A 115,343-nucleotide genomic window follows, 5' to 3' on the forward strand; every position below is an offset into this window, starting at 1 on the left:
AGCTTGCATATTGTTGTTACACATAACCCAGTAGAAATTCAATTTACCGTCTTTTAGAGCACGGTCTTGGGCAACGGCGTGTAAACCCACTTTCTCAGGGATGGTCCCAGCAGGTAATCCCCAAACGCCTTCTACTTTCTCGCGGTGTTTTTCATTAGTCACCACCATGTCCGCAGGTAAACGGTGCGAGAACGTACCCACTTCACGAGCTGTACCACACGCTGATGGCTGGCCTGTTAATGAGAACGGCCCACAACCCGGTTGAGAAATTTTCCCTGTCAGTAAGTGCAGGTTATACGCTAAGTTATTCGCCCAAACACCACGAGTGTGCTGGTTAAAGCCCATGGTCCAATAAGAAACCACTTTGGTTTTAGGATCGGCGTAAAGTTTCGCTAACTCTTCTAACTGATCTTTTGGAACACCCGTCATTTCTGCGGTTTTATCTAAGGTATATTCTGCAACAAAGGCTTTATATTCATCCCACGTCATTGGCTCAGACGCATCAGAGCCCGCATTTTTCGCATTTTGTTCGAGTGGATGAGTTGGACGTAATCCATAACCGATATCTGTTGCACCACGACGTAAATTCACATGTTTATCGAGGAATTCCTGATTAACTGCATTATTTTGAATGATATAGTTTGCAATATAGTTCAGGATCACTAAGTCAGATTGTGGTGTAAAGACGATGCCGTTGTCCGCTAATTCAAAGCTACGGTGTTTGAAAGTCGATAACACCGCAACACGTACTTCAGGGTTAGACAGACGACGGTTGGTGATACGAGACCACAAGATTGGGTGCATTTCTGCCATGTTTGAGCCCCACAGAACGAAAGCATCTGCGTGCTCAATATCATCATAACAACCCATTGGTTCATCCATACCGAAAGTACGCATGAAACCGACTACCGCTGACGCCATACAGTGGCGCGCGTTCGGGTCTAAGTTGTTAGAACGAAAACCACCTTTAAACAGTTTTGATGCCGCATAGCCCTCCCAAACTGTCCACTGGCCCGAACCGAACATACCGATCCCTTCAGGGCCTTTTTCTTTTAATGTGGTTTTGACTTTTTCTTCCATAACATCAAAAGCTTGTTCCCACGTGATCGGTGTGAACTCCCCATTTTTGTCATATTCACCGTCTTTCATACGCAACATTGGCTGCGTTAAACGGTCTTTTCCGTACATGATTTTCGGTAAGAAATACCCTTTGATACAGTTTAGACCACGGTTTACAGGCGCTTCAGGGTCACCTTGGCTGGCCACGATGCGACCATTTTGAGTTCCCACCAATACCCCACAGCCTGTACCACAAAAACGGCAAGGGGCTTTGTCCCATTTAATACTTTCTTGTTGGCCAACCACTGCTTTCGCAATGCTAGGTGCGCCAATACCTGCCGCCGCAGCAGCGGCCGCTATCGCATTGGCTTTCATAAAGCTACGACGACTGAGTTTCATAATCTTCCTCACCTTGCTCTTCCTGCTGGTGGTAAACCAGCGAAACATCTAGTACGCCGTCAATATCGCGTACTAGATCAATAGTATCTAACAACGTTCTACTACCTTGCCCTTCAACAACCACAATCAGTTTTCCATTTTCCGGGGCGCTTATCGCCACTTCACAATGAGAAAGCTGATTTATTTCTTCGGCCACAGTAGACAGCCGCTCACTTTTTACTTGTACGATTAAACTGCACACTTGATAGTTACTGTGCATGTTCATGCTCCACGGTAATGGCTGAAACTGGGCAACCTGCGACGCAAGCACCACAGCCTGTACAACCTGGTGTTTCTACTTTTGGCTGGTATATACCCGCCATTGACGGACGAAAAGAGATAACTTCAGGCTCACAACTGTCTTGGCAACGACGACATTCAATCGAAAGATAAGCAAGACAATTTTGGCCAATCGAAATTGAGATATCCCAAGGTTGGGAATGTTTTGGTAGGAAAATAGGTTCTGAACAGGCTGTTGCACATGCATAGCAAAAGGTGCATTCACCACGCTTAAAATCAACAACAGGGTAGCCCCCGGCTCCTGGTTGGATAATTGCCGTTTCGCAACTCTCAACGCAGGCATTGCAACGGGTACACAATTCAATAAATTGCGTTTCACTACCACTCCATGGCGGCCGAACCACTGGAGCCGCGCTGCGCCACGCACCAGTTAATACTCCCCGACGGGTGAGATCAACCATGTTTTTTTCCTTTACATTGCCAACAAAAAAACTAAAACGTATTGATAAACCGCATTTTTTATATGTGTATTTATGAGAAATATTAACGATAGCAGCTATAAAAATACATACTACCAAGTAGGTAAAAGAGGTAATTCCCCGTATACGACTAGAAATAACCAGGTTTACGCTATTTGCTGTGCATAACCTTAAAACAGCCTTAAAATGATAAAGGAATAGGGGTTTTTAATTATTTATTAACATTTTTTTAATGTGGATTATTAATTTAAACTCAATTTTTAATTTTTTAAATTATAACACCAACCAAAAACTACCACTAAAGTGGTATGTGCAATGTCATTTATCAAAAAAATATATGCATTTTTTTTGATATTAAACAATTTTTATTTATTACTTTATTTTAAAAATAACCAAAAAATATTGAAAATGAAAAAATTACTTATAAATCAATTAAATAAAAAACCAAGAATAAATAACAAGAAAGGAGAATATGACCAATTAGTTATTAAAATTAACAGTTTGAAACTATTAAAAAACAACCATATCAATTTGCGATAATACCCATTTTTTATTATTTCATCACATTCTATTTCCTTATTCCAAATTAACTCTTGATCAAAAACAATATTTTTAGTGTGGTTTTTTGTTACACATATAAATTGGCAATGTCTTGATAGTATCTGTGCGCTTACTATCAAACCTAAATAACAAAAAGATACCCAAAATAGTTCGAGTCACAGGTCACAATATAACAATAACTCGAAAAATGAAGGGATGACTGGCTAAAATTACTCGAGGCCCTTTTTATGGCAAACTTAAGAAATAATGCACTATGCTTATTGAGTCTGGTTGCAGGAATATTTCTCTTTACCTCTGTTCATGCCCAAACTCCTACCAAAGATAGTACATCCACTATTAACGCTCGAAATGAAACTTTCGAAGCTGCTCACCCTGATCAATACCACTCTTGGAGAGCGACATCTGAGCAGTCAAACCGCGAAGATGCCTTAGCGGAAGACCCTCGCTTAGTCGTGCTGTGGGCTGGATACCCGTTCTCACGCGACTACAACAAACCACGTGGCCACGCTTATGCCATTATCGACGTCCGTGAAACCTTACGAACTGGAGCGCCTAAAGATGCTCAAGATGGTCCACTCCCGATGGCATGTTGGAGCTGTAAAAGTCCCGATGTGGCTAGGCTAATCCAAGAACATGGCGAAGATGGCTATTTCGAAGGTAAATGGGCAAAAGGTGGCCCTGAAGTGGTTAATGTTTTAGGCTGCGCGGATTGCCATAAAACAGATTCTGCAGATTTTGCAAAAGGCAAACCAGAGCTAACGCTCTCTCGCCCTTATGCAGAGCGTGCAATGGAAACGATTGGCAAACCGTTTGATAAAGCCAGCCGATTCGACCAACAGTCCATGGTATGTGGCCAATGCCACGTGGAATATTATTTCTCTGGCGATAAAAAGTCTGTGAAATTTCCATGGGATAACGGTACCAAAGTCGAAGAGATGGAAGTTTACTACGACAATATAGGTTTCTCTGACTGGACCAACTCATTGTCGAAAGCCCCGATGCTGAAAGCCCAACACCCTGAATATGAGACTTGGAGCGCAGGTATTCACGGCAAAAATAATGTGACCTGTATTGATTGCCATATGCCGAAACTGCAAAACGAAAAAGGCGAATTATATACCAGCCATAAAATTGGTAACCCATTCGACAATTTCGAACAAACTTGTAGCACTTGCCATACCCAAAGCAAACAACAGCTGCAAGATGTTGTTGCTGAACGTAAAGTCGCTATTCAAGAGATGAAAATCAAAGCGGAAGATCAATTAGTTCGAGCTCACTTTGAAGCGAAAGCCGCATGGGATGCAGGCGCAACAGAAGATGAAATGAAACCAATCTTAACGGATATTCGTCATGCCCAATGGCGCTGGGATTTAGCTATCGCTTCCCACGGTATTCATATGCATGCACCAGATGAAGGCTTGCGCATGTTAGGTGGTTCGATGGATAAAGCCGCAGATGCACGAACCAAACTCGCTCGTCTATTAGGTTCAAAAGGCATCACCCATGAAATTGCCATTCCAGATATTTCAACCAAGGAAAAAGCACAACAAGCTATCGGTTTAGATATGCAAAAAATCAATGCGGAGAAACAAGAGTTCTTAAAAACTGTGGTTCCGCAGTGGGATGACCAAGCTCGTAAAAATGACCTATTAGCCAAATAACCATGATTTGCCCCAAATGATGGGGCAATATAACCAATGGAGTGAATATGAGCGTACTACGTTCGTTATTAACTGCTGGGGTGCTGGCAACAGGCTTATTATGGGCAACAGCCGCATCCGCAACCCCACAAATGGCCCAAGAAAATGCAGAAGGCCGTTGGGTTGTTACACAGCAACGCAGTGCAGACAAAGCCTGCTTAGACTGCCATAAACCCGACAAAGAAGGCATGCATGGTACCCACTCAGAAGTGGTTAACCCTAACAATAATTTACCTGTGACTTGTACCAATTGCCACGGTAACCCAGGGCCAGATCACCGTGAAGGCGTCAAAGATGTCATGCGCTTTAACAACCCAATGTATACCGTCGAGCAACAAAACAGTGTCTGTCTATCATGCCACTTGCCGGAACAACTGCAAAAAGCGTTCTGGCCTCATGATGTCCACGTCACCAAAGTAGCCTGCGCAAGTTGTCATGACCTTCATCCGAAACAAGATACCATGAAGGTACTGACTGATAAGGGCAAAGTAAAAATCTGTGTCGACTGCCACTCAGATCAACGCAATAACCCTGATTTCAACCCAGCAGCGGTGAAATTGCGTAAGGAGCAGCCATGAGTTGTTCTCGTCGTCAATTCATTATCTACTCAGGAGCACTGGCGGCGGTAGGAGGAGTTGCTAGCCATGCGCTAGCTAATACCATGAAAATAGATGGCGTTCGCTACGGCATGGTGCACGACGAAAATCTGTGCATCGGCTGTACGGCGTGTATGGATGCATGCCGAGAGGTTAACCAAGTGCCGGAAGGTGTTTCGCGGCTAACCATCATCCGTAGTGAGCCTATTGGCCAGTTTCCTGATGTTAAATACCGTTTTTTTCGCCACTCCTGTCAACATTGTGAAAGCGCCCCTTGCGTTGATGTTTGCCCTACCGGTGCCTCTTTTATCGATAAAACGACAGGGATTGTTGATGTAAATCCTGACTTATGTGTCGGCTGCCAATATTGTATTGCAGCCTGCCCTTATCGCGTCAGGTTTATTCACCCCATCAATAAAACCGCGGATAAATGTGATTTCTGCCGTAAAACGAATCTAAAACAGGGCAAGCAGCCGGCTTGCGTCGAATCTTGCCCGACCAAAGCATTAACCTTTGGTAATTTAGATGATCCTAAGAGCGATATTTCGTTGATGCTAAAAGAAAAACCGACTTATCGATTCAAAATTGCACTCGGTACTCACCCCAAAATGTATCGGGTTCCGTTCAAATATGGGGAGGTTAGCCAATGACAACAGCTTCTGCTTTCCATTTTGAATCCTTAGTGTGGGACTGGCCCATTGCAGTTTACTTATTCTTAATTGGTATTTCCGCGGGGCTTGTAGTACTTGCGGTACTTATGCGTCAGTATTATCCCACTGCGGCTGGCAGTGATAGCACGCTCATGCGCACAACACTGATTTTGGCGCCGACCACGATCATCTTTGGGTTATTGATCTTAATTCTTCATTTGACGCGTCCATGGACGTTCTGGAAATTAATGTTTCATTATAGCCCAACTTCAGTGATGTCGATGGGGGTAATGTTATTCCAAGTGTATATGGCAGTACTTGTTGTTTGGCTGGCTAAAATCTATGAAAAAGAGCTCATTGGTTTACAGCAAAAATGGCTACCAAAATTGACAATTATTCCTAGAGTATTAAACCTGCTAAACCGTGCAGTGCGCTTTCTCGATATTGCAATGCTCGTATTGGCGGTTTTGCTTGGGGCCTATACCGGCTTTTTACTTTCAGCATTAAAGTCTTATCCATTCTTAAACAACCCATTATTACCGGCTTTATTCCTATTTTCAGGTATATCTTCAGGTATCGCGGTATCGTTAATGGCAATCGCATTGCGCTATCGTAAAAATATCCATAATACTGAAACCGCATTTTTACATCGTATCGAAGGCTTTGTGATTTGGTTGGAGATATTCCTATTAGCCGCTTTTTTTGTCGGGCTAGCATTAGGAGACGATGGAAAAATTCGATCATTAATTGCCGCATTAGGTGGTGGTTTCTGGACATGGTGGTTTTGGATTGGCGTTGTTGGGTTTGGTTTTATTATTCCTCTTTTATTCAAAAAATGGATGGATAAAGGACAAGGTGCGGTAAGAGTATTGATTATCAGTGGTGCAAGCTTACTGGGTGTCTTCTGCTTACGCTTCTTTGTGTTATACGCAGGGCAATTGACCGTTGCATAACTCACTCAATAATAAGGGTAATAATTGGAACTAATACTCCCAGAAATTGGCTTTCTCTGTCTTACATTGGCACTGTGTATCGCCTGTTTTCAAGCATCATTCGGAGTTATTGGTTTTTTACGCCATATTCCGAGGCAAATGCCTCGGAATGCCCTTTGGACCTACTTGCAATTTCTTTTCTTACTCATTGCCTATTTCTGTTTAACCCTCAGTTTTATTCAAAGTGACTTTTCTGTCGTGTATGTGGCGCAGCATAGTCACAGATTATCGCCACTGTATATTAAAATCGCGGCAGTATGGGGAGGCCATGAAGGGTCAATATTTCTTTGGTTGCTGTTTATCTCAGCTTGGAATTGTCTGTTTGCATGGTGTTATCGCAAGCAAACTCACCCGGTATTTCCTCTCACATTAACCCTACTTGCTATTATTATTGCAGCATTATTACTGTTTATCGTCTTTTATTCCGACCCTTTTTTACGCATTTTCCCACCCGCTATTGAAGGGCGAGATCTCAACCCCATGCTGCAACATTGGGGGTTAATATTACACCCTCCGTTACTTTATTTAGGCTATAGCGGGTTAATGGTCGTCACTGCTTTAGCGCTTGCATCCACTCTCTATGGGCAATTTAATCACACTATTGCAAGGCTCTGTTGGCGCTTTGTCGTTCCGAGTTGGTGTATACTCACTTTGGGTATCACTTTAGGGTCATGGTGGGCATACAGCGAACTTGGTTGGGGAGGATGGTGGTTTTGGGACCCCGTTGAAAACGCGTCGCTACTACCATGGTTAAGTGCAACCGCGTTACTCCACAGCCTCAGCGTTACATATAAAACAGGTCATTATCGCCATTGGTCAATATTACTGGCGATCCTCACGTTTATTCTATCACTATTGGGCACGCTGATTGTCCGTTCAGGTATTTTAATGTCTGTCCATGCGTTTGCTTTGGATAACGTTAGGGCTGTGCCCCTCTTTTTACTATTCAGTTTTCTAAGTTTCGGTGCTTTATGTCTATATGGCTGGAAAGCTAAAAACATTGATGATTCACCAACCAATATTAATCGCCGTCAGCTTTACTTATTACTCACATTAATCCTATTTTCAACTGTATTATTTATTGTTCTGACGGGCACACTTTACCCGATGATTTACACATTATTTGGTTGGGGAAAAATATCGGTTGGGGCACCTTATTTTAATCAAACATTATTACCATTTGGTATTTTGATGCTCATTATCATGGCTGTCAGTGCCATTTACCCACTGAACAAAACCCGCATTAAACCCCGGTGGCGTATTCTTTTAATCATACTTACCAGTATGTTATTAATCTTCTTCCTTTGGTCTGAAGGGCTTATTATCGCTCTTTCTTGCGGCTTTTTATTTGCAATTTTACTTATCTTTTGGCTACGTCCTATACATGCTATTCGACAACAATTCCCATCCCTTATTGCTCATACAGGGGTTGTGATTTTTTCAGCTGGTATTGCCTTGTCAGTGGGTAGCCACCACGAAACCAGTGTTAATCTTTCTATTGGGCAATCTATTTCACTCGCAGGTTATCAATTCCAATTCAACGAGTTGCAGCTTGATGCTAAATCTAACTACACAACCGAAAAAGCCATCATACAAATTAGCAAAGTGAATCAACCGTTACACTCATTAATCACTGAACGCCGGTTTTATACTGCTCGGCAGCAATTAATGATTGAACCTGGTATATATTGGGGATGGCTACGTAACTGGTATGCAGTATTAGGTGAGAAAACAGGAACCAATAGCTATGCAATACGCTTTTACGTCCAAGATGGCATTCAATGGATTTGGGGCGGTGCGTTTGTGATGTGTTTTGGCCTATTAGTAAGCTGGATAAAAGTGAGGATAAAAAATGCTTAGAACTCTATTCGCACTTTTTTTCTTATTTTACTCTTTTATATCCAACGCTCAAATTGTTGACGTGTGGCAATTTAATTCCATTGAAGAGCAAGAGTATTCTTTGCAGATTGCCTCACAATTGCGTTGCCCGCAGTGCCAAAACCAAAACTTACTTGAATCTAATGCCCCGACAGCGGTTAGTATGCGTCATCAAGTCTTCAAAATGGTCGCTGAGGGTAAAGATAAAGCGCAAATCATGCACTATATGACCGAGCGATATGGTGATTTTGTGCTCTATAATCCACCGTTGACGATTGGAACTGCCCTGCTTTGGCTTTTACCTGGAATTGCTCTAATTGGCATTTTTTATGTAACGTTTAAATTCAGTCGGTCACATAAACAGCAGATCATAAAGAGCACGGTTAATCACCAACAAATATCCGAACAATTATTATCCTCAGATACAACATCATCAACAGCCAGACTACCGCATGTTAATAAAGTACTTGCCATATTCATTGTGTCGGTCGTTATTGGTTACTTTTTCTCACCTCGATTTGAATTAGCCTATCAGGAATACCAACGCATTTCCGATCCCTTACTATCATTCACACCATTACAACATGTAGTGGTCAACTAAAATTGGCCACGGTTTTAGAGTTTTTCCGGTATTGGTTTTCTGATTCGTTTGGTGGTAATCCACCGTTATATTCATGCGGCCTGACCTCGCTGTAATACCCGACGATATAATCCGTTATTGCATGGGCTGCTTCACTGAAGCTGATGTAGCCGGTCACCGGCACCCACTCATTTTTCAGACTTCTGAAGAAGCGCTCCATCGGACTGTTATCCCAGCAGTTACCACGCCTACTCATACTTTGTTTTATCCGGTATCGCCACAGTAACTGTCGGAACTGCCTGCTTGTATAGTGGCTACCCTGATCACTGTGGAACATGAGCCCGGATGGCTTATTTCGTATTTCCCATGCCATTTTCAGCGCTTTGGTGGTCAGTTTGCTGTCCGGTGAAAATGACATTGCCCAGCCCACGGGTTTCCTTGCGAACAGGTCGAGTACAACGGCCAGGTATGCCCAGCATTTACCGGTCCAGATATACGTTACGTCGCCGCACCATACCTGATTGGGCTCTGTCACTGCGAACTGTCGCTCAAGGTGGTTCGGGATAGCAATGTGTTCATGACCGCCACGTTTATACCGGTGAACAGGCTGCTGACAGCTCACCAGCCCCATCTCCTTCATTAGCCGTCCGGCAAGCCATCGTCCCATCCGGAAGCCCCTGTGTGTTGCCATTACAGCGATACTTCTTGCTCCTGCTGAGCCATGACTGAGGCCGTGCAGCTCCTGAACCTGACTACGTAATACGGCTCTCCTGCCGTCCGGATTGTCAGGCCGGTTTTCCCGGTATCTATAGCTGCTGCGGTGAACTCCGAACACGCAGCAAAGAGTGGCCACAGGATAATGCGCTCTGAGTTTCCCGATCACCGAGACCTGTTCAGGGAGTCTGACATCAAGAGCGCGGTAGCCTTTTTTAATATTTCGTTTTCCATTTCAATACGTTGAATTTTTTTCTTCAGCTCACGTATCTCAATTTGTTCCGGCGTGATAGGGGATGCTTTCGGTGTTTTGCCTGCCCGTTCGTCCCGTAATTGCTTTACCCACCGCGTCAAGGTGGAAAGCCCGACATTCATGGCTTTCGCGGCATCTGCAACTGTATAGTTCTGATCCACAACCAGCTGAGCTGATTCACGTCTGAATTCTGCACTGAAATTTCGTTTTTTCATTAAGGCACCTGTGTTGTTCTGAGGTAAGCATATCACCTCTGTTCAGGTGGCCAAATTTATTAAACCACTACAACAAGAACAAAATGATTTATTACGTTTGCAAAATGATATTCGCCAATCACCTAAAAACAGTGAGCTTTGGGCGACACTGGGTGAATATTATCTCTATCAAAATAGTTATGATAATGCACTGATTGCTTATCAAAGAGCGCTAGAATATGGTGGGGAAAATGCTCAAATATATTCCGCTGTTGCCACCGTACTATATTATCAAGCAGGCCAACACCTAACAGGAGATGTTAGAGCGCTAATCAATAAAGCATTAGAGCTTGATAATCAAGAGGTTACTGCACTGATGTTAATCGCTTCAGATGCTTTTATGAATGCAAATTATGAGCAATCAATTGATATTTGGCAAAAATTATTAGATAGTAATAGCTCCCGTATTAATCGCTCTCAGCTCATTGAAGCTATTCATATGGCAAAAATAATGAAGAATAAAAAAGATTAATCTTATTTTTCTTACTAAATTTGTCACCTTGGGAATTAATACATATTAAATTATCACAATAGTAATAAAATATCCCTTTATAAAATGTCTATTTATTTAAATGTGTAATTTTTCGTTTCTTATTGATTACCATTGTTTCCCTTCTATATTACTTCAAATAATCTTATGTTAGATTGGCACCAACTCATTATTCCAACTGTAATCCAAGTATATTTCCTTAAGTAAAACTAGCAATTAGATTTAGCTTAAGTGGGAATAATTTCATTTCCTTTTTATATTTTGGCATTCTTTGGGAGCATCAAAAATAATAACATAAGAAATAAATACTATGAAAAATAAAATATTTTCATTTTTAGTCGTCGGATTAATTGCGGGCGCTTCCTTTATAGGAGGCGTTGTTAGTAACTACACACCTGATTTAGATATCGTAGAAAAATCTCAAAAAGCGGTTGAGGATTTTTTAGCATACCCCAAAACAGCTGAATATAAAAACGTTAAATATCATGAGATAAGAGAAACCTTAGATCATGGCATGCTAGGCTATGTCTGTGGTGAGGTACTTATTTTTACTAGCCAAAACTCCTATTCATTTAAACGCTTTGTAGTCAAAACCTATCTTCATAATGATGGGCGCAATGTTGTTTCTATCCCATTAATAGATAGAGATGATAAAGAGTTTCCTGATAATGACTTTAATGTTATTTGGAATAAGTATTGTAATAATTAAAAAGATAGAAAACCCAATTGTTTAAATAAGATATTTCCGAGAATCAACTTTAATAATTCATTAATATATTAAGAATCTTTTTAATTAAGTAATTATTTATACCCAGTATATAGGTAACCATAAACGATATTCACCATATTGTTATTTACAGATTATCTTACACTCCTGTATACGTTAAGATAAATTAACAAATATCTTTTGAAGAACAACAGCATTCCTGTCCTCCAGTTAACATTGCTTCTTGTATTGGAGGACATTTCACTGAGCCATATGAACAAAAAACACAGCAATCCCCCTTTAATGGTTTTAATAATGCTCCACAGTGTTTACATTCATAAAACCATTGGCAAGCATCTGTCGGCATTTCTTCGACTTGCTTAAAATGGCATTCTGGACATATTAGTTCTGATTGCAGTTCTATATGAAGTTTACTCATCGACTTTCCCATAATTTTTATCACACAGATAGCTAAAGTAGCCTCTATTGAACACTAAATTCATCGCGATTTCTTTGCGTTTATACCCTATTAAGGGCTAATTCATACTGTTTTCCTGTCGGCCCTTACCGTACATCAACCATCTTTTAATAGTAATTCATTGTTGCTTGATATAAAGTCTCAGCCTTTTTTCAAAATCGTTATTCTTGGAGGCGAAATGTTTATTGGTTTTGATTACGGCACGTCTAACTGTGCTGTCGCGGTCATGAAAAACGGGGTTCCCACACTATTACCATTAGAAGGCGATAGCGTTTATATCCCATCAACCTTATGCGCGCCTACAAGAGAATCAGTCTCTGAGCATTTATTTCGCCATTGTAAAATATCCCCTTCGAATGAAATCGGGCAGCAAATTTTAAAAAGATCTATCGCGTTTAACCGTGATGAAGGGGTCGATTTAATGCGTGAAGACATCGTCTTTGGGCAAGCCGCTTTAGATTTATATTTAAGCGATCCTAGAGATGTTTATTATGTAAAATCTCCAAAATCATTTTTGGGGGCGTCTGGCTTGCATGATACCCAAATTAGTTTTTTTGAAGATCTTGTCTGTGCCATGATGAAAAATATAAAGGACACTGCAGAACAAAAATTACAACAGATTATTGATGATACTGTCATTGGCCGACCTATTAACTTTCATGGTCGCGGGGGAGAACTCTCTAACCAACAAGCTGAATCAATACTCTATCGTGCTGCAAAGCGTGCAGGGTTTAACCATATTGCTTTTCAATTCGAACCTGTTGCTGCCGGGCTTGAATATGAATCAACATTGAATAAAGACCAGATTATCCTAGTCGTTGATATTGGTGGCGGAACAACAGATTGCTCATTAATCCAAATGGGGCCAACCTACCAAAATGCACAGGACAGAACGCAATCCTTACTTGCTCACAGTGGACAACGAGTGGGAGGAAACGACCTTGATATTTATCTTGCACTGAAACAATTGATGCCACTTTTTGGGATGGAGAGCCAATCTTTATCTGGTACTAAAATGCCATTTCTACAATTTTGGAACCCTATTGCCATCAATAATGTTGAAGCACAAAAAGAATTTTACTCACGACAAAATCTAACTGCGTTAACACGCTTAAAACAAGATGCTAAAGAGCCTAAGAAAATATCTCGATTGTTAGAGGTATATAATGAAACACTAGGTTATAGCTTAGTGCGTAAAGCTGAAGAAGCTAAAATTGCTTTGTCAGATACCCCAAGTTATTTAGCTCAAATTAATTTAATTTCTGAAAAACTAGAAGTGGATATTCCACATGAACACATGGTGGAATCAATTGAATCACCCAAAAGTAAAATGATTGAGTTAGTTAAAGAAGCGGTCAAGCAAGGAGGAGTCAAGCCGGATGCCATTTACGTTACAGGCGGGAGTGCTCGTTCCCCAATATTACACCAAGCAATTAGCCAAGAGTTACCTAATATTCCGATAGTGCGTGGGGACGATTTTGGTTCCGTTACCGCAGGATTAACACGCTGGGCTGAAACCTGTTTTAAATAAACGAACAAAGACTAACTAATAGCGCAGAATAAATGACTCAACAAATAAGCCCATATTTAGACTGCGCCATTAGTATAAACTATTATTTTTTAACTTTATGAACAATATCAAAGTACTTATCTTTATTATCTTGCTCTGGATAAATACGGTACGTATATTCTTCAGGAGTTACCGTGACATTTTCGACAACACGAGTAAATAAAACTTTACCCTCGTCATCTTTCGCTGTTAATGAGCGAGTTTTGCCATTTTCATCAAATGACCAGTCACCTTTCATTTTAGGTTTTCCATCAAACGTGGTCATATTAAATGTACCGTCTGGATAATACTCAGCTAAACCAAAAAAGTTAGCGACTTGCTTATCATCCGCATTAACTTCTTTTTTATCTTGATCTAAAGCTTCTGTTGTTGTCCAAACTTTGCCTACCATAATTTCTTCGTAAGCATTTAATTTATGTTCCGCGTTTTGCGATTGGCTTGCTGCCGGTGTTGTCGCTGCCTGAACAGCAAATGACATAGTAGATACAACAGCAAAGAGTGTAGGTACTAATAATTTTTTCATTTTTATCCTCTAATAAATTAACTCAAACAACAGTCTGATTAAGTTTAGATTAGCGATATAAAACCAATTTTTAAAATTATATTACGTTTATTTACAAGATAACATCTTATTACATTTAGCATAGATTATTTTACACTATAAAATATACTGAAAACTCACCGATTTTAGTATTAATAATCTTAATCTTGGCTATTAAGCAATTTATTAATCAACCAATAACCCGCTTTTCCCGGTGGATTATTCTTAGACCAAACTAAATCCACATCGATTTTACGTGGCCATAAATCATAATTAATGCTCACCAAACGATTATGGCCAAATTGCTTAACTAACCATGTTGGTAATATAGCCCAACCGGCACCTTGTTCTGCCATTTCTAATAATAATAAATAATTAGGTGCATACCAGTTTTTTTCACTATTAATAATAATTTGGCTACTACTGCTTAGCTGCAGTTGACGAGTTGTTGTTAAATGTTGATAGTCAACTTTTCTTTCTTTAGCTAATGGATGGTTATTTAATACATATAAACCTAATTCACCTTGAATAGGTAAACGAGAAAAAGAAATATCCGCAGGATATTCTGTTCGGGATTCCATCATACCAACGTGAGCTTGCTGGTTTTGGATCATTTCGATAACGGCATTATTTTCTGCGATTAAAAATTCGAATTCAAGATGTGGAAATTGCCTATCTAATGTCGTTAAAATATGCTCAGCATGCGGAGGCTGATAAATATCTGAAAAAGCACAACTTAATCTAGGTTCAATATCCGGTAGTAATTCAACTCTAAGCGCTTGAAGACGCTCGTCTGCCGATAAAATATCCTCAACTAAACTTAAGACTTTTCTACCCGCAAAAGTTAATGTTGATTCACGCCCCTGCCTATCAAACAGTGCAAACCCTAAATCATCTTCAAAACCACTGATCGTCGCACTGACGGTTGATTGGCTTTTATTTAATTTACGGGCTACAGCAGAAAATGATTTTAAGGATGCTGCCTCCACAAAGGTACGCAATGTTTCTATAGAATAATTCATAAGGTATCGCTTTTTTCGATGGCTGCCATTTTGTATATATATAAAAAATAGCAAATAATTGCACCCGATTTTTATCCAAAAAAATAATTTTCTATATCTTTGAGGTAGTTATGAGCAAGCATACAAAAACATTAACTGAGCGAATTTTTCATGCAGTTTCATTTGAAGTCATTGCTATCGCAATAACTGCACCGGTCAGTGCGTGGCTTTTAGGACGCTCAATTTTCCAAATGGGAACAGTGGCGATTGTCTTATCGACACTGGCAATGCTATTAAATGTGGTTTATAACATGATCTTTGACCGTTATTGGCCTTTATCCAAAGGGTCTCGCCCGGCCAAAGTACGTATTTTTCATGCCGTTGGCTTTGAATTAAGCTTTGTTATCATGGGTGTACCCATGTTGGCGTTTTTACTCAAAATGTCATTCTTAGATGCATTCTTACTTGAAATCGGTTTTTTTGCCTTTTTCTTATTTTATACCTATGCATTTAACCTCGGATATGACAAGTTACGTGACCGTTGGTTTGCGAATAAAGAGAACACAATACACGTACCAGAAACAGTGGTTAAACGCTCTTAATTTAAAATATTAATTAAGTATTCTAACGCCGTGTAGCTTATTATTTACACGGCGTTATTTATATTTCAAAACACCGATAAAAACGCCAAAATAATTCTCTTTTCTTTTGTGAATACAAAATGACGAATGCATTTTATGCACTCATCATTTGCATAGATATCAATTTTATCATTGAACACGATCACCTATATTTACGGCATCGCTATGATTATTTCTACGATAACTTTATAAAAATACAGCTTAGATAAGTTTATCTATTCAATAACATACCTAAGATAGAGTGTAAAAATAGGCGTTAAAAATGCTTTACCTTCATTTTTGAGAACTGTTTTATATAAAGTTATCCATTATTTTGTCCCAAATATAGGAAATGTTATTTAAAGGTATTCCGATGAACAAATTATTTATTTCCTCTGCATTTTTATTGGTATTTAGTCTAAGTGCTCAAGCAGACGTAACTGCCCATAAAAATGCCATTATTTCTCTCAATTTTATTGAAAATAATACCGCTTATGCAAACCAAGCGGCTATTGCTTACCATGCAAAAGCAGCTAATTTATCGCCTAATGGTATTCAAGGTGTGACGAAATCTTTTGCACAAATGAATTTGCATGAAAAAGCAGTTACTGCATTAAGTTTCAATGAAAATAATATGTCCGCAGTGAATCAAGCAGCTATTAATTCACATATAAAAGCGGGTAATTTATCAAAAGATAAAATTAATGGTATCAGCAAAAGCTTTTTAGCGATGGATGACCATGAAAAAGCCGCTGTCGCCTTGAGCTTTACCGAAAACAACCAATCCGCCTCAATCAAATACGCAGTACAACAACACTTAAGTAGGAGCCAGACAAAGTCGTAAAAAAGAGAATGACATTTCGCTGATTTATCACACAGTTAGCCTCATTAAGGCTTGGTTACTCACCAAGCCTTTTGATTTTGAATAATATTCTTTTAAAAATCAAAGCATTAATATGTAATGAAATACATCCATCAAAGTTGATAATAACTATCATTTGCAATTGATAATTATTAACATATAATTCGAGTCATTATTTTATCTTATAAGTTACAGTTCGAACATAACTACTTAATACCTGTATGGTTTGCCCTCTTTAGGTTCAATGAGAAAAAATATTGAGGTTTTATGATGAGTCGAAAATTAATGACTTTTATTCTATCAATAACATTACATGTTCTTGTTATTGGGTATTTAACCTATGTTACGGCTCAGTCATTGTCCTTAAAAAACCAGGCACAACAGGATGCGCCTATTATCTCGATCGCATTAACTCAAGCTGTCAACGTTGCAGAACCTGAAGAGATCCCCCAACCTACAGACCCCCTTCCTGAGATAAAAATAGATCCCAGCCCAATAGCGGAACACGCTGCTATTGTTGTCCCTAAAAAGCAAAAAAAGGTAATCAAAACTCCAAAAGAGCCTGTAAAACCTAGAGAACTGACAAAAAAAAGAACTGAAAACATGCATAAACAAGCTGATTCAGAGGTTAAAAACGATTTGCCGATCGCACAACAACAAAGAGCAGGTGACCTCGTTTCGTCTCAATCAGCAGGAATAAAAGGCCCTAAAAACCAATATGCAACCAGTGATACTAATAGCCAATTAATTAATGCTTACCGTGAAAAACTACGCCAAGAAGTTGAGAGAAATAAACAATACCCTCGCCGCGCAAAAAAAATGAAAAACCGTGGTATTGCAACAATTCAATTCCAACTAAGCCAAACCGGAGAAATTAGCTTAATTCGCTTAGCAAGTAGTTCAGGAAGTGATTTATTGGACCAAGCTGCTTTACTTGCGGTACAAAAAAGTCGTTCTGTCGGTAAACCACCAGCAGGTTTTGCTCAATCGATAACACTCAATATTGAATTTAATTAACCACCTTTGAAAATAAAAACTATTCTCACTAAAAAGTGACACCTTAATAGGATATTAGATGACCAACTTATAGATAATTATTCTACATTTACTTTTCAATTCTTTTAATAATATTGAAGTTCATTATTTTTTTAGAATAATAAATGATCCGAGAGAAATTTATTATTATTTTTCGACAATACTGCCAAAGATATTTCCCCTATTTCCCGAAAACTCCTTACCAAGAGAAATATTTTCTATATTAAACCCAATATTAACATTTCCAAATTTTTAGCCTCTAATAAAAAAACAGGAAAAATCTTTTTATTCATGATGTTAGAGTGATATCGATTATCATTAATATTTATTTATTATGAAAAAGTTACCAGTTTTGCAAATATAACTTCGTTGATATGGCGCAAAAAAACTAAATATGTCAGAGTGATTTACCTGCATGTTAAAATGAAGAACCCTTCAATTATTGGGCTATTAGTCGCCGTATTATTGGTAGTTTTTGGTGAATTGATTGGTAGAGGCATATTCTACGGGCTGCATATGACTGTTGGGATGGCTGTTGTTGGCTAATTACTAATCCATTGTTTTTGCGATGATAATAGAGATAATTATCTTCTTATCATCGACAACAATCTCATGTTTAGCTACGATCACACCAACGCATCATCATCAACATAGCAAGTGGACAAATATGGAACAAAAATTATTGGCAGATTTTTCGCTTTGCGCGCAAACTTTGGGAGCATTATTTTATTATGATCCTTCTGATGTACGCGTAAATACGTTAATTGATTTATTTACAACCAGCGAATGGTTAGCTGAGTGGCCATTTACTCAGGATTATGATTGCCAATCTATTGATAAACTCTTTCAAGATAGTCTTTCTGAAACAGAAACATTACAAGAAGCCTACCAGCGCTTATTTATTGGTCCTTATGCATTACCTGCACCACCTTGGGGTTCCGTTTATCTTGATAAAGAAAATGTTATTTTTGGTATTTCGACACTTGAATTAAGAGCATGGCTTCGTAATAACCAAATTAATATTGAATTAAATCAAAAAGAACCAGAAGATCATGTAGGGCTATTATTTCTTCTCACTGCTTGGGTGATTGAAAATAAACCAGAATTATTACGTGAATTTCTAGAAGTACATTTTTTACCTTGGATATATCGCTATTTAGAAAAAATGCAATTGCAAAGTGGGAATGCATTTTATGTAGCCAGCGCGCTACTCGCGACTGAAACTTTAAAACATATCCAACAAGCTGTTCAATTAAATCCGGTCAATAAAGAAATTTGTCTTTAATTTTATCTTACTCAAATAAGTATTTTGTGAAGTAAACGCCCTCTAAACAATCTGACTATTTAGAGGGCTTAAAATATTATGGGTGTTTTTAGGTGTATGCTAGGTATCACTCAGATGTAAAAACTCATGGCTAATCGCCTCATTACGGTACCTGCGGTAAAGCAAAATATAAGATAAATTTATTCTCCTCCTCTCATTTCAGACATTTAACCCATATCGATGATTATAGGGTTTCACGTTAATCTTGAATTAAAAACAGACAGAGTAAGGTAGGAATAGTATTATTAGCGCCATTAGGCCTTTTATTCAATTTGAGATTTTATTGTGACTTCATTTGCTGACCTTAATGTACTTTCCCTAGAACAACTCACTAACTTGCAAGAGTTAGGCTACCTCAGTATGACGCCGATCCAAGCTGCTGCGCTTCCTATCATCCTTGCAGGAAAAGATGTTCGCGCACAAGCGAAAACCGGCAGCGGTAAAACCGCCGCTTTTGGCCTTGGGTTATTACAACATATTGATGCTAAATTATTTAAAACTCAGTCTCTCGTTCTATGCCCAACTCGCGAGCTCGCTGAACAAGTCGCCAATGAATTACGCCGTTTAGCCCGCGCTATCCCTAACATTAAAATTTTAACTCTTTGCGGTGGTGTGCCATTTAGTGTGCAACGCGATTCACTTGCCCATGCCGCTCATATTATTGTCGCCACTCCGGGGCGCTTACTTGACCATCTAAATCGTGAAACCGTACAACTTGATGCCTTACAAACTTTGGTTTTAGACGAAGCTGATAGAATGTTAGACATGGGTTTTATGCCTGATATTGAAACAGTGATTGATTACGCCCCAATTAATCGCCAAACATTATTGTTTTCCGCGACTTGGCCAGATGAAATTGCACGAATCAGCCAACAAATCCAACATGAACCACAAACAATTGAAATTAATAGTGTTGATGAGCTTCCAGAGGTTGAACAGCAGTTCTATGAAGTCGCCCGCCACGATAAAATTGAGCTATTGCAGAAACTCTTAAGCCGTGAGCAACCCGCTTCTTGTGTGATTTTTTGTAATACAAAAAAGGATTGCCAAGCTGTTTATGACGCACTAACTGCCAGCAAGCAAAGTGTCTTAGTACTCCATGGCGACTTAGAACAACGCGACCGCGACCAAACTCTCGTGCGTTTCGCTAATGGGAGTAGCCGCGTATTAGTAGCAACAGATGTCGCCTCTCGCGGGTTGGATATTAAAGCCCTGGAAATGGTGATTAACTATGAATTGTCATGGGATCCTGAAGTTCATGTTCACCGTATTGGCCGAACTGCACGAGCTGGTGAAAGTGGCTTAGCAATTAGTTTATGTGCGCCAGAAGAAGCTCAACGCGCGAATGCCCTTGAAGAAATGTTAAACATGAAACTCAATTGGCAGCCTGAACCGACAGGGTTGCGCATTACCCCATTAGACGCCTCAATGATGACACTGTGCCTTGATGGCGGTAAAAAAGCAAAAATGCGCCCCGGTGATATTTTAGGTGCACTCACTGGAGAGGTTGGCCTTGATGGTGCGGATATTGGTAAAATTGTGATCCACCCTACCCATGCTTATGTTGCGGTTAAGCGTGAAGTAGCACAACAAGCGTGGAAACATTTACAGCAAGGTAAAATCAAAGGCAAGTCAGTGAAAGCAAGACTGCTAAAATAACCCGTATTTCCTGTGTTTCCTTCCTGTATTAAACGGAAGGAAACACATGTGTCATTTTATAATGCCGCTTTATTTTCTTGCGGCAATGCCGATTTCGGTAAGCCAAATATTTTGTCGAAAGCCCAATTAAAGAAGAAAGTATAAATTGGGATAAAAATGATTAAGGCAAAATCGAGTATCAATGCTTGTAAAAGGCTAATTGATAACCACCATGCAATTAAAGGAATTAAAAAAACCACCAACGTTAATTGAAATAATATGGCATGTACAAACCGACGCCTAAAGGTTCTAATACGTGATTTTTGTTTTGATTCCCAATATTCAAATGCGGTATTGAAAATAAAGTTCCAGCTCACTGCAATAGTCGTTATGACTAAAGCTAATGGACCTGTTGTTTCTGCTGAATTACCGGAAAGAAAGGCCAATGCCAACGCTGAAATTAACCACCCAATAACCTCATAAGCCGTGACAAAAACAATTTTACGTTTAATCCCCTGCATTTTCCCACCTCCAAAATATCATTATCAACAAGGTGGTAAAATAAATATAATTCAATGATAATAAAAGTCAGCTTCTATCAGTTTTATTGAAAGGTCAACAATGCCATTTAATAGTGATAACTTAACCGTTTTTCTTACTGTATTAGATAAAGGCTCATTTTCCGCAGCGGCTAGGGCCTTAAAACGTGTGCCATCAGCGGTTAGTATGGCAGTAGCGAATTTAGAGGCTGAACTTGGATTCGAACTATTTGATAGACATACGCGGGAACCAAAACCTACAGAAAAAGCACTTTCATTAGCGCCCTATGCACGGCATATTATTGCCAATTTATCTCAACTTAATACTTTTTCTCTGGAATTATCTCAAGGTGTTGAAAGCACACTGACCATTGGTATTGCGGCTGGTATTAATGCCAATTTACTCTTTGATGCTCTACATATTTTAAGCCAACGTTACCCTTTACTGCATATTGAACTGATTACCGCCCCTCAAGATGATCTTTTACCGTTATTACATGAACAACAAATTCATCTCGCCATTGTATTTGGCGGTTTATATGTTAATTCTCAAGAGCAATTTCACTACATTGGTGAAGAATCAATTATTGCGACAATTTCCGCTAAACACCCTTCACTGCAAAATAAAGCCTCACTGTATATTGAAGACCTCGTTGAAAGCCGGCAAATAATTATTGCGAGTCGTCAACGTGAGTTGAGTGATATACGCATTCTAGTTTCCAGTAATTATTGGAAAACGGATAGCTTCTCTTTAGCATTAGGTTTAGTCGAGAGTGGCATGGGATGGGGAAATTTTCCTTTGTCACTGATTAAAGATAAATTGAATGATGGCTCACTAAAGCCCCTTGAGTTTAAAAATACCCCAAATGGCTTTAAGCTGCCTATCCATGCGGTATGTTTGAAAGGGCACGTGCTTAAACGTGGTGCTCAAGAATGTATTGAATTACTGAAAAAAGTGACACTACCCTCACCCCATTCTTAAATCACCGCCATACTACTGATTCGGAGATAACCGTGCTTAATCAAACTATCAAACATATCCATAATATCCGCTTACCTGAGTGTGATGGCCTGTGACGTATTGATATCGATAATCAAAAAATTCAAGCTATTCATCCACAACCTGAAGGCGAAATATTGCCAAACAGCTTAGACGATGAAGCCGGTTTAGTAACCGCTCCCTTCGTTGAGCCACTATTCACTCGGGTACCACTCAAACCGCTGGGCAACCCAAATTCATTTAGAGCAAACGGAAACAATCCATTATGGATATACTCTAAAAATCTAACCATTAATTTTTTATTCCAAAACGGTTTTCTATAACCATCGGTGAGCCAATTCTCCTACGCCACATCATTTACGCCAATAGAATCAGTCAAAAAACAATCTTAATCAGATAAACAGCAATAAATCAGGTATTTTTCACACAAATTCCATTTCTATATACTAGAATTATTGCTGATAAAAAAGCTTTGGTGAACAAATAAACGTCTTATAGGCACACTCTTTTTGGTCATAAGTGCCATTTCTAAGTATTAAGTGCAATTTCCATTGAAATTCAATGTGAAAGTTTTATATTTTTTATAGAGTTATCTGAAACTGGATTTGAGCTTTATTTATAGCAACAATAACGCTAATACACTGACTGTCATGCAGTGGTGGTCAATATTCCTGTTTTGCTGTACCGCGAATACGTCACAAATAAAGCTCTCTGAATCCCACTTTGAAAAAAAATGGAGATCAGATGAGTACTGAGCACATAGTTAACCCAAAAAACACTGTCGACCCTTGGCAACGCATAGCTGCTGAGCTATTAAGTGAAGCTGACATTAAAATTAATGGCTCTCGTCCTTTCGATATTCAAGTTCACAATCCCCAATTCTTTAAACGCGTGCTACAACAAGGCTCAATAGGATTAGGTGAAAGCTATATGGATGGTTGGTGGGATTGCGAGCGCTTAGATATATTTTTCCAATATGTATTACGCCATAAGCTCGATAAAAAAATACCGCATAATTTCAGTGATACATTGAAAATTGCTGTCGCACGTGTTCGCAACCTACAAACTTTAAAACGCGCTCGTATTGTTGGAGAAGAACATTATGACCTCGGAAATGACTTATTTTCCCTAATGCTCGACCCTTATATGCAATATTCTTGTGGCTACTGGAAAGGTTTAGAAACGGTTCCTGAAAACCTTCATCTCGCACAAGAACAAAAATTAAATTTAATCTGCGAAAAACTGCAATTAAAACCAGGGATGCGATTACTTGATGTCGGATGTGGTTGGGGAGGGCTTGCCGCCTATGCGGCAAAAAACTTTGGTGTTTCTGTCACGGGTGTCACTATCTCCGCGGAGCAACAAAAATATGCTCAAGCGCGTTGTGTAGGCTTAGATGTCGATATTAAATTAGAAGATTATCGGAATCTCAACGACCAATTTGACCGTATTGTCTCTGTCGGCATGTTTGAACATGTCGGCCCGAAAAACTATGCGGCTTACTTTGATGTTATCCAACGCAATTTGAAAACTCATGGTTTATTTTTACTTCACACCATTGGTTCTAACCAAAGCAAAGTGAATGTCGACCCATGGATCAATAAGTATATTTTCCCAAACGGCTGCCTACCTTCTATACAAAACATTGGTGAAACCAGTGAAGGTAAACTGGTGATGGAAGACTGGCATAATTTTGGTGCTGATTATGACCATACACTGATGGCATGGTACTCCCGTTTTCAAGCTGCTTGGCCTGAACTCGAATTTAACTATACACCTCGCTTCAAACGCATGTTTTCCTATTATCTAAATGCTTGTGCAGGTGCATTTAGAGCTAGAGACATTCAGTTATGGCAAATACTTTGGAGCCCACACGGTGTTGACGGTGGCCTACGGGTTGCTCGCTAAGCTTTTGTCTTGAACATATATCTTCATTAACCTTACGGGCTAGTTAAAGAATCAATGTGTTTCATTCAACCATTGCTCAATAGCCTGTAAGCTTTGCTGTATATCATTTTTCAGTTGAATATCAGCCATTGGCTGCTGCTCTAATAAGGCGCAGGTTTGCATTGCCGTTTGCATTCCTAAACTGGCACAACTGCTTTTTAACTGGTGAGCAAGACGCTTGACTTGTTCTGTGTTATTTTCTGCTCGTGCAATGTCAATTTGGTCGACCAAAGGCAAGGAATGCTGTTTAAAAATACTCACCCATTCGCGAATTTTCGGAAGTCCCATTAGCTCGGCATCACTAATAAGCTGTTGTAAATCTATAAATTTCTCCTGAATGCTAGGATCAGGCAATGTATATTCGCCGCCTGAAATATATTTAACGATTAATTGGTTTAACATATCTCTTGGTACCGGTTTTTGAATAATACCGCGAAAAACTTGGCTGGTACGTTGGCGAAGTGTTTCATCAATGACGTGGGCACTAAAACCAATCAAAATCAATGTAGGGTAAGTTCTCGCTATTTGTTTAGCCAAGGTGATACCGTCAATATCTGGTAAACCAAAATCCACCAATGCCGCGGTAAATTGTTGCCCAGTTTGTAGGGCTGCTAGCGCCTCAGCTGCAGAGCCAACAATAGTGACCTGTGCCCCGCTGCGGGTTAACATTTCCCCACTAATTTTCTGAGTCAATGGGTTGTCTTCTATGAGTAATAAATGCACGCCCAACATGTCTAATGGCAGATCAATCGATTTACTTACGGGATGCGAGGCGATACATAACGGCAGTGTTAAACGAAAACAGCTCCCGCTTCCTAATTGGCTGCTCACCGTTAATTCACCGCCCATCGCTTGCGCTAAACTGGCACTAATTGTCAGCCCAAGCCCTGTTCCGCCCCGCTGGCTATCCACTTGTACAAATGGCTTAAAAATATCCGTAAATCGTGAGCTATCAATGCCGCACCCTGTGTCTTCCACTTCAATAAACCAATATTTGCCATAACGGCAACTGCGTAACGTAATTTGCCCCTGCTGAGTAAAGCGCAATGCATTACTCAGTAAATTCGTGATAATTTGTCGGATCCGTAGCGGGTCCCCTTGTAAAGCAATCGGTAAATCATCCGCAATATCTGCAACTAACTGAATAGCAGGGTTTTTATTACTTGCATTCATTAAATACAGAGTGCTTTCTAATAGCGGCTTGGGTTCAAAAGGCTCATCATTGATAGAAACATTCTGTCCTCCTGCTTCAATGGAAGAGTAATCCAAAATGTCATTCAAAATCGCTAACAAGGATTCCCCAGAGTCAGTAATTGCATATAAATCATCGTGATACTCACTCAGTGTTTTATTTTCTAACAATAACTGTGCGGTACCCAAAATCCCATAAAGTGGAGTACGGATTTCATGGCTCATTGCCGCCAAAAATGCCGATTTGGCCTGATTGGCTTGTTCTGCTTCAGAACGAGCTTTACGGTGCTCAACAACCATCACGCGCAGTTCTGCCGTCCTCGCTTTGACTTCGTCTGCTAGCTGTTCACGCTGATGATTTAAGGCATGAACACTTTCCCGAAATGCATCCATTAAACGGCCAATCGTATCAAGCTCTTTCACCCCTGCGGTTTCAGGAAATGCAGAGTCAATATCACCCTCTAATAAGCGTTGAAGGGCTTGGGTTTGCTGTGCCAACGGTTTTGTCACTAAACGATAAACCACTCTCCAAAGGATCAAAACCAATGAGAGTAGAGAGACAATACTCAACGCTAACAACCAATTCTGCCCCCGCTCACTGGCTTGCTTAAGTTGCCCCAATGCGGTTTTATTACGAAGTTCAATAGTGTCAACTAATTGCGCTACTTCACTACTGAAACGGGCAAATTGGTCAATATTATTTTGCGATAAAATCTGTAAGCGCGTTGTGATGTCGTTATCTTGCCGATACAACGCAATTAACTCGGTATAGCGCTTAACGTTATTCAATACGTTCTCGACTTGGCCCCGTACTGTGGGATCTTCAATATACTTTTGCCGACGTTGTAAGATTTTAACGGCAGAACTCAACTGTTTTTCTAATTCAGCCATATTACGATGGGGCTGGTTTGAACCTAAATTAAGTACCATTTGCTGTACACGCATAGCACTTAATCGAAGCTCATTCATTTGGCTGGCATATTCAAGGTCAATATCAATTAGTTGATCAAGGGCTTGTTGGGCTTGTTCCCCTTGCTTTCTTTCAATAAGGTCATAAATACTGACCTGAGTTGCTCCCGCTGAAGTGGCGGCATTGTTTGCCTGACCATGTGCCATTTGGGCGATATCACCTGCCGCTGCAATTATATGCTGCCTTAATTGTTGTTGCTCTGCGCGCAGCTTTAACCGCTGCCCGACTAACTCTCCCTGTTGCCTTAATGATTGAGCAATTTCTTTTTCTTGCTGTTCAATATCTTGTGTATTGAAACCTTGTTCTCGTAGTGTTTTCAGTATATTCGTGATTTTCAGGCTTTGTGCTGTTAACATCCGCCCTTGGGCTAACCAAATACTTTCACTATCCGCATTCGTGAGATTTTGCGCAGAAAATAATTCCCAAGCACTTGCTTCGCTCAGTTGCCTTGCCATATTCATGGTTGGGATCAGAGCCTCGGTATTGGCCTGTTCAACTTGGCTAACAAAACGTAAGTTGTACCACCCCACAAGGGTGCTGATAAAGGTCAATGCGGCCATCAGCGCAAAGCCCATCCACAATCGTCTAGTTAGTGATAAATTCACGGTTTGGTTAGCCTAAAAATTAAAATGGTTGAGTTAACAGCAAGAAAGCATTTAGGATAACGGTTTCTGGTTTGTGAGGCTATCATGCGTGTATTGATTTTACTTCTGTTCATATTTCACTCGTTGTTGAGCCTAGCAATGGCACAGAATAATTCACTTATTCAGTGGCGCGATAACCTACATTTTAATCACCAAGCACATGATCCCGTAACCGCCACAAAAACCTGGAAGTTGTGCGCGCTTTACCCTAGTTTAAAAGATTCTTATTGGCTATCAATTAATTATGGTATGCAAAAAGCGGCAAAACACTATGGCGTTGACCTAAACGTACTAGAAGCCGGTGGTTATAACCAACTAGCAACCCAACAAAAGCAAATTACGCAATGCCAACAATGGGGAGCCGATGCTATTTTACTGGGGAGTAGCACCACAACCTTCCCAAACCTTAGCCAATTAGTGGGAAATACGCCTGTCATTGAAGTCATCAATGCCACCCACGATAACACAATAAAAACTCGTGTTGGTGTACCTTGGTTCCAGATGGGCTATCAGCCGGGGCGCTATTTAGTGCAGTGGAGTCAGGGTAAGCCATTGAAAGTTTTACTCATGCCCGGGCCATTGAATGCCGGTGGCAGCCATGAAATGGAACAAGGATTCCGAGAAGCTATTGCAGGTAGCCAAGTACAAATTGTGGGCGTCGCACAAGGGGATAACGACCTTGAGGTTCAACGCAATTTGTTGCATGGAATGTTAGAGCGTAACCCTGATATTAATGTCGTCGTTGGCACAGCGATTGCCGCCGAAGCCGCAATGGGTGAAGGTCGTAACTTAACGAAGCCACTAAATATTGTTTCTTTTTACCTTTCTCATCAGGTCTACCGCGGCTTAAAAAGAGGCCGAATAATTATGGCCGCCAGCGACCAAATGGTTTGGCAAGGTGAGTTAGTGATTGAACAAGCCATCAAAGTACTACAAAAGCAGCCGGTGCCAAACAATATCAGCCCGCCGATTTTGGTGCTTACTCAACAAAATGCTGATAGTGAACACTTACGCAATTCATTATCTCCTGGAGGCTTTAGGCCCGTATATCAATATACATCCGCAGCTAAAAAATAACCTTCACCATGCTGAGTTACTAATAAATCCGCATTGATTTTATGGCGTAAACGGCGAATAAGTACATCCACGGTGCGTAAATCTGGGTGGTCAACGCGTCGGGCAGATAACATACGTAAAAGGCGCTCTCGGGTTAAGATCTCTTGCGGGTTCGTCACAAAAGCCACTAGCATTTCATATTCCGCCCGTGTGAGTTTGATAGCCTGATTTTCAAATTGGAGTGTATGCATTGAGACATTTAGGCAATAGCCAGCAAACTGATAACAGTTATCTTGAGAAGTAGCTTGGGTTTGCGATGGCTTAGCAAGGTCAATACGCCAAAGTAAATTTTTAACGCGAACGACTAACTCCCTCAATTCCAAGGGTTTAGTCACATAATCATCAGCCCCCATTTCTAGTCCCACAATACGGTCTATTTGATCACAGCGGCCAGTGACTAAAATAATCCCTACAGTGAAACGCTCACGTATTGCTCTTGTTAACATTAATCCGTTTTCATCCGGTAAATTAATATCTAACAGAATCAAATCAACGGCTTGCTGATCCATAATTTCGCGTAGACCCGCACCGTTCCCCGTCACAGAAACACGATATCCTTCTTGCTCAAAGTAAGCCTGTAAGCGAGCCTGAGTAACGGGTTCGTCTTCAACAACCACAATATGATGTGATGTCATTGATACACTCTCTTCTGTTCATATCTGTTCATATTTACGCATATCTTGCCGTAAGCTGTTCATCCTGGCTAGTACCGCTATTCATATTAACTCAATAAGATCGCCTGTATTAAACCATATAATTACAGGGGCTATTATGCGGAAACTCTGGAGAGCGTTACGAAAACCAAGTGCTCGTTGGTCAATGCTAACGTTAATCGTTGTCGGGATTGCAGTGGGTGTTGCGTTAATCGTTGTCCCCCATGTTGGGATGAAAGTGACTAGCACCACTGAGTTTTGTGTCAGTTGCCATAGCATGGAACCCGTTTACGAAGAATATAAACAATCGGTACATTTCCAAAATGCATCTGGCGTACGCGCAGAATGCCATGACTGCCACATTCCCTCCGACCTTCCAGGCATGATTAAACGGAAACTCGAAGCAAGCAATGATATTTATCAAACATTTATTGCGCATTCGATAGATACCCCAGAAAAATTTGAAGTCAAACGTGCCGAACTTGCGGAACGCGAGTGGGCTCGCATGAAAGAGAACAATTCGGCCACTTGCCGCTCTTGTCATGATTATGACTCGATGGATCACGCCAAGCAAAATCCAGAAGCGGCTCGCCAGATGCAAATCGCTGCGAAAGAGAATCAATCCTGCATTGACTGCCACAAAGGAATTGCCCACCAATTACCGGATATGAGTAGTGGCTTTCGCAAACAATTTGATGAGTTAAGAGCGAAAGCAAATAGTGATGCTGACATTCTGTATTCACTTGATATTAAACCTATTTATGCAAATAAAGGGGATAAAGACCCTGCTGGCTCGTTACTTCCTGCCTCAGAGGTGAAAGTCCTAAAACGTGATGGCGATTGGCTACAAGTTGAAATCACTGGGTGGACAGAAACTGATGGCCGCCAACGCGTTCTATCTGAATTTCCCGGTAAGCGAATTTTCGTAGCTTCGATACGCGGTGATGTTCAAGAAAATGTGAAAAATTTAGAAAGCACCGTTGTCGCTGCAACAGATACGTCATGGAGCAAACTGCAAGCAACCGCATGGATGCAACAAGGCGATATGGTCAATGATATCAAGCCAATATGGGCTTATGCAGATTCTTTATATAACGGTTCATGTAATCAATGCCATGGTGCGCCAGATATCGCCCACTTTGATGCTAACGGTTGGATAGGCACATTGAACGGTATGATTGGCTTTACCAGTTTAGATAAGCGAGAAGAGCGTACCTTACTGAAATACTTACAAATGAATGCATCTGATACCGCAGGATCTTCACACGGTGATAACGGAGTACAGAATGAAAAATAATCCAACTTTTCAAGCTTCTCGTCGACGCTTTTTGTTCCAGCTTGGCGGACTCACTGTGGCAGGTATGTTAGGCCCTTCCCTATTAACACCGCGTAAGGCTGGCGCTGCGACAGTTGGCGAACAAACTGCGGTAGTACAAGAAGGCATTCTGACTGGGTCACACTGGGGTGCAATTCGCGCCACTGTAGTTGATGGCCGTTTTATCGAAGCAAAACCTTTTGAACAAGATAAATTCCCATCAAAAATGATTGCAGGATTGCCTGACCATGTACATGGCACCGCGCGTATCCGTTATCCAATGGTTCGTGTTGATTGGCTACGTAAACGCCATTTAAGTGATACTTCTCAACGGGGTGATAACCGTTTCGTACGTGTTTCTTGGGATGAAGCCCTTGATTTGTTCTATCAAGAACTAGAACGCATTCAAACAACTTATGGGCCAAGTGGGCTGCTCACTGCAAATGGTTGGCAATCAACCGGAATGCTCCACAATGCTTCAGGAATGTTAGCCCGCGCCATTGCCCTGCATGGCAATAGTGTTAGTACTGGCGGAGACTACTCAACGGGGGCTGCACAAGTCATTTTACCTCGAGTCGTTGGGTCGATGGAGGTTTATGAACAACAAACCTCTTGGCCGCTAGTCCTCAAAAATAGTAAAACCATCGTATTATGGGGCTCTGACCTGATTAAAAACCAACAAGCTAACTGGTGGTGTCCTGATCATGACGTTTATGAATATTATGAACAACTCAAAGAGAAAGCGGCTAATGGCGAGATAAACGTCATCAGTATTGACCCTATAATCACCTCAACGCATGATTACCTTGGACGTGCAAATGTTCAACATATCGCTATTAACCCCCAAGCGGATGTCCCACTGCAATTAGCCATCGCCCACACGCTTTACAGTGAAGGCTTGCATGATAAAACCTTCTTAAAAGAATACTGTGTCGGTTTCGACCAATTTGTTCCCTACTTAATGGGAAAAACGGATGGACAACCCAAAGATGCACAATGGGCAGCTGAAATTTGCGGCATTGATGCCGACACAATCCGAGCTTTAGCCCGCCAAATGGCAGCAGATAGAACCCAAATTATTGCAGGTTGGTGCGTTCAACGTATGCAACATGGTGAACAATGGTCATGGATGATTGTCGTTTTAGCTGCCATGTTAGGCCAAATTGGCTTACCAGGTGGGGGATTTGGCTTCGGCTGGCATTATAATGGCGCGGGTACACCAAGCCGTCAGGGGATTATTTTAAGTGGTTTTTCCGGCTCAACCAAAGTGCCACCTATTCATGATAGCAATGATTACAAAGGCTACAGCAGCACAATTCCTATTGCTCGTTTTATTGATGCGATTTTAGAGCCCGGAAAAACAATCAACTGGAATGGTAAAGCGGTTAAATTGCCACCACTAAAAATGTGTGTATTTGCCGGAACCAACCCATTCCACCGCCACCAACAAATTAACCGTATTATTGAAGGTTGGCGCAAGCTCGAAACAGTTGTTTCTATTGATAATCAATGGACATCCACCTGCCGCTTTGCTGATATCGTGTTACCCGCAACCACACAATTTGAACGTAATGACCTTGACCAATACGGTAACCACTCAAATCGTGGCATTATTGCGATGAAACAACTTGTTGAACCGCAGTTTGAGTCACGTAATGACTTCGACATTTTACGCGATCTATGTCGTCGTTTTGGCCGTGAAGAGGCCTTTACTGAAGGTTTAGACGAAATGGGCTGGCTAAAACGCATTTGGCAAGAAGGCAGCCAGCAAGGAAAAGGCCGTGGTATTCATTTACCCTCCTTCGATACGTTCTGGGAAAAAGAAGGCTATGTGGAATTTGAACATCCACAAATGTTTGTTCGTCATCAAGCGTTTAGGGAAGATCCCGACTTAGAACCTTTAGGAACACCGAGTGGTTTAATTGAGATTTATTCAAAAACCATTGCCGACATGCAATATGATGATTGCCAAGGTCACCCAATGTGGTTCGAAAAAGCGGAACGCTCCCACGGTGGCCCTGGTTCAAAAAAATGGCCATTACATTTGCAATCTGCTCACCCCGATTTTCGCTTGCACTCACAATTGTGTGAATCGCCTGTGTTACGCCAATATTATTCCGTTAGCGGCAAAGAGCCTATCTTTATTAGCCCTAAAGATGCAAAAGCCAGAGGTATACAAAATGGTGATATCGTTCGTGTTTTCAACGACCGAGGGCAAGTCCTAGCAGGCGCTGTTGTCTCTGATTTATACACAGAAGGCGTTGCTCGTATTCATGAAGGAGCTTGGTATGACCCGACTAAGGGTGGAGAAATCAATGCTCTGTGTAAATACGGCAATCCAAACGTATTGACACTGGATATAGGAACCTCTCAACTCGCTCAAGCCACTAGCGCACATACGACGATCGTGGAGATAGAAAAATACACAGGGCAAGTGGATAACGTTAGTGCATTCGATGGGCCTATTGAAATGGTGGCTCAATGTGAATATGTTCCTGCATCACAGGTGAATAAATGACAAAACAAATCACTTTGTCGTCAGAACAAATAGCCTGTGTTTATGCATGGTTAGCACAATTATTCTCACGTGAATTAGATAGTGCAACGATAGCGCAACTTCAATCTAGCGAAATGATGGATTGGTTTACGACTATCGAACAAGAACCAACTTTAGCTTCGTCTATTCAAGAGGTTAAAACTAAAATCCAATCGCTGGTAATGCGAACGGATGCAACGCTCGAGTTGGCAGCCGACTTTTGCAGCTTATTCTTAATGTCAGATAAGCAATCTGCTTTGCCTTACGCCTCTGTTTATCCAAATAGTGAGCATGGCAATGAACAGATTAAGTACCTATTAGTTGAGTCAGGAATGGAAACCAGTGAGGCATTTAACGAACCTTCTGACCATATTTCAATTTTTTTGGAGCTATTAAGTCACTTACATTTTTCATTAAATGAAGCCCATTTGGACCAAGAAAAAGTGAGGCAATTGCGCCTAAAAACCTTGTCACTTTTACTGCAATGGCTACCAGTATTTAGCCAAAATTGTCAACGATATGATGAGTTTGGTTTTTATGCTGCTTTGAGTCAGTTGTCGTTAGCGCTAGTTCAATGGGATAAGCAAACCGAATAGATGCCGTTTAAATAATTTTTATATTATTCAACTATTATTAAATAAAGGGATATTGATAAATAATATCCCTTTTAACTTTCAGCCATAACACCTGAGTTACTGTAAAGAAATAAGTTTTTCACGGCTCAGCCCAGTGCTTTTCATAATTATCTCAATACTAACTCCTTGCTCCAAAAGATTCCGTACCATTGTTATATTTGCCTCTTCTTGGCCTTTTTGAAATCCTTCTTGTCGCCCTTTATCTTGCAATCGTTGCGCAATATTCATGATTGTCTCCTTATGCTTTTCTGTCTGTTCCCCTAAAACTTGAATAACTTGTTCAAAATTATGCGAGTCTAAAGCAATAAACAGATAATTGAGGATAGTTATGATGTCATTATCACTATGCTAAAAAAATCTTTGGTTTTATTAAGCGGGTGTCAGGCCGGGTTGTACCACGCTATAAATTTGTTTTTTCAATTCTTCTTGCTTAGCCAATTGGTAAACATGTGAAGCAACATCAGCACGCATCACTAAACCATGGACTTCAACCTCTTGTTGAAGAACTGCTTTTCCCGTTGGCTCACCATGTAATAACCCACCAGGGCGAACAATCACATAATCTAACGAACTAGTTTGTAGCCATGACTCTGCAAGGGATTTTTCTCTCACAGCCTGACCAAATGCAGCTCGAGACCGAGCAGACAAATAAGGCCATGAATCTCCACAACCTAGTGACGTGACTAGCACCATACGAGATATACCTGCTTGCTCGGCACAATCAATCACCGTGCGGTGAGCTAAATAATCTTGCGTACCTCCCATGGTTGAAATAACCGTAGCAGTTGTTCCTGCGGTATGACAAGCTGCCTTAACCACCTCACTATCACAAGCATCGCCAATTAACACTTGTCCCCCTAAAGCCTCTAAACCTAATGCGGATTGCCTATTACGTACAACTGCGATGACTGGGCGTTTCTCTGCTATTGCTAACTGAGCAATCTGATGACCAACTCCTTTTCCACCCGCGCCAAAAATTAACCATGGTGCCATTTTTTTCTCCCTTTTTTTTGAGTGATACATCAATCTATTTGTAATGTAAAAATCTAAAATTACCACAATATAAATGATAATGCGCATTATTTGCATTTATTATTTAAATCTATTCAAGCCGCTAATAGCTATCATCAACGATGGAAAAGCAAACAACACTAACGTTAATGTTTTTTATGTAATTCATTTAATCAAACTCATTAAAATGTGACTAGTTTAACTTTTTCGTAAAAAAACACTTATCATAAAAATTGATAAACTAACAAATTAATTACAAAAATAAATCGTAATATCAACAAGTAACAAAAAACAAAACACCACTATCTTATTGATACCCATAATACTTTTAATGTTAATGCGAAGAATTATCATTTGCATTTATATTATTATTTGATTTAATACCTACCGCCATATATATGCGAAATAATAATTTCCTAATCAATAGTATCGTTAATATCTTTAATAAAAATGGAGTATTTCGATGAAAAAGTTAACTATTATCGCCCTAGCATTCGCCACCAGTGGGGTCACTTTTGCCGCTTCTGCTGAAGTCGGTTTTGACCAAAGCCAATCTTTCAATCCAAATGAACCTTCCATACGCGTTGGTAAAACAGAAGGCACTGGTGGTGGCCATGCCGGCGCTATCGGTGATCCCGGTATTGGAGTGCAAACTGTATATGGTGGAAAAATCATTTCATTCTCAGGACTAACAAAAATGGCGCCAAAAAAACAGGGAAATGAAGCGCATGTGATTTCCATGCCTAATGGCCCTGGTTCACATAACAAAATGGGCGTATTTAACTTTGCCAAAGTCGCGGATGCTGAGGTGTACTTCGGTGAATGGTCATCGACAGGGCAAGTTAATGACGCCACACACACGGCTTACTACTCAGGTAAAGACATCACCACCAATATGCCAACAGCGGGCACTGCGGAATACTCTGTTAAAGGAATAAGCCAATATAACGGAGGTGCAATGGCCGCAGGTACCCTGACAGCTAACTTTGGTACTAAATCTTTAGCAGGGAATATTGGTGCAACGAATATTGATGCCACCATTAAAAATAATGCGACCTTCGCAGGAGATGCGACACTTAATGGCGCATTAGGTGAAACCCGCGGGCACTTTTTTGGCGACCAAGCTAAACATATTGCTGGGGTAACTGAATTTAGCGACCACAGTAAAGATATGGCCTTTGGGGGAAGCCGTGGGAATATTTCCCAGTAACCCGTAGATCAATCTCGGTGGCCGCAACAAAGCATCACGCGTTGCTGGTCACCGCCCTTTATTACCGAAGCTAACCCTATGCAATATCTTTTATTAGCCCTTGCTATCATGGTTCCAATGGTCGTGCCCTCTGCATTTTCAACCAGTTTGGATACAGACCGTGAACAGTTGTTATGGCAAAAAGACAAACAAAATTATCGTGAAAAAAGTGCTGTCGTTCCTAATAAAGATCAATGGCTACTTCCTGATGGTCTATCCATTAATTTGAATGGGGAAAACTATTCCCTTGAAAATAATGCGCAAGACCTAGGCCAAGCTATTTACCTAGCAATCAACCATCGACAATTTCAAGATGTACAACGCTTATTACCTCGCTACCAACAGCTAGCTGATGCAGATCCATTACTCATTTTATTTGCAAAGGCTGAGCTCGCTAAAGCGCAAGGCCATTACCCTGAAGCAATTACTTATTATCACCAAATACTGGCTCTTTCCCCAAAGTTTCTTCGCATTAAATTAGAACTCGCTCGAGCCTATTTTGAAGATAATCAAAATAAAGAGTCATTGGCTTTATTTCAGAATTTAATTCACGATGAAACACTTGCATTACCCGCCAGTGTAAAGCAGACCATCCAACAATTTATTCGCGCTATTGAAAACCGCACAGCTTGGAGCGGTAGTCTCTCTTTCGGTTATAAAAACAACAGCAATATTAACCAAGTCCCTGATAAAAATAAAATTTGGGAAGTACCAGGTGGCACATTAAAAATGGACAACCCCATCGCGTCGTCAGGGCTCACCTATGACGCGAGCCTGAGTAAAATAATTCCTATCTCTGGCCATCATTCATTGCAAATCAAGGGGACATCCTATGGCGACCGCTATCCTCACCATGCCGAGTTTAGTGAGAATACCACCTCTTTAGCTACTTTATACCGTTTTAATGATGCGAATACCACTGTCGCCGCTGGCCCATTAATTGAATTAAAAACAGTCAATGAAAAGCGTCGTTATTTAGGGATGGGTGGCAAAATTGAAGCTGATTATCAATTCAGCCCAAACATGATCCTCAGTATGTCCGCGGATCACCAACAGCTTCATTACCAAAAACCGTATGACAGTGCCGATGGCAATCGAAGTAGCCTACACCTAACGGGTATCTACGGTATTACCACCGATACTTCCATCTTTTTGGGAGCAGATGCAACCCGTCTCACGACCGAAGTTCGTAGCGATGATTATGACCAGTTGGGTGTCCGAGGCGGCTTCTATACCGTGCTTACACCTGATGTGCATTTATTAGCGCTAGCCACCTATCGAGAAAGCCAATTTCAAGCCTTCAATTACCTCCTGAATGTGAAACGCCATGATCGTGAAGCTATGTATTTTGCGCGGCTCAATTTTCCCACTTATTCATTATTCACATTTACGCCTTATACCAGTTATCGCTTTCGTAACAATCGCAGTTCCGCAGATGGAATTTACACCTATCACCAGCACGAAATTTCTATTGGGTTAGAAACCCGTTTTTAAGCGTTATGGCACAGAGAAAAACACTATGCATAAATACAAATTAACACCTATTACGACAGCAATTATTACCGCCCTCTTTATTCCATCGATTGCTTTAGGGGAAAAAGAAGAACACATTGGCACCATTACTGTTCAAGATTCAGCAAAAACCATCAAAGAGCGTGATCAACAAGGCTACGATGACCAATATGATGCAAAAGGCTCTAAAATTTACTTAGGGAAAGACCTTGTTGAACGTTATAAAGGCACCAGTACCGCTGATGTTCTTAACAGCGCAATTGGTGTATATAGCGGAGATGCGCGAAATAGTGGTGCATTAGACCCCAATATTCGAGGCATTCAAGGGCAAGAACGCGTCCCTGTGACGGTCGATGGTACCGAGCAATCACTCACAGTTTACCGGGGTTACAATGGGGCAAATAACCGCAACTATATAGACCCAAACCTTATAAGCAGTATCGAAGTTGAAAAAAGTGGTTCCCTTGCAGGCGATATAAAAACCTCTGTTGGTGGTGGAATAGCCATCAGAACCCTAGGGATAGATGATGTTGTCGCCCCCGATGAAAAATTTGGTGTTAGCTTGAAATTAGAGACTAGCAGTAATTCTACACGGGAACGTATCCCACGTTTTGGTTATGGCGAGGATTATCGTGATCACCCAGAGATTTATAAAAATAATAACTCTGTATTCTCCGATCCTGTCGTCAACATCACACCAAAATCCCGAGGAAGTGCGCAATTTTTCAATTTTAAAGATAATGGCGGAAGGATCGCAGTTGGAACTCGACAAGAAAAATTCGATTTAATGGCCGCCTATGCTTATCGCCGGCAAGGCAACTATTTTGCAGGGAAAAATGGCGCTCACCGTTATAAGGAATCCGTTCAACTAAATGAACAACAAACAGTGCAGCAACAACTTGGCCCAGACCCTTACTTACCTTTTGCCGCGAATGTATTTCGTCCCGGAAAGGAAGTCACTAACACTTCCAATGAGCTGGAATCCTATTTAGTAAAAACCAATTTCTATCTCACTGAGAGCCAAACATTGCATCTGGGGTTTCGCCGGAGTGAAAGTACCTATGGCGAAATTATGCCCTCTCGTTTAGGATTTGCGGAGCTCGAAGGTAAACAAGTGCTGCCACAATGGCCGTTGGCTCACTTTACCGTCAATGCCTATAATGCCGAATACAAATGGAAACCCGAAGATAACCAATGGATTGACCTAAATGCAAATATCTGGATGACACACTCTGTAGGAGATACCAATACCTCCGGCGGCTACCCTCGAGAGCCTAAAGAGCGTGACTGGGCCTTTGAGTATGGCTATGGCGATGGCAAAGATCCTAACATTGATGGCACTTTAATTAATACCGCAGCAACTAATTCTGAAAATGATCGCATTGGATTTAATTTACGCAATACCATGGCGCTCACCCCCGATCTTGATTTAACCATTCGCGGTTCAATGCTCAAAGAAAAATTAGACTCAAATGACGTTCCACCATCGCAAACTGCTAGCCCGTTTATTGCCCTTCCACGTAAAGGTCGTCGGCAAGAAACCAGTATTGCCTTTAACTTTAACTATCGCCCAACGAGTTGGTTGGAATTGGATGCGGGTGCAAAATATATTGATGGTTGGACGGAGGATGACTACTTAAAGGAGCAAATGCGCAATCGAACCAAAGGTTTTCAAAACCCTGATGAACGACTTGCTAAACAGATCAATTACAACCGAATTTTAACCCAAGATGAATATAATAAGGCTATTGAAAATGGCTACCAACCCTTCAATGGTGGCTATAGGAACAAACAAATCTTACTCAAAACGATAGGGCTTGATGACACGAATTATACTGTTTTCATCACCAAGAGAAAGAGCTCTCAACATCCAGAAGAAAATGGCGTTTTAGATGTCAATTTCCGCACGGAATGGAAATCAGATAAAGACGGACGCTATACGACAAAAACGAACCCTTTCCATAACGGCACTTTTGACTCCCAAGCACGCGCAGTCGACCCAGTAACGGGTAAAGAAGTTTATGTCTATGGCGCAAGTTATTCGCACCCTTCAGATGATATCGAGCGAAAACTCACAGAAGAAGAAAAATGGAAATTCTCAGGCAAACAAAAAAGCCATGGCTGGGCGCCTGCTTTTGGTGCCAATATTTGGTTGTCTGATAACGACCGCGTTTATGCGCGTTACATCGAAACGGTACGCTTGCCAAGTATTTTCGAAAATAGCATTGGGTTTGCCGGGGAAAGTGAAGCTCGAAAAGAGAAAATGTTATTCAAACCCGAACGTGCAAAAACCTTTGAATTTGGTTATTCACGTAATTTACAAGGGTTACTCGGTGCTGAGCGCCACGCTGATGTGAAAATAGGCTATTACCATACGGTCATCGAAAATGCATTTGACCGCGATGGGCGTCTTAATTTTGTTCAAGTAAAAGAACATAAAACCGCAGGGATTGAAGCCTTGGCTCGCTACGATAATGGTGGTGTATTTATGGATATTGGTGTTGATTACCGCCTCAAAAATGAGGTTTGTGATGACTCCGCACCCGCTAATTTGGACCCAACTAACCGTTATAATATATCTCAATGCACTACCGCAGGTTTCCCCGGTGGCTTTTTACGCACACAATTACAGCCTAAATATGCGATTAACTCCAATCTCGGCATGCGTTTTATGGATGAAACTCTCGAGGTGGGAACACGCTTACGTTATACCAGCAGTGTGCAAAATAAAGATGAACGGAAACTAATGCAGCAATTTCCAGGAAGTTATTCAATGGCGAATAATAGCCCAATGCACTGGACCCCGACCTTTACAGCGGATGCCTATGCCAGTTACCAAATTGATAAAAATATCAATGTCGAATTCTTAGTAACCAACTTAACTGACCGTTATTATATTGACCCACTGACACGCAGTATGATGCCAGCGCCGGGCCGCACCTTACGCTTAGGATTAAATGCACAATTTTAGGTAAATACGGTTAATTTATCGCCCTATAAATATCCGCTGCTAACTTTAAGTAGGAGCGGATATTCATCACTTCAGTATCAGAAAAATAACCGCATAATGGTTTCATCGAATTCATCTTGGTCTACAACTGCAAAACCAAACTGCTCAAAGAATGGTTTCATCATGTCATTGCCTTCAACATAACAAATTGATACGGACTTATATTTGCCCAAATTTTTAATTTCTTCCAGAACTAGCGGAATAGCCTGAGAACCAAAGCCTTTTCGTTGATGCTTTATATCGATCATCAATTGATCAATAAACACTTCTTCTGGCCAACCATTTTCATGGTTTGAATAATATTGAACGAAGCCAACTGGCTCGTCATCAACATAAATCCCTCGATTAATATAATGATCAAAAAATTTTGAGGCTGCGATTGATTCGGAGTTAAGAGCCACAAAGTCTTCCTGCTCTTTGGTTATTTCAAGACAGATGATATCCACCCAATTGTCTTTGGTGACATCTTTTAAGGTAATGGTCATAAACACCTTGCTTTAAAGTTACCGTTCACAATACCGCCATGATAAAAATACGGCTCAACGTAAATTAACAATAAACTTTTTTGTGTTCGCGCAATTTGTGCTTTTATATTTTTTGAAATTCAACAAACAAATAATAAGTAGATATGTTACGGATAACATTAATATCCCCACATAGACTAAAATAAAATTTCGACTCATTTATTGCTTTCGAATTAAGAAATATTCAGAATTGAGATCCATGTCAAATATCACCATTAAATACAATATTATTGTAATTTATCAAATTTTTTTGAGGGAAAATAAAAATAATCATTTGGATTATTAATCTAAAAACAAATAAAAATACAGACTAATATAGAACAGGAATCACAAATAACCATAATGACCGCCAATTAAAATTCAATTTTTATCATTATATAAATTTAACAATAATAACGCATTGTCATAAGAAAACACATAAAATCTGAACAACCTCACATTTATTAGGTATTTGATAACTCCTCGCATTTATGCAACAAGAAATCAAATTCACTTATGAAACAACATGTTAAAAAATTACTATTATTTTGTATCAAGCTGAAAAATAAAAACATTTTTATCGCAAAAGTATTGAGGATAATTTCACTCCCCCGACTTTATTAATAAATATTAATTTATTGATTTTAACCATGCCTTTTAGGCATGGCTAAGAGACTTTCGGAATATTGTCAGGAAAATAGATTCATGGATAGTATGAATACGAAAATGATGCATTTTTATTATAAATATATACGAATAACTCTTAAAAACATTTCCAATGAAAGGTAACACTATGGGTATATTAAAAGATAGTAAGTTGCTTTTGGTTAGCTTACTTATCATTCTTCTTTCGGAAGCTATAGGGCAAATTAAAATCAGTCTAGTTATGGTTTTTCCAATGCTTTATTCCATGTTGATGGGTGGTATTATCAGTTTTCCAAAATTCAAGATCCTCAGCGAAAAAAATATGGCACACGCAAGCTCAATTATGAGTGTCGCGTTAGTTATCTTAATTGCAAAATTAAGCACCTCAGTCGGTGCATCTTGGGAAAAAATAATTCAAGCAGGTGGTGCATTAATCCTGCAAGAAATCGGTCACTTTATCGGTACCATTTTACTCGGTTTACCCCTTGCCATTATGTTAGGTATGGGCCGTGAAGCCGTTGGTGCAACCTACTCTATTGGTCGTGAACCCAATATCGCCATTATCGAAGCCAAATATGGTTTAAGTTCACCAGAAGGCCGTGGCGTTATGGCAATGTATATTTGCGGAACATTATACGGAGCCGTTTGGATGGGTATTATTGCCAGTGTTATCGCAGGACTCGATATTATGAGCCCACTTGCTTTAGCAATGGGAGCCGGAGTCGGAAGTGGTTCAATGCTAGCGGCATCAGTCGCACCATTACTGGAACTGTACCCTGAACAAGCCGCGGATATTCAAGCATTTTCATCCTCCGCAAACTTGATGTCTTCAGTATTAGGTCTGTACATCTATATTTTCTTCTCCTTACCGTTTGCCTCTTTCTTATACAACAAACTCAAAAGAAAACGTGCAACAGCATCAGTAGATACAGAATAAGGATATAAGATCATGAAAAAGATGGCAGAAATTGCAATAATCATCGTGTTAGTCATCATCTTCACTTCACTGGGTGATGCTCTCGGAGGCTCAATTTATGGCCGCGGCAGCTTTGGCGCAGTCTTTAGCGACTCACTTATCGCCATGGCATTATTAGGGGGTATGTCATTTGTGGCATACTTAATTGCACAAATCCCACCATTAGGTAAGTTACCTGTGATTTTCTGGGTATCTTTAATTGCTGCAGGTTTGTGTTCACCATTATTCCCTTACGATAAAGAAATGATCGCAATGACAGGTAAAATCTCACTCGCTGTCATCAGTACGACAGTACTGGCATTTGCAGGTCTTTCACTCGGTAAAGATATTGATAAATTTAAAGCCATTTCATGGCGGATCATCCCAGTTTCACTGGCGGTCTTTACGGGAACTTTCTTATTCGCTGCACTTATTGGTCAAGTGACACTTTCATGGAGCGGCGTTATCTAACCAGAGGAAATATTTACCATGACAATGACCAAAGACCAATTGAAAGCCATCGTCTGCGAAACAATTGCATCCCATAAAGGGGATATCAAAAAATTAGCAGAAGATATTTGGGCAGAGCCAGAACTAGGCTATAAAGAAACGAAAACAGCAAAAAAAGTGGAAGCGGCATTCTCTGCATTAGGCGTTAATTACCGAAACCAACTCGCATTAACCGGGGTTAAGGCTCGTCTAAAAGGTGGAAAAGGTAGCAAATACAGTATTGCTGTGATTGGTGAGCTCGATGCGATTATTTGTGCTGAACACCCAGAGGCCGATGATTTAACGGGGGCTGCCCACTGCTGTGGGCACAATGCACAAATAGCCAATATGATGGCTGTCACTATTGGTCTGGTTAAGTCAGGTGCTATGCAATACCTCGCGGGAGACGTCGTTCCTTTCGCCGTTCCCGCTGAGGAATATGTTGAACTGGCTTATCGTAATAAACTGATTGAACAAGGAAAAATCAGTTATATCGGCGGTAAGCCAGAGCTAATATCCCTTGGCGAATTTGATGACGTCGATATGGCGATGCAAATTCATTTAACCAGTGTCAAACCCGATCGTGATACTGGTTTTATCGAAATGTCGACCACGACCAATGGGTTTATTGGCAAGCTGATTAACTACAAAGGGACTGCGTCCCATGCGGCTGCAGCTCCTCATTTGGGTGTCAATGCGCTCAATGCCGCAATGATGGGGATCATGGGAGTGAATGCAATTCGCGAGACCTTCCAAGAAAAAGATTATATTCGTTTTCATCCGATCATCACGCAAGGCGGTGATTTGGTCAATGTCACCCCAAGTGATGTGCGTATGGAAAGTTATGTTCGAGCGTCAAATGTCCCAGCGATGATCGATGCAAATGAACGAATTACTCGTGCTCTTGTTGCTGGCGCAATGTCTGTTGGTGCAGAGGTAGAAGTCAAAGATTTACCGGGTTACCTCCCACTGTATAACAACGATACATTGAACTGTTTATTGCAACAAAATGCCCACAACTTGATTGGCGAAGAAAATGTTTGGGTTGCGGGTCACATGACTGGAAGCACGGATACGGGTGACTTATCACATATCATGCCAGTGAGCCATCCATGGATTGGCGCTATCCGTGGAGGTTTGCATGGTAAAGATTACGTTGTTTTCGATGATGATATGGCCTACATCCGCCCAGCTCAAATGATGGCAATGGCAATTATTGACCTGTTATTTGATGATGCATCCCAAGCAAATGAGATGCTAGCGGATTACACGCCATTAATGAGTAAAGAAGAGTATCTCTCATTTATTGGCTCTTTTAATAACTAATTATTAAAATATTCCCCTTATTGCTATGTTTATTATAATAAGGGGAATATGATATTTTTAGCTTTTATCCCACTTTTTAAATTTTTTCTTCGCATTAATTTAATTTCTTTTTACATTCACCATCTCATTTAAAAAAATTCCTGAAATCATGCCTCTCCCTCTACTTTAAATAAAAAATTTAACTTATCCCCCACTCATGCAGACTTTAAAACAGCAATATTCCTAACATCAAAAACACAACCATAACATATTGATATTAATAGATTTAGTTAATCAAGCACTCTTTCTGTTATTATTTTAATAAATTACCATCCTTATTATTCATGAGCCATGCAATACTGATATGATATAAATACGATCTCCGTCACGCTCACTTTTTTAATATCCACGTTAAAATTAATCTTATAAATTGATAGATAAAAAATAACGAGTAGAAGTAGACATCATCCTATTTCTGAATCTAATTTTTAAAATACACATAAATTAAATGAGCGCGCTGTTCATTATTCTATGCTCACACCAGGGGCCCTTTAACAGCATTAAAAACGCTTTTTGTATACGGGATAAAACGTAATGACCAACAAATACAATATCAGTGAAAAACTCTTTGCTTTAGAAACATTTAGCAAAAAAACACGTCAGGATTTACATAAAATCCCCGAATTGTCTGGGCTAGAATTCAAAACCTCACAATATTGCCGTGAATTGATGGAAAGCTTTGGCTATAACATTCGTTTATTCGAAGGCTACACAGGTTTTACCGCTGAATTGATTGTCGACCCAACCAAGCGCTTAATTGCCTATCGTACTGATATCGATGGCCTTGAAATGCCTGATTTAACCTGCAATGAACACAGTTCTGTCCATGAAGGTTGCGCCCATAACTGTGGCCATGATACCCACATGACCATCGCCTTAACCGCAGCGAAATACCTCAGTGAAAACCGTTCTGAACTCACCCATAACGTCCGTTTTATCTTCCAAATGGCGGAAGAGGACATGCGAGTACCGGGCGCTAACAAAATGGTCGAAATGGGGTGTATGGAAGGCGTCGACGAAGTTTACGGGTTACACAATGATGCGGCCTTTGAAACGGGTTATATTAAATTCAATTCAGGAGTTATGTCCTCATACGGTTCAGCATGGACACTAGATGTCCATGGTGTGTCGGCTCACGGCTCAACCCCTCATAAAGGGTTAGATGCTATCCGTGAAGCAACACGTATCATTGATTATATGGACTACATTGTTGCCAAAAAAACCGATCCTTTCAGTCCCGCTGTATTTGGTTGTGGCATGATTAATGGCGGAACGATCCCAAATGCGCTAGCTGACCATGTTCAAGCACGCGGAACTATCCGTTCAATGGATGAAGAAACAGACAAAATATTAAAGGCAAGTTTCAATGAAATTGTAGCTCGCAGTGAAGCTGGTGGGTTTAAAACCACATTGGAAGCCAGCGGTTATCCCGCTGTCGTCAATCACCCGCAAGCGGCTAAAGTCATTTATGATGCTGCAGCCGCCTTTTTACCACTTGAGCATATTGATTCAAACGGTAAGCCGATGACAGGAAGTGAAGATTTCAGTTATATGATCAATGCCACTAAAGATAAACTCGGTGCCATGTACTTTTTAGGAAGTGGTAATCAAGCAAAAGGGATTAATAATTACTTACACGCAAACCCGTATTTTGTTGATGACGATTGCTTGCTGATTGGCGCTCAAATCTTTATTAATATCGCCACTCGTTAGAATAAATATAATACACACAGTAATATTAAAGCCGAGTAAACTCCATTACTCGGCTTTTTTCTTAATCATCCGCAGATAAGTCATAGCTCAGGCAATTCTCTATATAACCTATCTTTCTCACTTTGTTCTGTAGGTACCCATTGATTTGGCTGATGTATATAATTCAAATCAAGATGGGGAGCGTAATGAGAGATAAAATCATACATATAATCTTTTAAATGCATGTGCCGATTAATGCAGACATGTGTATAACTTGGCTTGACTAAGTGGCTAATATCAATACAACATAATGCTTCACTATCTTCCTCTGGGTCAAAAGCAACCGTTGAAATAATACCTACCCCAGCACCACGTTTCACATAGTATTTAATGATTTCAGTATCTACCGCAGTTAAAACAACATTTGGCGTTAATTTATGTTGATAAAAGACTTGATCGAGCTTTGAATGCCCTGTAAAACCAAATACATAGGTAATTAGCGGGTAGCCTGCAAGGTCTTCAATCCTAAGCTGTTCACATTGAGCCAATGGGTGGTCATGAGGAACAATAATACTGCGAGACCATTGATAACAAGGCATTACCAATAAATCATCATAAAGGTGCATAGACTCAGTCGCAATGGCAAAATCCACATCGCCATTATTCACCATCTCTGCTATCTGAGCGGGCGCGCCTTGGTGAAAATGCAAAGAAATATTGGGGTAACGTGCGTTAAAACGCTCAATCACTTGCGGTAATTTATAACGGATCTGAGTGTGGGTTGTTGCAATATGCAGGTTCTGTTTTATCGTCGTATCTTCATGAGAAACAATACTTTTTATTTTATCGAATTGTGCAAGAATATCACACGCGACATGATGAACTTTTTCACCAATCGGGCTCAGCGACAATAGGTTATTATTTTTCCGATTGAATAATGAAACGTTCAGCTCATCTTCCAATATTTTAAGTTGCTTACTTACCGTTGGCTGAGAGGTATACAGTTTTTCAGCCGCATTCGTGATATTAAAATCACTTTTTACCACTTCAACAAAGCTTTTAAGCTGACTAATGTTCATTGCTGGATTATCCAATGTATAATGGACTAAAAATAGAGATACAAGCACAGTCCAAGATTTAACATCTTGGTTATTCTGTGCAGGAATTATACCATAACGAACTGATTAGCAATAAGTACACTGTGGTTTATTCCCTAGTAAAAACAGTCCAAAACATAAATCATAAAATAAATATTCTACAAGAACCTATAATATTCAGCGCGATAAAACCACTGGTCTCAACACCCCATTGCGGATCATGGCAAGGGGACTGCGTGAAGTTTCACTGTCAGAATTGCGATAAATAGTGATTTCATTCATTTGGCTTACCCTAAATGAAATAATGATAGTCGAAGCACTAAAGCAACGAGTGTGACAATGAGTACAGGGAGTGTCATGATAATCCCTGTTTTGAAATAATATCCCCATGTAATGGTCATGTTCTTTTGTGATAAAACATGTAGCCACAGCAATGTCGCCAAACTGCCAATTGGCGTAATTTTTGGCCCCAAATCAGCCCCAATCACATTCGCATAAACCATCGCTTGTTGAATAACTCCTGTTGCTTGACTGCCTTCAATAGAGAGAGCACCAATTAATACCGTTGGCATGTTATTCATTATTGATGATAACAATGCAGTGATAAATCCAGTGCCTAGAGTTGCTACCCATAACCCTTTATCGGCAAGGTAATTCAGCGTTTCAGAAAGATAATCGGTTAACCCTGCATTTCTTAAACCATAAACAACCAAATACATTCCTAAAGAGAAAATGACGATTTGCCACGGTGCTCCATGTAATACTTTTTTGGTATTAATCGTATGGCCTCTGGCTGCAATCACCCAAAGAATTAAAGCGCCAATAGCCGCAATTGCACTCACTGGAATACCTAATGGTTCTAAGACAAAAAAACCGATAAGCAACAATACTAATACAAGCCAACCGGCTTTAAAGGTTGTCATGTCCTTAATGGCTAAGGCGGGCTCACTCAGTTTGGTAACATCATATTGTTTAGGAATATCTTTACGGAAAAACCAATGCAGCATCGCTAATGTTGCAATAATTGCTGCAATATCCACTGGCACCATAATTGATGCATATTCCGTAAATCCAATATTAAAGAAGTCCGCAGAAACGATATTCACGAGGTTCGAAACAATCAGCGGCAAGCTCGCTGTATCTGCAATAAACCCAGCAGCCATGACAAAGGCTAATGTCGTGCCCTTATTGAAACCAAGTGCCAATAACATCGCAATCACAATAGGCGTTAATATCAATGCTGCACCATCATTGGCAAATAAGGCCGCAACCGTTGCACCAAGTAATACGATATAACTGAATAACAGTTTTCCTTTACCCCCACCCCATTTGGCAACATGTAATGCCGCCCATTCAAAGAAACCACTTTCATCTAAAAGTAGGCTAATGATAATGACGGCAACAAATGTCGCCGTGGCATTCCAAACAATGTTCCAAACAATAGGAATATCTTGAAAACTGATCACACCAAAGATCAGGGCTAATATTGCCCCTATTGTTGCACTCCAACCAATACCCAACCCTTTAGGCTGCCAAATAACAAACGTAATCGTTAAAATAAAAATTAATGCAGCAATCAACATAACGACCTCATGAACAAGGGTATAGATATACCTTCCTGAAATAAATTGGCTAATTAACCGACCCAATTAACTTTGCTCATTCCCATGCCAATATATATGAATATTCATATATATTGACTTAAAAAATTTTATACTGCACAACGGCCAGCAGGTTCTTTTGTCTCTAGGCTGTTAAGCAAATCTGCAACTCTATTTTTCTCTGTGGCATAAGTGACATCAATGACACTTTTCACCCACGGTAGTAATATCGGAGATAATCGATAATGAACCCATTTACCCTGTTTTGAATCGAGCAAAAGACCCGATTCCCTAAGCATTGCTAGATGTCGAGATGTCTTTGGTTGTGATAGATTTAAAGCCGTATAAATATCACACACACACAGTTCACCAGCTGCTTTCAAAAGCAGCACGATATCGAGCCTTGTTTGATCACCTAAAATTTTAAACAGTTGTAATGGTTCCATGTGTACCTCTTTAGTCTTTTCTTTAAGTTACACCCAAAAGACACATACGTCAAAACGTATATATTATATTTAGCGCGATAGTGCCGTATACCTCAAATATGACTTAATATCAGTAGACGCCAGTTGAACGAAGAAGAGTTAAAGCTTCAGCTTTCGCAAAGCCACCAGTATTGCAAGAATATCATCATCTGATAATTCTATTGTCAGTGATGAAAGGCTGACAAAAAAATAATCCTACCCGTAGCATACCTGTATTTTTCACTGCCTCCGTTTCAAACGGAACCGTAAAATTAACACTAATGCGATTTCAAATTGAACCTGCTATTAATCAATCTTATTTAAACTTTATCTTCCAGGTTTTAACTTGAACATAATCGTCGTTGATTCAAGAGCGCCATTAACTGATTGAGCGAACTCAGGGATTTCACCGCTAGCATGCTTTCCCTTCGGTGTTTACCATTTGGTTTTATACATAATTCAAGTCCAACAACTGAATAGCACCAGCCATTGAAAAGCTTACCCCTAATATAGAGTACAAGAAGACTGGCCGAAATTAATGGCGTTATTTACGCTAATCTCATGAGTCTGCAAGGAACTAAATCAGGCAAGCTATTGGTCTAACCACCCAGCCCAAGGACGAGCTAGATCCCAACCGAGTGTTAGCTTAGCGGGAGTGCATAAGGATTTGTATTATGTAAATATCCACAGTCCTTCATCTAAAACATAGCTAAGAACTTTATAAGCTAAATTAGTAAAAATTATATAAATAAGAACCCACAATAAAAAAGGCATCCATTCTCTAGCTGCTTTCTTTTTTGCTCTAATGTTTTTTCTCACCTTGTCTACTAACAGGGTAAGGCCAGCAATAACGAAACCCAATAAACAGACCACAATCAATACATAGACAGCTAACATCAAAAAAGCATACATAAGTGTTCGCACTGTATTATATCCTTATAAAGGTACACTTAAACTTAACTTAAATTCCATATCTAACATATATTATTTCAGGCAATAAAAAACCCACCGGAGTGGGTTAGTTTTCATCTCTAAATTTTTGGGCTATTTGAGCCAACTCATCCATGACCTTATAGTCTTGTGCTTTCAAGTGAGCATCAGGATGTAGTATGGCTATAATTGAGTATCGGTGATCTTCAATAAGCCCCTGCACATACACCAAGCAGATATCTTTTTCAGGATTTCCATTTTTGTGAGTTCTGTAATATTGAACCCTATCATCTGGAAATCTATCTGGTGGTATTTTTAAATGAATGTGCATCAAACAAGCTTTTTCAGCTGAATATGGCTTAACGTATGAAACATCTCTTCCGAAATAACTAGGAACAACTCCGTCGGACTTATATTTCTTAAAGTCTTTGAGTAGCTTGGCTTCGAGATCTAAATGTTTTTGGAATAAGTCGCCAAAAAATTGATTTCTTGTTTGCTCGTTTATAGTTACTTCTATTTCGTCCATGAATTATCCAGTAAAGGAATAATCACCTGAAATTATTTTCTTAGTTGTATAATCAGCTAATTCCCCTAAAGCATTAAAGTCGATATCACTTTCGAATGTTTTAGGGATAGTGAATAACTGACGAGAAAAATCATTTAAACGAGCTATTGCATATCTAGCCTTAGCAACTGTTCGCAAGTATGATTTCATTTCCGTTTTTTCTTCATCGGACAAGTCGCCTTGCTTAACCATTACTTTAAGAACATTTTCAAATCCTCTTAAAGCAGCTTCGCAAGCTTTGTTTTCATCAAACCCATTTTGAAGCATAACGCCATGAGCTTGATAATCATCCATCTCTAACAGATTAAAGTAGTACGCGTTTATTTCATCAGCTAGCTTATTAACTATCTGATTTCTTTCTGCATACTCAGACTTAAGCTCTGTAACATTATCAATCACATTTCTCTTCATGACATGCGACTCCTTATCATTACATGCGTCAGCGAGCGAATACGAAGGAACGCTGAGCACTCCACCCGCTAAAATCGCTGCAAAACAATGTTTTAGTAAAGGATTCATTTTCATGCCTTATCAAATTGCTAAATATACCTTGGAGTATATTAGAATTAAGTTAACTTAACCGCAAGCTCTACTTGTATCTTGAATATCGAGGTGTATAATACCGCGCCTCGATAATACCCACCATAACAACTATCAAGACTGGTAATAAAAAATTACCAATAAAAATACCCATCAGCAGGTTAACCTCAGATTACCGATTGATTTAAAAGATAAAGTTCAAGAATTAGCTGAATTTAATAATCGGTCAACCAATCAGGAAATGGTCACAGCTATCGAATATTGGATACTGCGTAATTCTCATGTTGAAGTTTTAACCATAAAGGTCGTCTTTCCTTTTGGTTAGATCACTTCGACGGTGTGAAGCTGAAAGATATTACAGAAGCAAAAATTTATGTAGCTGTAAGCAAGATGAGAAATAGGAAGGTTAGAGAGCGATGGGAAAAACAAGCTGAAGCAGCCAAGCGTAAGGGAAAGGAAATCCCTGCTTATTCAGAGGCCCAAGTAACAACAGCCACCAAAGAAAAGCATTTGGCAATAATAATGAAGTCATTGCTGAGAACTGCTGAGAGAGAATGGAAATGGTCAGAAGATATGCTCACTTAGCGCCTAATCATTAACCAAACATGCTAAGCAAATAGACACTATTTTCGGCACTTGCGTCCCAAATACGTCCTAGTGAGGAAAAGGGGAGAATTTTAAGTGATGGTAAGTGATTGAAAATTAATGGTACGCCCTACAGGATTCGAACCTGTGACCTACGGCTTAGAAGGCCGTTGCTCTATCCAACTGAGCTAAGGGCGCATTGATAATGCAGGCAGCCTATCTGGCTGATGGCGTTGAATTATACGGTTGCTGAGCGCTGAGTCAATGGCTTTTCGCTACTAAAATAACTATATGCTCATTTTATGTAATAGTTTGAACTGACAAGGGCGTTAACTTCTGACAAAATAGAGTCATTACTGTGTCTCATATATGGATTAAGTTACAGATGTTAGCAAAAATTATTGATGGGAAAACGATTGCGCAGACAATTAGGCAAGAAGTTGCCCAAAAAGTACAATTACGTTTAGAACAAGGAAAACGTGCTCCCGGCCTTGCCGTTATTTTAGTCGGTGCTAACCCTGCTTCACAAATCTATGTCGGCAGTAAACGCCGTGCTTGTGAAGAAGTCGGTTTTATTTCGCGTTCTTATGATTTACCGGACACAACGACAGAAGCTGAATTACTCAAGTTAATTGATGATTTAAACCAAGACCCTGAAATTGATGGCATTTTAGTTCAACTTCCATTACCTGCGGGGATTGATAACGTCAAAGTCATTGAGCGTATTCACCCAGACAAAGACGTTGATGGGTTTCATCCATACAATGTCGGCCGCCTGTGCCAACGTGCACCACGCCTTCGCCCATGCACCCCAAAAGGGATTGTTACGCTACTTGAACGTTGTGGTATCAACACCTATGGTTTAAATGCTGTAATTATTGGTGCATCGAACATTGTTGGTCGTCCAATGAGCCTAGAGCTTCTGCTAGCAGGCTGCACCACAACAGTAACCCACCGCTTTACTAAAGATTTAGAGCACCACGTTCGCCATGCTGATTTAGTCGTCGTCGCTGTGGGGAAACCTAATTTTATTCCTGGAGAATGGATTAAACCAGGGGCAATTGTGGTCGATGTCGGCATCAACCGTTTAGAGAGCGGAAAAGTCACAGGAGATGTCGATTTTGACGAAGCTGCGAAAAACGCCGCTTGGATAACCCCGGTTCCTGGTGGTGTTGGCCCAATGACTGTTGCGACTTTAATTCAAAACACCCTTCAGGCATGTGAAGAGTACCACGATATTTAATGTAATTTTGGAGTTTTCATGGATATATTCAATTTAAATGGCCACCCACACGTAGAACTGTGTGATTTGCTAAAAATTGAAGGCTGGGCGGAAAGCGGTGCAATGGCAAAAGCTATGATTGCAGATGGCTTAGTTGAAGTTGATGGCGTGGTCGAAACACGCAAGCGCTGTAAAATTGTCGCGGGTAAAATCGTTTCAATGGGCAGTGAAAAGATTAAAGTTGTAGAATAATACCTTTAGGTAGGCTGAAAAATTTCAGCCTACCTCTTTCTAAAGTCAGCAATGCCCTCTCTCCGCCTTTTCTTTACAGCAACAATATTTACGCTAAGAACGATAAAACGCTTTTTAGGTTTCAGATAGATTTTTTCTTTGGCCATTTTTCACTGCAATAAGCATTTAAATAACTAGGCATATAAAAAATCAATTTATTGTTTTATATAAAAAAAACATTTCAGCACTCACTTCAGCTTTGTCATAAAACAGACAAATCACGCCCTTAAAAAATTTAACTTAGCTCTCATTTTTTGTATTTCACACCTTAATTGCATAGACAAGACTAAACGATTCAGCTAGTATTGTTAACGATAACATGATTAACAAGTAATCAGATCCGCTTGCAGGTCTTCTGGCTGATCCGGCTATGAATAATAATCAGGAGAAATTATGTTTAACTTACCAATAAGCGATATTCACCTTGCAGCTGCTGCATCTGATAAAAAAAATGCAATAGAACAGGTTGCCAATGCCTTAGAAAATGCAGGTTATGCAAAAAGCGGTTATGTGCAAGGAATGCTTAACCGAGAAAACCAAGCTCCTACCTTTTTAGGAAATGGTATTGCTATTCCACACGGGACAACAGAAACGCGAGATCAGGTATTGAAAACAGGTTTTGCTGTCTTTCAATTTCCTGATGGTATTGATTGGGGTGATAACCAAACAGCTTATATTGTTATTGGCATTGCCGCTCAATCAAATGAGCATCTCGAATTGCTTCGCCAATTAACCCACATAATCAGTGATGAACACACCGCTGATGCAATGGCTAAAGCTGACACAGCCGAAACCTTAAAGCAACTTCTAATGGGTGAGCGCACAATTCAGCCAGTAAAATTTGATGACTCCATGGTCACGGTAAGTGCTCAGGTTGATAATATAAATACATTGAAAATACAGAATATTATTAGCCTACAAAACGCCGAAGCTATTAGTACCGACTTTATTACCCAAGTTCTTACTCAAACACCATCATATTTAGGTCAAGGTATTTGGTTAAGTGATAGCCCTATCGGAAATATTCAGAATGCGATTGCGCTATCGACAGTAAAAAGATCATTTAACTTTCAAGGTAACCCTGTCAACGTCCTAATTACACTCTCTTACGCTAATTATCAAATAGAGACTTTGTTACTAAAAATAAGCAATTTATTGAAAAATAAAGAAGCGAATCGCATTCTTGAAAATGATAACGTTAACAAACTAATTAATTTATTGCGCCCTGATGACTCACACGCAGAAAGCGAATCATTGAACACAAATACATCTGGCATGACTCAGGACTTCACCATTCTTAACCCACATGGGTTACATACGCGACCTAGCACACTATTAGTCACCGCCATTAAGCAATTCGAAAGCAAGATTACAGTCAGTAATCTTGATGGTACTGCGACTCCCGTAAATGGTCGAAGCTTAATGAAAATTGTCAGCTTAGGCGCTAAATGTGGGCATCGCTTACGTATTCACGCAGAAGGTGTAGATGCACAAGAAGCCATTGCTACCATTGGTGAGGCAATCAATTCAGGACTTGGAGAAAAAGTCGCATGAGCAGAAGAGTCGCAACGATCACGTTAAACCCTGCCTACGATTTGGTTGGGTTATTACCTGATATTCATCGCGGTGATGTGAACTTAGTCAAAACGGCGGGTCTTCATGCCGCTGGAAAAGGCATAAATGTGGCTAAGGTGCTGAAAAATTTAGGGATTGATGTCACTGTTGGTGGTTTTTTGGGCAAGGAAAACCAAGATGGCTTCCAAAAAGCATTCAGTGAAACCGGGATTGCTAACCGCTTTCAAGTCGTCGAAGGTCGTACTCGTATCAATGTCAAACTAACAGAGCATACGGGAGCTGTTACCGATTTTAATTTTTCAGGATTCAGTGTCACCAAAGCGGATTGGCAACGCTTCGTCACCGATTCATTAAGCTGGGCGGGTCAGTTCGATATGATTTGCGTCAGTGGCAGTTTACCTCAGGGTGTTGATTTAAATGATTTTACGCATTGGATGTTACGCCTTAGAGAACAATGTATGTGTGTCATTTTTGATAGTAGCCGCGAGGCCTTTGTCGCTGGGCTCAAAGCGTCTCCTTGGTTAGTAAAACCGAATCACCGTGAGCTTGAAATTTGGGCAGGAAAACCTCTCCCTACTCAGCAAGATATCGTAAATGCTGCAAATCAACTTCGACAACAAGGTATTGCCCATGTGGTGGTCTCTTTAGGCGAAAAAGGCGCTATGTGGGTCAACTCCTCCGGCGCTTGGTTTGCTAAACCACCTGAGTGTGAGGTTATCAGCACCGTTGGTGCAGGGGATTCAATGGTAGGCGGATTAATTTACGGGCTGATGATGAGACAAACAAGTGATCACACACTACGCTTAGCTACCGCGGTTTCTGCACTTGCAGTCTCTCAACCCAATGTCGGTATCACAGACCGAGCACAACTTGCGCATATGATGACGAAGGTTGACTTACAACCATTTACGGCTGAATGAGGATGAAAGTCATGAAAATATTAGTCGCACCAAGCCACCAGCAAGGCCCTGCAATTTGTTGGCTAGCTATCGATGCCTTAAAAAATGTATCTGCCTCACAAAATATCACTTTCACTGAACAACTTACTGATGCAGATATCGTGATTTGTTTTGATACTCAGTTGCCTGAAAACTTTAATTGCACAGATAAAAAAATCTATTTCGGTCACCCCGATATCGCAGTGAGGCAACCCGCTGAATTTTTGGCATCTGCAATTAACGAAGCGACACTTTGTGAGCAGAAAATCACCCAGCCACAGCATACAAAATCTTACTCTGTATTAGCCGTTACCGCTTGCCCGACAGGGGTTGCGCACACCTATATGTCTGCAGAAGCACTTGAAGCTGAAGCAAAAAAACGCGGCTGGAATATCAAAGTCGAAACCCGCGGCTCTGTCGGGGTTGGAAATGAAATTACGCCAGAAGAAATAGCACAAGCCGACTTAGTCATTGTCGCAGCCGATATCGAAGTCAATGTGGATAAGTTTGCAGGGAAACCCATGTACCGCACCTCCACCAGTGCTGCATTGAAGAAAACAGCACAAGAATTAGATAAAGCGATAAAAGAGGCTATTATATTCACACCTCAAAACGGAAAAAAATCATCGCAATCAAATGGTTATAATGAGAAACGTGGAGTCTATAAGCACTTACTCACTGGGGTATCATACATGCTCCCGATGGTTGTCGCTGGAGGGTTGTGTACTGCGCTTTCATTTGCATTTGGCTTAGATGCATCCAATGTAGAAGGCTCTCTAGCTTGGGCGCTTAGCCTAATTGGCGGACAAACCGCGCTTGCGCTGATGGTGCCCGTGTTATCCGGTTATATCGCCTATTCCATTGCTGACAGAACGGGGCTAACCCCAGGTTTGGTCGGTGGGGTACTTGCGACCACTTTAGGTGCTGGATTTTTGGGTGGTATCATTTCCGGTTTCCTTGCCGGTTATAGTGCTCACTTTATTAGTACCCGACTAAAATTGCCGCAAACGATGGAAGCGTTAAAGCCAATTCTAATCGTACCGCTCATTTCCACTTTATTTACAGGTTTAGCGATGATCTATGTCATTGGCCACCCTGTAGCTTGGTTAATGGATTGGCTAACTCACTGGTTAAATACCATGGGAACCACCAATGCAGTGATCTTAGGCGCAATTCTAGGTGCGATGATGTGTACGGATATGGGAGGCCCAGTCAATAAAGCGGCATATGCCTTTGGTGTCGGTCTATTAAGTTCACAAACCTATGCACCAATGGCAGCAATTATGGCGGCAGGAATGGTGCCACCTCTGGCAATGGGCGTTGCAACCCTATTAGCACGACATAAATTTGTTCCTGCTGAACGCGAAGCGGGTAAAGCCTCTTTTGTTCTCGGTTTATGTTTTATTTCAGAAGGTGCAATCCCATTTGCGGCCAAAGACCCGATTCGCGTTCTTCCTGTTTGCATTATTGGTGGCGCAATAACAGGGGCGCTATCCATGTACTTTGGTATTCAGTTAATGGCACCTCACGGTGGTTTATTTGTGCTGTTAATACCCGGAGCTATTAATCATGTATTGATGTATTTATTCGCGATAGTGGCTGGTACGGTGGTTTCAGGTGTGCTTTATGCCATTGTCAAAAAAGCGACACCTAAAGAAGCCCAACAAGCAATGGCGAGTATCGCTTAATCACACAACTTTAAGTTCCATTCCTAGTCCCTGTTGGTAGTCTTACTTCCCCCTTAACTGGGGGATTTTTTATCCATTTAATCACGTCCCTATGAGGTTTGCCGCATATTCATCATTAAAATGAAGTAGAGAAACACCGTTATGAGATTGATATAACTCTGATTTTGCTCTAATCTTAGCTTTTTCATCCCCGACTTTATCCGCGTAATTGGATAACTCATACCAATCATTTTTTTCAATTACCATTTCAGACCAGTTTGTGACATGTACAACTCTCATAGAAACTGATTTTCCATTTTTAGCAATACATACTGTACGGTTATCAATATCAAGATAACCCAATTTATTTTCAGATAAAGCACAAGGAAAAGAGGAAACTATATATTCGCCATATTGCTTAATTTTGGGATGACTAAAATATCGAGGAACATTATTCTCCAAAAAACTATTATCTGACGCTAAGACGAGTAAAACATCTGGTGCATTAGTGAGTAATTCATCGAAATGTTTTGTTAGATGCGCTATATTCACTGGCGTTTTTTCAACAACAGTATTCGCATTTATGGTTCCCTGAGAACGTATTTCCCCAATCTCAAATTTTTTGACCGTATTCCTAGAACTTGGTTTTACTCGGGTTTCTACATTCACTGTTTTATCTGTATGTTTAATTACTCTAATTAATGTGCTAAACCAATTATATAAACGATTTTTTAATTTATGCGTATTACTAGGCCTCTTAACATTAGTGCTATTTATTAATCTAATAGTGTCATATACTTTATTTCCTCTTTTACTATCGTGCACTCGAAAAAAATTAAAGTTCGCGTTAATTGTATTAACCTTTTTAGACATAATCCCCCCTATATTATTGTTGTTAATTTAAACTATGCTTCATTAACAACGATTATTTTATAAGTGAATAATCATGTCTTTCAAATTTAGCCATCCAAATAAAAGCGGCTAGATATCTATATCTAACCGCTTAAATATTTATAACTTTTTTAACTCAATTAGCATTCGAAATATGACTAATATTAATACGCTAAATAGTTCGTGTTGTGGCTAGGCGCCGAACACGGATAACTTGGGGAGCATACAAAAGTATGTGACCCAAGTAGCCAAGTGATGACAACACCGCCACAACGCGAAATATGACGCGTATTATTTGCGACGCCACGTAGTGCCAGATGCACCATCTTCAAGCACTATCCCCATGGCAGTAAGTTCATCACGAGCCGCATCCGCTTGCGCCCAATCTTTATTCTTACGTGCATCTAGACGTTGTTGAATTAATGCCTCAATTTTTGCCACTTCCGCATCATCTTCAGTTTGTGCGCCGCCTTTTAAAAAGACTTCTGGGTCTTGTTCTAGTAAACCCAGCACGCTTGCTAACTCACGCAATTGTGCAGCCATACCATTTGCTGCTGACATATCTTCTGATTTCAGGCGGTTAACTTCACGAACCATATCAAATAATACCGAATAGGCTTCAGGTGTATTAAAGTCATCATTCATTGCTTCAATGAAACGTGCTTTAAATTCATCACCACCAGCAGGTACGGCTGACTTATCTGTACCACGTAATGCCGTGTACATGCGCTCAAGCGCGGTACGTGCCTGTTTCAAGTTCTCTTCTGTGTAATTAAGTTGGCTGCGGTAATGGCCTGACAACAGAAAATAACGCACCGTTTCTGCATCGTAATACTCAAGCACATCACGAATAGTAAAGAAGTTATTGAGAGATTTAGACATTTTTTCTCTATCGACCATCACCATTCCTGAATGCATCCAATAATTCACATAAGGACCATCATGGGCACAGGTCGATTGAGCAATTTCATTTTCATGGTGAGGGAACATTAAATCAGAGCCGCCACCGTGAATATCAAAATGGTTACCTAACGTTTTACTGTTCATAGCCGAACATTCAATGTGCCATCCAGGGCGGCCTAAGCCCCACGGGGACTCCCAGCTCGGCTCCCCCTCTTTAGACATTTTCCATAAGACGAAATCCATCGGATTGCGTTTTACATCAGCCACTTCAACGCGAGCTCCCGCTTGTAGCTGTTCTAAGTCTTGACGTGATAACTGGCCATAGTTTGGATCGGTTTTCACCTCAAACATAACATCGCCATTCGTCGCGACATAAGCATGACCACGTGCAATCAAGCTTTGAGTTAATTCAATAATTTCATCAATATGACGAGTTGCTCGTGGTTCGCTATCTGGACGCAAAATATTCAATGCATCAAAATCTTTGTGCATTTCAGCCAACATTCGCGTTGTGAGCTCTTCTACGCTTTCATTGTTTTCTGCAGCACGTTTAATGATTTTATCGTCAATATCGGTAACGTTGCGTACATAATTTAAGTCGTAACCCAAATAACGTAAATAACGGCTAATTGCATCAAACGCCACAAATGTACGGCCATGGCCGATATGACACAAGTCGTAGATAGTGATGCCACACACATACATCCCAATCTTCCCTGCGTGGATGGGCTTAAACTCTTCTTTTTGACGACTTAGTGTATTAAAAATTTGTAGCATCTGAACTTTTCCATTTATTTGAAAAATGATTATCGATTTTTACCGATAAAATATCATGTTATTGAACCCCGATCATCTTAAGAATGCAAGGGTTTACCCCGCTTCCTTTTCAGTTTACTCATTGGGTTTAATACACATCTATTATGCTATAAAACTGCCGACTAAGCTTCCTTCCGCTTCAAGTCAGGTTTTATCTGTGATATAAACGTGCTGATCTCAACGCTTACGCAAGTTAGCGCACAAAAAACAATTATTCAGGATAGCTATTATGGTTACATTTCATACCAATCACGGTGACATTGTTATCAAAACGTTTGACGATAAAGCCCCCGTTACTGTCGAAAACTTTTTAACTTACTGCCGTGAAGGTTTTTACAATAATACCATTTTCCATCGTGTTATTAATGGCTTCATGATCCAAGGCGGTGGTTTTGAGCCGGGCATGGAACAAAAAAACACTAAAGCACCTATCAAAAATGAAGCTAACAACGGTGTAAAAAATACCCGTGGTACTTTAGCAATGGCTCGTACAAACGACCCACACTCTGCAACAGCACAATTTTTCATCAACGTGGCTGATAATGACTTCTTAAACTTCCGTTCAGAACGCCCTGACGGATGGGGTTACTGCGTGTTTGCTGAAGTGGTTGAAGGTATGGACGTTGTTGACAAAATCAAAGGGGTCTCAACAGGCCGTAGTGGCTTCCACCAAGACGTTCCTCGCGAAGACGTCATCATTGAAAAAGTGACTGTCAGCGAGTAAACCTGAACGCATGTCCACTTACATCATTGCAGATTTGCATTTGAGTGAAGATGAACCGGCGATCACCGCCGGTTTTATTAATTTCATTCAACAGCAAGCCATCCATGCCGAAAGCCTGTATATTCTCGGTGATTTTTTTAATTATTGGGTGGGCGATGATGATACCAATCCGCTACATCAGCAAGTTGCCAACGAACTAAAACAGCTCACTGACCGTGGAGTTCCTTGCTATTTCATTCATGGAAATCGGGATTTTTTAATTGGTAAACGCTATGCGAAACAGTGTGGCATGACCATACTCCCACAAGAAACATTGCTCGAACTTTATGGTAAGCGTATTTTAATTCTGCATGGTGATACTTTATGTACCGATGATGCCGCCTATCAAAATTACCGTAAAAAAGTTCACACACCTTGGATCCAACGAGTATTTTTACTACTCCCTCTCTTCATACGTCGCCGTATCGCACAAAAAATGCGGCAAAACAGCCAATATGCAAGCAGCATGAAAGCCGAATCGATTATGGACGTCAATTCAAAAGCCGTTATTGATGCATTACAAAGGCACCAAGCGCAATGGATGATCCATGGTCATACTCACCGGCCTGCCATTCATGAGATAAATGTTGGCGGTAAATTGCATTATCGGGGTGTATTAGGTGCATGGCACCACGAAGGTTCCGCCTTTGTGATTAACGAGCAAGGCATTGAACTGATTTTCTTTCCCTTTGAGTAAGTTCGCCTAACTAACCATTTTCAATATATTTCCATGCTCGTTTGCTTAATTATTAACCACGCAAACGTTTTCCTTACTGCTTTACCATGATATGATCAAGCCAATTCAATTTCCCACCTCAGGGTGATGTTTTTTTTCAATACAGGAAAGCACCAAATGACTGCCCAAGTTCCTGCTCAATCTGCGGCAAAAATCGCCATTGTTATGGGTTCTAAAAGTGATTGGACGACCATGCAGCACGCGGCTGATGTATTATCTGAACTCCAAATTCCTTTTCATGTCGAAATCGTCTCTGCACACCGCACACCAGATAAACTATTTTCTTTTGCTGAAACCGCCAAAGTGAACGGCTTTGATGTGATTATTGCAGGCGCGGGTGGTGCCGCACATCTACCAGGAATGATTGCCGCTAAAACATTAGTCCCTGTTTTTGGGGTTCCGGTGCAAAGCGCTGCATTGAGTGGTGTTGATAGCTTATATTCTATCGTGCAAATGCCTAAAGGTATTCCTGTTGGTACGTTAGCCATCGGTAAAGCAGGTGCCGCAAACGCAGCGCTGTTAGCCGCACAAGTATTAGCGATAAGTGATACTGCTATTTTCAATCGCCTCACCGCATGGCGGGAAGCGCAAACCAAAGATGTGTTAAACAACCCAGATCCGAGGAACGCCTAATGAAACCCGTTTGCGTTCTTGGTAATGGCCAATTAGGCCGTATGCTGCGCCAAGCTGGCGAGCCATTAGGCATTGCCGTCTTTCCTGTTGGGCTTGATGCCGAGCCGGAAGCGGTTCCTTATCAACAAAGCGTCATCACCGCGGAAATTGAACGCTGGCCAGAAACCCCACTAACAAAAGAATTAGCTCGCCATAATGCCTTTATTAATCGTGATATTTTTCCACGTTTAGCGGATAGGTTTCCACAAAAAAGCATATTTGATAACTTAAATTTAGCTACCGCGCCGTGGGCGTTACTTGAATCCCCTGAGCAATGGCCTGAACTTTTCGCCACCTTAGGTGATTTTTTGATCGTGAAACGCAGAACGGGCGGCTATGACGGCCGCGGCCAATGGCGTGTTCGCCCCGGCGATGAAAAAGAGCTACCAGCAGAAATTTATGGTGAGTGCATCGTTGAACAAGGTATCCCATTTGATGCCGAAGTTTCTGTGATTGGGGCGCGTAATGCTGCGGGTGAGTCTGTTTTTTATCCGATCACCCATAATTTGCACCAAGAAGGTATTTTGCGGACAAGTGTGGCTTTCCCTAAGTCAACTAACCCACAACAAGAACACGCTCAAGCCATGCTTAGCGCGGTCATGGATGAGTTAGGATATATTGGTGTGATGGCCATGGAATGCTTTGTCGTAGGTGATAACCTACTGATTAACGAGATTGCGCCTCGAGTACACAATAGCGGCCATTGGACACAAAATGGCGCATCCATTAGCCAATTTGAGCTGCATTTACGTGCCATATTAGACCTACCGATGCCGTCACCTGAAGTGTATAGCCCTGCTGTTATGGTCAATTTAATCGGTACTGATGTAAATATAGACTGGCTGAGCTTACCCCTCGTTCACCTTCACTGGTATGAAAAAGAGGTACGCCCTGCTCGTAAAGTTGGCCATTTAAACCTTTCTCATAGTGACCACGACCAGTTATCTGCAACACTTAACGCATTGACTTCACTTTTGCCAAATGAGTACAAAAGTGGCATTGAGTGGGCAAATGCAAAATTAGACTGGTACTCTCATCAATAAATAGGGAAAATAGCCCTATTCGATGCCCGAAACTATTTTCGGGCATTATGCTATTTTCGCCGTCATCCAGAAAACAAATATCCTGATTTAAGGTGTGCGGCATTACTGGAGTCAATATGTCCTCGCAGACTTTTAGTCCGTTTTATCAGTGGTGCATTCTTATTCTGTTAGGGCTGGTTTACTTTTTAGCCACCGCGACAACCTTTACCTCTCTTGGTGTGGTTTTACCTGAGATGATAAGTGAGCTCAAATGGAGCTGGAGCGAGGCTGGATTTGGTTTTACGCTGCTGGGCTTAACCTGTGGACTGGCGAGTTTCCTCCCGTCTCTGTTGATCCGTAAAGTCGGTGTACGGGTTACTTTATTGCTAGGCACCAGTGTATTTGTTGCCGGCTTTTACAGTCTGTATTCCACCCATGCCATTAGCACCTATTTTTTAGGCACAGCATTAATTGGTATTGGTTTCACCTTACTCGCCACCGTTCCGGGGACTTACGTACTTTCGCGGTTATTTGAAAAACAATCCCTTGCCTTTGGGTTATATTTCACCATCGGGGGCCTGGGGGGTGTTGCAGGCCCTTGGATTTACTTTTACGCATCAAACCAATTAGGCTCATGGCGCATGCATTGGGTTCTATGTGCCGTTTATCTTAGCATCGTCACGTTAATCACGATTTTTATGCTACGTGAAGGTAAAAAAGAGCAAGAGCACGCAAAAAAGGTGATGCAGAAACAAGTTAGTGATGCAAGTAAGCCTATTTATCGCACTGCTGAAGTATGGACCGTCGGCAGAGCGCTACGGACATGGCAGTTCTACTTGATTGCTGCGACTTATACCTCGTTTTTATGGTGCGGGATCACAGTAAACAGTTTTGCCGTTGCCCATATTGAAGAGCGTGGATTTGGTATGACGGTTGCGGTTTCATTACTCAGCACAATGGCTTTCGTTAATGCATTTTCAAGATTTATTGGTGGGGCGGCGGGTGAATGGTTAGAACCGAAGAAACTATTAATCGGTAGCCTAATTATCATGGTGTTAGGTGTTATTTTCCTCAGTATTGCCACCTCATGGCTTTGGCTTATTCTGTTTGTGTTATGCGTGGGTATTGGCTACGGCATGACCTTTTTGGCATCCAGTGTTTTACTGTCAAATTATTTTGGTCGAGGCCCATACCTAGAGCTATTTTCTGTGGTGAATTTAATCTCAACCGTTGCCTGTTTAGCGCCTTTCATTGCCGGTGGTATCAAAGACTTAACTGGCAGTTTCACCCCTGCATTTTTGGTTATTGCCGCGCCTGTTATCATCATTTTATTGCTTACTTTGATGATGAAGCCCCCTGCCCTCTATCACAAATAAAAAATCCCGAGTGATTAACTCGGGAAAAATTGAAACCAAAGGGAAAATAAGCTTAAGACCAGATATTGGATCAAAACATAGCGTTTATTTGCGCCTCCGAAAACCAAACAGAGGCGCAAAATTAATTAAGGTTTTAACAACTCGGGGACTTTTAATAAGATAAATTCGTTATCATCCGCTTTATTTGGTTCGCGGCTAGATGAAAACGGAAAATTATTGTCATTACCAACAATAATGTGTTCACTATCAACCACATCAACGTTTTCAATGGTGAAGAATGGGAAGGTAAACACGCCATCATTTAGCGGCTTTCTTGCCATATTATTCGGGTCTTTGATATTCATCAAATCAATATAAGCCTGCTTATCTACTGGTTTGCCTATATTGTTATCTGAAAATTCAATACGATAGACTCGCTTAAATTTAGCGAGATTACTGAAGCAATTTTCCGTATTAGCACTTTTCGTCCCACAAGCTTTATCTGCCGTGCCTTCACCATTATCACGCTCAATAATTAAGCCGTGGGTATCATCAATGAGATTGAAATCACCAATGGCATTTTGATTGTCTTCAAAGACATACAACCAGCTTCTACCCGTCCAATCTTGTTTTTTTACATCAAACTCAAGAATACGTGCTGCGCGTTTGCCCTCAACATTCTCATAGTCTTGCTTCTCATCAAGCCAAATCGCACCTTCTAGCATTGGATAGAGCTTAGAACCGTCTGGTGATGAAGCCATACCTTCAAAACCTTTCGAACGATTAACTTGGAAAGTTACTTTATCTGCAGGTTTACCCGGTGTTATGATTTGATAGTGATCAGGAGAAACCACTTTCTTTCCATCAACTTGTGTTTCAAACAAGGCTAATACCTTGCCATCCAAATCCATTTTGATTAGGTAAGGGCCAAACTCATCGCCAACCCATAGAGCACCATCCGCAAATTGAAAGCTTTCAGGGTCAAAATCACTGCCTGTTAAATAGCGTTCTTTTGTGCTCTCATTCGTAATATGAAAAGGAATAATTTTATCGGGGTCATGGAAGAAAACCGTTTTTAATGGCGTTGTATTACCTGATTGAAAATCAATATCATATTGAGTGACATACAACATAGAATCAGGGGAATTTACTTTATTGCCGAATCCATTGTCGGTTAAAACCCAGTAGGTCCCGTCCGCCATGCGTTTGATACCCGAGTGCCCTTGCCGTGGCTGGCCTTTGATTGGAATATGCATTCCTGTTGGGCGATCCGCGGATTTACCTTCCACTTTCCCTAAGCTATCAACACGAGCGCCAGTGGTAAATTTACCACTTACTTGCATGTCTGAAGGTGCATTTTCGGGGGAAGAAACCGTTGAATTAACAGGAAGAATGGAGTGACCCGCCAATGTCGCGGGCACTTCTTGTTGTGCAAACCCTGTGATGCTAAATGAAATTAAACCAGCCAATAAAGAGAACGAGCCCAGCTTACGTTTAATCGAATGGTTATTCTGCATTGTTATGTTTCCATTATAAGGCTATCAATAATTGATGGCGGAATCATAACGTCGATGAATGAAGATTTTATGAAGGATTTTAGACAGTTATTTTACTGAAAACATGTATTTTATAATGTTCAATATATCGTGGTATTAAGCTATTTCCTTAATACCACGATATTTTAAATAATGCGATATGTGTTCCAGCTATCCGAGCGCAATCAACACCCATTCAGCTTGAAGTATCACGAGTATTTAACTATTAGGTAAGCGCCGGTGTTGCCCCCCCGTCCCTAACAAACGTAGCCCCAACCAGCTACCGCAAATAGACAGTAAAATTGCTGCACACAAAGGTAAAAACACCCACATACGCCATTCTGGCTGCCAAGGAAAATCAAACACTTTACTTTGCAACAACCATAATGCAATTTCTGCCCCAAATGCCGCGGCAAGCCCTGCCATTAAGCCAAGTAAAGCAAATTCGCTCCACAGGGTTCGACGCATCAATTTTTTACTGGCTCCCAGAGTTCGGTACACCACTAATTCACGTTCCCGTTGGCTCATACCCACTTGAATTTGAGCCAATAATAGCAACAGCCCACAGAAAATAACCAGCACTACCATCACCTCAAGAGCTTGGCTCACTTGCTGAAGAATTTGCTGAATTTGGGTGATAATGGCACCGGTGTCGAGCACATTAATGGTTGGGTAATGGCGGCTAAGTTGCGTTAATAGCTGCCCATCACCTTCATAGTGGAAGCTGCTCAGCCAAGTAGCTGGCATCTGAGAAAGACTTTCTTCAGAGAAAATAAAATAGAAATTCGGGCGCAAGCTTTCCCAATCAACCGTACGAATGCTACTTACTGTCGCACTAAAGACCTGAGCCCCTGCGTTAAATGTAAGTTTATCACCTAATTTCAATCCGAGCTCTTTAACGACCGTTTGCTCAATTGAGACTTCCCCAGCTTTTGGTGGCCATGTCCCTTCGTCAACCACATTCGCTGGCGCTAAATCAGATTGCCAAGTTAGGCTTAATTCACGTCGCACGGTATTATTATTTGGGTCACGTTGGTCGGCCCATTCAATCGCTGACTGGTCATTAATATTGGTTAAACGCGCTAACACCACCGGGTTGAACTCTGTGGGTTTCACATCAAACTCAGCCAATAGCTTGGTGACAGGCTCAAGCTGTGACTGGTTCATATTGATCAAGAAATAATTTGGGCTATCCGCAGGTAATTGCTGTTGCCAACGGTCAAGTAAATCACCGCGCACTAAAATCAGCAGCGCCAACAACATAAATGACAACGAAAATGCACTCATTTGTGTGATGGTTTGCAACGGCTGGCGCAGTAGACGGCTTACCGATAAACGCAAACTTAATTGGCGGAACTTAATATGGCGCAGCCCCCACAAACCAACCCAACCAATCAGCGCCAGTAGAATGGCAACCACGACAATACCGGCCAAAATTGACCACAACAGAGGGTTAACGCCAGCAAATACAAATAAGCCGCCAACCACAATTAAAATAACAATCGGCAGATAATAATATAGCGGCCAAACGGGTGACTTGGCATCTTCACGTAATACTCGTGATGGCTGAGTTGCCATCAGTTGGTAATAGGGACGGCTGCCAACAATAATGGCAATAATAAATAATGTACCGATCGCCCAAACCCAAGGCATTGAACTCGCAGGCGGCAATTCCTTCGGCAACATCGCCCCTAAGATTTGCATTAAAATGCCTTCAAAAGCCAAACCTAATAGTGAGCCAAGTAAAGCCGCAGCAATTAAAATCACTAACCACTGCCCAATAATCCATTGACGTAATGCGCTACGCCCTGCCCCTAAGGTTTTTAATACAGCAATTAATTGATGGCGGCTACGGCAGTAATGCGTCATTGAAACCACAACCGCAGCAATGGCTAGCAGCAGGGTTAATAAAACTGACAGCAATAAAAACTGTTGAGCACGTTGGAAGGTTTTCCCCACTGCTCCGTTATTTTCGCTTAACGTAAACCAACGCTGATCATTTCGCAGTTCTTGCTCATATTTTTGCTGAAATGCGTCAATAAGCTGACGATCACCGGCAAACATGTCGCGATACGTTAATCGGCTACCTAATTGAATTGCTCCTGTTAATGGTGCATCTTCAATTGCTATTAATACTCTTGGGGCAATCTGAAATGGATTAAAACCGCTGTCAGGCTCTTGAATTAATTTACCCGAAACTTTTAGCGTCGCATCTCCAATATCAATGTTATCCCCTACATTGAGGTTCAATAATTCTAATAACCGTGGTGCGACTAATACCTCCCCTTTTATCGGGGTTAACCCAGCCGGTTCAGTGATAAGATCGCCATATAATGGGTATGCCTTATCCGCTGCTTTCACTAACACCAGTTGTGGCCGAGCCTCTTCATCTTCCGTCGCATAAGCCATGGTAGAAAATGATATTTGCTGGCTGAGCGTTAACCCCTCTTTTTCGGCCTCTTGTAACCATGCAGGGTCGCTTGGATGGGAAGATCGTAACACTAAGTCACCCGCTAACAGTTCACGGCTTTGGTAGCTCATGCTATTTTCGATGCGATCGCTAATTCGCCCTAAAGCCAGTACACAAGCAACCGCAAGGGTAAGTGCAAGCCAAACAATCAGTAGTGAGGGGGTTTTCCATTCACGCCAAAACCAACGCCAAATCATGCTTCTTCCCTCAACTGCCCATCGACCAAGCGCAAGCGGCGTTGGCAGCGCGCAGCCAGTTCGTTATCGTGGGTAACCAAAATCAAGGTTGTTCCATGCTCTTTATTCATGGCAAATAATAAATCTGCAATTTTATCCCCAGTATGACGATCAAGATTTCCCGTTGGCTCATCGGCAAATAAAATCTGTGGGCGGCCATTAAAGGCACGAGCCAGTGCAACACGCTGCTGCTCACCACCGGACAACTGTGCTGGCATATGTTTTAGGCGATCTTTTAAGCCTAAATCCGTCAGTAAACTTGCCGCGTGTTGGTAGCTTTCAGACTCAGATTCACCACGTAACAAAGAAGGAAGTTGCACATTTTCAATAGCATTTAAGGTTGGGATCAACATAAAGGATTGGAACACAAAACCGACACTTTGTGCCCGTAAGCGTGCCCGCTGCTCTTCATCCATTTTAGTGAGGTCTTGGCCTAATAAATTAACCGTTCCACTGGAGCCGTCATCCAACCCCGCAATGATCCCTAACAAGGTTGATTTCCCCGAACCTGATTCCCCAATTAACGCAATTGTTTGCCCGGACTCGACAATTAGCTCAACTCCTTGCAATATAGTCAGTTCATGTTCACCTTGACCAACACGTTTAATGAGATGATGAACTTCAAGAATATTATTCGCCGACATATATTGGTATTTCTCCTGTTACTGACTGCAAGTGGGCACGCACTTGCGTCAACTAAGCTATTAATCTTAGGTGATAGCCTGAGTGCAGGCTACCGTTTACCGGCTGAGCAGGCTTGGGCCTCCTTGCTTGCCGAACGCTGGCAGAAACTTTCCCCACCCGTTGCTATTGTTAACGGTAGTATTAGTGGGAATACCTCTGCACAGGGGTTAGAACGCCTTTCCGTTTTACTCGAACAAAACAAACCTAACTGGGTGTTGATCGAATTAGGTGCAAATGATGGCTTACAAGGTCTCCCAGTAGAGCAACTCGAAGCTAATTTACAGCAAATTATCGATCAAATCGTGCAATCGGGCGCGAAACCGCTCTTAATGCAAATTCGCATTCCACCTAACTATGGCAAACGTTATACGACAAGTTTCGAAAAAGTCTATCCGAAATTGGCGCAAAGTAATCAAATCCCATTACTGCCGTTTTATATGGAAACCGTGATAACTAAGCCTGAATGGATACAACAAGATGGTATTCACCCTACCGTTGAAGCCCAGCCATCCATTGCTGATTTTATGGAAAAACAGCTTTTCGAACATATTTTACCGTTTAGTAAATAAAACAGACGTTAAACAAGGTATTAAACGCTCTTTTATACCCGAAATAGATTCAGTTGCATGAAACCAAGGTAAAGTTATGCAAACATCGGCACGAAACAAAAAATCAGTCCTGGTCACAGGTGCATCAAGCGGTATTGGCTTTTGTGCTGCACAAACACTTCGGCAGCGTGGCTACCATGTTATTGTGGCCTGCCGTAAAGAAAGCGATATTTTGCGCCTAAAAGAGCTAGGTTATGACACGGTATCCCTTGACCTCGATGATAAGAATAGCATAGAAACCGCGGCTAAAACGGTGCTAACGCTCTGTAATCATCGCCTTTTCGGATTATTCAACAACGCGGGTTTTGGGGTGTATGGCCCATTAAATAGCGTCAGCCGCGAACAACTTGAAGCGCAATTTTCCACTAACTTTTTTGGTATTCACCAGTTAACTTTTTTGCTATTACCTGCAATGCTAGCACACCATGAAGGGCGGATTGTCCAGACTAGTTCGGTGATGGGAGTTATTTCAACCCCCGGTCGTGGCGCTTATGCCGCCAGCAAGTATGCTCTGGAGGCTTGGTCCGATGCGCTACGCCTAGAATTAGCTGGAACAGGGGTGAAAGTGAGTTTGATTGAACCGGGCCCGATCCATACGGCTTTTACTGAAAATGTTGAACAAACACAAAAAGATAAACCTGTTAAAAACCCAGGTATTGCTTCACGTTTCACCTTAACACCAGAACATGTGGTAGAAAAACTGATCCATGCGTTAGAAAGCCCGCGCCCAAAAGTACGCTATTCTGTCACGTTATTAACCGTTGCAGTGCGCATCTTAAAACGTATTTTACCTGACAAAATAATGGATAGAATACTGGCAAATAAGGGGAAAAAAGCTTGAAAAAAGTAAAATCAGCCCCATTTTATGACTATTGCTCACCAATTCTATTAATAACAAATTCAAAAGAGACTTCTTATGTTTGCTAACGCTCAGATAATTGATATTAACGAAACCAACCTACACCAAGTCATTGAACAATCAATGAACTTACCCGTCATGTTTTACTTTTGGTCACCGCGTAGCCCTCATTGCCAAGATTTCGGTACTATGTTGGAAAAAATTGCCAACGACTACGCAGGGTCATTTATTTTAGCTAAAGTTAATTGTGATGAAGAACAAATGATCGCAAGCCAGTTTGGCTTAAAAGCGATCCCTACCCTGTATGTATTGCAAAATGGTCGCCCTGTTGATGGCTTTGAAGGGCCACAGCCCGAAGAAGTGGTGCTGGAAATTTTATCTCGCGTATTGCCAAGCCCAGAAGAAATGAAAGCAGCACAAGCCGCTGAATTAATTGCAGAAGGTAAAGCACAAGAAGCGCTGCCATTGTTAAAAGAAGCACATCAGCTGAACCCCAAAAATAGCGATATCACATTATTATTGGCAGAAACCCAAATCGGTTTAAATCTCGTTGATGATGCACAAGCTACTTTAGAAGTTGTTCCATTACAGGATAAAGACAGTCGCTACCAAGGCCTAATCGCACAAATTGAATTATTAAAACAAGCTGCGGACACGCCTGAAATTCAGCAATTACAAGATGAATTCAATCAAGATCCGCAAAATACAACGTTAGCCGTTCAGTTAGCACTAAAACTGCACGAAGTGAACCGCAACGAAGAAGCGCTGGAAATGTTATTCAGCTTCTTACGTACCGACTTGGGTGCCGGTGACGGCGCGGTAAGAAAGACCATGATGGACATTATGTCTGCAATGGGGACTGGTGATGCTATTGCCAGTAAATATCGTCGCCAAGTATATTCATTACTTTACTAATTAAGGGTTAAATATGGACTTGTTCGCCTTTGGTGCAATACCGATTATCATTTTTGTTGCTGTCGTTATTGTTTTTACCTGTGTTAAAACAGTACCTCAAGGCTTCCAATGGACGGTTGAACGCTTCGGTCGCTATACCCGTACGCTACAACCGGGCTTGCATATTATTGTGCCATTTATGGATAAAATTGGCCGTCGTATCAATATGATGGAACAAGTCCTTGATATCCCATCTCAAGAAGTTATTTCCCGCGATAACGCTAACGTCACGATTGACGCCGTCTGCTTTATTCAAGTGGTTGATCCTGTACGTGCAGCCTATGAAGTCAGTAACCTTGAGCTTTCAGTCCTGAATTTGACGATGACCAATATTCGTACCGTATTAGGTTCCATGGAACTGGACGAAATGTTGTCACAACGTGATTCCATTAATAGCCGTTTGTTGCACGTAGTGGATGAAGCAACCAACCCTTGGGGTGTCAAAATTACCCGTATCGAAATTCGTGACGTGAAACCACCAAAAGAATTGATTAGTGCGATGAATGCGCAAATGAAGGCTGAACGTACTAAACGTGCTGATATTCTTGAAGCCGAAGGGATCCGCCAAGCGGCAATTTTAAAAGCTGAAGGTGAAAAACAGTCACAAATTCTCAAAGCCGAAGGGGAACGTCAGTCGGCATTTTTACAAGCCGAAGCACGTGAAAGAGCCGCGGAAGCGGAAGCAAAAGCGACACAAATGGTATCTGAAGCTATCGCAGCCGGGGATATGCAAGCAATTAACTACTTTGTGGCGCAAAAATACACTGATGCACTGACTAGTATTGGTTCCGCCGAAAATAGCAAAGTCATCATGATGCCATTAGAAGCCAGTAACTTAATGGGTGCAATTGGCGGGATCACTGAACTAATCGGTGAAAGCAAGAAAACCAGTGCCATGAAAAAGCAGGTAAAAGAATGATAGAGCTTATCAGTGCTCAACCTGCATGGTTTTGGCTGTGTCTTGGTGGGCTATTGCTGGTTGGTGAACTTCTTGGTACCGCGGGCTATCTTTTATGGTCGGGTATTGCTGCAGTACTTGTTGGGGTTATCGTTTGGGCACTGCCATTCATCGGTTGGGAGTGGCAAGGAGTCTTATTTGCCATTTTCACTGTTGTTTCTGCCGTGTTATGGCGTAAATGGTTAAATAATAGGCAAAAAGGCAAAGCGGATAATGTCAATCAAATTAGCCATCAACTCATCGGTGTTAAAGGCCGTTTATTGTCAGATACTGAAGAAGGTTTTAGCCGAGTACGCCTTGCTGATGGCAGTTGGCGTGTCTATAGCGACACACCATTAAAAGCCAACACGGAAGTCGTCGTCATCGCAGTAGACGGCATCACCTTGCAAGTTAAACCTTCTCATGATGACAACACCCACGAGCCAAATGGTCAATAATTGGGCAATCCGCCCCATCATCCCCAGGGCACACGTCCACAAGCTCTTGTAATGTATCTCGAATGGCAGACAATTTAACGATTGTCTGCTCAATTTCATTTATCTTAGCTATCGTTGTCGTTTTTACATCTGCGCTATGTCTGGTTGGATTACGAAACAAACCTAATAGTTCGCCACATTCATCTAAGGTAAAACCCACATCTTTTGCCTGTTTGAGTAATACAAGTTCGTTTAAATGACGCTCTTGATAATAGCGGTAGCTATTTTCTCCCCTTTCAGGTGGTGTAATTAGCCCTTTTTCTTCATAAAAACGAATAGCTTTTGCTGTTAGGCCTGTTTTTTTGGCAATTTCACTAATATTCATAATTCCTCTTGACCTTAACCTTGCTGGAAGGTGTAACCTTTGTTCATTGTCGAATTATAGACCTAATTGTAGATAAAGTTATAGACCCAATACATCAAACGGGTTTGGAGGCTGCAAAATGAGTAACATGATTATTTTAAAATTACAGGGGCTAAGCTGCATGCACTGTGTCGGCTCAGTCACTAAAGCGCTCGAAGGGCGCGGTGATGTCACTAACTTAAAAGTCACTATCGATTATGCTGTGATGGAAAGTGATAGCAATATCGATGACATAATTAAAACCATCGTCGATGCAGGCTATGAAGCTGAGGTGGCTAAGAGCCCAGATATCGAATTACAACTTTCTGGCCTCAATTGTATGAAATGCGCAGGTAAAACACAAAAAGCACTCGAAGAAGTTGACGGTGTCGCCGCTGCTGTTGTCGATACTACTAGCGCCAAGGTATATGGCACTGCTGATGCACAAACGTTAATCGCTGCCGTTCAACAAGCAGGCTACAACGCAGAAATTGCCCAAACTAAGGCGATCACTTTAGCCCTTTCGGGCCTAAGTTGCATGAAATGTGCCGCTAAAACACAACAAGCGCTAGAAGCGGTTGATGGTGTTGAAAGCGCAACTGTCGATACCCAAACTGCTGTTGTTCATGGTACGGCCTCCGCAGACGCCTTAGTTGCTGCGGTTCAAGCCGCTGGCTACCAAGCCACTGCGGATGAATCTCACCCAAAAACTGAGCCGCTGAGTACCACAACTGAACAGCCGGAAGCTGATTCAGCGGCAATCTGTGAGATCCCGGCACAAGAGTCTGATTTAGGTGAACAACCTGAAATTAGCCCAATGGATGACAGTGTACAGTTACTGCTTGATGGCATGACCTGTGCCAGTTGTGTCAATAAAGTTCAGAAAGCCTTAAATAGCGTACCGGGTGTTGAAAATGCACGGGTCAACTTAGCAGAGCGCAGTGCTTTAGTCACCGGAACTGCTGAACCTAACGATTTAATCGACGCGGTTGTCAAAGCAGGCTATGGCGCGGAGATCATTCAAGATGAAGCCAAACGCCGTGAGCGCCAACAAGAAGTCGCGCAAGCCAATATGCGCCGCTTCCGTTGGCAATCAGCATTAGCTCTTGCCCTTGGTATCCCTGTGATGGTATGGGGGATGATGGGCGATAACATGGTGCTGACTGAGCAAAACCATACCATTTGGCTTACCATTGGTGTATTAACCCTTGCGGTCATGGTATTTGCAGGTGGGCACTTTTATCGCAATGCATGGCAAAGCCTAAAAAATGGCAGTGCCACCATGGATACCTTAGTTGCGTTAGGAACGGGAGCGGCTTGGCTCTATTCAATTGTGGTGAATATTTGGCCTGATTTATTCCCAGATCAAGCTCGCCACCTTTATTATGAAGCCAGTGCCATGATCATCGGTCTTATTAACCTTGGTCATGCCCTAGAACAGCGAGCTCGCCAACGTTCATCAAAAGCTCTTGAACGACTGCTAGACCTAACACCGCCAACTGCCCGTGTTGTCACAGAGCAAGGCGAAGTGGATATGCCACTGGAGCAAGTCAAAAAAGGGATGGTTTTACGCTTAGCTACGGGTGATCGTGTGCCTGTGGATGGTGAAATTATCGAAGGCGAAGTCTGGTTAGACGAAGCCATGCTAACCGGTGAGCCGATCCCACAGCAAAAGAGTAAAGGGGATCAAGTCCATGCCGGAACCGTGGTACAAGATGGTACCGTGCTATTCCGTGCCGCTGCTGTCGGTAGCCAAACGACTTTAGCACGAATTATCCACCTTGTTCGCCAAGCACAAAGTAGTAAACCACAAATTGGCCAGCTTGCTGACCGTATTTCTGCGGTATTCGTGCCTGTAGTTGTTGCTATTGCTTTGATTTCAGGGGCTATTTGGTATTTTGTTGGTCCTGCGCCACAAATAACTTACGCATTGGTTATTACCACAACGGTATTAATTATTGCGTGTCCTTGTGCGCTAGGCCTTGCAACACCAATGTCGATCATTTCTGGCGTGGGCCGAGCCGCTGAGTTTGGCGTGCTAGTACGCGATGCGGATGCGTTACAGCAAGCCAGTGAGTTAGATACCATTGTGTTTGATAAAACAGGTACATTAACTGAAGGAATGCCTCAAGTTACGGATATCCATGTGTTTAATGGGTTCGAACAAGACACCGCTTTACAGTATGCCGCTTCATTAGAAAATGGCTCTAATCACCCACTAGCCCGCGCTGTTTTAAATCGCGCAAAAGGTTTAACACTGCCGGCTAATGAACAATTTAGAACCTTAGCTGGGTTAGGCATTAGCGCAGTAATTAACGGCCAAACTATTCTGTTAGGTAACCAAAAACTGTTAGCGCAAAATAATGTTGATACCCTTGACGTAGAAGAAACGCTACACCAACAAGCGACTCAAGGCGTAACACCTGTTCTACTGGCTGTTGATGGTAAAGTTGCCGCACTGTTATCTATCCGTGACCCATTGCGTGAAGATAGCATAAGTGCACTGGCGCGGTTACATAAACAAGGTTTCCGTTTAGTCATGTTAACCGGAGACAACCCAGTAACCGCCAATGCAATAGCCAAAGAAGCGGGTATTGATGAAGTCATTGCGGGCGTCATGCCAGACGGCAAATCTGCTGCTATTGAAGCCTTACAAGCCAAAGGCCACAAAGTGGCAATGGTGGGTGATGGTATCAATGATGCACCTGCTCTCGCTCGAGCTGACGTTGGTATTGCGATGGGGGGCGGTAGTGACATTGCGATTGAGACCGCATCGATTACCCTGATGCGCCAAAGCTTACATGGCGTTGCCGATGCGGTGTCTATTTCAAAAGGAACACTGCGTAACATGAAACAAAACCTGTTTGGTGCCTTTGTTTATAACACATTAGGCATACCTATTGCGGCGGGGATTTTATACCCAATTACGGGGACTTTACTTAACCCTGTCGTTGCAGGTGCGGCAATGGCGCTATCGTCAATAACTGTCGTGAGCAATGCCAACCGGTTATTACGCTTTAAACCTGAGAAATAAGAGCTAACTTATTGATATTTTATTCCTATTATATTAAATAACATATTAAAGGGCCTCAAATTACTGAGGCCCTTTATATTAAAAGTATCGGAAACTACCAGAAAACAGCATATAACATAGCGAAAATAATAAAGATGGCATATGACGAGATATTAAATGCCGTACTCGTTTTAAACTCTTTCGCTGTCAGTATAATCGCCTTCGGATCATCATCACCTGTATTATTAGTCAAACTCACTACAAAAATACAAACAATAGTAAACAGGAATGTATATAGCATTTGATCTAAGAATGGCATACCAAATGGCATCAACTTAAGGAATAAGGCGAATGGAATTGATAAAACCACTCCCCAAATAGCGCCTTTAGACGTTGCTTTCTTCCAGTATATCCCTAATAAGAAGACCGCTAAAATCCCTGGGCTGACTAAACCAGTATATTCTTGAATATACTGAAACGCTTGCCCCAGATTTTTCAATAATGGTGCAATAAAACTCGCAATAATTAATGAAATAATGGCAGAAAAGCGACCGACATTAACTAAAACTTTTTGGCTAGCTTTAGGCGCAATGTACTCTTTATAGATATCCATCGTAAATATTGTCGCGATAGAGTTAAGCATTGAAGCTAATGAAGAGACAATTGCTGCAGTTAAAGCTGCAAATACAAGCCCTTTAACACCTGCAGGTAAAAATTGAGCTAACCATGGGTAAGCTTTATCCGCTTGTTCAAAGCTTGGCAAATTAAATGTCGCATATTCTCCTAATCCAGCCAATAAAGCAGGGTCATTTACAATAACATAAGCTGCTATTCCCGGTATAACCACAATGATAGGCAATAAAAATTTAATAAAGGCAGCAAAAACTAATCCTTTTTGCGCTTCATTTGTTGATTTAGCCGCTAATGCTCTTTGAATAATATATTGATTAAATCCGAAATAGTATAAGTTAGCGACCCACAATCCCCCGAGTAAAACAGCGATACCCGGTAAATTTTCAAATTGAGGGTGGTCTTTACTAAGGATCATTTCGAAATGATCTGGTGCCGCTTGCGTTAATTGGCCTAACCCTGAGAAAAAGCCTTGTTCTCCGCCAATGTAGTCTATCGCTAAAAATGCAGTTAAAAAACCGCCAAGAATGAGCACAAAAACTTGAACAACGTCAGTCCATGCTACAGCAGATAACCCACCATAAACTGAATAGACGACAGCAAATATTGATAGCCCTGCAATCGCATACATCATTGGTACATTTAGAATCGTTTCTAATGCTAATGCACCTAAATATAATACGGAGGTTAGATTTACAAAAACAAATAACCCTATCCAGAAAATAGCCAGAATTGTTTTTAACGATTTATTGTAACGTTTCTCAACAAACTCCGGTATTGTATAGATTCCTTCTTTTAAAAAAATTGGTAATATAAATTTAGCTACAACCACTAATCCTATTGCAGCAATCCATTCATATGCTGAAATCGCTAACCCAATTGAAAAACCAGAACCAGACATGCCGATAAATTGCTCTGCGGATATATTCGCTGCAATTATTGAGGCACCTATCGCCCACCAAGGTAAGCTTTTACTTGCAAGGAAATAATCCTCAGTTGTTTTTGTTTGACCATTTTTCGTTCTGGAAACCCATAAGCCAATTCCAATAATAACGATCGCATAAGTAATAAAAATCACATAGTCTAAAGTACTTAAACCAATTATTTCTGTGTTCATAGTGTATTCTCCACACTAATCTTGCATAACGGCACTACGACCGCCATCAATTAAAATTGTTGTCCCTGCAATAAAACCAGCATCATTACTCGATAGAAATAAACAAAGCTTACCTACTTCTTCCGGCTTACCTATCCGCTTAACACAATGCTTATTTTCAATTTCTTGGCGTGCTTTATGTGAATCAGCAAAAGAGTCAAAATAGGTTTGATTACCTTCTGTATCAATAAAACCCGGTGCAATACCGACCGTTCTTATTGTGGGTCCCCAATTTAACATTAAGCTTTGAACGAGAGATAGAAGAGCCCCTTTGCTAATATTATAAGGTGCGCATTCTGGTAATGTGTGATATGCATGATTAGATGTAATAATAATAATTACGCCATTACTTTTTTCTAATAATGGCTTAAACGCTTTAGCCATTCTCCAATGTGATTTTAAATTCAAGTCAAAATTGTGATCCCAATCTTCTTCCTCACAATCGATACCTTTGAATATATTTTTCCCTGCATTTGAAACTAAAATATTAATTACCCCAAACTTTTCACTTACTATTTTTGAAAAACTTGTGATTTCGTCTTTTTTAGAAACATCAACTTCATAATAATGAAAATTATCAATGTATTTTTCTGCTAAAAGAGAAATGTTTTTATTTTCAGGTTCACAAGCGCATCCAATAACAATATCTCCATTCTTCAAATACGTTTCACAAATACTATAGCCAATACCTTGACTGACGCCAGTAACAACAACGACTCTAGAATTATTATTCATATTAAGATACCTGTTCTATCTTTTGCTATGTTTATTAATTATTTTTTATTTCAGGATTAACTAATTTAGCGGGAATGAGAAATATCAAAGGTGCACACAAAGCAAGAAAACCGGCTAAAATAAGTAACCCAATACCAGAACTACCTGTTAAATCATTTAACCATCCTAAAACTGTCGGCCCAAAAAAACCTGCCAGATTTCCAACCGAGTTGACTAACGCTATACCAGCAGCTGCAGCAGTTCCTGAGAAAATCGCACCCGGTAAACTCATATAAGTAGGGATCAGAGCTAAAGTTCCTGAAATCGCAACACAAATCCAAAACATCATTGCTATTGTTGAACCTTCATTTAAAGAACTAAATACTAGCCCTATAGAACCTAATATCGCAGGAATAGCAATATGCCAACGTCTCTCTTTTTTAAGATCTGAGTGATAACTATTCCACAACATAAATACAGAACCAAATAAATAGGGTAATGCCGCTATAAAGCCAATAGATAAGTCATCAGTTATCCCAGACGATTTAATGATAGATGGCAACCAGAAATTAATTCCATAATAACCAATATTAAAACTAAAGAAAATCAGTGATAATAGCCAAACATATTTATTTTTTAACAAATCTTTCAAACTAACAGCAATTTTTCCATCGCTATTTTTCTTCTTTTGCTCTCCATCTTTTTTTAGATCATTTTGTATGACCAATTTCTCTTCATCTGTTAACCATTTTGCTGATTTAACATCATTATCTAAATATTTTAAAACAACAAAAGCCAATAAAAATGAAGGTATTGCTTCAACCAAGAAAAGCCATTGCCAATTGTACCAAGGCCCAACACCGTCAAATATTTTTAGAATAAAACCTGATAGTGGGCTACCTAAAATTGTCGATAAAGGTGTTACTAATATAAATAACCCCAATGTTTTAGCTGAACGCCATGATGGAAACCATAGCGTCAAGTAGAAAACAATCCCTGGAAAGAATCCTGCTTCCGCAACACCTAATAAAAAACGGACAACGTAGAATTGGGTCGGTGTTTGAACAAACATCGTTAATGCAGATAATATTGACCAACTGACCATTATTCTAGCGATCCAAAACCTCGCACCATATCGCTGCATTAATAAGTTGCTAGGTACTTCAAATAAAAAATAGCCAATAAAAAATATACCAGCGCCGAGCCCGTAAACTGTATTACTAAAGCTAAGATCCTCCTGCATATGTAATTTTGCGAAACCTACATTTACTCTATCTAGGTAAGCAAAAAAATAACATAGCACAAGGAAAGGAATTAACCTAAATATCACTTTCCTATAAACTTTATCTTTTTCTTTCTCTATTATTTTATCATTTTCAGAGAACAGTGATGAATTAGCCATATCACCCCCCACCTTTAATTGGTGTTAAGTTAAATTCATTCATAAATTTAGCAATTATTTTCATATCATCATTATTCAGTGGGTAATTGGGTTTTCGACAATAATCGCTTTTTAAAATCCCTCTTTCATTTAGAATTGTTTTTTCTACTTGAATAATATATTCGCAATGTGTCATCCATTGAGTAATATATTTCAATAATCGACCATGTAACTCCCTCGCTTTATCTTTTTCTTGATTTATCCAAAGACGATATATTTCGACATAAATTTCCGAAAAAGAGCAGCCTGGCATAACACCTTTCCCACCAATATCTAGCATGTCAAGCATATAGAGGCCTGCATAGCCATTAAGTACTACAGCATCAGGGGCATAGCTCAAGAATTCTTGGGTATATTCTGTCGGAGGATTACACTCTATTTTGAAAACCGCATTAGGATAAATTTCACTCCACTGCGCCATTTTTGATGGCGTAATAAGAAACCCCGTTTCATTGGGAGCATATTGCAACATAACAGGAATTGATACTGATTCTAATACCTCTTGAATATGCTTCTCAACCGCAGCCTGAGATGGATTCAAAAAAAAGGGAGGAAGCAGCATCAATGCATCCGCACCAAGCTGTTCATATTTTTTTGCTCTTTTAACTGCATTTTCAGTTGAATGATCAGTGACTGACAATGCCTTATAAAAATTAACCTCTGATTGATTAAGGTAAATATCTGCTAGTAAATCACGCTCATAATCATTAAATTTAGCAAATTCACTCGCAACACCAAATAGCGTTGCACCATTAACACCAATCGAATTTAAATAAGAAATAATATTAGAAAAACCCTGTTCATCTATTTCACCATATTTATCAAATGGTGCAGCAATAATTGGATTAACACCAATTATGTCTTTAACTTGATATTTCATTACAGATCCTCATCATCAATAAATATAGCGCCAAGCGCTGCTGAAGAAGTACTTTTTCGATATAAACGTAAAAAACCACGGGGAACTTCTTTTCGAATTGGAGTCCAATTTTGCTTTCTAGAATCTAAAATTTCATCTGATACTTTTAGTGATATTTGTCGATTAGGAATATCTATAACTATAGAGTCACCATCTTCAATTAAACCAATAATCCCTCCTTCTACAGCCTCAGGAGACATATGGCCAACAAATAAACCTCGATTAGAGCCAGAGAATCTTCCATCTGTAATGAGTGCACAACTGTCTGATAAATTCATACCTTCGAGTAATTTCATCGGTAGGTACATTTCAGGCATGCCCGGCCCTCCTTTTGGCCCCTCATAACGTAGGACAAGAACGCTACCAGGTTTTACTTGACCATTCATAATTGCATCAACAGATTCTTTCTCACTATTAAAGGTGATTGCTTTGCCTTCAAAAAACATCAGGTTTTCAGGAACCGCGGCAGGTTTAACCACACAACCTAGAGGCGACAAATTACCTGTCAGAACCGCAATTCCTGACTCTTTGCGAACAGGATCACGCAAGGTTTTTATGACTTCTGGGCGTGTTGTCTTCACATTTCTGGCTAACAAAGCACCTTTTTCTTCACCATCAACAGTCATTGTGTCTGAAAATAAAATAGATGAAATTTCATGCTCGACGGCAGGAACGCCACCTGCTTCCCAATAATCAATCATGTCGTGCTCTGATGCGGGATATAAAGCAGATACTAGAGGAACTTTATAACTCAATTCATCAAATGATTTTAAAGGCAAGTGCCCTAGTCCTGCTTCATAATGAATCGCTTGTAAGTGAAGAATGGCATTCGTTGACCCGCCTGTTGCCAGTAGGTAAGCCATTGCATTATGTATAGATTTCTTATTAATAATTTGACGTGCGGTGATATCTTTCAGTACTAAAGAAACTATCTTTTTTCCTGACTCAATAGCAATCAACCTACGCTCCTTCGATACCGCAGGCAACGTGCTACCACCAGATAAAGACATCCCCATCGCTTCTGCAATACAGCACATCGTATTCGCTGTACCATACATTGTGCATGAACCTGGCCCAGGCTCTGCGATATTTTCTATATGTTCAAATTCGGCCTCATCGATTAACCCTTGTTTTTTCCATCCAATTGCTTCCGTTATTATGTTTCCGTCCCAATGTTTTCCTTTATATTCAGCTGGATACATTGGTCCACCATTAACAAGGATCGCAGGGACATCTAAACGCGCTGCGGCCATTAGCATAGCTGGAACTATCTTGTCACAAGAACCGAGTAGCACCATTCCATCAAATCGATGCGCCCTCATCATGCATTCAATAGAAGCGGTGATAACTTCACGGGATGCTAAGACATAACGCATACCAAAATGACCTTCCGCAATACCATCACAAGGCGCGATAGTACCGAAAACCATACCGACACCGCCTCCTTCATCGATCCCTTTTAATACATTTTCGGTAAGTTCATTTAGATTAACGTGACCCGCAGTTGCATTAGTGTAGCTATTAACTACCGCAATAACTGGGCGTTTTAATTGTTCTGTCGTGTGGCCACTTGCTTTATATAGAGCTCGTTTTAAAGCCCCACTGTCTCCTTGTAAACTCGGGTTAAAGTGTGTATTACAAGAAGAACACCCTCCACAATTACTCATTATTTTCTCCATCAATTTTTACAGTACAAATGTATTACTAGGTTGACCAATAAAATTTGTTTTAATGGACGTTACCATTCCATCATTTATCGTTATTTTTTCTAATCCGTCATAAGCAGAAGTTACATAAAGAGTTGAATGGTCAATTCCTGAAAATAGGCAACTTGTTGGTTGAGAGGAATCAACTATTATTCTTCCTATTAATTGCATTGAATTATTCAGGTCGTATAAAGCGAGACATTTATCTCCCCAGCAAGCATTAATTAAAATACCCTCTTTGGTTAGAGCTGAACCATCTGCAATATAATTAACTGGATACTCTTTAATCGCATTTGTATTTAAATCTTTTCGATAAAAAACTTTACGTCCTGAGTCTGCAAACCAAAACCCACCGCCAAACCACTGCATGGTATTCGGGATTAGTAAATTAGAATGAATACAGTTCAATTCCTTTCTTTCAGCATTGAACTCATAAATCACACCAATAGGATTATTCGCATTTTTATCCATTACACTGATAAAAATATTTCCATCAGGTGAGACTTGGCATTCATTTGTTCTTATTTTTTTATTATTAAATTTAAATTCAAAGTAAACACTCAACTCTCTTGTCTTATAGTTTAAGACATAAATTCCATCGATATTAATCAAAACAAATAGGTCTTTTATATTTGTAGGTAAAACAGCACTTGTTAACGTTGGAATATTCTGTACTTCTATAGCATCACTTAAATTAGGGTAAAACCTAAACAATTTCCCTTTTTTAATATCAACCCAAAGTAGTGAATTCGTGTGATAACACCAAATTGGTGACTCACCCAATTCAGCTTGGGGGCTTTTTATAATTTTAGTATCAAATGCAAAAATACTTTTTGACATTATCGATTATTCCATGCATCAATTAATTCATCTGCATTTTTCAAGACTTCTTCAACGCTCATCGTTGGCTTATATAGGCTTCCACCAATACCGAATCCATTAGCCCCTGATTTTATATATGCGTTTAATTGATTCGAATCCGCGGAAATCCCCCCAACAGGAAAATATAAGCCTGTTTTAGGCAGAACAGTTAACATTGCACTCAGTACTTTTGGAGTGATCATATCTGCGGGATAAAACTTTAAAATATCTGCACCATATTCTATTGCATTAAAAGCTTCAGTCACTGTGTAAACACCAGGACAACTAATCATTTGTAGATATTTAGTTTTTCGAACAACATCTTCATTCAAATTAGGCGATATAATAATTTCCCCACCAATATCTTTGATTTTTTGAACCTGTTCTGTTTTTAGAACGGTTCCTGCACCAATAATTGCTTGGTTACCAAACTCTTTAATTAACAATTCAATAACTTCATATGCATAATCGGTATTTAAGGGTACTTCTATATATTTTATCCCCTTATTAATCAAACCACGACAAACTGGAATTGCATGTTCTACCGTTAACCCTCTCAATATAGCAATAAATGGATATTTATTATTACTCCAATTCACCTTAAACTCTGTTCCATTTTTCATTTTAATTACCTAATTGATTAATTAATTTGTAAGCACCTTTTAGAAAGCACTCATTACCAGACACATACTCCATATTTAGTCCAAAGTATTTTCCTGCGACAATATATTTTTCACCTAATGACTCATTTGTAATAACCCATATTTTGTTTTCACACTCAACATTATTTAATTCGATTCCAATTAAAATCCCCGACAAGTAACTACCAACATACTCAGCAGGTATTTCTTTATTTAATTGTTTCGTTCTGGCAGAAAAAATTAAATGTGTAAATGGGATATTTTTCTTTGACTTTTCGAGTCCCATTAAGAAATATTTTTCATTATCAATCTGTTTTGGTAATCCTTTACCAATCATTGATGATTTTATTAATAAGGAGTAGAGTTCTCCCGTCATAAAGCTAGTAAAGGTTTTAATTTCACCATGAGAAATAACGCTGTGCTTACTATGTGTGCCAGGCAAAATTGCATAAGTATCCGCACTGTCTACTAATCCTAGTAATTGGGTTTCTTCTCCACGCATAACATCTGGTAATGCATACTGGCTTAGATTTTGAATACCTGGAACAATCCATGCTTTACTACCCCAGTATGTGGTTATTTCTTTCAGTGACTCAGTTAATCCCTTTGCGGTTATTGGTACTGCTTGATATGGAACTTCATACCACCCTTTTTGGGAACCAACCATTCCAGCTAATAAAATAGGAAGGTGCCCTTTCGATGTCAGCCAATGCTCAATATTACGGTGTAAAACAACATCAAATTGATTTTCAGTAACGGATAAAATCCCTTCGGTTCCAATAACCTCATCAATGACTTCATCTTTTTCCATTAAAAAGGCACGAAAATTTGTAGTACCCCAATCAACCGCGATCCAATACACTTTGTCCACCCCTCAATCTTGTAATACAAGTTTATATAATTTGTATCACATGATTTTATTGTGTCAACTAGCTCAAAATAGGAGGAAAATAATAAACAATTGATAATGCTGGATTTACTGGCATTTGTGGGATAATTTGTTTTTATTATTTGTTATCTACGTCTACTTTTTTGTAAGTATAAGATTTACCTTACAGTAAAAATAAACTGTATAGCTGACGGTAGAATCGATATCCGTTACGCTATTGTAATCACACGAACAAAGATCAGCAGGCAGTTGGACGTCAATCATGATAGATTGTTACAGTCCTCACTATTACATCAAAATAAGGTTTTAATTTAATGGCCGAGCCTCAGCAAACATTAGCTCAATCGATCATGCAACAAATCGGGATGCAAATTATTCTTGGGCATTATAAAGACAATATGCTGCCTGGTGAAAATGAGCTCGCACAACAATTTTCTGCGTCAAGAACGTCAATTCGCAATGCACTACAGCAACTTTCTAGTAAAGGGCTTATCTCTATTCAACCAAAGAAAAGAAGTGTTATTAATCCAAGAGATGAATGGAATTTTCTTGATTTCGACCTACTTAAATGGGTTGGCAAAGCAGGAGTTTCTCCTGAACTATTCAAACAGCTCGTTGTATTAAGACTCATGTTTGAACCTAATGCTTCTGCACTCGCCGCCAGCTTTGCTACAGGGGCAGATTTAGCAGACTTAGAGAAAGCCTGGTTTTTAATGCAAAAAGGCCATGAACAAGATTCTTTGGCTTTATTTGAACAAGGTGATATTGACTTCCACTACGCATTACTCAAAGCATGTCATAACCCTTTTTTATTCTCAATTGGGAATGCTATTCAAGAAGCACTCATTTTATCGTTTAAACATACGCAAGAAAAAAGTGCGAGAGAAACAACCGAGTCAGTTAAAATGCATAAATTATTGTTTGATGCGATCCGCTTAAAAGACAGCCATAACGCAAAAAAACTGATGAAAGAAATTATTTTAACTGCTGCGACTCGTCATTTTCCAAATTTAGATCAAGAAAAATATTTAGATATTTTAGATCACTAACTAAAATTGGCCATAATATTGATAGTTTCCAGATTCTATTTACACTATACATCGACTTCCCTACGTCATTTAAAGTATAAAAATGATGCAAACTTACACGAAGACAACTAAAGCGGATTAAATTTATACTAACTGAGATGTTATTATGTGAAAGCTAAGCCTATACTTATAAATAGTTGGTTATTTAATATTTGGAGTACAAAATGCTTAATATTGATCGTGAGAAACTCGCCAAACTTGCGGGAGAAGAGTTTAAAAAACAACGCACCTTTCTAATGATCTTATCCATTTTACTGTTAGCGGGTGGGCTTTTTTGTATCATCAACCCGATGATCTCCGGTATTGCCGTCAGTACAGTACTGGGCGTACTCCTGATTATTGGAGGTGTTGGTGCAATAGTCAGCATCTTAAGCACGGTGATTTATACTGGTTGGTCTCGGTTGTTTGGTTTTATTATTGGCCTTATTTATATTATTGTCGGCTACTCTTTCATTAAAGACCCATTAAAAAGTCTGGTCGCTTTGGCTATTTTAGTCGCAGCATTATTTATCGTGGGTGGAGTGATCCGGCTCTATGTCGGTTTCCAAAAAATTAGCTCAGCCAGTGGCTGGTTACAAATCATCATTGGGCTGCTAGATTTCTTTATTGCCTATTTACTCATCGGTAATGGCCCAATTACATCAATTACCTTACTGACAACCCTAATTGGGATCGAAATGGTGTTTAGTTCCTTTAGCTTATTCGCTTTACTCAGTGTATTTAAAAGCATTAGTAAGAATAACTAACCTTATAATGCCCCTGTAATAGGGGCATTTTTTTGCATTATTTCGCCTCCACGAAAAAAACAGTTAGCTAAAAAATGCGTAATCAATGATAAGCATTCGCAAATTGCAGCAAGATTGTTTAACCTAATAAAATGAGAAATAACGCAGGGACGAAATCGTGGGCAAACTGATTGAAAATTTTAAAAATTGGCTTCATACGGAAACCGCTCCGGTTTATCCTTACCCTGCTATTGATATTCGGCTATCAAAAAAATGCAAATTGCACATTGTGGGTAGTATCCATATGGGAACAGAAAATATGTTTCCTTTATCTGCCACATTACTCGATAAACTCAATTTCGCAGATGCCTTAATTGTTGAGGCAGATATCACTGAGACATCTCCCCCATTTCCTAATGATGCAGCAGAATATCTTCCTGTCGAGCAGCGGTTAACCCAAGATGAATATCATCTTTTTCAACAATATTGTTTAGAGCTCCGCCAATCCCCCGAGCGTTTTGATACCTTACCCTCATGGCAAATTGCCCTGATCCTACAAGCGACGCAAGCTCAAGAACTCGGGCTCAGAGGCCATTATGGTATTGACTACCAACTTATCCGTAATGCGCAATCACAACTCAAACCGATTATTGAGTTAGAAGGAACCGCCTCTCAAGTTGAATTGCTGCTTTCTTTACCTAATAATGGGTTAGCGTTATTACAAGATTCGTTGAACCACTGGCGTGAAAACGCGCGCTCGCTACAGACAATGATAAGCTGGTGGCTAGATTACCAACCCAACAATCGCGCCACTTTACCCAATACCTTTAGCGAAGACATTTACCAAGTATTGATGAAGCAACGAAATGCGAATTGGAGCGAACAGCTTAAGTCACTTCCTGATGGTAACTATGTTGTTGCCGTTGGTGCATTGCATCTGTTTGGTGAAAATAGTCTGGTAGAATATTTGCGAAATTAAGTGATACATAGAAGGCTCAAAATGACCCCAGCCGTTAAATTACTCGAGAAACAAAAAATTTCCTTCACATTACATCCCTACGATCACGACCCAAATGAAAGTAACTTTGGTGATGAAGCCGTACGAAAACTTGGGTTAGATGCCAAACAAGTGTTTAAAACCTTATTAGTTGCACTCAATGGCGACCAAAAAACGTTAGCCGTTGCCGTTACCCCTGTTTCAGGGCAATTAGACTTAAAATTAGTCGCTAAAGTATTCAAAGTGAAAAAAGTAGAAATGGCTGATCCACAAGTTGCGCAAAAAACAACTGGGTATTTACTCGGTGGCATTAGTCCATTAGGCCAAAAAAAACGTCTACCAACGGTAATTGACGACCAAGCTCAGCAATATGCCACACTGTTTATTTCAGGTGGAAAACGTGGACTAGATATTGAACTTGCGCCTAACGATCTCGCAAAAGTACTGAATGCAACCTTCGCGGAAATACGGAAATAGCATTGCACTTTGATGATATTAAGGATTATTGGATAGTATTAAACTAAAAAGCCCCACTGTGAAATAAAGTGAGGCTTTCAAGGTAATAATGGTTTAATTATTTATTATTATAAATAATTTCACCTTTTGGTTCATAATCTGCCGCTTTCAGAGGGGAATGCTTTTCAATATACCCTTTGAGAACTTCTGCATCGACAAAACCGGTATTAACGTAATTAGGGTGGTTGTCAATTTTTGGATAACCGTCTCCACCAATCGCATTGAAGTTCAAAGTTGCCATACGATAGGTTTTCTCTGGGTCAACTGGCTTACCATCAATTTTGACATCACTAATCGTGCCGTCTTTATTCAACGTTAAGTTCACATTGTAAAACTGGCCATACGCCCCTGCATCTGGTTTCATGTTTGCAACCGCAGTCAGGTATGGGATCACTTCATCGCCTTTGAAATCCACATAAACTAATTCATTGGCAAACGGCTGAACTTTAAGAACATCTTTATAAGTAATATCGCCACTTTCGATAGAGTCACGAACACCACCACCGCTCATAATCGCGAAGTCTGCCCCTGCGCGTTCTTTCTGTGCGGCTAACAGAAGGTGCCCCATATTGGTTTGAACAAAACGTACTTTGCTGCGATCGCCTTCGAGTTTACCTTCAACAGATCCCACTTTAACGCTTAGTTGCTTGTCACCTTTTTCTTGATAAGGTGTCAGTAATTTCATCATATCAGGGTTATGAGCAATTTCTTGCGTATAGTAAACTCGCTCGCTAGTTCCATCTTCTTTTGTGACTTTTTTCTTCAAGTTAATTGGGATTAACTGGTAATGCTTCAGGGTAAACTTACCGTTTTTAAATTCAAAATCCGCGCGGCCAACATATTTACCCCATTCATGGGCTTGCACAATCCAAGTCCCATTTTGGTTATCTGGTGCACATGGTGTACCGGGTACATAGTCTTCTTGTTTGTAGTTTTTCTTTTCTTGAGACATACAAACAGGATCTTGTGAGTGACCACCCACTATCATATCTAAATAGCCTGCGGGTAAGCTGCGCGCCATTTCGACATCGCCTGGGGCATTGGAGCCATGATTGCCATCGTCATAGTGGCCCATATGCGTTGCGGCGATGATAATGTCTGGTTTCTCTGTCGCACGGAGCTCTTCAACCACTTTTTTCGCTTCGTCCGCAGGCACACGGAATTCAACATCAGGGAAGTTAGCAGGGTTACCGATACGCACAGTATCGTCGGTTGTCAGCCCCATTACTGCAATTTTCACACCTTGTTTATCAAAAACTTGGTAAGGTTTGAAAAGGCGTTTGCCTGTGCTGGTTTGATAAATATTGGCTGATAAAAACGGGAAAGTTGCCCATTTTTCTTGCTGACGCAGTGTTTCAAGTGGGTTATCAAACTCATGGTTTCCTAATGCCATCGCATCGTAACCCACTAAGTTCATTCCTTTAAAATCGGGTTCTGCATCTTGTAAATCAGACTCTGGTACACCGGTATTAATATCACCACCAGAGAGCAATAAAACACTACCCCCTTGTTTAGCGACTTCGTCACGGATTTCATCAACCACCGTTTTTTGCGCGGCTAAACCATATTCTCCATGGTCGTTGTGGCAGAAATGGCCGTGATGGTCATTGGTATGTAAAATGGTAATATTGTATGTTTTGTCTTTTTCCCACGCATTTGCCATAGTCGCGGGTATTAACGCTAACGATACCGTTAATGCGCATACGGATGCCTTAAATGCAAGTTTCATACATTTCTCCCTGCTGATATAGGAATTTTTATTCAGTCATATTAGATTATAGTTTGTCACTACCTGCTGTTTTATAGCACAAAAATATGATCAGGATTTGATACCTATTGCAGAATAAGAAATTCGTTTCATAAAAATGAGATCGTCATCAAATAATTAACCGGCACTAATTATTCACGTGATTTATTTATTCATTTAAATAAATTGTATTTCAGTTATATTGATAACAATTATGTAACACAGAAAGTTGATAATAATATGAGTGAGCAAACCACAAACCCTAGCAACCCAAGCCCGTCAAAGCCATTAAACAAAACGGGAAAAACGGTTTTTAGTATCCTAACGGCGATCAGTGTCTCTCATTTACTTAATGACATGATCCAGTCACTGATTTTAGCAATTTATCCTTTATTACAGTCTGATTTTTCATTAAGTTTTGCCCAAATAGGGATGATCACCCTCACTTATCAGATTACGGCATCATTACTTCAACCCATTATCGGCTATTATACTGATAAACACCCGCAACCATATTCTCTACCAATAGGTATGAGCTTTACGTTAACGGGATTAATATTGTTAGCAATGGCAGAAACCTTCCCGACCATATTACTTGCCGCAGCACTTGTTGGTACGGGCTCTTCCGTGTTCCACCCTGAATCTTCACGCGTTGCTCGTATGGCTTCAGGAGGACGACATGGCCTTGCACAATCCTTTTTCCAAGTGGGTGGTAACTTAGGGGCCTCCCTTGGGCCATTACTTGCAGCGCTGATTATTGAACCTTATGGAAAAGGCAATATTGGCTGGTTCTCACTGGCGGCTCTACTTGCAATTGTTATTTTGCTGCAAGTCAGTAGTTGGTACAAACACCAACACCGTGCCGCAAGTAAAAAGCCGATCAGTGCGGGAGATGTTAAAGTCTTACCACGCAAAGTCATTGTTGGCTCTTTAGCTGTCCTGTTAGTTCTAATTTTCTCCAAATACTTTTATTTGGCCAGTATTAGCAGCTATTACACCTTTTATTTGATCGATAAATTCGGTGTTTCTGTGCAAAATGCGCAAATTCATTTGTTTGTTTTCTTATTTGCCGTTGCCGCTGGCACGATGATTGGCGGGCCAATAGGTGATAAAATAGGGCGTAAGTACGTTATTTGGTTCTCAATCCTTGGTGTTGCACCATTTACCTTAATTTTACCCTACGCATCCCTCTATTGGACTGGGGTACTGACTGTCATTATTGGTTTGATTTTAGCCTCTGCATTTTCGGCTATTTTAGTCTACGCACAAGAGCTAATCCCCGGTAAAACTGGCATGGTATCAGGGTTGTTCTTTGGACTCGCATTCGGTATGGGGGGCGTTGGCGCAGCAGTTTTAGGCCATATCGCTGACCAGACCAGTATTGAACAAGTTTATCATTATTGCGCTTTCCTACCATTACTTGGGATTTTCACAGTATTACTGCCAAATATTGGCAATAAATAGATTTATTTTCTTATTTTACCCATACTTACACAAAAATAAGTATGGGCCTTTCCATCCATAATTCAAACAAATTTCAGATAAAAACCCCACAAACACAGCGCTTGTAACGATTTAGCACCTTTAAGCTGTCTTTTTTTTAAAAACATTTCATTTTTTTAAGGAAATTTATCTCAAAAAAAGTTAGAATATAAAAACATGCAAATTGCATTTTAAAATGAAGGCCTCATTTTAAAAGTCAACGGCATGTACCCACCTTTCTATTTTTATATTCACCAGAGGAGACTAAATGGAGCATTCAACGCCCTTAATTACAACCATTGTTGGTGGTCTCGCCCTTGCATATTTGTTAGGTATGATCGCGCAGCGATTAAAAATTTCCCCTTTAGTTGGCTACCTTGCAGCCGGTGTCCTCGCAGGCCCATTTACTCCCGGGTTTGTCGCTGATGCAGCGCTTGCCCCTGAACTTGCTGAAATCGGTGTTATCTTACTGATGTTTGGGGTTGGCCTACACTTTTCATTAAAAGATTTACTTGCTGTTAAAGCTATCGCTATTCCAGGTGCCATTGCACAAATCGCAGTAGCCACTTTACTGGGTCTTGGCCTCTCTATGCTATTTGGCTGGGGAATATTTACAGGTGTTGTATTTGGCCTATGTTTATCCACCGCCAGTACCGTGGTATTACTACGTGCTTTAGAAGAACGTCAATTAATTGAAAGTCAGCGTGGGCAAATTGCTATCGGCTGGCTGATTGTTGAAGACTTAGCCATGGTCTTAACACTTGTTCTACTGCCTGCCGCTGCCGCTATTATGAACACGGATGACGCAAGTTTCAGTGAGCTCGCATTAGGCCTTGCATGGACAATTGGTAAAGTAGTTTTATTCATATTTATTATGATTGTCGTGGGTCGTAAAGTGATCCCATGGATTTTATCGCGTACCGCATCAACCGGTTCTCGTGAACTATTTACCCTTGCGGTTCTTGCTCTTGCATTAGGTATTGCCTATGCCGCTGTGGCAATTTTTGATGCTTCATTTGCCCTCGGTGCGTTCTTCGCAGGGATGGTATTAAATGAGTCTGAACTCAGCCATCGCGCTGCACAAGACACTCTGCCATTACGTGATGCCTTTGCGGTTCTGTTCTTTGTCTCGGTTGGGATGCTATTCGACCCAGTCGTATTAATTGAACAACCTTTAGGGATTTTGGGGGTTCTGGCCATTATCATTATTGGTAAATCTGCAGCAGCCTTGGTTCTTGTCAGGATGTTTGGGCACTCACGGCGAACAGCACTAACCATTTCTGTCAGTTTGGCGCAAATCGGTGAGTTTGCCTTTATCTTAGCTGGCATGGGCTTGACCCTTGGCGTGATGGATAAAGACGCTCAAAACTTGGTATTAGCGGGGGCAATTGTCTCTATTATGCTAAATCCTGTGTTATTTAGCTTATTAGATAAATACCTTGAGAAAACCGAGACTATCGAAGAACAACTGCTGGAAGAGACTTTGGAAGAAGAAACTCAAGTTCCTGTCGATATCTGCGGCCACGCTATCATCGTCGGTTACGGCCGAGTCGGTGGCATGCTTGCAGACAAACTACGCAGAAAAGAAATTCCTGTCGTTGTCGTTGAAGATACCCGCGCTCGGTTTGAGGAACTTGCTGAAAATGGCTTTAGCGCAATTTTAGGCAATGGCGCAAATAAAGATATCATTAGCCTTGCACGTATTGAGTGCGCCAAAACATTGCTTTTAACCATTCCAAATGGTTATGAAGCTGGGGAAATTGTCGCAACAGCAAAAGAAATGAACCCAGATATCACTGTGATTGTTCGCGCTCATTATGATGATGAAGTCAGTTTTATCAAAGAACGAGGGGCTGAGCATATCATTATTGGTGAACATGAAATTGCTAAGTCCATGGCAACACTCATGTGCAATGATGTGGAAGAGTTCGGTTGTTCTATCGATGATTTTATTGATAACGACAATAAAAAAGTTGAAGGCAAAAACTTAGATGAATATCTAAAACCTAGCCACTAAACACCCCCCTATCTTTAAAGCCGTAGCCTTTGGGTTACGGCTTTTTTACGCAAACTTTTTGCTCATCTCTTAGGTAGTATTCCGTAAACATAAATCATCTAGGAACTTACCGAATGAAAAAAACAGTTTTACTTTCTCTATTAACCTTGCTTGCTTCATCTGCTTATGCCGTTGAAAACTGTAGTGATGAACAACGGAATATGCATGATGATAATTTGCATTTGATGACGCAAAAAATCGTGTATGGCCCTATCAAAACAATTAAAACCGTAAACTATAGCTCAGCCCATACAGGTTCATCCTTAGACAGTAAAACACTTAAAATGGCATTTTTACCTTGCGGTGAACTAGAAAGCTATCAAAGTGAATCAAAATGGTTTTTAAATGGAGAGCTCAATTCATCACTGAAAAGAACAATCCAGAGAAAACCAACTTATCAAATGGTGAACCTGATTTCATTAGGTCAACCCGTGCAGAATATGGAAAGCAAGTTCACTTTTGAACAAGATCCATCCGGCAAAATATCAGCAGTCAAAACTCAAGATCAGGCAGGCAAAGACTACACTGTCACTGCTAAGTATAACAATGGCAAAATAGATTCGACAAAAGGGTTTTCTGAAGGGATGGAGGTGTTTTACCAATATTCTTATGATGACCAAGGTAGGTTAGCCGCTATTCATGGAAATTCAGGGCGTGATACTCGCCAATTTACTTATGACTCTGATGGCTTCTTTCAGAAAGAAACTCGGACAATTAAAATTGATACTGATGAGATAACTACCATTATTGAATGCCTAGAAACTGATAAATATGGTAATTGCTTAACTGAAACAGTAACCAATTCACATAGTAGCCAGCCAGCCCCTTTAATTGAGACGTTTAAATACCAGTACCAATACTATTAAAATTAATTAATATTCCACAAAAAATCCATGACGATAAAACGTCATGGATCATCAAGATAACTATAAATAAACGTTATTCTGCCATTTGTAGTTTAAACTCATCCCCCGTCCAAACTGGCAATCCTTGGTCTTTAAAAAATTGAATTTCCGCTGCTACGCCACCACTTTTTTCCCAGCCTGGTAATGTCAGCACAATTAAACCATCACAGCGCTTTAGAAATTCCATATCAATAGAAGACCAAGCAACCTTTTGCCCTTGTGAGGCAAGGTATTGGTTAATAGGATGGGTCATCGTGATTTGGCTGTAAGTAGCGATACCTTTAAGCGCAAGCTCCGCCGCAAATTTGGTACACTCTTGGAAGCGCATTTCCACAACATTGCTATCAGGATCTGAATAAGGGCAAGCAATAAAATAGAGGCTCATAATAATTCCTAGTATTGGCGTTAATCAAATTTCAGGTAAAGTAACCCTATGAAAAATAATTAAATATATTTCATAGAGTGTGTTTATAATTGAATGATAATAATTAAAACTTATTCAACATCCGCAACAATAATCTTCGTTTTAGGATGTTTTTTATTTTCAGGTAATTTAAATTCTTTGCTAGTTGTCACCAAATAATCAATATTTTCCCAACTCGTCACAAAATTAATCGCATGCTTATTGGCCTTTGTGCCATCCGCTAGTACCATTAATTTATCGCTATTTTCCATCATCTTTTGCGCAATTGCAGCTTCATCGACGTGCTGGTCCATCACACCATGCAGTGCGTGTATCGCCCCTGCGCCAATCACGGCGTAATCAGCAAAAAATTCAGCAATATTTTTTAGCGCAATCGCACCTAAGCACGCGTTTTGCGCTGCATTAAATTGCCCACCAATCAAAATTGTTTCGATGGTTGAGTTTTCTTGTAACGTATTTGCCAATAAAGGCGAATTCGTAATGACGGTTAAATTATCAATCAACTTGATTCTTTGGCTAAATTCAAAGGTGGTTGTGCCAAAATCAATAAACAATGTGTCTCCGGGTTTTATTAGCTCAGCCGCTTTTGCTGCAATCGCTTTTTTCTCATCAACCGCGGCTTGTGCTCTTTCCGTAAAATTACGCTCAAATTTTGACTGGATATTGACCGCCCCACCATGGACTTTTTTCAGTAACTTTTGTGCTTCAAGTTTACTAAGGTCACGACGGATAGTTTCTTGCGCGACATTAAAATGTTTTGCAAGCTCCTGTACGTAAACCTGGCCTTGAGTAGAAAGTAGCTCAATGATGGTTTGATGACGTACTTTTGAGGAACGTCCCTCACACATAGTTTAATCCTTCTTAACCATTTAACTTTCCAGCACTATACAACAGTGATACTAATTTCAGTAGCATCCCGTTGTATTTTTGTTAAATCAATATTTTTCAGTAAAATACGTCGTGTTGGTAAACAGCGATGGCGTTTTTCATATAACAGGGTATTTCCTGCCATAACTCGAATAGTTCCGCTCACGGGTTGTTCAACTTTGATATTAAAATCAATTTGTCGCACTGATAAATTATCAATATCAATACATGCAGGAACACTAAAACAAATTTTCGAGTCAAACTGCACAGGAATATGTTGGGTTTCTTTTAATTGTTGTTGATGATGATTCGCTAATAAATCGTCTGCTATCCGCCCCCCTGTCACTAAGCCTTCTTGATAACATTGGTCGCCCATATCGGCCGGATGCAACATATTGCCCGCAGCATAGTAACTGGCATCTGAGCAACGTCCATATTGGTCTGTTACCGGTTTTCCTGTCGCCGCATCAAACCCCAAATGGCTTTTACGGATTAACGTGTTTTCACCGACAAATTGCCCGGTAAAAATGACCGAATCACACATAATTTTGTGGCTTTTACCTTTGGTTTCAACAATCACATATTCCACGCGATCTAATCCACCAATCTCCGTAATCTTACTGTTTAGATGAATGGGAGTCCCCATTGCCTTGGCAAATAACGTCGCGGGTTTAAAGGCTAAAATCCGTTCGCCACTTTCAATCATCGCTTGGGCTTTAACGCCTGCGTTTTTTAATGTCCATAGCGCCGAAAAACTCACTAATTCACTGCCGACTATCACAGGATTACGGCAAGGCTTCTTACCATTTAAATAAACAAATTGCTGTAATGCCCCTGCAGTTAATACCCCTTGAGGGCGTAAGCCGGAGACCAAACGTGGGTGGCGTGGTGTCTCTCTTACCCCTGTTGCTATCAGAACCCGCTTAGCTTGCATTTCAACAAGGCCTTCTGGTGTTGAAACCGTTAATTTTCCATTAGGCTGTAATGCCGTTACCGTACTACGGGTGAAAATCGGCGTATTTCCCAGTTGATTGACAATTTTTTCTGCAAATTGATTGCCTTTCATCGGGCGCTTGAATGCGAGTATGCCAAAAGTTGGGTGTTGGCAATGACGCGGAACACCGCCTGCCTGCGCTTCACGTTCAATAATGGCAATATTTTGAATACCGCGACGACGCAAAGCCTGTGCCGCAGCAACACCAGTAGGACCCGAGCCAATGATAATCACATCATAATTTAAACTCATTTTACGGCCTCCACTGCCAGTGTGTGGTCGAAACGACCATTAATGATTTCAGCCACCTGGCTACTACAATAAAACCCATTACAGCGCCCCATCATCACTCGCGTTCTGCGGCGTAAAGCGCCTAAACACTCGGGAGGAATATCCGAATCAAATGCGGCTTCAATCTCCCGCTGAGTCACTAATTCACAATGGCAAACAATACCGCCATTGCTTTTGCATTGGTAATCCCGTTGATGATATTCAGAAATCATTGGCATAGTGGGCCAAATGAGCGCTTCTGGCGGTGATAATTCAAAAAGTGGTGTGAAGTTTTCTTGATACAATTTACCAAGATAGCTCGCCACACCTAACGCTGAGGTTAAGCCTGTGGAACGAATTCCCCCCGCACATATCCACTGCTTTTCAGGGTAATCATTAATGCGGTAATATTTCTCTTCTGTCGCAGGACGTAACCCCGCATAGGTTGCGGTCACACTGTAATTGTGCAATGAAGGTAACATACGCGAACCTTGAGCAATTAAGTCCTCAAGGACTTCCTGTTTTACCTCAGCTTTCCAACGGTCATTTTGTTCTTCCGCTGTTGGGCCAAGCAAGAGGTTGCCGAAGATGGTTTTTGATAACAAAACACCTTTTGTGATGGCCGTTGGCACAGGCAAGATAATCGCATTGATATCTGCCGCTGCGGCTTTATCATAAACAAGAAACTGCCCTTTACGTGGTTTTATTTGAAACGGTGATGGGTGGCAAATGGATTCAACAATATCCCCATTAATTCCTGCACAGTTAATGACTAAACGGGCAGAAAACTCACCTTTTGATGTGGTTAAATTCCATACTCCATCATTAAGTGCTCCGCCGCTTACCTCACAATGAAAACGGTATTCAGCCCCATGTTTCACAGCTTGAGTTAAATACGAAAGCGGTGTACTCCATGGGTCGATAACCGCCTCACCGGGAACAGAAACGGCTGCTAGAGCACCTTCCGCTAAATGTGGTTCTCTACGATAGAGCTCTTCTTTATCAATAATTGCCACATCTAATACATTGTTAGTATGCGCTTGTTCGACTATCGCAGGTAATTTACTGAGTTGCTCATCATTCCATGCAACTACTAATGCTCCTGTTTCAAGAAGAGGTAAATTCATTTTTTCTCTAATTTCAATGAATTCACGATACCCTTCTTGCATGCACTCAAGCTCTAGACTCCCTGGTGTGGCGTCAAAACCTGTATGTAATAGCGCACTATTTGCCTTACTTGCTCCCGAAAGGATGTCACCGCCACGTTCGAGTAACAACGTGTTGGCTCCCATCAGTGTGAATTTGCGTGTCACTGCACAGCCAATGACACCACCGCCGATGACAATGACATCCCAAATTTTTTTATTATTAATATCCATGGCTGAGATCCTTAACTTAAAACTTGCACACATAAAACCACATAATTCCCACAATCACAATAAATAAAACAACACAAAGCACAACAACAACCAAAAACTTACTCACATTGTTACTTTATTGTGATTTTTGTCACATTAGTGAAACTTGCTGTGAGTTTTTTGTGGATTTTATTTCCGATTGAACGATAGTAAGCAAAAAAACAGACCTATTTACAACATTTATAACACTGGGAACATTGTGATGCTCAATCAACGTTATGCGGCTATCGATCAGGGAACAACGGGAACCCGGGTCGTTGTCTTTGAAGAAGGCGGCCATTATCACTCCCCTATGAGCATTCCTCATAAGCAAATCACATTAAATAGTGGTTGGGTTGAACACGACCCAGAGGAAATACTGGCAAACATCATTAAGTGCTTACACAGTTGTGAAGTTGTTGATGCTATTGGGCTTTGTCACCAAGGTGAAAGCATTGTGGCATGGGATGCGGACAGCAAGCGCCCTTTATACAATGCCATTGTCTGGCAAGACTTACGGACAGAAAAAACTATCTCAATGCTCAAAGAGGCAGGATTAGAGCCACTGGTGCAATCTAAGTCGGGATTACCTCTCGACCCGTATTTTTCCGCCAGCAAAATGGGATGGATTATTGAAAATGTCGTCGGCGCGAAAACATTAGCGGATAAAAATAAACTGCGTATCGGTACGATGGATGCTTTTTTTCTCGACCGCTTATGTGGCGTATTCGTCACCGACTATAACTCTGCATCTCGAACGTCATTACTCAACATTCATACCTTGGAATGGGACCAAGAGCTATGTGACATTTTTGGTGTTCCCATCCACTGTTTACCGCCTATTAAGGACAATATTGGTGACTTTGGCGCAATAAATCTCGATGGGCATCTCACACCAGTCACCGCCATTATTGTTGACCAATTTGCAGGCACATTTGGCCATGGTTGTCGTGAAAAAGGCGATGCAAAAATTACCTTCGGTACAGGCGCTTTCTTACAAGCATTGACTGGCACCGATATTCCACAAACTCATCACAGTGGTTTATTACCCACACTCTGCTGGAAGTTCCCCAATCAGCCCCCTGTCTTTGGGTTAGATGGCGGCGTATACAACGCAGCATCAGCCATCAATTGGGCTCGTAAAATCGGTTTATTTGACTCATTCGATGAACTCGGTGATTTCAGGGCTGAATCCGCTATTAAACGTGGTCTCGCCTTTGTCCCTGCGTTATCGGGTTTAGGGTGCCCATACTGGGATCGCAGTGCCGCAGGTCTCTGGGCTGGGCTTTCATTAGATACTGACAAAAAAGACATGATGCAGTCTGTCTTGGAAGGTATAGCAGCACGCTCTGCTGAAGTTATTTTTGCAATGGAAAAAATTTCACCACTAGGCCAATCAATCTCAGTCGATGGAGGGCTTTCTTCAAATCAATATTTTAAGCAGTTTTTAGCGAATTTATTACAAAAAGACATTGAAGCACCAGCAAACCGTGAAGTCACCGCACTAGGCGCAGCCTTGCTAGCTCGCAAAGGCATCGGTATCACTCACGAAATGGCGGTAAGACGCAACGCGACTGTGACGCATCCTGATGGAACGAACATGCAAGGTGTGATGGAACAATATCACGACATCATTGCCCGTTCTCGCCAATTAAGACACTAAAATAATAAAAGGAAACCCTACCATGGCTGAATTCGGAAATTACATTATTTATTTGATTATGTGCGGAGCCATCATTGGCGCAGTCGCATCTATTGTGAAACCAACCAGTGAGCTGGGGAAAGAGTTTGTTAACGGGATCTTTTCTATCGGCCCTGTATTTCTTGCTCAAGCGGGGATCATGGCTGCAGTTCCACTACTCTCACAGTTAATATCTTATGTACTCGGCCCCGTGTTTTCATCGGTCGGGTCTGATGTTTCAATCGCGGCTTTATCCATTATTGCCGTCGATATGGGGGGCTACCAATTAGCGGATGCCTTAACCACTAATCGAGATATGTGGATCACCGCAATGTTGATCGGCTATACCTCTGGGGCCACCATTGTTTACCTGATCCCAGTAGGGTTAACAATGTTAAATCGCAAAGATCATAAATACCTTGCACTTGGTGCAATGGCTGGGTTGATCTCAATACCATTTGGCGTACTAGCTTCACTGCTATTAATTACGTTCAATAATATTCCAGTCAGGGACATTATTTCTACGAACTCACCAGCGGCACATCAATTAACCTTAGATTTCTTTACCATGTTGCAATACTTGATGCCGCTGTTTGTATTCTGTTTTTTATTGGCTGCTGGGCTAAAATATCGCCCGATGTTAATGGTAACCGGCTTCCTGATTTTCGGTAAAATCATGGATGCATTCGTCAAATTAGTCTTAGCATTTTCCATTGTTGAGCACTTTACCGGAGTATTCACCAAAGTTTTCGGTGCATGGGGCTTCGACCCACTGTTTGCAGACCAAAATGAGCTATTCCGTGCCATCGAAATTGCAGGTTATATCGGTATTATGTTAGCGGGTACATTCCCAATTTGTTATTTGTTCCAACGCTACTGTAAACCTTTAGTACGTGCATTAAGTAACCGTTTAAAACTGAGTGATACGGGTTCTTTAGGTTTTATTATGGTGATGGCAAACATTATCGCGACTTATCACTTATTCAAAGAAATGCGAGCGAGGGATAAAGTATTATGTGTCGCATTTGGTGTCTGTGCGCAAGCGACCATCGGTGATCACCTTGCATTCACGGCCAATTTCCAACCTACACTCGTTTTGCCTATTTTGCTTGGTAAATTGGTCGGTGGCTTCTTAGCCGTATTTATTGCGATTAAAATTTCAGTACCACAGGCGATGCGTTATGAAGCTGATGATATAAAAGCGGCTGAAATATCCAAAGAAGAAAGTGAACTCGCGGTTGCGAAACAACATTAATTAACATTAACCACACTTATATATTTAAAGATAAAACCCGCTGTATGCTAAATATGAATACTCATAAAGTAGCATACAGCTTTTATTTATTAGCCTAAAAGCAACTAAAATACTCGTCCATTATTAACATTAAACTCATCCATTATTAACATCAAATTCATTAGATAAATTATCTATATTTAGTCATCACGAACTATTATATGGCCTATCTTTAAATGATATTTTTATATAAATAACTATCAACAATAAATAAAATGTAATAATAACAATTTATAAAAGAGTAATTTATCAAATAACAATTCTCCCAAAATAAAAACACCTCAATAATAGAGATATTGAGGTGCTTCAAGATAAATACCATTAACTCAAATAAGAATCATTTCGCTTTAACGTTCCCAATACGATTCTTCTAAACTATCTTCTTTTTCAGGTAAACCACGAGTCAAGCGAGGTGAATGCTGAGTTAATACTTGATAACTTACACGATTAGCATATTTACACACTTGGGCTAAAGATGAATACGTTAAGTATTGGCGCTCATGTTTACTGGAATTCGGTACATTAGAGCGATGATAAGAATTGGCGGTAATATCGTGAAGTAATGCAGATAAAGCCCCGTCTCCCGCCCCATTCGTGTTCATGATTTTCTCAGGTCCGCCCATATAAGGCTCAATATGCGAGAAAATTCGTAATGGAGTTTGGCAATCTTGTTGGCGCATTGCTCGGCTAAATTCATACAAATTAAATTCTGCAATTGCACCCGGCAATAATGGGTGCTGCGTCGTGCGTTTATAAGCGTCTTCGGTATAGCCAGCCATATACAAGCCAGACGGGCCAGCGGTACATAAAACTAAATCGACCCAGTCTAATGCCATATTAGAGGCAAGTAATGGGTCACTCAGCCCGGTCAGTTCCTGCGCTTCGTCTTCATTCATTGCAACGACTGAAATATGTTCCGCCAAAAAATCACGCCAGAACTGAGGGTCTTGAGCGATGACGAATTTTGTTCCAAGTGTCAACACGACGGGGACATTATGCTTTTTCGCATACGCAATAGCCTGCATCGTCGCATCCGGCATAGTTTCTCCGGGTTTACAGCGAACTAAATAAGCCGTTAATACCAGCGCGGAAGCCCCCGCAATGATATCTTCTGGAATGCTATTTGGGTGCAAGCGGTTCATATGGCCGGGACTGATAGCAAAAGTCCGCTCACCATTTTCAGTGACTAAAGTAAAACAGCGCCCAATCGGGCCATCCACACCCTGTAGAAAATTTAAATCCATACGGCTGGAGGTATGGCATAAATAGCGATAAGCATAGCTGCCAATTTGGATGTTATTGCACATTGCGCCTAATAACACAGATCTGTCATCTGCTAATACTGAATAATTGTGCAGTGTGTTGCCAATCGTTCCACCCGCAAACTCATGAGTAATCAATGCATTATCTGTAAGTTCTTTATATAACGCTTCGGCGGCATCATCTTCAATAACCAGTGAATGCCCCTTACTCAACTGATAGCGTTGAATGAATTCGTCATCCACTTTCGCTTCAATATCGACTAATGTTTGGTCGATACCAACGATATAGGACTTACAATTCTCATCATCTACTAACGTTTCTTTTAAAGGCTGTAATAAAGGATCTCTGAGACTGACAGGGAAATAGTGTTTTGACTTGCGTTGACCGGGGAATTTCATAATTAGAAGATTAACAATGGAACATCGCCCTATTCTAGCACGATAAAATAAAGCCAGCACCTGCAAAGAAGACACTGGCTCCATTGTTTGTCATTTGGTGGTAATTTTACTGATTCTGATGTTTATAATCGCGGTAAAGCTCCCGACTTAACACAAATGCACAGCTCAAAATTAAACCTAATATAGCGCTTAACGCAACAATCAACGCTGATTTAGGCGAATCTTTCTGTAACGGTAAGTCTGGCGTTAAAATAAACTTAACAGGCGTAAAAGCTAATTCTTTCGCGGTTATCTCTTGTAAATTATCGAGATAAATTTTACGATTTTGTAGATTTTCACTCATCAAAGCCAAATCACGATTTTGAGTTTCAATCAGTAATTTTCGCTCTAAAGCTTCAGTTCCTAACGCAATTGGGTAATCAGGATCATCATTAATAGCAACGGATTCGCTGGCGATTGGTTTTTCAATTCCCGCAGCTTTTGCAATATCAACGGCACGCTTAAGCCTTTCAACTTTAACATCATATTCTGTTTGAATTTTGCTGACTTCGCGTTTTAGTGACTCACTAGCATAAATAAGTTTCTCTGAAATCAGATTATCGATTTCAACTTTTAACTGCTGCCTTACTTTCGATGCACTATAACGAATATAGCCTTCAAGCAAATCTTGGGCTTCTGTAGGCGAGGGGGCAGTAAAGCTTAATACAATATCATTTGAGGTACTGTTCTTCTCTTTTGAGAGATCTTGAATTCTAATATCATTAGAAATGATTGAATTCACTAGCCTTTGTTGCGCGATAACATCATCTTTCGGGTCAATTTTCTCGACAAGATTATGGTAATACTCAGTACTTCTTATATAATTTTCTTGATTAACTTTTGAACGATACTGGTCAATAAATGCAGTAAAAACACGTTGAGCACTAAGGTCAACAGGAACATCTAAGACATCCAATTGCGCTTTAAATGCATTGACTTCTTTAAGCTCCTCAGATGCAGGAGGAATAACAATAGCAGTACTGCTCCATTTTTGAGGTAATAACTTAACAACACCAGCACTTACCCCAATACAAACAATCGTAAATATAAGAATCAAAAATTTATGTTTTAACAAAATGGAAAACAAGGCCATCAAGTCAATTTCATCGTTTTGTTGTATATGAAATTGATGAGCAGAAGTCGTCTTCTGCTCTATATTACTCTGTGGTGGCTGCTGCTTATTGCTCATATTAATTCCAAAAGACATAACATTTGTTCAATCATTTATAATTTCAGATAAGTGATTATAGTCTATAATCCGCTTATTGATATATCGATAAGCAAACTTTTCTACATTATTTTGCTGAATAGATTATTTTAGTATACCTTGAATTATTGTATTAATCATATGAATACTATTTGGATTGTCATTTAAAGCTGGTATGTAATTATATTGATTACCACCGCTACTCATAAAAAACTCTTTATTTTGTTCGCTAATTTCTTCTAATGTTTCTAAGCAATCAACTGAAAAACCAGGGCAAATAACCTGAACTGATTTTACACCTTGGCTGGGTAATTCATGCATCGTTTTATCCATATAGGGCATCAACCATGGCTCACGCCCAAAACGTGACTGGTAGGTCAGCATGACTTTATCCTTTGGATAATTCAACGCCTCACGGAGTGCCTCAGCCGTTTTTTCGCATTCTTGCTGGTAAATATCTCCAGTATCACAATAACGCTGTGGAATGCCATGGAAAGACAGTACAAGCCTATCGGGCTCACCATGCTGAGCGAAGCTTTCTTCTATCGAGCTGACTAGCGCTTGAATATAAGCGGGATGTGTCGCATAACTGCGAATGAATTGCACGTTTGGAATGGTTCGTCTGCTGGCAAATGCTCTCGTTAATGCATCATACACCGCGGCTGTGGTCGTACAGGAATACTGTGGATACAGTGGGAGGACGACTAAATCGGTCACGCCTTGGTCTAACAAACTATCCACTGCGCTTTTAATTGAAGGGGAACCATAACTCATACCTATCTCTACGGCAGTATCCGGCAATAATTCCGCTAACTTCTGTTTTTGACGTAAGGAATAGACCAGTAATGGCGAGCCATCTTCTAACCAAATCGATTGGTATAATTTGGCGACTTTAGAAGAACGAAGCGGTAAAATCGCCCCATGCAAAATGGGTTTCCAAATCAAGCGAGGTACATCAATAACGCGCTTATCACTAAGAAATTCGGCTAAATAGCGTTTCACTGCTGAGGTTGTTGGGGCATCAGGGGTTCCTAGGTTAGCTAACAAAATGCCGGTTTTTTTTTCTGACATGAAACAACTCCTAATTGATAATTATTCCCAACTTTAGCACAGTTAATTAACGATTTTTGTCACCAAGTGGTATAAAAAAGAAAGGCAGCGATCACCGCTGCCTTCATATAATACCTTTATACTTAAAACAATTCGAATCACAGTAACTATAACTGCAATGCAAAGCATAATAAGTACAAATATTAACCTAAAATTTTCGCCAGTTCTTCACTAACTTCGGCTACTTTACGCGTACCATCTAATTTGAAGTACTTGGTATTCCCTTTTTTAGCTTCATTTTGGTAATACGCAATTAAAGGCGCGGTTAATGCATGATATTCTACCAGACGCTTACGTACGGTGTCTTCTTGGTCATCTTTACGGATGGTTAGTTCTTCACCTGTTATATCGTCTTTGCCTTCAACCTTTGGTGGGTTAAAGTTAATATGGTAAACACGGCCTGATGGTGCATGTACACGACGACCAATGATGCGCTCAACAATAATTTCATCAGGTACATCAAATTCCAGCACGTTATCAACCGTGATGCCTGCTTCTTTCATGGCATCCGCTTGTGGGATAGTACGAGGGAACCCATCCAACAAGAAGCCATTGCGGCAGTCATCTTGTTTGATGCGCTCTTTAACTAATGCGATAACTAATTCATCAGTAACTAATTTACCGTTATCCATCAGCTCTTTAGCTTGTAAACCGAGCTCGCTCCCTGATTTAACAGCGGCACGTAACATGTCACCAGTTGAAATTTGAGGGATCCCAAACTTTTCCATAATAAACTGAGCTTGAGTGCCCTTACCAGCGCCCGGAGCGCCAAGCAGAATGATACGCATTGCGTAAACCCCTTGCTATTTAGATTTTTATAATTTGAAAAGAAAACAAGCTACCATACCATTAGCATGCCGCTTTACTCAAGAACACACGTAAACGATTTCGCATTTATCTTTTTTCGCAAAAGAAAAAAACCACGCTAAAGCACAAGCAAAAGCGTGGTTTATGCTCAATAACGAAAATACCAAATTAAATTACTTTAGAAGTAATTCATTGATTTTTCGTATAAATAGGTTTGGATCTTCCAATGTACCGCGTTCTGCTAGTAATGCTTGATCCAACAATACATCAACCCAATCTGCAAATACGGACTCATCTGTGACTTCAGCTGCTTTTTTCACCAACGGATGCGTTGGGTTCAGTTCGAAGTTATATTTCACTTCCGGCGCGGCTTGCCCTGCTGCTGCAAACAGTTTCGCCATCTGAGTACTCATTTCATCTACGTCGGTTGTCACAATGGCTGGAGTATCCGTTAAGCGGTGTGTAAGTTTAACTTCTTTAACACGCTCACCTAAGAATGATTTTACGCGCTCAATAAAGGGCTCTAACTGCTTATCGGCTTCCTCTTGCTCCGCTTTGTTTTCATCCGCTAGCTTATCTAATGACTCATCGGCTTTACTTACGGATTGGAACTGTTTGCCGTCGAATTCCGATAAGTAATTCATCATCCATTCATCTATACGGTCAGATAACAGCAAGACTTCTATACCTTTTTTACGGAATAACTCAAGGTGCGGACTACCTTTTGCCGCTGCATAGCTGTCTGCGGTGATGTAATAGATTTTATCTTGGCCTTCAACCATACGGCTTACATAGTCTTCTAAAGAGACATTCTGTACGCTACTATCGGTATGAGTCGTTGCAAATCGCAGAAGTTTAGCAATAGTTTCGCTATTTGCCATATCTTCTGCTGGGCCTTCTTTCATTACTAAGCCAAATTGTTGCCAGAAGGTTTGGTATTTTTCGGTATCAGATTTAGCTAGCTTTTCCAACATTTGCAGAACGCGTTTAGTTAATGCGCTGCGTAAACTACGGGTTAATGCGCTGTCTTGCAGTATTTCCCGTGAAACGTTCAGCGGTAAATCATTGGAATCCAACACCCCACGAATAAAGCGTAGGTAATTCGGCATGAACTGCTCTGCGTCATCCATAATAAATACGCGTTGAACATAGAGTTTCAAGCCGTGCTGTTGGTCACGATTCCATAAATCAAACGGCGCTTTAGAAGGTACATATAGTAGGCTGGTGTATTCTTGCTTACCTTCTACACGGTTATGGCTCCATGTCAGCGGGTCTGCATAGTCATGGGAAATATGTTTATAGAATTCGATGTATTCTTCATCTGAAATTTCAGACTTACTACGCGTCCATAATGCTTTCGCTTGGTTAATTTTTTCCCAAGTAACCGTACCGTCTTCTTCATTTTTTTCTTCAATTTCAACCGGTAAGGCAATATGATCAGAATATTTGCTAATCACTGAACGCAAGCGCCAGTTATCCAAATATTCTTTTTCATCATCGCGCAAATGCAAGGTAATTTCAGTGCCGCGTTCTGCTTTTTCAATATCAGCGATAGTGTATTCACCTTCACCGGCAGATTCCCAGAACACACCTTCGTCTGCTGGAGCACCTGCCGCACGGCTACGTACTGTTACTTTGTCAGCCACGATAAATGCGGAATAGAAGCCCACACCAAATTGACCAATCATTTGGCTATCTTTGACTTGATCACTACCTAATGATTCTAAGAATGCTTTTGTGCCTGATTTCGCGATAGTTCCGAGGTTTTCAATCACCTCTTCACGGCTCATACCGATACCGTTATCGCTGATGGTCAATGTACCTTGGTCTTTGTCGGCACTAATACGCACGCGCAGCTCGCCATCGTTTTCATACAGTTCGGGGTTAGATAATGCACGAAAACGCAGTTTATCCGCCGCATCAGATGCGTTAGAGATCAATTCACGTAAGAAAATCTCTTTATTGGAATAAAGGGAGTGGATCATTAACTGGAGGAGTTGTTTAACTTCTGATTGGAAACCACGAGTTTCCTGTCCTTTCATACTCATTAATCGCCTCTATTTCATCAATCTAATTTAATTGGATAGGTTTGACTTATCGATGCAGATTAATTGGGGGCGAAAAAATAGAATTCAACCACTAACCACAAATTAGCAGCTAAATTAATATGAACGAAAGGAAATGACCGAAGACTACGATGCTTTTGCTTGAAGGATATTTTTGAATTAAGGGTTTTGCTTTGAGGGGTTTGCCTTTAAATTTTAAAAACAGCACCTCACCATCATCCTCTAAATAATTTGTGCCGTAGCTAGGCGTCGAATGCATTAATCCCTGGGAGCATACACAAGTATGTGACTAGGGTTGATGCATGAAGACAACAACGCTACGGCGCAAAGAATGACGAGGACTTTAGAGCCGTTGGCGCCCCGCCAACGAGTGAGAAAGTGTGGTTCCATCAACCATTTCCAACTCCCCACCCACAGGCACCCCGTGCGCAATTCGGCTCGCTGCCACCCCATATTGGCCACACATTTGCCCAATATAGTTTGCCGTCGCTTCCCCTTCTACCGTTGGATTGGTTGCTAAAATGACCTCATTGACCGTCTCTGACGCCAAACGCTCTTCAAGCCTATCAAGGCCGATATCCATTGGGCCAATACCATCAAGAGGTGACAAATGCCCCATCAACACAAAATAGCGCCCGGAAAATTGACCAGTTTGTTCAATTGCATAGATATCTGCTGGGCTTTCAACCACACAAATTAAACCATTTTGTTGGCGGCGTGGGTTATCGCAAATATTACAAACATCTTGTTCTGTAAATGTTCTGCAATCACGGCAGTGACCAATTTCAGACATGGCTCGAGTGAGTGATTGTGCTAAACGCATTCCACCACTACGGTCACGCTGTAAAAGATGAAAAGCCATTCGCTGCGCTGACTTGGGGCCAACCCCCGGAAGACAGCGCAACGCTTCCATCAACGATTCAAGAAGCGGACTTGTTTGCATTAGAATGGCATCTTAAAGCCTGGTGGTAATTGCATACCACTTGAAACGCTAGCCATTTTTTCTTTTTGCGTTTCTTCGATGCGACGCGCAGCATCATTAAATGCCGCTGCAATCAAATCTTCTAACATTTCTTTGTCGTCTTCGAGCAAGCTAGGGTCAATTTCAACACGGCGGCAGTTATGTGAGCCATTAATGGTCACTTTAACTAAGCCAGCTCCAGACTCACCTGTAGCTTCGAGTTGAGCGATTTCTTCCTGAACCTTTTGCATTTTATCTTGCATTTGCTGGGCCTGTTTCATCAGGTTACCCAATCCACCTTTACCAAACATAGTTATCTCTCACAACTGAGGCTACAGCTTAACAATGAGACTGTAGCGTTAAACGGGGCGAATACTCTCTTCATCTAATTGCGCATCAAACATTGAGCGCAGTTTTTGAATCGTTTTATCCGCAATAATAGACTGGCGTGCTTGTGCCAGTTTTTCTTCATAAATCGCCTGTCGCCATTCTAACGGGGTTTTCACCTCGCTATTATCATCATGAACGATTTTCAGTTCAACAGTACGACCATATAGTTCGCTCAGAGCTTCTTCCAACGCTTTGTGTGCCGATGGTTTATCCAGATGCTTCTGAGCCGAGCGCAAATGTAAAACAATTTGCGACTCGCTTAACTCTTCTATATATGAATTCAAAGCTAATTGTTCAACCAGTTTGGGAATATTTAATTTTGCAATCTTCCCAGACCAACTGTCACGAATTCGCCCTTCCTCAATAATTTTAACGGCTAACTCAGGCGTTTTTTCATATTCCAACGCCTCTTTGATCCCGCTTGGCGTTGTCACTGCCTCTTTTGGCGCCATCGCCTCTTCATTTTGAGGCTTCCATTGGTACTGCTTTGGTTTTTGTGGTTTAGCTGCCAGAGACGCTTTATTGACCACATTTTGTTGATGTTTGCTGGTCACGGCAGCCAGCCTTTCCAGTGCTGATGCCGCCGGCTTAGCCCTTTCAGGCATCACCGGTTTAGCCTTTTTTGGGCTAGGATCCTCACTTTGTGGAGATTGTAACGCCTGCCTAGCCTTCAATAACTGTAAAGTTGGGCTATTGTCTGGCAGATTTTCTGCTCGCGCTTGTGCCGGAGGCACCCTTTGCGCCATATTTGATGCCGCAGACGGTGCAGATTGAACAGCGGCTTGTGGAATAACTTTTGGCGGTGCTTCAATTTCAGCAATCACATTTTTAGGATGAAAAGCCAATGCACGTAATAGTGCCATTTCAACCCCCATACGCCGCTCAGGGGCATAGGGGAGTTCTTTTCTTCCGACTAATAACGTTTGGTAAAACAGTTGAAGGTCTGCAGGGGAAATGACCCTTGCGACCTGCCGTAGCCGCCCTTCTGTCGATGACGGATCTGTTTCTTGTTCAGCAGGAAGCAGTTGGATCATCGCGATACGGTGTAATTGCGACAAAATTTCCACCAGCAAGTTTTCCCAATCCGCACCGCGGCTGGCAGCTTGCTCTACCTGTCCCATCACCGCCATGCTATCAGCACGTACTAGTGCTTCAATAATGGCTAATGGCTGCTCGTCATCAAGGGTTCCTAGCATTTGGCTGACAATATCAGCCGTGACTTTCCCTTGCCCCATCGCAATGGCTTGGTCAGTTAAGCTTAATGCATCACGTAAACTGCCATCAGCCGCTCTTGCTATCAGCTGGCGAGCACGTTGGTCATGCTCAATATTTTCTGCATTCAGGATGAGTTCAAGTTGCTCACTGATTTGCGTGACATCTAACGCTTTTAGATGGAATTGCAAGCAGCGAGACAAAATGGTCACGGGGAGTTTTTGCGGGTCCGTCGTCGCCAATAAAAACTTCACATGTTCAGGCGGTTCTTCAAGGGTTTTTAACAACGCATTGAAACTATGACGAGACAGCATATGTACTTCGTCAATTAAATAAACTTTGAAGCGCCCACGTGCTGGCGCATATTGAACATTGTCTAATAATTCACGCGTATCTTCGACTTTGGTTCGGGAGGCTGCGTCAATTTCAATTAAGTCGACAAATCGCCCTTGTTCTATTTCAAGGCAATTAGCGCATTGTCCACAAGGTGAGGCTGTGATCCCTGTTTCGCAATTAAGGCCTTTAGCAAATAGGCGCGCAATCGTCGTTTTCCCTACACCACGTGTGCCGGAAAAAAGATAGGCATGATGAAGCCGCTGATGCGTTAGCCCATTAGCGAGTGCAGTCAAAACGTGCTGTTGGCCAACAACGTCTGAAAATTTTTGGGGGCGCCACTTACGGGCAAGTACCTGATAGCTCATGGATTCCACTGTCATTTAACATGGTACGTGAATATATATAATCATAGTACCATGCTACCACAGCCTCAACCTATACAGCGAGGCTGTGATAAAAATAGAGGGAAAATAAAGATTAGTGGCCTGGAAACTCAACAAGGCTATAAGAAGAAACACCTTCTTTTTGTAGGCGTTCAACGCCACCAAGATCAGGTAAACAGATGATAAATGCCGCATCAACAACATTAGCACCAAGCTGTTTGATCATTCTTACCGTTGCTTCCACGGTACCACCGGTCGCGAGTAAGTCATCAACAACTAAGACGTTATCTTCAGGGCTGATGCTATCTTTATGGATCTCAAGCGTATCGGTGCCATACTCAAGGTCGTAAGTCATACTCAATACTTCACGTGGTAATTTCCCTTTTTTACGCACAGGGACAAAACCTACGCCTAAACGTAATGCAACTGGCGCGCCAAATAGGAAACCACGCGCTTCAGTTCCTACAATTTTAGTGACGCCTTTATTTTGATAATGCTCCACTAACATATCAATCGTTGCTTGGTATGCAGCAGGGTTATTTAATAAAGTCGTAATGTCACGAAAGATCACGCCTTCGATTGGATAATCTTGAATCGATGCGATACTTTCTTTAATCAATTGCAGTTGTTGCTCTTTAGCGGTCATAATAAAAGCCATGTAGTAAACACGAAAGTGTAGAATCTATGTAAAGTACCATAAAAATGCAATAAGAAGCCGTCAATTTGGCATCAGTTTTGTTGCTGAATATCAATATTCCGCTATTTTTGACACTTAATGAGAACAAAAAATGAAAATTCCCGCTCTTTTGGACGCGTTAAAAAAGCAAATTGATGAATTGAAAACACGAGTGGAACCCATAAAGGATCTTGAATTTTCACATTCACGCTTCGATATGCAATTGTTTAGTCGCAAATCAACCCGTTTGGGGGATTGCCAAAACGAATTGCAGACCTTATACCAGCAATTGTGCCATAGCGTAACGTTAAACCACAGCGAGCAGGTCAATTTTCTGACTGAAAAAATTGTCCATCAAATGCAAGCAATTTCACGAGAGATCTCTACACAAACGCTACGTGAAAAAGAATCCAGTTTTACTAAAAAAAGGGAACAGGTTGATTTATATGAACGTTTATCACAACATCAAGACTATGAACGACGCTTGCAGGCCATGGTGAGTGAAAAAGAACTTCATTTAAGTGAGCTAACCGACCACCGTTTGCAGCACCAATGCCAAAAAGAACTTGCTGTACTCGCAGGCCGTTTGTACCGATGCCGCCAAGCACTTTTGCGTATTGAAAAAGCCATTGAACATCAAGAAAATCAATATTTTGATTAAATCTCAGAAGGGATCACTATGAATTCGCTCAAAGATGCCCCCCAAGAAGTACAACTTGCCGTTGATTTGATTTATTTACTCGAAAATTCAGGTATTGAAGCCGATATTGTATTAAAAGCTCTTGATATTGTTAAAAATGATTATATTTCCAAACAGATGCAGGCGGCACAAGCCACCCGCACAGATGAAATCTAATTAACTTGGTAGGTTGTCATCACTGTCTTTTGGTGTACGTTTCACTTCTTGCACTTCATCCCCTTTGCTATTATGCAAATGAACCTCTAACTGGTTGAATGCAATATCAATATCATTTTCTCGACATAATTTATCTATCGCACGGTTCACTTCATCGCTGGTCACACCACGGTCACCTATCTGCCGCACATAAAAACGCAATTCATGATCTAGCGTACTTGCCCCAAAAGTGGTGAAATAAACATTGGGAGCAGGTTCCGTCATTACCTTGCTATTACTGGTGGCTGCAGATAATAAAACGCGTTTTACTTTATCGAGATCTGAACCATAAGCTACCCCAATCGCTATCGTTACTCGTGTGACGGTGTCTGAAAGCGACCAATTGATCAACCGTTCAGTCACAAAGGCTTTATTGGGTATGATCACCTCTTTACGATCAAAATCGACGATCGTGGTTGCCCGAATACGAATTTTACTAACTGTTCCTGAATAGGTCCCAATCGTCACCGTATCGCCAATGCGGATCGGCCGTTCAAACAACAAAATGATCCCGGAAACAAAGTTTGCAAAAATCTCTTGTAAGCCAAAACCTAACCCGACCGTTAAGGCTGCCGCCAACCATTGCAGCTTGTTCCACGTGACACCAATCATCCCTAATGAGGCGATCGCCCCAATTCCCACAATAATATAAGTCAATATTGTCGTGATGGCATAAGTGGAACCTTGACGAAGTTTTAACCGCGATAAGACCAACACTTCGAGCAACCCCGGTAAGTTCCGTGTCATGACCCACGACACGACGATAATCACTAACGCTAAGATTAAATTAGCCAGAGTCACGTATTGCAAGATATTGCCACCGTCTGCAGAGGTGGTGGTATAACCCCACAAATTCACGCTATCTAAGAAAGAGAAAATAGTGATGAAATCAGACCAAATTGCGTAAAACGCCAATGCAAAGATAATAAACAACACCATCGTGGTGAGGCGTAACGATTGCTGGCTAATCAGCTCAATAGTCATTGGTGGCTCTTTGATTGGCTCATTTTCAGCATCTTCTTGCTTCGACATCGCACGGCGTTCTATGGCACGTTGATATGCTAATTTACGAGCAACCAATGTTAACCCCCTCAAACACGCGCTATAAGTGATATACCACAGCAATAACAGGTATAAACTGTCTATCCAACGGTTTGCTAAGCGTAACGTGGTGTAGTAGTAGCCCGCCATCATTAATCCCACTAAAATTAATGGCGAAAATGTCAGCAATGTCACGACAATACTACGCGTTAAGTGGCTGCCCTTCTCTTGCCAAACTTGTTTGCAAAAAGGAATCGTAAAGATACACAACAAGATAAGAGAAACCAGTACAATTAACTGACCTATCACGTCCTCAGACACTTTCAGTGGGTTAGTAACCCCATAAGTGGAGAAGAAAATGAGTGGTACCAACGGAATCGATAACCGGAGCATTTGGCGCCGCGTCTGGGATATTTTCTCTTTTTCGATACCAAAATGTTTTCGCGCAATACCTTGCGGTTTTAACACGCGGAAAGTTAGCTCAAATAACGCCCAAAATATCGCCAATTGTTGGCAAAATTGCCAAAAGAAGGGCCCTTGTACATTTCCTGTTTTCAAAAACCAGTAACCTAATGCCAGTAAAAACAGTGAAATAGGCAAGGTTTGTATTAATGTCAGCAGCAGCGCAAAAGGTGTGCTTAACACACTATCGTTACGCAAACTGGAAAGCCGCTGGTCAATATCTTGCAATCGATTATTAATTTTACGGTTAAACCAAATAAACAACAGGGCAACCAAAACAAGTGGAATAACC

At 40.8% G+C, this 115,343-nt stretch carries 102 protein-coding genes, 1 tRNA gene and 4 pseudogenes (2 of these 107 only partly in view); 58 read left to right on the forward strand and 49 right to left on the reverse strand.

The features are described 5' to 3' along the window. The 3 genes in view from napA to napF are tightly spaced (each overlapping or abutting the next) and all read right to left on the reverse strand, a layout consistent with a single transcriptional unit that may run on beyond the window. A protein-coding gene (napA, locus tag M1E86_RS14060) for a nitrate reductase catalytic subunit NapA (RefSeq protein ID WP_125891473.1) crosses the window boundary here: on the reverse strand, nucleotides 1–1,458 show its 5' portion. The gene continues 1,029 nt to the left of window position 1, outside the view; 1,458 of the gene's 2,487 nt are visible here — the first part of the coding sequence; its start codon is at nucleotides 1,456–1,458; the stop codon falls past the left edge of the window. Continuing rightward, entirely contained in the window at nucleotides 1,439–1,717 is a 279-nt protein-coding gene (gene napD / locus M1E86_RS14065; RefSeq protein ID WP_185746880.1) for a chaperone NapD, read from the reverse strand. The genes napA and napD overlap by 20 nt, the downstream gene beginning before the upstream one ends. Beyond that, nucleotides 1,707–2,198: a ferredoxin-type protein NapF gene (gene napF, locus M1E86_RS14070; protein ID WP_213914163.1), complete on the reverse strand. Its 492-nt coding sequence runs from the start codon at nucleotides 2,196–2,198 to the stop codon at nucleotides 1,707–1,709. Before napF ends, napD begins: the two co-directional genes overlap by 11 nt. Before the next feature lie 806 nt (nucleotides 2,199–3,004). Here napF and nrfA point away from each other — a divergent pair. From nrfA to nrfF, 6 genes and pseudogenes are all read left to right on the forward strand, one after another. Then, nucleotides 3,005–4,438: an ammonia-forming nitrite reductase cytochrome c552 subunit gene (gene nrfA, locus M1E86_RS14075; RefSeq protein WP_125891476.1), complete on the forward strand. Its 1,434-nt coding sequence runs from the start codon at nucleotides 3,005–3,007 to the stop codon at nucleotides 4,436–4,438. 47 nt (nucleotides 4,439–4,485) lie between these two features. Then, nucleotides 4,486–5,055 (forward strand): cytochrome c nitrite reductase pentaheme subunit, encoded by a 570-nt coding sequence (gene nrfB, locus M1E86_RS14080; protein WP_125891477.1) that lies wholly within the window; start codon nucleotides 4,486–4,488, stop codon nucleotides 5,053–5,055. Then, the gene (gene nrfC / locus M1E86_RS14085) at nucleotides 5,052–5,723 is read left to right on the forward strand and encodes a cytochrome c nitrite reductase Fe-S protein (protein WP_102139981.1); all 672 of its coding nucleotides are present in this window, start codon (nucleotides 5,052–5,054) and stop codon (nucleotides 5,721–5,723) included. The genes nrfB and nrfC overlap by 4 nt, the downstream gene beginning before the upstream one ends. Continuing rightward, nucleotides 5,720–6,676, forward strand: coding sequence for a cytochrome c nitrite reductase subunit NrfD (nrfD, locus tag M1E86_RS14090; RefSeq protein ID WP_213914162.1), 957 nt, complete (start codon nucleotides 5,720–5,722; stop codon nucleotides 6,674–6,676). Before nrfC ends, nrfD begins: the two co-directional genes overlap by 4 nt. 24 nt (nucleotides 6,677–6,700) lie before the next feature. Next, nucleotides 6,701–8,575 carry a heme lyase NrfEFG subunit NrfE gene (locus tag M1E86_RS14095; protein ID WP_213914161.1) on the forward strand — a complete coding sequence of 625 codons (1,875 nt, stop codon included), beginning with the start codon at nucleotides 6,701–6,703 and terminating at the stop codon, nucleotides 8,573–8,575. Further along, a pseudogene (nrfF, locus tag M1E86_RS14100) lies at nucleotides 8,568–9,176 on the forward strand (heme lyase NrfEFG subunit NrfF); the annotation flags it as partial. The gene M1E86_RS14095 and the pseudogene nrfF, both read left to right, overlap by 8 nt. Nucleotides 9,177–9,186: 10 nt before the next feature. Here nrfF and M1E86_RS14105 read toward each other — a convergent pair. Then, nucleotides 9,187–10,355, reverse strand: a protein-coding gene (locus M1E86_RS14105) for an IS3 family transposase (protein ID WP_094963256.1) whose coding sequence is annotated in 2 segments (ribosomal slippage) — nucleotides 9,187–10,106 and nucleotides 10,106–10,355 — 1,170 coding nt in all. Because the reading frame shifts where the segments join, the coding sequence is not laid out codon by codon here. A gap of 46 nt (nucleotides 10,356–10,401) precedes the next feature. On the opposite strand from M1E86_RS14105, the gene M1E86_RS14110 reads away from it, so the two are divergent. Continuing rightward, nucleotides 10,402–10,866: a TPR domain-containing protein gene (locus M1E86_RS14110; RefSeq protein WP_426099137.1), complete on the forward strand. Its 465-nt coding sequence runs from the start codon at nucleotides 10,402–10,404 to the stop codon at nucleotides 10,864–10,866. Nucleotides 10,867–11,194: 328 nt separating this feature from the next. After that, on the forward strand, nucleotides 11,195–11,593 hold the full coding sequence (locus tag M1E86_RS14115) for a hypothetical protein (RefSeq protein ID WP_125891482.1): 399 nt from the start codon (nucleotides 11,195–11,197) through the stop codon (nucleotides 11,591–11,593). 184 nt (nucleotides 11,594–11,777) lie between these two features. Here M1E86_RS14115 and M1E86_RS14120 read toward each other — a convergent pair whose 3' ends face one another. Then, the gene (locus tag M1E86_RS14120) at nucleotides 11,778–12,029 is read right to left on the reverse strand and encodes a GDCCVxC domain-containing (seleno)protein (protein ID WP_125891483.1); all 252 of its coding nucleotides are present in this window, start codon (nucleotides 12,027–12,029) and stop codon (nucleotides 11,778–11,780) included. Between the two features lie 217 nt (nucleotides 12,030–12,246). Between M1E86_RS14120 and yegD the strand changes: the two genes are divergently transcribed. Continuing rightward, nucleotides 12,247–13,599: a molecular chaperone gene (gene yegD / locus M1E86_RS14125; protein ID WP_213914159.1), complete on the forward strand. Its 1,353-nt coding sequence runs from the start codon at nucleotides 12,247–12,249 to the stop codon at nucleotides 13,597–13,599. 82 nt (nucleotides 13,600–13,681) lie between these two features. Here the strand turns inward: yegD and M1E86_RS14130 are convergent, their stop codons facing one another. Both M1E86_RS14130 and M1E86_RS14135 read right to left on the reverse strand, forming a co-directional pair. Continuing rightward, nucleotides 13,682–14,161 carry a DUF4822 domain-containing protein gene (locus tag M1E86_RS14130; protein ID WP_004262272.1) on the reverse strand — a complete coding sequence of 160 codons (480 nt, stop codon included), beginning with the start codon at nucleotides 14,159–14,161 and terminating at the stop codon, nucleotides 13,682–13,684. 179 nt (nucleotides 14,162–14,340) lie between these two features. Next, nucleotides 14,341–15,201 carry a LysR family transcriptional regulator gene (locus M1E86_RS14135; RefSeq protein WP_426099138.1) on the reverse strand — a complete coding sequence of 287 codons (861 nt, stop codon included), beginning with the start codon at nucleotides 15,199–15,201 and terminating at the stop codon, nucleotides 14,341–14,343. 110 nt (nucleotides 15,202–15,311) lie between these two features. On the opposite strand from M1E86_RS14135, the gene M1E86_RS14140 reads away from it, so the two are divergent. The 6 genes and pseudogenes from M1E86_RS14140 (at nucleotide 15,312) to dbpA (ending at nucleotide 20,680) form a co-directional block, all read left to right on the forward strand. Next, on the forward strand, nucleotides 15,312–15,782 hold the full coding sequence (locus tag M1E86_RS14140; RefSeq protein ID WP_213914157.1) for a multidrug/biocide efflux PACE transporter: 471 nt from the start codon (nucleotides 15,312–15,314) through the stop codon (nucleotides 15,780–15,782). A 391-nt stretch (nucleotides 15,783–16,173) separates the two neighbouring features. Beyond that, the gene (locus M1E86_RS14145; RefSeq protein ID WP_213914156.1) at nucleotides 16,174–16,644 is read left to right on the forward strand and encodes a hypothetical protein; all 471 of its coding nucleotides are present in this window, start codon (nucleotides 16,174–16,176) and stop codon (nucleotides 16,642–16,644) included. A gap of 285 nt (nucleotides 16,645–16,929) precedes the next feature. Continuing rightward, nucleotides 16,930–17,679, forward strand: a complete 750-nt coding sequence (locus tag M1E86_RS14150) for an energy transducer TonB (protein WP_125891497.1) — start codon at nucleotides 16,930–16,932, stop codon at nucleotides 17,677–17,679. 423 nt (nucleotides 17,680–18,102) lie between these two features. Then, nucleotides 18,103–18,243: pseudogene (locus M1E86_RS14155) on the forward strand (DmsC/YnfH family molybdoenzyme membrane anchor subunit); the annotation flags it as partial. Between the two features lie 121 nt (nucleotides 18,244–18,364). After that, nucleotides 18,365–18,982, forward strand: coding sequence for a Tat proofreading chaperone DmsD (dmsD, locus tag M1E86_RS14160; protein ID WP_213914155.1), 618 nt, complete (start codon nucleotides 18,365–18,367; stop codon nucleotides 18,980–18,982). Between the two features lie 324 nt (nucleotides 18,983–19,306). Continuing rightward, nucleotides 19,307–20,680 (forward strand): ATP-dependent RNA helicase DbpA, encoded by a 1,374-nt coding sequence (gene dbpA / locus M1E86_RS14165; protein ID WP_213914154.1) that lies wholly within the window; start codon nucleotides 19,307–19,309, stop codon nucleotides 20,678–20,680. A gap of 56 nt (nucleotides 20,681–20,736) precedes the next feature. Here the strand turns inward: dbpA and M1E86_RS14170 are convergent, their stop codons facing one another. After that, a complete protein-coding gene (locus M1E86_RS14170; RefSeq protein ID WP_125891508.1) occupies nucleotides 20,737–21,180 on the reverse strand; it encodes a PACE efflux transporter in 444 nt (147 codons plus the stop codon). A 100-nt stretch (nucleotides 21,181–21,280) separates the two neighbouring features. Here M1E86_RS14170 and M1E86_RS14175 point away from each other — a divergent pair, with 100 nt between their 5' ends. Together M1E86_RS14175 and cfa are read left to right on the forward strand one after the other, a co-directional pair. Continuing rightward, on the forward strand, nucleotides 21,281–22,180 hold the full coding sequence (locus M1E86_RS14175) for a LysR family transcriptional regulator (RefSeq protein ID WP_213914153.1): 900 nt from the start codon (nucleotides 21,281–21,283) through the stop codon (nucleotides 22,178–22,180). Nucleotides 22,181–22,942: 762 nt separating this feature from the next. Further along, the gene (gene cfa / locus M1E86_RS14180) at nucleotides 22,943–24,106 is read left to right on the forward strand and encodes a cyclopropane fatty acyl phospholipid synthase (RefSeq protein WP_213914152.1); all 1,164 of its coding nucleotides are present in this window, start codon (nucleotides 22,943–22,945) and stop codon (nucleotides 24,104–24,106) included. Between the two features lie 51 nt (nucleotides 24,107–24,157). Here cfa and torS read toward each other — a convergent pair whose 3' ends face one another. After that, nucleotides 24,158–26,911 carry a TMAO reductase system sensor histidine kinase/response regulator TorS gene (gene torS, locus M1E86_RS14185; RefSeq protein WP_213914151.1) on the reverse strand — a complete coding sequence of 918 codons (2,754 nt, stop codon included), beginning with the start codon at nucleotides 26,909–26,911 and terminating at the stop codon, nucleotides 24,158–24,160. A gap of 93 nt (nucleotides 26,912–27,004) precedes the next feature. Between torS and torT the strand changes: the two genes are divergently transcribed. Then, entirely contained in the window at nucleotides 27,005–28,027 is a 1,023-nt protein-coding gene (torT, locus tag M1E86_RS14190) for a TMAO reductase system periplasmic protein TorT (protein WP_426099473.1), read from the forward strand. Here the strand turns inward: torT and torR are convergent. Next, nucleotides 28,000–28,701 (reverse strand): two-component system response regulator TorR, encoded by a 702-nt coding sequence (torR, locus tag M1E86_RS14195; RefSeq protein WP_213914149.1) that lies wholly within the window; start codon nucleotides 28,699–28,701, stop codon nucleotides 28,000–28,002. The genes torT and torR overlap by 28 nt on opposite strands. Nucleotides 28,702–28,837: 136 nt before the next feature. Between torR and torC the strand changes: the two genes are divergently transcribed. From torC to torD, 3 genes are read left to right on the forward strand one after another with little or no spacing between them, the layout of a single operon-like run. Continuing rightward, complete coding sequence (gene torC / locus M1E86_RS14200) at nucleotides 28,838–30,016, forward strand: pentaheme c-type cytochrome TorC (RefSeq protein ID WP_213914148.1); 1,179 nt, start codon at nucleotides 28,838–28,840, stop codon at nucleotides 30,014–30,016. After that, entirely contained in the window at nucleotides 30,006–32,552 is a 2,547-nt protein-coding gene (gene torA, locus M1E86_RS14205; RefSeq protein WP_213914147.1) for a trimethylamine-N-oxide reductase TorA, read from the forward strand. The genes torC and torA overlap by 11 nt, the downstream gene beginning before the upstream one ends. Next, nucleotides 32,549–33,166: a molecular chaperone TorD gene (torD, locus tag M1E86_RS14210; RefSeq protein ID WP_213914146.1), complete on the forward strand. Its 618-nt coding sequence runs from the start codon at nucleotides 32,549–32,551 to the stop codon at nucleotides 33,164–33,166. The genes torA and torD overlap by 4 nt, the downstream gene beginning before the upstream one ends. 96 nt (nucleotides 33,167–33,262) lie before the next feature. Here the strand turns inward: torD and M1E86_RS14215 are convergent, their stop codons facing one another. Both M1E86_RS14215 and M1E86_RS14220 read right to left on the reverse strand, forming a co-directional pair. Beyond that, nucleotides 33,263–33,433, reverse strand: coding sequence for a hypothetical protein (locus M1E86_RS14215; RefSeq protein ID WP_248466837.1), 171 nt, complete (start codon nucleotides 33,431–33,433; stop codon nucleotides 33,263–33,265). Nucleotides 33,434–33,574: 141 nt separating this feature from the next. After that, entirely contained in the window at nucleotides 33,575–34,198 is a 624-nt protein-coding gene (locus M1E86_RS14220) for an SDR family oxidoreductase (RefSeq protein WP_213914145.1), read from the reverse strand. 481 nt (nucleotides 34,199–34,679) lie between these two features. On the opposite strand from M1E86_RS14220, the gene M1E86_RS14225 reads away from it, so the two are divergent. The 3 genes from M1E86_RS14225 (at nucleotide 34,680) to M1E86_RS14235 (ending at nucleotide 39,948) form a co-directional block, all read left to right on the forward strand. Then, entirely contained in the window at nucleotides 34,680–35,426 is a 747-nt protein-coding gene (locus M1E86_RS14225; protein ID WP_125891520.1) for a Slam-dependent surface lipoprotein, read from the forward strand. A gap of 78 nt (nucleotides 35,427–35,504) precedes the next feature. Next, the gene (locus M1E86_RS14230; RefSeq protein ID WP_213914144.1) at nucleotides 35,505–36,959 is read left to right on the forward strand and encodes a surface lipoprotein assembly modifier; all 1,455 of its coding nucleotides are present in this window, start codon (nucleotides 35,505–35,507) and stop codon (nucleotides 36,957–36,959) included. Nucleotides 36,960–36,984: 25 nt separating this feature from the next. Further along, nucleotides 36,985–39,948 carry a TonB-dependent receptor domain-containing protein gene (locus tag M1E86_RS14235; protein ID WP_213914143.1) on the forward strand — a complete coding sequence of 988 codons (2,964 nt, stop codon included), beginning with the start codon at nucleotides 36,985–36,987 and terminating at the stop codon, nucleotides 39,946–39,948. Between the two features lie 77 nt (nucleotides 39,949–40,025). Here M1E86_RS14235 and M1E86_RS14240 read toward each other — a convergent pair whose 3' ends face one another. Further along, on the reverse strand, nucleotides 40,026–40,472 hold the full coding sequence (locus M1E86_RS14240) for a GNAT family N-acetyltransferase (protein ID WP_213914142.1): 447 nt from the start codon (nucleotides 40,470–40,472) through the stop codon (nucleotides 40,026–40,028). Between the two features lie 811 nt (nucleotides 40,473–41,283). Between M1E86_RS14240 and M1E86_RS14245 the strand changes: the two genes are divergently transcribed. The 4 genes from M1E86_RS14245 to M1E86_RS14260 all read left to right on the forward strand — a co-directional run bounded on the left by M1E86_RS14245 (nucleotide 41,284) and on the right by M1E86_RS14260 (nucleotide 45,657). Further along, entirely contained in the window at nucleotides 41,284–42,072 is a 789-nt protein-coding gene (locus tag M1E86_RS14245) for a DUF3100 domain-containing protein (protein WP_213914141.1), read from the forward strand. A 12-nt stretch (nucleotides 42,073–42,084) separates the two neighbouring features. Then, entirely contained in the window at nucleotides 42,085–42,561 is a 477-nt protein-coding gene (locus M1E86_RS14250; RefSeq protein WP_004262394.1) for a hypothetical protein, read from the forward strand. Between the two features lie 18 nt (nucleotides 42,562–42,579). Further along, on the forward strand, nucleotides 42,580–43,905 hold the full coding sequence (locus M1E86_RS14255; protein ID WP_213914140.1) for an amidohydrolase: 1,326 nt from the start codon (nucleotides 42,580–42,582) through the stop codon (nucleotides 43,903–43,905). 573 nt (nucleotides 43,906–44,478) lie between these two features. After that, nucleotides 44,479–45,657 carry a M20 metallopeptidase family protein gene (locus tag M1E86_RS14260; protein ID WP_125891525.1) on the forward strand — a complete coding sequence of 393 codons (1,179 nt, stop codon included), beginning with the start codon at nucleotides 44,479–44,481 and terminating at the stop codon, nucleotides 45,655–45,657. Nucleotides 45,658–45,737: 80 nt separating this feature from the next. On the opposite strand, the gene M1E86_RS14265 is transcribed toward M1E86_RS14260, so the two are convergent. The 6 genes from M1E86_RS14265 to M1E86_RS14290 form a co-directional block, all read right to left on the reverse strand. Then, on the reverse strand, nucleotides 45,738–46,715 hold the full coding sequence (locus M1E86_RS14265; RefSeq protein ID WP_213914139.1) for a LysR substrate-binding domain-containing protein: 978 nt from the start codon (nucleotides 46,713–46,715) through the stop codon (nucleotides 45,738–45,740). 305 nt (nucleotides 46,716–47,020) lie between these two features. Beyond that, a complete protein-coding gene (locus M1E86_RS14270) occupies nucleotides 47,021–48,316 on the reverse strand; it encodes an arsenic transporter (RefSeq protein WP_213914138.1) in 1,296 nt (431 codons plus the stop codon). Nucleotides 48,317–48,444: 128 nt separating this feature from the next. Continuing rightward, entirely contained in the window at nucleotides 48,445–48,780 is a 336-nt protein-coding gene (locus tag M1E86_RS14275) for a metalloregulator ArsR/SmtB family transcription factor (RefSeq protein ID WP_213914137.1), read from the reverse strand. A 690-nt stretch (nucleotides 48,781–49,470) separates the two neighbouring features. Further along, the gene (locus M1E86_RS14280) at nucleotides 49,471–49,722 is read right to left on the reverse strand and encodes a hypothetical protein (RefSeq protein ID WP_213914136.1); all 252 of its coding nucleotides are present in this window, start codon (nucleotides 49,720–49,722) and stop codon (nucleotides 49,471–49,473) included. 94 nt (nucleotides 49,723–49,816) lie between these two features. Next, complete coding sequence (locus M1E86_RS14285; RefSeq protein ID WP_125891530.1) at nucleotides 49,817–50,254, reverse strand: type II toxin-antitoxin system YafO family toxin; 438 nt, start codon at nucleotides 50,252–50,254, stop codon at nucleotides 49,817–49,819. A gap of 3 nt (nucleotides 50,255–50,257) precedes the next feature. Continuing rightward, nucleotides 50,258–50,812 (reverse strand): hypothetical protein, encoded by a 555-nt coding sequence (locus M1E86_RS14290; protein ID WP_125891531.1) that lies wholly within the window; start codon nucleotides 50,810–50,812, stop codon nucleotides 50,258–50,260. Between the two features lie 154 nt (nucleotides 50,813–50,966). On the opposite strand from M1E86_RS14290, the gene M1E86_RS14295 reads away from it, so the two are divergent. The 3 genes and pseudogenes from M1E86_RS14295 to M1E86_RS14305 all read left to right on the forward strand — a co-directional run. Beyond that, nucleotides 50,967–51,158, forward strand: coding sequence for an Arc family DNA-binding protein (locus M1E86_RS14295; protein ID WP_125891632.1), 192 nt, complete (start codon nucleotides 50,967–50,969; stop codon nucleotides 51,156–51,158). Beyond that, nucleotides 51,134–51,403, forward strand: a pseudogene (locus tag M1E86_RS14300) (integrase); the annotation flags it as partial. The gene M1E86_RS14295 and the pseudogene M1E86_RS14300, both read left to right, overlap by 25 nt. Continuing rightward, nucleotides 51,382–51,491, forward strand: a pseudogene (locus M1E86_RS14305) (hypothetical protein); the annotation flags it as partial. The pseudogenes M1E86_RS14300 and M1E86_RS14305, both read left to right, overlap by 22 nt. Before the next feature lie 48 nt (nucleotides 51,492–51,539). Here the strand turns inward: M1E86_RS14305 and M1E86_RS14310 are convergent. After that, a tRNA-Arg gene (locus M1E86_RS14310) sits at nucleotides 51,540–51,616 on the reverse strand. Between the two features lie 187 nt (nucleotides 51,617–51,803). Between M1E86_RS14310 and folD the strand changes: the two genes are divergently transcribed. The 5 genes from folD (at nucleotide 51,804) to fruA (ending at nucleotide 57,132) form a co-directional block, all read left to right on the forward strand. Then, entirely contained in the window at nucleotides 51,804–52,661 is an 858-nt protein-coding gene (gene folD / locus M1E86_RS14315) for a bifunctional methylenetetrahydrofolate dehydrogenase/methenyltetrahydrofolate cyclohydrolase FolD (protein ID WP_102139361.1), read from the forward strand. Nucleotides 52,662–52,679: 18 nt separating this feature from the next. Beyond that, a complete protein-coding gene (gene ybcJ, locus M1E86_RS14320) occupies nucleotides 52,680–52,892 on the forward strand; it encodes a ribosome-associated protein YbcJ (protein WP_004260239.1) in 213 nt (70 codons plus the stop codon). A 432-nt stretch (nucleotides 52,893–53,324) separates the two neighbouring features. Next, nucleotides 53,325–54,485, forward strand: coding sequence for a fused PTS fructose transporter subunit IIA/HPr protein (fruB, locus tag M1E86_RS14325; RefSeq protein ID WP_213913941.1), 1,161 nt, complete (start codon nucleotides 53,325–53,327; stop codon nucleotides 54,483–54,485). Further along, nucleotides 54,482–55,426 carry a 1-phosphofructokinase gene (gene fruK, locus M1E86_RS14330; RefSeq protein WP_125891534.1) on the forward strand — a complete coding sequence of 315 codons (945 nt, stop codon included), beginning with the start codon at nucleotides 54,482–54,484 and terminating at the stop codon, nucleotides 55,424–55,426. The genes fruB and fruK overlap by 4 nt, the downstream gene beginning before the upstream one ends. 11 nt (nucleotides 55,427–55,437) lie before the next feature. Next, complete coding sequence (gene fruA / locus M1E86_RS14335) at nucleotides 55,438–57,132, forward strand: PTS fructose transporter subunit IIBC (RefSeq protein WP_213913940.1); 1,695 nt, start codon at nucleotides 55,438–55,440, stop codon at nucleotides 57,130–57,132. A gap of 81 nt (nucleotides 57,133–57,213) precedes the next feature. Here the strand turns inward: fruA and M1E86_RS14340 are convergent, their stop codons facing one another. Next, nucleotides 57,214–57,984 carry a hypothetical protein gene (locus M1E86_RS14340; RefSeq protein WP_336432562.1) on the reverse strand — a complete coding sequence of 257 codons (771 nt, stop codon included), beginning with the start codon at nucleotides 57,982–57,984 and terminating at the stop codon, nucleotides 57,214–57,216. Nucleotides 57,985–58,293: 309 nt separating this feature from the next. After that, entirely contained in the window at nucleotides 58,294–59,682 is a 1,389-nt protein-coding gene (gene cysS / locus M1E86_RS14345) for a cysteine--tRNA ligase (protein WP_125891537.1), read from the reverse strand. A gap of 268 nt (nucleotides 59,683–59,950) precedes the next feature. Here cysS and ppiB point away from each other — a divergent pair, with 268 nt between their 5' ends. The 5 genes from ppiB (at nucleotide 59,951) to M1E86_RS14370 (ending at nucleotide 64,290) form a co-directional block, all read left to right on the forward strand. Beyond that, on the forward strand, nucleotides 59,951–60,445 hold the full coding sequence (gene ppiB, locus M1E86_RS14350; RefSeq protein WP_125891538.1) for a peptidylprolyl isomerase B: 495 nt from the start codon (nucleotides 59,951–59,953) through the stop codon (nucleotides 60,443–60,445). 10 nt (nucleotides 60,446–60,455) lie between these two features. Then, complete coding sequence (gene lpxH / locus M1E86_RS14355) at nucleotides 60,456–61,181, forward strand: UDP-2,3-diacylglucosamine diphosphatase (protein WP_125891539.1); 726 nt, start codon at nucleotides 60,456–60,458, stop codon at nucleotides 61,179–61,181. 156 nt (nucleotides 61,182–61,337) lie between these two features. Then, a complete protein-coding gene (gene purE / locus M1E86_RS14360; protein WP_125891540.1) occupies nucleotides 61,338–61,853 on the forward strand; it encodes a 5-(carboxyamino)imidazole ribonucleotide mutase in 516 nt (171 codons plus the stop codon). Next, on the forward strand, nucleotides 61,853–62,935 hold the full coding sequence (gene purK, locus M1E86_RS14365; RefSeq protein WP_213913926.1) for a 5-(carboxyamino)imidazole ribonucleotide synthase: 1,083 nt from the start codon (nucleotides 61,853–61,855) through the stop codon (nucleotides 62,933–62,935). The genes purE and purK overlap by 1 nt, the downstream gene beginning before the upstream one ends. A 116-nt stretch (nucleotides 62,936–63,051) precedes the next feature. Next, nucleotides 63,052–64,290 carry a CynX/NimT family MFS transporter gene (locus M1E86_RS14370; protein WP_213913924.1) on the forward strand — a complete coding sequence of 413 codons (1,239 nt, stop codon included), beginning with the start codon at nucleotides 63,052–63,054 and terminating at the stop codon, nucleotides 64,288–64,290. 125 nt (nucleotides 64,291–64,415) lie between these two features. Here M1E86_RS14370 and M1E86_RS14375 read toward each other — a convergent pair whose 3' ends face one another. The 3 genes from M1E86_RS14375 to ybbA all read right to left on the reverse strand — a co-directional run bounded on the left by M1E86_RS14375 (nucleotide 64,416) and on the right by ybbA (nucleotide 69,154). Beyond that, nucleotides 64,416–65,786, reverse strand: coding sequence for an esterase-like activity of phytase family protein (locus tag M1E86_RS14375; protein WP_213913922.1), 1,371 nt, complete (start codon nucleotides 65,784–65,786; stop codon nucleotides 64,416–64,418). A 237-nt stretch (nucleotides 65,787–66,023) separates the two neighbouring features. Next, nucleotides 66,024–68,471, reverse strand: coding sequence for a putative ABC transporter permease subunit YbbP (ybbP, locus tag M1E86_RS14380; protein WP_213913920.1), 2,448 nt, complete (start codon nucleotides 68,469–68,471; stop codon nucleotides 66,024–66,026). After that, nucleotides 68,468–69,154: a putative ABC transporter ATP-binding protein YbbA gene (gene ybbA / locus M1E86_RS14385; protein ID WP_213913918.1), complete on the reverse strand. Its 687-nt coding sequence runs from the start codon at nucleotides 69,152–69,154 to the stop codon at nucleotides 68,468–68,470. Before ybbA ends, ybbP begins: the two co-directional genes overlap by 4 nt. Between ybbA and tesA the strand changes: the two genes are divergently transcribed. The 5 genes from tesA to M1E86_RS14410 all read left to right on the forward strand — a co-directional run bounded on the left by tesA (nucleotide 69,122) and on the right by M1E86_RS14410 (nucleotide 73,010). Then, the gene (gene tesA / locus M1E86_RS14390; RefSeq protein WP_213913916.1) at nucleotides 69,122–69,763 is read left to right on the forward strand and encodes a multifunctional acyl-CoA thioesterase I/protease I/lysophospholipase L1; all 642 of its coding nucleotides are present in this window, start codon (nucleotides 69,122–69,124) and stop codon (nucleotides 69,761–69,763) included. The genes ybbA and tesA overlap by 33 nt on opposite strands. A gap of 76 nt (nucleotides 69,764–69,839) precedes the next feature. After that, nucleotides 69,840–70,643: an SDR family oxidoreductase gene (locus tag M1E86_RS14395; protein WP_125891547.1), complete on the forward strand. Its 804-nt coding sequence runs from the start codon at nucleotides 69,840–69,842 to the stop codon at nucleotides 70,641–70,643. A 75-nt stretch (nucleotides 70,644–70,718) separates the two neighbouring features. Further along, nucleotides 70,719–71,576 carry a co-chaperone YbbN gene (locus M1E86_RS14400; RefSeq protein ID WP_125891548.1) on the forward strand — a complete coding sequence of 286 codons (858 nt, stop codon included), beginning with the start codon at nucleotides 70,719–70,721 and terminating at the stop codon, nucleotides 71,574–71,576. 13 nt (nucleotides 71,577–71,589) lie between these two features. Further along, nucleotides 71,590–72,534: an SPFH domain-containing protein gene (locus M1E86_RS14405; RefSeq protein ID WP_004260315.1), complete on the forward strand. Its 945-nt coding sequence runs from the start codon at nucleotides 71,590–71,592 to the stop codon at nucleotides 72,532–72,534. Then, nucleotides 72,531–73,010, forward strand: a complete 480-nt coding sequence (locus tag M1E86_RS14410; protein ID WP_125891549.1) for an NfeD family protein — start codon at nucleotides 72,531–72,533, stop codon at nucleotides 73,008–73,010. The genes M1E86_RS14405 and M1E86_RS14410 overlap by 4 nt, the downstream gene beginning before the upstream one ends. Here the strand turns inward: M1E86_RS14410 and cueR are convergent. Beyond that, complete coding sequence (gene cueR, locus M1E86_RS14415; protein ID WP_213913914.1) at nucleotides 72,964–73,374, reverse strand: Cu(I)-responsive transcriptional regulator; 411 nt, start codon at nucleotides 73,372–73,374, stop codon at nucleotides 72,964–72,966. The genes M1E86_RS14410 and cueR overlap by 47 nt on opposite strands. A gap of 118 nt (nucleotides 73,375–73,492) precedes the next feature. On the opposite strand from cueR, the gene copA reads away from it, so the two are divergent. Then, a complete protein-coding gene (gene copA / locus M1E86_RS14420) occupies nucleotides 73,493–76,426 on the forward strand; it encodes a copper-exporting P-type ATPase CopA (RefSeq protein WP_213913912.1) in 2,934 nt (977 codons plus the stop codon). 94 nt (nucleotides 76,427–76,520) lie between these two features. Here the strand turns inward: copA and M1E86_RS14425 are convergent, their stop codons facing one another. The 8 genes from M1E86_RS14425 to M1E86_RS14460 are packed head-to-tail and all read right to left on the reverse strand — an operon-like array spanning nucleotide 76,521 to nucleotide 85,335. Next, nucleotides 76,521–78,152, reverse strand: coding sequence for a sodium/sugar symporter (locus tag M1E86_RS14425; protein WP_125891552.1), 1,632 nt, complete (start codon nucleotides 78,150–78,152; stop codon nucleotides 76,521–76,523). A 15-nt stretch (nucleotides 78,153–78,167) separates the two neighbouring features. Further along, on the reverse strand, nucleotides 78,168–78,926 hold the full coding sequence (locus tag M1E86_RS14430) for an SDR family NAD(P)-dependent oxidoreductase (RefSeq protein WP_125891553.1): 759 nt from the start codon (nucleotides 78,924–78,926) through the stop codon (nucleotides 78,168–78,170). 34 nt (nucleotides 78,927–78,960) lie between these two features. Continuing rightward, on the reverse strand, nucleotides 78,961–80,307 hold the full coding sequence (locus M1E86_RS14435) for an MFS transporter (protein ID WP_213913911.1): 1,347 nt from the start codon (nucleotides 80,305–80,307) through the stop codon (nucleotides 78,961–78,963). Between the two features lies 1 nt (nucleotide 80,308). Continuing rightward, complete coding sequence (locus tag M1E86_RS14440) at nucleotides 80,309–81,226, reverse strand: dihydrodipicolinate synthase family protein (RefSeq protein WP_125891555.1); 918 nt, start codon at nucleotides 81,224–81,226, stop codon at nucleotides 80,309–80,311. Continuing rightward, on the reverse strand, nucleotides 81,226–82,932 hold the full coding sequence (ilvD, locus tag M1E86_RS14445) for a dihydroxy-acid dehydratase (protein WP_213913910.1): 1,707 nt from the start codon (nucleotides 82,930–82,932) through the stop codon (nucleotides 81,226–81,228). The genes M1E86_RS14440 and ilvD overlap by 1 nt, the downstream gene beginning before the upstream one ends. Before the next feature lie 18 nt (nucleotides 82,933–82,950). Beyond that, entirely contained in the window at nucleotides 82,951–83,811 is an 861-nt protein-coding gene (locus tag M1E86_RS14450; protein ID WP_213913909.1) for an SMP-30/gluconolactonase/LRE family protein, read from the reverse strand. Next, nucleotides 83,811–84,455 (reverse strand): 2-dehydro-3-deoxy-6-phosphogalactonate aldolase, encoded by a 645-nt coding sequence (locus tag M1E86_RS14455; protein WP_213913907.1) that lies wholly within the window; start codon nucleotides 84,453–84,455, stop codon nucleotides 83,811–83,813. Before M1E86_RS14455 ends, M1E86_RS14450 begins: the two co-directional genes overlap by 1 nt. Before the next feature lies 1 nt (nucleotide 84,456). Beyond that, a complete protein-coding gene (locus M1E86_RS14460) occupies nucleotides 84,457–85,335 on the reverse strand; it encodes a 2-dehydro-3-deoxygalactonokinase (RefSeq protein ID WP_125891559.1) in 879 nt (292 codons plus the stop codon). A 341-nt stretch (nucleotides 85,336–85,676) separates the two neighbouring features. On the opposite strand from M1E86_RS14460, the gene M1E86_RS14465 reads away from it, so the two are divergent. The 4 genes from M1E86_RS14465 to ybaK all read left to right on the forward strand — a co-directional run bounded on the left by M1E86_RS14465 (nucleotide 85,677) and on the right by ybaK (nucleotide 88,649). Then, nucleotides 85,677–86,411, forward strand: a complete 735-nt coding sequence (locus M1E86_RS14465) for a FadR/GntR family transcriptional regulator (protein ID WP_125891560.1) — start codon at nucleotides 85,677–85,679, stop codon at nucleotides 86,409–86,411. A 203-nt stretch (nucleotides 86,412–86,614) separates the two neighbouring features. After that, nucleotides 86,615–87,196 (forward strand): HdeD family acid-resistance protein, encoded by a 582-nt coding sequence (locus tag M1E86_RS14470; RefSeq protein WP_125891561.1) that lies wholly within the window; start codon nucleotides 86,615–86,617, stop codon nucleotides 87,194–87,196. A gap of 157 nt (nucleotides 87,197–87,353) precedes the next feature. After that, nucleotides 87,354–88,154 carry a TraB/GumN family protein gene (locus M1E86_RS14475; protein WP_213913906.1) on the forward strand — a complete coding sequence of 267 codons (801 nt, stop codon included), beginning with the start codon at nucleotides 87,354–87,356 and terminating at the stop codon, nucleotides 88,152–88,154. A gap of 21 nt (nucleotides 88,155–88,175) precedes the next feature. After that, nucleotides 88,176–88,649, forward strand: a complete 474-nt coding sequence (gene ybaK, locus M1E86_RS14480; protein WP_125891563.1) for a Cys-tRNA(Pro)/Cys-tRNA(Cys) deacylase YbaK — start codon at nucleotides 88,176–88,178, stop codon at nucleotides 88,647–88,649. A gap of 97 nt (nucleotides 88,650–88,746) precedes the next feature. Here ybaK and ushA read toward each other — a convergent pair whose 3' ends face one another. Continuing rightward, a complete protein-coding gene (ushA, locus tag M1E86_RS14485; RefSeq protein ID WP_426099139.1) occupies nucleotides 88,747–90,417 on the reverse strand; it encodes a bifunctional UDP-sugar hydrolase/5'-nucleotidase UshA in 1,671 nt (556 codons plus the stop codon). Between the two features lie 258 nt (nucleotides 90,418–90,675). On the opposite strand from ushA, the gene M1E86_RS14490 reads away from it, so the two are divergent. From M1E86_RS14490 to M1E86_RS14500, 3 genes are all read left to right on the forward strand, one after another. Continuing rightward, nucleotides 90,676–91,899, forward strand: a complete 1,224-nt coding sequence (locus M1E86_RS14490; RefSeq protein ID WP_213913904.1) for an MFS transporter — start codon at nucleotides 90,676–90,678, stop codon at nucleotides 91,897–91,899. A 286-nt stretch (nucleotides 91,900–92,185) separates the two neighbouring features. Next, complete coding sequence (ybaL, locus tag M1E86_RS14495; RefSeq protein WP_125891566.1) at nucleotides 92,186–93,934, forward strand: YbaL family putative K(+) efflux transporter; 1,749 nt, start codon at nucleotides 92,186–92,188, stop codon at nucleotides 93,932–93,934. Nucleotides 93,935–94,047: 113 nt separating this feature from the next. Then, complete coding sequence (locus M1E86_RS14500; protein WP_125891567.1) at nucleotides 94,048–94,839, forward strand: RHS repeat domain-containing protein; 792 nt, start codon at nucleotides 94,048–94,050, stop codon at nucleotides 94,837–94,839. A gap of 73 nt (nucleotides 94,840–94,912) precedes the next feature. On the opposite strand, the gene M1E86_RS14505 is transcribed toward M1E86_RS14500, so the two are convergent. From M1E86_RS14505 to M1E86_RS14520, 4 genes are all read right to left on the reverse strand, one after another. Continuing rightward, nucleotides 94,913–95,263: a DUF1937 family protein gene (locus M1E86_RS14505; RefSeq protein WP_125891568.1), complete on the reverse strand. Its 351-nt coding sequence runs from the start codon at nucleotides 95,261–95,263 to the stop codon at nucleotides 94,913–94,915. A gap of 110 nt (nucleotides 95,264–95,373) precedes the next feature. After that, nucleotides 95,374–96,150: a DeoR/GlpR family DNA-binding transcription regulator gene (locus M1E86_RS14510; protein WP_426099140.1), complete on the reverse strand. Its 777-nt coding sequence runs from the start codon at nucleotides 96,148–96,150 to the stop codon at nucleotides 95,374–95,376. A gap of 35 nt (nucleotides 96,151–96,185) precedes the next feature. Beyond that, complete coding sequence (locus M1E86_RS14515; RefSeq protein ID WP_213913902.1) at nucleotides 96,186–97,415, reverse strand: NAD(P)/FAD-dependent oxidoreductase; 1,230 nt, start codon at nucleotides 97,413–97,415, stop codon at nucleotides 96,186–96,188. Beyond that, on the reverse strand, nucleotides 97,412–98,812 hold the full coding sequence (locus tag M1E86_RS14520) for an NAD(P)/FAD-dependent oxidoreductase (protein WP_125891570.1): 1,401 nt from the start codon (nucleotides 98,810–98,812) through the stop codon (nucleotides 97,412–97,414). Before M1E86_RS14520 ends, M1E86_RS14515 begins: the two co-directional genes overlap by 4 nt. Nucleotides 98,813–99,053: 241 nt before the next feature. Between M1E86_RS14520 and M1E86_RS14525 the strand changes: the two genes are divergently transcribed. Then, nucleotides 99,054–100,493: an FGGY family carbohydrate kinase gene (locus M1E86_RS14525; protein ID WP_213913901.1), complete on the forward strand. Its 1,440-nt coding sequence runs from the start codon at nucleotides 99,054–99,056 to the stop codon at nucleotides 100,491–100,493. 22 nt (nucleotides 100,494–100,515) lie between these two features. Then, a complete protein-coding gene (eutH, locus tag M1E86_RS14530; RefSeq protein ID WP_125891572.1) occupies nucleotides 100,516–101,766 on the forward strand; it encodes an ethanolamine utilization protein EutH in 1,251 nt (416 codons plus the stop codon). 386 nt (nucleotides 101,767–102,152) lie between these two features. Here eutH and M1E86_RS14535 read toward each other — a convergent pair whose 3' ends face one another. The 9 genes from M1E86_RS14535 to apt all read right to left on the reverse strand — a co-directional run bounded on the left by M1E86_RS14535 (nucleotide 102,153) and on the right by apt (nucleotide 112,623). After that, nucleotides 102,153–103,466 carry an inosine/guanosine kinase gene (locus M1E86_RS14535; protein ID WP_125891633.1) on the reverse strand — a complete coding sequence of 438 codons (1,314 nt, stop codon included), beginning with the start codon at nucleotides 103,464–103,466 and terminating at the stop codon, nucleotides 102,153–102,155. A 106-nt stretch (nucleotides 103,467–103,572) separates the two neighbouring features. Continuing rightward, complete coding sequence (gene wzz(fepE), locus M1E86_RS14540; protein ID WP_426099141.1) at nucleotides 103,573–104,694, reverse strand: LPS O-antigen length regulator Wzz(fepE); 1,122 nt, start codon at nucleotides 104,692–104,694, stop codon at nucleotides 103,573–103,575. A 123-nt stretch (nucleotides 104,695–104,817) separates the two neighbouring features. Then, nucleotides 104,818–105,783, reverse strand: coding sequence for a ferrochelatase (gene hemH, locus M1E86_RS14545; protein WP_125891573.1), 966 nt, complete (start codon nucleotides 105,781–105,783; stop codon nucleotides 104,818–104,820). Between the two features lie 182 nt (nucleotides 105,784–105,965). Continuing rightward, a complete protein-coding gene (adk, locus tag M1E86_RS14550; RefSeq protein ID WP_213913897.1) occupies nucleotides 105,966–106,610 on the reverse strand; it encodes an adenylate kinase in 645 nt (214 codons plus the stop codon). 192 nt (nucleotides 106,611–106,802) lie between these two features. After that, on the reverse strand, nucleotides 106,803–108,671 hold the full coding sequence (gene htpG, locus M1E86_RS14555; protein WP_185746886.1) for a molecular chaperone HtpG: 1,869 nt from the start codon (nucleotides 108,669–108,671) through the stop codon (nucleotides 106,803–106,805). Between the two features lie 367 nt (nucleotides 108,672–109,038). Then, entirely contained in the window at nucleotides 109,039–109,638 is a 600-nt protein-coding gene (gene recR / locus M1E86_RS14560) for a recombination mediator RecR (RefSeq protein WP_213913895.1), read from the reverse strand. Next, nucleotides 109,638–109,967, reverse strand: a complete 330-nt coding sequence (locus tag M1E86_RS14565; protein ID WP_004260403.1) for a YbaB/EbfC family nucleoid-associated protein — start codon at nucleotides 109,965–109,967, stop codon at nucleotides 109,638–109,640. Before M1E86_RS14565 ends, recR begins: the two co-directional genes overlap by 1 nt. Nucleotides 109,968–110,015: 48 nt before the next feature. Continuing rightward, entirely contained in the window at nucleotides 110,016–111,959 is a 1,944-nt protein-coding gene (gene dnaX, locus M1E86_RS14570) for a DNA polymerase III subunit gamma/tau (RefSeq protein WP_213913893.1), read from the reverse strand. A gap of 112 nt (nucleotides 111,960–112,071) precedes the next feature. Continuing rightward, complete coding sequence (apt, locus tag M1E86_RS14575) at nucleotides 112,072–112,623, reverse strand: adenine phosphoribosyltransferase (protein WP_125891578.1); 552 nt, start codon at nucleotides 112,621–112,623, stop codon at nucleotides 112,072–112,074. Nucleotides 112,624–112,765: 142 nt separating this feature from the next. Here apt and priC point away from each other — a divergent pair, with 142 nt between their 5' ends. Both priC and M1E86_RS14585 read left to right on the forward strand, forming a co-directional pair. Further along, complete coding sequence (priC, locus tag M1E86_RS14580) at nucleotides 112,766–113,314, forward strand: primosomal replication protein PriC (protein WP_102139397.1); 549 nt, start codon at nucleotides 112,766–112,768, stop codon at nucleotides 113,312–113,314. 18 nt (nucleotides 113,315–113,332) lie between these two features. Beyond that, a complete protein-coding gene (locus M1E86_RS14585) occupies nucleotides 113,333–113,509 on the forward strand; it encodes a DUF2496 domain-containing protein (RefSeq protein WP_213913892.1) in 177 nt (58 codons plus the stop codon). Here M1E86_RS14585 and mscK read toward each other — a convergent pair whose 3' ends face one another. Then, nucleotides 113,510–115,343: the 3' portion of a mechanosensitive channel MscK gene (gene mscK, locus M1E86_RS14590; protein WP_213913890.1), read on the reverse strand. The gene runs 1,547 nt beyond the window's last position; only the last 1,834 of its 3,381 coding nucleotides appear in the window; the start codon falls outside the window, past its right edge; the stop codon is at nucleotides 113,510–113,512.

Source organism: Providencia sp. PROV200, assembly GCF_049901995.1.
GTDB classification, from domain to species: Bacteria; Pseudomonadota; Gammaproteobacteria; order Enterobacterales; family Enterobacteriaceae; genus Providencia; species Providencia rettgeri_E.

What these genes read in the sequence shown, in the direction of transcription:
- fruA (WP_213913940.1), top strand. Translation starts at nt 55,438, where the DNA reads ATGAAAATATTAGTCGCACCAAGCCACCAGCAAGGCCCTGCAATTTGT.
- lpxH (WP_125891539.1), top strand. Translation starts at nt 60,456, where the DNA reads ATGTCCACTTACATCATTGCAGATTTGCATTTGAGTGAAGATGAACCG.
- M1E86_RS14255 (WP_213914140.1), top strand. Translation starts at nt 42,580, where the DNA reads ATGACAATGACCAAAGACCAATTGAAAGCCATCGTCTGCGAAACAATT.
- napD (WP_185746880.1), bottom strand. Translation starts at nt 1,717, where the DNA reads ATGCACAGTAACTATCAAGTGTGCAGTTTAATCGTACAAGTAAAAAGT.
- M1E86_RS14520 (WP_125891570.1), bottom strand. Translation starts at nt 98,812, where the DNA reads ATGGATATTAATAATAAAAAAATTTGGGATGTCATTGTCATCGGCGGT.
- nrfC (WP_102139981.1), top strand. Translation starts at nt 5,052, where the DNA reads ATGAGTTGTTCTCGTCGTCAATTCATTATCTACTCAGGAGCACTGGCG.
- M1E86_RS14340 (WP_336432562.1), bottom strand. Translation starts at nt 57,984, where the DNA reads ATGTCTAAAAAGGTTAATACAATTAACGCGAACTTTAATTTTTTTCGA.
- cueR (WP_213913914.1), bottom strand. Translation starts at nt 73,374, where the DNA reads ATGAATATTAGTGAAATTGCCAAAAAAACAGGCCTAACAGCAAAAGCT.
- ybaK (WP_125891563.1), top strand. Translation starts at nt 88,176, where the DNA reads ATGACCCCAGCCGTTAAATTACTCGAGAAACAAAAAATTTCCTTCACA.
- M1E86_RS14145 (WP_213914156.1), top strand. Translation starts at nt 16,174, where the DNA reads ATGAACAAATTATTTATTTCCTCTGCATTTTTATTGGTATTTAGTCTA.
- nrfA (WP_125891476.1), top strand. Translation starts at nt 3,005, where the DNA reads ATGGCAAACTTAAGAAATAATGCACTATGCTTATTGAGTCTGGTTGCA.
- apt (WP_125891578.1), bottom strand. Translation starts at nt 112,623, where the DNA reads ATGACCGCTAAAGAGCAACAACTGCAATTGATTAAAGAAAGTATCGCA.
- M1E86_RS14250 (WP_004262394.1), top strand. Translation starts at nt 42,085, where the DNA reads ATGAAAAAGATGGCAGAAATTGCAATAATCATCGTGTTAGTCATCATC.
- purE (WP_125891540.1), top strand. Translation starts at nt 61,338, where the DNA reads ATGACTGCCCAAGTTCCTGCTCAATCTGCGGCAAAAATCGCCATTGTT.
- tesA (WP_213913916.1), top strand. Translation starts at nt 69,122, where the DNA reads ATGATGAACTTCAAGAATATTATTCGCCGACATATATTGGTATTTCTC.
- M1E86_RS14115 (WP_125891482.1), top strand. Translation starts at nt 11,195, where the DNA reads ATGAAAAATAAAATATTTTCATTTTTAGTCGTCGGATTAATTGCGGGC.
- M1E86_RS14275 (WP_213914137.1), bottom strand. Translation starts at nt 48,780, where the DNA reads ATGGAACCATTACAACTGTTTAAAATTTTAGGTGATCAAACAAGGCTC.
- recR (WP_213913895.1), bottom strand. Translation starts at nt 109,638, where the DNA reads ATGCAAACAAGTCCGCTTCTTGAATCGTTGATGGAAGCGTTGCGCTGT.
- torD (WP_213914146.1), top strand. Translation starts at nt 32,549, where the DNA reads ATGACAAAACAAATCACTTTGTCGTCAGAACAAATAGCCTGTGTTTAT.
- M1E86_RS14235 (WP_213914143.1), top strand. Translation starts at nt 36,985, where the DNA reads ATGCATAAATACAAATTAACACCTATTACGACAGCAATTATTACCGCC.
- ybcJ (WP_004260239.1), top strand. Translation starts at nt 52,680, where the DNA reads ATGGATATATTCAATTTAAATGGCCACCCACACGTAGAACTGTGTGAT.
- M1E86_RS14225 (WP_125891520.1), top strand. Translation starts at nt 34,680, where the DNA reads ATGAAAAAGTTAACTATTATCGCCCTAGCATTCGCCACCAGTGGGGTC.
- cysS (WP_125891537.1), bottom strand. Translation starts at nt 59,682, where the DNA reads ATGCTACAAATTTTTAATACACTAAGTCGTCAAAAAGAAGAGTTTAAG.
- yegD (WP_213914159.1), top strand. Translation starts at nt 12,247, where the DNA reads ATGTTTATTGGTTTTGATTACGGCACGTCTAACTGTGCTGTCGCGGTC.
- ushA (WP_426099139.1), bottom strand. Translation starts at nt 90,417, where the DNA reads ATGAAACTTGCATTTAAGGCATCCGTATGCGCATTAACGGTATCGTTA.
- htpG (WP_185746886.1), bottom strand. Translation starts at nt 108,671, where the DNA reads ATGAAAGGACAGGAAACTCGTGGTTTCCAATCAGAAGTTAAACAACTC.
- M1E86_RS14470 (WP_125891561.1), top strand. Translation starts at nt 86,615, where the DNA reads ATGCTTAATATTGATCGTGAGAAACTCGCCAAACTTGCGGGAGAAGAG.
- M1E86_RS14245 (WP_213914141.1), top strand. Translation starts at nt 41,284, where the DNA reads ATGGGTATATTAAAAGATAGTAAGTTGCTTTTGGTTAGCTTACTTATC.
- M1E86_RS14565 (WP_004260403.1), bottom strand. Translation starts at nt 109,967, where the DNA reads ATGTTTGGTAAAGGTGGATTGGGTAACCTGATGAAACAGGCCCAGCAA.
- M1E86_RS14130 (WP_004262272.1), bottom strand. Translation starts at nt 14,161, where the DNA reads ATGAAAAAATTATTAGTACCTACACTCTTTGCTGTTGTATCTACTATG.
- M1E86_RS14515 (WP_213913902.1), bottom strand. Translation starts at nt 97,415, where the DNA reads ATGAGTTTAAATTATGATGTGATTATCATTGGCTCGGGTCCTACTGGT.
- nrfB (WP_125891477.1), top strand. Translation starts at nt 4,486, where the DNA reads ATGAGCGTACTACGTTCGTTATTAACTGCTGGGGTGCTGGCAACAGGC.
- eutH (WP_125891572.1), top strand. Translation starts at nt 100,516, where the DNA reads ATGGCTGAATTCGGAAATTACATTATTTATTTGATTATGTGCGGAGCC.
- dnaX (WP_213913893.1), bottom strand. Translation starts at nt 111,959, where the DNA reads ATGAGCTATCAGGTACTTGCCCGTAAGTGGCGCCCCCAAAAATTTTCA.
- dmsD (WP_213914155.1), top strand. Translation starts at nt 18,365, where the DNA reads ATGGAACAAAAATTATTGGCAGATTTTTCGCTTTGCGCGCAAACTTTG.
- M1E86_RS14430 (WP_125891553.1), bottom strand. Translation starts at nt 78,926, where the DNA reads ATGAATAATAATTCTAGAGTCGTTGTTGTTACTGGCGTCAGTCAAGGT.
- torR (WP_213914149.1), bottom strand. Translation starts at nt 28,701, where the DNA reads ATGACATCACATCATATTGTGGTTGTTGAAGACGAACCCGTTACTCAG.
- M1E86_RS14505 (WP_125891568.1), bottom strand. Translation starts at nt 95,263, where the DNA reads ATGAGCCTCTATTTTATTGCTTGCCCTTATTCAGATCCTGATAGCAAT.
- M1E86_RS14425 (WP_125891552.1), bottom strand. Translation starts at nt 78,152, where the DNA reads ATGAACACAGAAATAATTGGTTTAAGTACTTTAGACTATGTGATTTTT.
- M1E86_RS14290 (WP_125891531.1), bottom strand. Translation starts at nt 50,812, where the DNA reads ATGAATCCTTTACTAAAACATTGTTTTGCAGCGATTTTAGCGGGTGGA.
- M1E86_RS14230 (WP_213914144.1), top strand. Translation starts at nt 35,505, where the DNA reads ATGCAATATCTTTTATTAGCCCTTGCTATCATGGTTCCAATGGTCGTG.
- M1E86_RS14265 (WP_213914139.1), bottom strand. Translation starts at nt 46,715, where the DNA reads ATGAACATTAGTCAGCTTAAAAGCTTTGTTGAAGTGGTAAAAAGTGAT.
- M1E86_RS14240 (WP_213914142.1), bottom strand. Translation starts at nt 40,472, where the DNA reads ATGACCATTACCTTAAAAGATGTCACCAAAGACAATTGGGTGGATATC.
- cfa (WP_213914152.1), top strand. Translation starts at nt 22,943, where the DNA reads ATGAGTACTGAGCACATAGTTAACCCAAAAAACACTGTCGACCCTTGG.
- torC (WP_213914148.1), top strand. Translation starts at nt 28,838, where the DNA reads ATGCGGAAACTCTGGAGAGCGTTACGAAAACCAAGTGCTCGTTGGTCA.
- ybaL (WP_125891566.1), top strand. Translation starts at nt 92,186, where the DNA reads ATGGAGCATTCAACGCCCTTAATTACAACCATTGTTGGTGGTCTCGCC.
- M1E86_RS14170 (WP_125891508.1), bottom strand. Translation starts at nt 21,180, where the DNA reads ATGCAGGGGATTAAACGTAAAATTGTTTTTGTCACGGCTTATGAGGTT.
- M1E86_RS14260 (WP_125891525.1), top strand. Translation starts at nt 44,479, where the DNA reads ATGACCAACAAATACAATATCAGTGAAAAACTCTTTGCTTTAGAAACA.
- purK (WP_213913926.1), top strand. Translation starts at nt 61,853, where the DNA reads ATGAAACCCGTTTGCGTTCTTGGTAATGGCCAATTAGGCCGTATGCTG.
- M1E86_RS14175 (WP_213914153.1), top strand. Translation starts at nt 21,281, where the DNA reads ATGCCATTTAATAGTGATAACTTAACCGTTTTTCTTACTGTATTAGAT.
- M1E86_RS14375 (WP_213913922.1), bottom strand. Translation starts at nt 65,786, where the DNA reads ATGCAGAATAACCATTCGATTAAACGTAAGCTGGGCTCGTTCTCTTTA.
- nrfD (WP_213914162.1), top strand. Translation starts at nt 5,720, where the DNA reads ATGACAACAGCTTCTGCTTTCCATTTTGAATCCTTAGTGTGGGACTGG.
- ilvD (WP_213913910.1), bottom strand. Translation starts at nt 82,932, where the DNA reads ATGAGTAATTGTGGAGGGTGTTCTTCTTGTAATACACACTTTAACCCG.
- fruB (WP_213913941.1), top strand. Translation starts at nt 53,325, where the DNA reads ATGTTTAACTTACCAATAAGCGATATTCACCTTGCAGCTGCTGCATCT.
- M1E86_RS14490 (WP_213913904.1), top strand. Translation starts at nt 90,676, where the DNA reads ATGAGTGAGCAAACCACAAACCCTAGCAACCCAAGCCCGTCAAAGCCA.
- M1E86_RS14465 (WP_125891560.1), top strand. Translation starts at nt 85,677, where the DNA reads ATGGCCGAGCCTCAGCAAACATTAGCTCAATCGATCATGCAACAAATC.
- M1E86_RS14400 (WP_125891548.1), top strand. Translation starts at nt 70,719, where the DNA reads ATGTTTGCTAACGCTCAGATAATTGATATTAACGAAACCAACCTACAC.
- M1E86_RS14535 (WP_125891633.1), bottom strand. Translation starts at nt 103,466, where the DNA reads ATGAAATTCCCCGGTCAACGCAAGTCAAAACACTATTTCCCTGTCAGT.
- torA (WP_213914147.1), top strand. Translation starts at nt 30,006, where the DNA reads ATGAAAAATAATCCAACTTTTCAAGCTTCTCGTCGACGCTTTTTGTTC.
- hemH (WP_125891573.1), bottom strand. Translation starts at nt 105,783, where the DNA reads ATGTCAGAAAAAAAAACCGGCATTTTGTTAGCTAACCTAGGAACCCCT.
- M1E86_RS14370 (WP_213913924.1), top strand. Translation starts at nt 63,052, where the DNA reads ATGTCCTCGCAGACTTTTAGTCCGTTTTATCAGTGGTGCATTCTTATT.
- M1E86_RS14405 (WP_004260315.1), top strand. Translation starts at nt 71,590, where the DNA reads ATGGACTTGTTCGCCTTTGGTGCAATACCGATTATCATTTTTGTTGCT.
- ybbP (WP_213913920.1), bottom strand. Translation starts at nt 68,471, where the DNA reads ATGATTTGGCGTTGGTTTTGGCGTGAATGGAAAACCCCCTCACTACTG.
- M1E86_RS14410 (WP_125891549.1), top strand. Translation starts at nt 72,531, where the DNA reads ATGATAGAGCTTATCAGTGCTCAACCTGCATGGTTTTGGCTGTGTCTT.
- M1E86_RS14285 (WP_125891530.1), bottom strand. Translation starts at nt 50,254, where the DNA reads ATGGACGAAATAGAAGTAACTATAAACGAGCAAACAAGAAATCAATTT.
- napF (WP_213914163.1), bottom strand. Translation starts at nt 2,198, where the DNA reads ATGGTTGATCTCACCCGTCGGGGAGTATTAACTGGTGCGTGGCGCAGC.
- M1E86_RS14270 (WP_213914138.1), bottom strand. Translation starts at nt 48,316, where the DNA reads ATGTTGATTGCTGCATTAATTTTTATTTTAACGATTACGTTTGTTATT.
- M1E86_RS14150 (WP_125891497.1), top strand. Translation starts at nt 16,930, where the DNA reads ATGATGAGTCGAAAATTAATGACTTTTATTCTATCAATAACATTACAT.
- M1E86_RS14120 (WP_125891483.1), bottom strand. Translation starts at nt 12,029, where the DNA reads ATGAGTAAACTTCATATAGAACTGCAATCAGAACTAATATGTCCAGAA.
- M1E86_RS14395 (WP_125891547.1), top strand. Translation starts at nt 69,840, where the DNA reads ATGCAAACATCGGCACGAAACAAAAAATCAGTCCTGGTCACAGGTGCA.
- folD (WP_102139361.1), top strand. Translation starts at nt 51,804, where the DNA reads ATGTTAGCAAAAATTATTGATGGGAAAACGATTGCGCAGACAATTAGG.
- M1E86_RS14435 (WP_213913911.1), bottom strand. Translation starts at nt 80,307, where the DNA reads ATGGCTAATTCATCACTGTTCTCTGAAAATGATAAAATAATAGAGAAA.
- M1E86_RS14140 (WP_213914157.1), top strand. Translation starts at nt 15,312, where the DNA reads ATGAGCAAGCATACAAAAACATTAACTGAGCGAATTTTTCATGCAGTT.
- M1E86_RS14525 (WP_213913901.1), top strand. Translation starts at nt 99,054, where the DNA reads ATGCTCAATCAACGTTATGCGGCTATCGATCAGGGAACAACGGGAACC.
- priC (WP_102139397.1), top strand. Translation starts at nt 112,766, where the DNA reads ATGAAAATTCCCGCTCTTTTGGACGCGTTAAAAAAGCAAATTGATGAA.
- M1E86_RS14215 (WP_248466837.1), bottom strand. Translation starts at nt 33,433, where the DNA reads ATGAATATTGCGCAACGATTGCAAGATAAAGGGCGACAAGAAGGATTT.
- M1E86_RS14450 (WP_213913909.1), bottom strand. Translation starts at nt 83,811, where the DNA reads ATGTCAAAAAGTATTTTTGCATTTGATACTAAAATTATAAAAAGCCCC.
- M1E86_RS14220 (WP_213914145.1), bottom strand. Translation starts at nt 34,198, where the DNA reads ATGGCACCATGGTTAATTTTTGGCGCGGGTGGAAAAGGAGTTGGTCAT.
- M1E86_RS14500 (WP_125891567.1), top strand. Translation starts at nt 94,048, where the DNA reads ATGAAAAAAACAGTTTTACTTTCTCTATTAACCTTGCTTGCTTCATCT.
- M1E86_RS14585 (WP_213913892.1), top strand. Translation starts at nt 113,333, where the DNA reads ATGAATTCGCTCAAAGATGCCCCCCAAGAAGTACAACTTGCCGTTGAT.
- adk (WP_213913897.1), bottom strand. Translation starts at nt 106,610, where the DNA reads ATGCGTATCATTCTGCTTGGCGCTCCGGGCGCTGGTAAGGGCACTCAA.
- ybbA (WP_213913918.1), bottom strand. Translation starts at nt 69,154, where the DNA reads ATGTCGGCGAATAATATTCTTGAAGTTCATCATCTCATTAAACGTGTT.
- ppiB (WP_125891538.1), top strand. Translation starts at nt 59,951, where the DNA reads ATGGTTACATTTCATACCAATCACGGTGACATTGTTATCAAAACGTTT.
- M1E86_RS14440 (WP_125891555.1), bottom strand. Translation starts at nt 81,226, where the DNA reads ATGAAATATCAAGTTAAAGACATAATTGGTGTTAATCCAATTATTGCT.
- M1E86_RS14135 (WP_426099138.1), bottom strand. Translation starts at nt 15,201, where the DNA reads ATGAATTATTCTATAGAAACATTGCGTACCTTTGTGGAGGCAGCATCC.
- M1E86_RS14455 (WP_213913907.1), bottom strand. Translation starts at nt 84,455, where the DNA reads ATGAAAAATGGAACAGAGTTTAAGGTGAATTGGAGTAATAATAAATAT.
- M1E86_RS14510 (WP_426099140.1), bottom strand. Translation starts at nt 96,150, where the DNA reads ATGTGTGAGGGACGTTCCTCAAAAGTACGTCATCAAACCATCATTGAG.
- copA (WP_213913912.1), top strand. Translation starts at nt 73,493, where the DNA reads ATGAGTAACATGATTATTTTAAAATTACAGGGGCTAAGCTGCATGCAC.
- fruK (WP_125891534.1), top strand. Translation starts at nt 54,482, where the DNA reads ATGAGCAGAAGAGTCGCAACGATCACGTTAAACCCTGCCTACGATTTG.